This is a genomic window from Natroniella acetigena (assembly GCF_023227745.1).
Taxonomy (GTDB): Bacteria; Bacillota; Halanaerobiia; order Halobacteroidales; family Halobacteroidaceae; genus Natroniella; species Natroniella acetigena.
In genome coordinates this window covers 1-97,690 of the sequence record NZ_JALKBX010000003.1, presented here as the reverse complement: position 1 = coordinate 97,690, position 97,690 = coordinate 1, and the positions used below count along the sequence as shown (strand labels likewise).

The window sequence follows — 97,690 nt, the reverse complement described above, 5'->3', positions numbered from 1 at the left end:
AATTTTTTTGCAGTAAAAAAATTTAGTCGAGGAAGGGCTGGTTTTTAGCCCTCTCGAAACTGATTTTGAAGTTTATTAGTTGCAGATTTTAATTTTAAAAGTGAAACTATATATCAATTCAGTTTCACTTTAAATTCGCATATCTATAGCTTACATAAGGAAAGCCAGTTGCTATAAGAGCAACTAGCTTTATTATTTAATGAAACTCCTTAAATTGTTCTGCTGATGCATCACAAACTGGACATTTATCCGGAATGCAGGATACATTTGCTCAATTTCAAAAGGAAATCCCTCCTCATTAATTAACTTAAATCTAAATTTGTCATTATTATTCTTCTATAAAAATATATGATTTATACCTACAAGATACAATATTACCATTAATATTATATTTATTTATACTTGTAAATAAGATATAATATTAATCAAACTCACTTAAGAATTATACATAGTACTCATATATATCTATTGAGTTAACGCACATAACATAGCAATTAAATCAAATTATTAAGGAGCGATAGTAATGAAAAAAACTTTGATTCTAACCTTAATCTTAGTGACTACTTTACTTAATATTGGACTGGCTCAAGCAACTGATAATAATTTCATGATCTCTCGAGGTAGATTGACAGCAGAAAATGATAATGTTTTTAATACATTAATCTTCAATTATCAAGATGATGGTGGGCAGATCTTTTTGCCATCAGAGTTAAAGCTTACTGTAGCAGATTTTAATACTACTGATTTAAGTCAGGACTATAACATTTTAGATTATACAGCTTATACAGAGCTTCCTATTGATCAGCCAGGTCAACATAATCTTGGTCTAGGATTTAAAGCATTGAATTTAAAGGAAACTACTTCAGATTATGCAGCTAAAAAAAGAACTTATGCGATTCCAGTAACTTTTCAAGCAACTCAAGAAATAACTCCAGATATCGAATTTATTGGAGGAATTTCATTCTTCCCATGGGGTAGATATTCTGTTACTAGTAGCAACTCTTTCAACTTTGGAGGTAGCTTTTCTGGTTATGAATTTGACTTAGCACTTAAAGCTAACTTAACAGATACCTTTGCACTCAAAGGTGGATATCAACAGAGTAATTATAATTTTGGAGAAGATCTAGAAGTAGATATTGCCGAACATACAACTAATTTCAATGGTATCTATCTCGGTGGAGAAATTACATTTTAAATAAAAGAGGGCCAATTGGCCCTCTTTTATTTATCTTCAGTTTAATACTTAAGTCCTATGTCACCACCTAATAATAATAAGATTAAAATTAAAAAGACTAAGTACATCATATTATCATCTCTAAGTAAGTCACCCATTATTATACCCCCCTTTCTCTTATTTTCAATTTATACTATGCCCTAAGGGGTTAACTTGTGAATAAAAAAAGCAAAGTAAGAAATTAAATTCCTTACTTTGCTTAAAATTTATTGCTCAGAACGGTATGGGGGACGATATTTCCTTAAAGCCCGCGGTTGATCAAGGACTTCTTTGAAGATTACTCCTCTTAAAATATCATCACGAGTTATCTCTCCATCTAAAACTTGTTTCCTTTTAGGCTTTTTCTTTTGCTCACTTAATTTAACTTTTGAATTATCTCTTCTTTGTTTTTTAAACTCGGCTTCTCTGAGCTGTTTTTTAGCGGTTGGTTTACCACTAAATTCTTCCTCAATTTCGATTTCTATTTGTGGTTCAATCTTAGGCTCTATCTTTTTGGGTTTAGATAGATCCCGTTGTTTATCTTTTTCTATTTCTCTTTTTCTCTCTTCATTAGTTTCTCTATTTGGCTCTTCTTCTATCTCTTTATTAAGTCCATGTAAAATTTTAGCTAACAGATAAATAAAGAAAATTACTCCTGGTAAAGACTCAAATAAACTTCCCATTATATCAGCTCCTATTACTCCTTATCCCTTTTAGAAGACTTTTTACTTTCAGATCTGTCATTAGATTTAGCATCTAATCCAGAAATACTATCTCTCATCTCTGTATCAGCTTTTATATTCTGTAAATTCATATAATCCATAACACCCATATTACCAGAACTTAAGGCTTCTGCCATAGCTTTAGGTACATCAGCTTCTGCTTCTACTACCTTAGCTTGCATCTCTTGGACCTTAGCTTTCATCTCTTGCTCTTGTGCTACCGCCATAGCTCTTTTCTCTTCAGCTTTAGCTTGAGCAATCTCTTTATCTGCTTCTGCTTGGTCAGTCTGTAATTCTGCTCCAATATTCTTACCCACATCGACATCAGCGATATCAATTGATAAGATTTCAAAAGCAGTTCCTGAATCTAATCCCTTTTGTAATACAGTCTTAGAAATGGAATCAGGATTTTCTAAAACTTTAGTATGAGCATCTGCTGAACCAACAGTCGTTACAATTCCTTCACCAACTCTAGCTAAAATAGTCTCCTCCCCAGCACCTCCAACAAGGCGATCAATATTGGCCCTAACTGTTACCCTAGCTGTAGCCATTACTTGGATTCCATCCATTGCTACTGCAGTTACTACTGGAGTTTGAATCACCTTCGGATTAACACTCATTTGAACAGCCTTTAAGACATCTCTACCTGCTAAGTCAATAGCTGCTGCTCGTTCAAAGGTTAGATCAATCTCTGCTCGCTGTGCTGCTATTAAAGCATCAACTACTCGATCTACATTACCCTCTGCTAAGTAATGTGCCTCTAGCTGATCAGTATTCAAATCAAGACCAGCTTTATAGGATTTAATCATTGGAGCAACTATCAATGAAGGTACAACCCTCCGTAATCTCATTCCAATTAAATTAAAGAAACTAATCTTGACTCCAGCAGCAACTGCCGAAATCCATAATCCGATTGGGATAAAATAAAAGAATACCATTAAAAATAAAGCTACCAATATTAAGATCAATAATGAAGCAACTGGCATATTAATCACTCTCCTCCTTAATTGATTTAACAATAATTCTACTCCCTAAAACTTCAATTACTTCTACTTCTGTTCCTGATTCAATAAATTCACCTTGGCTCACCACATCAAGACGCTTTCCTGTAACCTCTATAGTCCCAGCAGGTCTTAATGGAGTCAATACTGTTCCTCTTTGCCCTATTAAATCCTGCTGGTTTTTACTGGTAGCAGTATAACCTTCTTCTCTTTTCTGCAATGAAATTCGCTCCCAAAAATGGCTAGTACCAAAATACTTAACCATCACTACCACTCCAATCGCTGATAATATAACAGCGATTGGTATTACTGTTAAAGCTATTTCAGTAGTAGGAAAGATAAAGAAGAGGCTCGTAAAGATACAGAGCAGTCCTCCAGCACCTGTTATCCCAAAACCTGGAATCACAAACAACTCTAATACCAGTAAAAAGAGTCCTACTATAAATAAGATAATTAAACCCCAACTAGCAATGCCATTAATAATATACCCACTAAAAAGAAGTCCTAAACTAACTAAACCAAGTGTTCCTCCAACACCCCAGCCAGGAGTTATCCCTTCCAAAAAGAGACCTAAAAAAACTAAGGTCAATAAGAAGGTACTGATTGCAGGATTAGTAACTATTCCTGCCAATCGTTCAGCAGGTGTTGGAGTTACTGTGACAATTTTTGCTCCTCCTAAAGTTAACTCCTCTAACAATTGATTATGATCTTTTACCATTAAATCAGCAACTTGATTATCAACTGCTTCACTAGCAGAAAGAGTTAATAACTTTTCTTCCTCTATTACCCCTGGTACCTCCAATCTGGAATCGACCATTGCTTCTGCTAATTCAGGATCTCTTTCTCTTCTTTCAGCTGTAGCCCTAAATTCTTTACGAAGAGCAGAAATATACTTCTCTTCTCGTGGTCTCGTCTCAGCAGCACCCATGCTACTACCAGGTGCCATCGTTAGCTTTTCACCTGCCAGGGCAATTAAAGCTCCAGCAGACCAAGCTCGATTCCCCACGTGAGTAACTGTAGGAAGCTGAGTAACAAAGATCGCATCCTTAATTTTAATTCCAGAATCAACCAAACCACCATAAGTATCGAGTTCGATTATAATAGCCTTGGCCCCTGCTTCTTCTGCCTCATCAATCCCCTTCTGAACTAAATTGACCATACCTGGATCAATATTACCCTGAACAGGTATTCTATAAACTAAATCCGAATTTGCTGTTACTCCTAATAAACTGGGCCAAGTTAGTCCCAACAAGATAATTAACAAAAAAATGAAAGAACAAAAAAACACCTTTTTTTTCATATTTTATCACTACCATTCTTTAATCATAAAATCTTGTGTTTAATACTTTTAATATTAACTACTCATCTTCATCAACTTAATGGATAATTTTCTAATCATCCTACTTTTTATTGATATAATGTGTAACTTTTCATTCGTGAAAGAATGTGTTTTTGTAGGGGCGACTCCCCGTGGTCGCCCGTGATTTAACATGAGCAAGCCTACGAGTCTAAAAATCAAGACTCTTCGTGAAACCCATATAAACCATATCCACAGGGACCTGCCCCTACAAAATTTTTTTACTGCTTCCTGTGGCATAAAAGTGCGACATTATTGTAATAAAGCTTCACTCCAAACATCTATACTGCCATAAATCATCTTAAGTTAACGTGGATGATTAACTACCCACCCTTAAAGTTCTAGGTTTAACCAGAAAAACCTTCATTTATTCTGCTTCCGATTATAATTAATTAATAATTCAACCTGATCTATATCTGTTCCACATTCCAAACAACCTTTATATAGTCTAAAATAACCAACTTTCTTTATTTTTAATAAAATCAGGTCATTTCCTGTCCAACCACATTTGGTACAGATCCATTTTGCCACCTAATTTATCCCCCTCTATAAATTAACTGCTATTTATATTATGATATAAGTTTAATTTTTTATTTATTAATCAATCTGTTAAGTAAATTATGTTACAGGATAAACTACTTTCCTTTTTATTCAAATCTAAAAGATACGCATCAACTTAAAAACTAAATCAAAGTGTAACTAAATTACAATTAAGTCTCAGTTTGAGTTTAAGTCAATGGACTAATTAGGAAATATGTATTAAATTGACACAGATAATGCAATAAAATGTTTATAAAATTTCGCCAATTAGAAACCATAAGATTAATAGGCAAAAAAAGGAGCATTCTTAACTAATGATTAAACTAAATCTTGAAATCCTAATTAAAGAAGATGAGCAACTCAAAGAACTAAAAAAGGTAACTGTTCAAACTGAATCGCCCATCTTACACTTGAATCCAGATAAATTAAAAGAAGAAACAGAAAAGAAAGAGCTCTATGGGATTAGGGCAAAAATAAATTGCAATCGAGCTATTTTACATATTAAAGGGTTCAACTGTGTTACTTTAACTTCTAGTATTAATAATGAACCTAACCTTCCTTATTTAAAAATTACTAACTGTAATGATTCACTTCAATTGACTAATTTACAGATTAAACGACTTGATATCGAAAACTCAAATTTACGAATAATTAAATCATTCATTAATGAGTTAAATTTAGGTATCAGTAATACCTTCACCTCTGCAAGCCAAGAATTAAAGCAGAAACAATTAGAAAATTTAACTACACTAATCAAACATTCACGAATTAAAGAATTTAGAATCTTTATTCCTCAACAGCAGATCGAAATTAAAAAATCTCAACTTGATAGACTGGTCATCGAATATGAAGTAAACAGCTTAAATGAAATCAACATCTTGCAAAATTCAATTATTAATCGTTTTACATTGTCAAGTATTATTAACCAACTTACTATTGATAATGCTACCATCTCTCACCTTGAATTTCGCAAACAATGTCAAATCGAAAATTTTAAAGCTCAAAGATATTCAATCTATAATTCATATAACTGCTTACCCAGTACAATCTCCAATAAATCACTCGATTCTTGGAAATTAGTCATGGATTCTGCAAAAGCTAGAGATAACTCTTCATTACATGCTCTGGCTGGATTTGAATATATGAAAGCTAAACGACGAAAATTAGATACTTTTAGATATAAAATTTTCTATTGGTTGATGGAGCTTATCTGTGGTTATGGATATAAACCTTTCAATACTCTTGTAACAGGAGTTATTATCTGGGCCAACTTCGGTCTGCTCTTTTGGTTCTTAACTATCACTACTGAAACTGGACTTTCTTTACCTCCTATTCAAGCAGAAGGGCCAACCAAAAGCTTATATGTCTTAGGATATTCGCTTTACTTTTCAGCAATCACCTTTACTACAACCGGCTATGGAGATATCTTACCGCTTGGCCCATTAGCTAAATCTTTAGCTAGTATCGAAACAGTCTTAGGAGTTGTCTTACTCTCTATTTTCATCTTTGCGTTAACAGAAAGATTTGGTAGTTTCCGCTAAGAAAAGCTCTGAGCAGTTGCTCAGAGCTTTTCTTGCTTATCTCTCATCAGCGACACAAATCTTATCTTCACCTTCCTCTTTAGCCTGATGTAAGGTCTTATCTGCAACATTAATTAAATCTTCCGCCTGATAACTAAGGAGTAATTAACTCCTACTAAACTTCAAAAATAAAAGCTGAGTCTAATGACCCAGCTTAATATTAATTCATCTCTTCAACCGCTAAGATAATAACCTTTTCTTCCTTTTCTCGTTCAAGATTTAAAGCTTGTTCCATATCCTGTAATTTTCTCTCTTGATGCTCATTTAACTCTGCATATTTCACATCAACATCTGCCATGATTTTTCTCCTCCTCTTTCCTTTAGTATTTAAAACTTCTTTTTTTTTATGTATTAAAAGAGAAGAAATTAAATCAAATATTCATGTGCGTCAACTTAATACATAATTTTCTAATCACATTACTTTTTATCGATATAATGTGTCACTTTTCAAATGAGCTACTAATTTATTTTACCCATAATGGTAAACCGGTCTGTTGATCTAATCCTCTTGTAAATGCTTCTCCTTCATACTCCTCAATAATAAATTCACAAGCAAATACAGTCGTACCCTTCTCTAAATGTCCTCCATACAATTGACCATCTTCATCTCCCAAAGCAATATGAGCATGAATAATTGGTGCTCCATCTTTCAAAGATATATTACCAGTTAAACTGACTATTTCTAATGACTCATCTAATTTTTCAGCTTCATACTCCTGCTTATCTTGATCATAAAAAGAAATAATTGCTTCCTTAACTGCTCCAAGAGCAATTACTTTTCCAGCAGTAATCTCTTTTTCTTTAACAATTTCAGTTAACTTCTCTAATAGATCATCACCTGTTTCTAATTTTCCTTTATAAATAGTTCCTAATTCATATTCTTTTAACATTGACCAAACCTCCTTAAAAATTCTAAAATTCTACTTTATGTTTTTCTTGATCAATAGCACTTAATCCTGCCTTTATTAATCATTAATTGGTACAATTAATGATTAATTTTGCTAATAACTATAGCTGAATTAATTATACATTACTAATATTACTAACCACTTTTAACGCCTGAGAATGAAGAAAAATCTGTAACGGAAGCTGAGGGCCTTTTTCACCATCTACATCAGAAGAAGAAGAACTATACGACTGATCTAAACAATTTATTTCAAAACAACTATCTTTTAAGTAAATAATATTTTCATCTGCTAGATGTTCCCCTTGTAATATCTTTATAAACAAAAGAGCAATTTCATGTAAGGGTTGTGCTTTAACAGCAATCAGATCTAATTGCCCATCAGTAATTGAAGCCTTCTTTCCTATCTTTTTAAACCCACCTGCACTCTTGCCATTTAAAATTAAAAATAGATAAATATCTTCTTCTATAACCTGTTCCTTTGTTTTAATTTCCACTGGAATCGGCTTGAATTTGGGAAGTTGTTCAATCCCCTTCAAATAATAACCCAATTTACCTAAGGTATTTTTAAATTCCAAATCAATCTCATGAGAAACATTAGCCAATAATCCTCCAGCACAGACATTAATAAAGTACCTACCATTTACTTCTCCTAAATCAACTTGCTTGACCTCTCCTTCTAAAATAACATCAAAACAAGTCTCAATATCAGCAGGCATTCCTAAATGAACAGCAAAATCATTTGCTGTTCCAGCTGGAATAATCCCTAAAGGAAGATCGATATCATGCTTCATCATTGCATTAATTACCTCATTAACTGAGCCATCTCCCCCTGCTACCACAAGTAGATCATAATCCTGATTGATTACCTGCTCTACCCCAAGATCTAAATCTCCTTCTTGGGCACTTCTAAAAACACTGACTTCGTAGCCAACCCCTTGAAACTTCTCGATAAATTGATCTAGGTAATAACGAAAATTTCTATTTCCAGCCATCGGATTATAAATTAATTTCACTTTTTTCATCACTTATAAACCACCTCAGCCATTCTTACTCCTCCTTTATATATAGTGCAAATTCTATTCTAGATAATTACTCTACTATATTTCCTGCTACCTTTGCTTTAATCCTGCTTTCTCACCAATTTAATCATTTTCAATATTATCTATCTTTTTAATCTTATTATCCTAGGTAGATTCAGTACAAGTTTAGGTAAGAACTAGACCCTTATCTTTTTAACTTTAACAATTGACTTAGGCTTAACTTCAGTCTTAAACTATCTATATTATATCACAGGGCCAAAATATAATGCTAAGTCAATCTTCTACTTAAATTGAATTTAACTTTTTCACTCAATCTTATTTTTTATTGATATATAGTGGCACTTTGCCACTATATATCAGTGTACAGTTTACAGTTGATATGGTTTCTATGTTTTTCACGAAAGGTCTTGATAAAGACCTGTAGGGACGGTTGACAGTTAAAACCATTAAAAACTTAAATCAAAATCACTATAAACCTGCCAACATAAGGCATTTCAAAGGTCTTAATTTTTTAAGGTTTTGATCTTAACTGTAAACTGTAAACCGTACACTGTCAACTCAATTATGTGTCACTGGAAGTGACACATAATTGTAATAAAGCTTCACTTCAAACATCTATAATACCAGAAATTATCTTAAGTTAACGCGGATAGTATTTAAATAATCTTTTTAGTACTTAAATAAAGATAACCTTAAGGAGGTACCTCCTTAAGGTTATCTTTATTTAAGTTACCAATAGCTAACTCCTAAAACCAACAAAATAAGAATTAAGAATATAACAAATGCCTCATTTCCATACTTATGACTCATTCTTATTCCTCCTTTCTTTTAGTCTATTATATGCAGTTAATGATAAATTTGTTAATTAAAGATTAATTTATAAATAAAACCACCAGATTCAACTGGTGGTAAAAATTAAATCAATATTTATTTGATAAATAAAATTACTTTGTAAAGACACGACACATTCTGTCCCTACTGAAACAAAGGCCAACCACAAAGATTGGCCCTACAAATATTCTTTAATTAAATACTTTTGAACTTCCTGATTCTTGACTCCTATCACACCCCTTTAACACTTATCTCCTTATCCTCATCACAGATTATCTTTTTTGATACACCATCAATTATAGTTTCTAGCTGGACTACTCCTCCCCATAACTCCGTCATATATTTCAAGGTTTCTGTAGCATAGTTCATCTTCAGCTCTTTTCCAACATATTCATGTTCCAAATATAAAATGTTATCTGCTTTAGAAAACTCAACTATCTTAATCATAGGAAATTTATTCATTCCAACCGAACTGGCCAATGTATTTCTAATTTCTCGCCACCCTTCTTCATCAGCTACTTCTGAAATAGAATAATACCTTCTTCTTTCATCATATTTAATTAGATTCATCTCTCTAATCAAATCAAATGTAAGGTATTTTCTAATAAAAGATTCATCTCTCTCTAATTCCCTAACTTCAAAGAGCTTTTCTGGTTGCTCAGGATTTTTTTCTTTGATACTATTAAAGATTTTATAACCCATGTAATATGGATTTAACTTTAATCCTCCCTCATTAGGAGAGATCAACTGATTATGTCGTTTTATAAACTCCAAATGCATCCCTTGAGGCAGATCCAGATGGTTTAAAATTTCATAATGCCAGTAACTTGCCCATCCTTCATTCATAATCTTTGATTCAATTTGCGGGATAAAATAAGCAGTTTCATCAATTACTATTTGTAAAATATCTTTTTCCCAATCCTCTAAATCACTATATTCAATCAAAAAATTTAAAATATCTTCTTCGGGCTTTAATGGAATTTTATCTAAATCAGGTTCTTGTTCTGCCTTTTCATCTGTTAATAATTGAAATTCTTTAGGTTGTGGTTGATATTTTTCTTGGAGTCGTTTAACCTGTTCTTCTCTACTCAATCTCTTTTCATTAATTACCTTCGAAGTTTGAAATTTCAGAGCATGAGCAGTATCTAAAATCCTTTCAACTCTTCGATAACCAATTCCTGGATTGGAGATATATTCTCTAATCCGCTTAGCATGATTTTTAAACATCTCTAATGTATAATCTGCATTAGTTCCTTCTTTAAATAAGCGATTATTTTTAAAAAAATCATTATGTCCATAGACATGAGCCATAGTTAAAATTTGTAATAACAGAGAATTATCTTTCATTAAATACGCTAAACAAGGATTAGAATTAATCACCATTTCATAAGGCAATCCAGTTAAATTATATCTATAAAAGGTCTTGATTCTTTCATAAGCCTTTCCATAACTCCAATGAGGGTAACGAGCAGGCATACCACTATAAGCTTGATAACTGATCATATCTTCAAAAGAACAAATTTCAAATTCCTGCGGATAACAATCTAATCCTATCTGATAAATGATATCTTCTATCTGTTTATTCCAATCAATCAATTCTTTAATACTAAATTCCATCCTTATCCCCTACCCTTCTTAATCACTTTCTAGCATTTCTTTGAAAGAAGGCCAGATATCTTCCTTGGTTGAAATTGTTACTAAAGATAGATTCAGGTTATCAATTTCCTTGGAATAAAGAGCTTTAATTGCACTTCTAGTATAGTTAGGTTTTATTTCTCCATAACCAAATAAATTACATATATCACATAACTTTTGAGCATATTGTAAAGCCTTTTGATTATCTTCACTCCAATTATCCCCATCACTACAATGAAAACAATAAATATTCCAGTGCGCTGGATCATAACGTTCTTCAATTATCTCCAACCCTTTTTGATAACCACTACTGATATAAGTTCCACCTGATTCCCCTTTATGAAAAAAGTCATCCTCCGTTACCTCTTTTGCCTGTGTAGTATGAGCTACAAATACAATTTCAACATTTTGATATTTCATTTGAATAAATTGATATAATAAGAAATAAAAACTACGGGCCAAATACTTTTTCGTTTGACTCATCGAAGCAGAAGTGTCCATAATACAGATTACAACTGCATTAGATTCTTTACGTTCTTCTTCTTTAATTCGATAATAACGAAGATCTTCATTATGAAAAGGAAATCTTTCATCTTCATCAAAATCATCATGAGTTCGAATATATGCCTTCTTTCTTTTAATCCTTTCAATCATAGTTCTTTTTTTAGCTAACCTGGGAGGAATTCCTTTCTTTTTATAACCTGACTTCTTAAAGGTGCTTTCAGTTTCGATCTTAGATAATTTCTTTCTTTCCATATAAGGAAGATCCAAATCTTCAAACAAATAATCTATCAATTCTTCGATAGTAATTTCTGTTTCATAAATATCCTCCCCTTCTTGATTTCCAGCTTGATCTGCACCTCCTTGCCCAGAATCTTGTTGTTTTCGCGGTTTAGAAATTTTATCTCCCCTTTTTTCTTCACCACTTCCACTTGCTACACCTGGCTTATTAGTTCCATGTAAAAAACGATACTCTTTCAAACCCTTAATCGGGATTTTAATTTTTTTATCCTTACTTTTTCCGATAATACTCTCTTCAGCGATAATATCACTGATATTCTTCTTGATACTATCTTCTATTAACTCTCGATGTCGCCTACGATCTTCAGCAGAACGATCTTTACCCGTATTCTTATATTCTCTGAATATGGCCATTTTATCTCTCCTAATCTTTCCAAAGGTTATTAGCAGCATACTTTAAAATCACATTACAACACTGAGCACAATAACCAGTTCTTTTCATCTCTTCTACCATAGCATCATATTTTTCCTTCTGTTCCTCATCCCTTACCTTAGCTTGAGTTATGACCCTAGACAATTCTTTAACAGAAGCAATCAATTTCTTCTCAATTGCCTCTTTCAATGGCTCATAACTGGTATAATCCACCTTAGAATCTTTTCGCATTAAAGCAAACATATATGAAGTTACATCCTGTCTAAACCCTTTAGCTGTAGCACCTGTAATACCGATTTGTTGCTCAATTGACTTCAAAAATTCTTCATCTGCTTCTAATTCCTCACCTGTATTATCATCTTTAATCTTAGTCTTATTAACAAAAGCTTCAGCATGATCTAAATAATTATTAAATAGCTGCTCTGCCTGTTCTTGGTAACCGACAACAAATGCTCTAGTAACCTCTTTCTCAAGAAGCTTATTATACTCCTTTTTAATGCTATCTTGTAAAAATTCTAAATATCGCTCTTTCTTATCTTCACCAATCGATAACTCCTTAACTGATTTGATTAAAGCCTCTAAAACAGATAATGGATTGATACAATTGTGTTCCGACTCTGATAGGCAGCTATCTAAACATTTAGTAACAAAGCGAGGAGAAATCCCTTCCATACCTTCTCCTGGAGCTTCCTCCCTTAATTCCATAATATCAACTCGTTTAGTAGTTCCTTGTTCTACAATCTCTTCTCCATTATAAATTTTCAGCTTAGTTACAGGATCAACCTTATTTGAAGGGACTAATCTGCTTAAAATAGCAAACATAGCTGCTACTTTGATTGTATGAGGAGCAATATGTGCCTCAAATTTACTCTTACTCAAAAGCTTTTTATAAATCTTTTCTTCTTCACTCAGCCGTAAACAATAAGGCATCTCGATTTTAACAATTCTATCAAGAATAGCTTCATTTGTATGATCAGATTTAAATCTATTCCATTCTGCTTCATTCGAATGAGCAATTATTAAACCATCAAAATAGATCATAGCTCCTTTTCCTGGCGAAGGGATAACTTTTTCCTGAGTAGCAGTAATCATCGCATGTAGATACTCAACATCATTTTTAAAGACCTCAATAAACTCTACTAAGCCTCGATTTCCTACATTAAAAGCACCATTTAAAGAAAATGAGCGCGGATCATCTTCTGGATATAGATCCAATTTTGAAATGTCTACAGAGCCAATCAAAACTGAAGTATCCTGATTATTTGGATCAACTGGAGGAACCACTCCGATCCCTTTTCTCGATGTAATTGAAAAGTTTTCAGTTACCACAGGAAACTTTTCATAATCACCATTAAACTCATCTTCTAATCGATAGCGACAATGAGGACAGAGCTCTCCTTCTATTTCTACTCCTAACAACTCTTCAAATTCAGAACGCAGATGTTTAGGAATCAAATGAAGAGGTTCTTCGCGCATTGGACAATCTTCTAAAGTATAGATTGGGGGTAATTCTTCCAAACTTTTCTTTAATAATTCAACTATAGAAGATTTTCCTGAACCTACCGGACCAACAAGGTATAAAACCTGCCTTGATTCCTCCCCTTTCATTGCTGCTGACTTTAAATAACGTACAATCTTCATCAGAACCTTATCTATCCCATAAAACTCTTCAAAGAAGTCATACTTTTTGATTCTATCATGTCCATATATTCTCCGCAGTACTGGATCCTGCTCAGTCTTAATTAAATTAACATCTTTAGAGACAATCATATTATAAATTCTCTCATGAGCTAATTTGGTAATCTCTGGATTTTTAGAAACCACCTCTAAATACTCTAAAAATGTTCCCTCAAACCTTTCTCTTTTCTTTCTCGCTTTACTCTTTTGAATTAAATTCTTAAAATCAGCCGATTCAGTCACTTCCTACTCCCTCCTTAAAATAAATTTAACCTAATCAAATAACTATTTTATCTAATAAAATCAAGTATTCATCTCTTATAAATTATAGAGATAATCTCTTACTATATTATATTAATTCTAAATAATTGAATATTACTCTTTTGTAATATTTTATAAATAATTAAAGTTGATGTATTTGCCACAACTTATAATGCAGCAACCGCTGAATAAAAGGGCTATCGCCCACTTTAAGCAATTAATTATTTTTTTATTAACATATTTTTCATTGATACATACTATATTGTAAAAGCATTTAATTTTGGATTGAAAGGAGGGGAAATATATGGGAGTAGGAGCTAAGCAAGATGATGCATATATATTATTTTTAATCTTAATCTTATTGCTTCTCGGCTTTTACAGCTATAGCTGTAAGTTATAAATAATTTCTAACTTCCTTTAATCTTTCTTTTTCCTAACTATTATTTAAACGGGCCAACCAGCCCGTTCTTTTTTATGAAAAATTTAGCATTAATACATAAGAACTTCTCTATTATGATAAAATAATACATATCACAACCTAAGTATCCTCAGCTAAAAGGAAATCTTCTAAACTTGGTAATCTAATTGTTTTATAGCTCTTGATTATTGATTCTTTTACAAAACTAAAAAAATGGTGATAAATTATGCAACTGGCTAATTTATTTTTAATTTATACTATCTCTATTATTTCACCGACCTATCTATTAACAGATCTAGTAAAAAACCATAAAAAAATAAAAAAGAACAAAAAATTAAAACAAAAAGTTATCAAACGAATTAGTAATATTTATTTATCATTAACTTGGCTATTTTTCGGCCTTTTACTCTTGTGGCCTTACTGGTCAAGCCGATTCCCTCTTTTAAGTAGAATAGCTTTTTTTCTGATTGGTTATTATGCAGTTTCTCGAGTGCTTGAAATTTTCATCGTCTTTTTACTGGATTGCAATCATAAAATGAAAAATAAACCTCAAATAAAAGAAGGGTTAAGTTATTTCGATCGCTACAACCTTGCCCTAAAAGCTTACCTCGAATTAATCTTAAATTATGGATTAATCTTTTATGCCTTAAATACTAGTTACGCCCAATCCCTTGTTGCTGCTGGTCAAAACCTATTCAAACCTACATTTAGCAATATCTTTGAAGCAGTCTATTTCAGTGCTAATACAATTACTATAGTAGGATATGGTGATATCTTCCCTAATCATTTTCTATCACAATTATTCTCTATATTCCAAGTCTTAACAGGAGTATTTATATTAATTATCACTTTCACCGTTTATGTAACTTTAAACTTTACTAGTGAGCAAGACTTAAACCAACAAAAAGAAAAAAATCAAGAGATAAGACAGACCACTCATACCATACTACAAGTATTAATTATAATTTTAGTAATTATAATCGGAATAATAAAGATAAACACTTGGCTAAAATAACTAGAGAAAATATATTAAGTTAACGTGTATGTTTTAAAGGTGTAGCTCAGAGCCGCTCTCCTCCCTAAACTACACCTTCTATTAAATAATGATCACTTATTTAACTTATCAACATAGCATGATTAGAACTCTTAATTATCATTAAAAGTTCTAGCTACAGGTACACATATTACTTGCCCAGTTCTCAAATCTTCTGGTCTTATTCTTGGATTAAGCCTTCTCAATTCTCTTGCTGTAGTACCAAACCTTCTTGCTATTGAAAAAAATGTGTCTCCTCTGCGAACAACATATTCTCTAGTTCCTCGTGGACAACGTCTTCTAGGGGGTCTCCTTCTAGGAGGTCTTCTTCTAGGTGGACGCCGTCTCCGTGGTCTCCTCCTTGGCGGTCTTCTTCTACGTGGATTATCTCTTTCTCCTAACCAGTTATCGTCCCAATCATTGTCCCAATCATCATTCCAGTCATCATTCCAGTCATCATTCCAATCATCCCACCAGTCGTCATAGGTTCCAGGTTCAAAGCTTTGCTCATCATATTGGCCCATAATCTCCCTCCTCTCTTCTTTTACCATATTATATTCAGGAATGAAGATTATGTTAATTTTTTTCGAGCTATTTTCTTTTTACAAAACTAGCCAAGGTTCAAATTCTGAATAAAATCACTAATATACTCCCAAAACTCTTTACTACGATGTAGATTATTATGTCCTCTATTAACTATTACCTTAAATTCCTTCCCTCCTGACCATTTATCATAGAGTGCCTTTGAATAATCAACAGGTACTATTCGATCATCTTCAGCAGCTAAAATCAACACTGGAACTTCCAAATCAGGTGCTTTAGATATAGAATCAAACTCATGTTTTAAAATTAACTCCATCGGTAAAAAAGGAAAGATATCCTGGGCCAAATTTTCGATACTATCGTAAGGAGAGACTAAAATCACTCCTCTTACATCTCTATTGGCAGCTAGATGGACAGCAACACCTGTCCCCAAACTTCTACCCATAGTAAGGACTTTTTCACTATCTATACTCTCCAAAGTAGTGAAGTGATCATATAGATAAAGAGCATCACTAAATAATTTATCCTCTTCTGGCTCCCCTTCACTTAAACCATACCCCCGATAATTAACCACTAATAAAGAATAGCCTTCAAATTTCTCCTCTTTTTCAATTACCCCAGAAACCTCTTCAGCATTACCACCAAAATAAATTATTAATGGAGCTTTATTCTGCTCTGCTGCTTTAACTAACCAACCATGCAATCTGACACCATCAGCCATCTCTAGTTCAACTTCCTCTGCCTGAGGATATTCAGCTTCAATCTCCTGTAAACGCTCTTCCGTAAGAGAAGACTTTCTAAATAACAAATGATCTTGAAATAGATAAAAAGCAGCTAATAATATTCCATAAATCACTAAAACTATAACTAAGACATCTTTGAAACTTCTAGCTTTCAACCATTTATTCTTCATAGCCAATCCCTTCCCGATTGTTAAAATATAAAAATAAACCATCCTTATTATTATTAACTAAAAAATTAAGATTATTAGTAAAATCGCTCAGGCCAACACTTTATATCAGTGTACAGTTTACAATTTACAGTTGACAGTTAAAAACCAGGTAATAGAGAGTAATAAAAAAATCTAAGAAAAGAACAAACTCTTATCTTAACAGATAAGAGTTTGTTCTAATTAAATATTTAATTTTAAAATCTTTCTTTACAACATATGACCAAGAAATTGACTTACAAGGAAAAAATAAATAAATAATCCTGTAATATCCTTAATTGTCGTAATAATTGGATCAGAACCAGCCGCCTGATCGAATCCTAATTTAAATAAAATATAAGGAATCATAAACCCTAATGACGTAGCTATCGTAACTGTTAATATTAAAGATAAACCAACTACGATTCCTAATGCAGGTAACTGCTGCCAAAACGCTGCAATAAGACCAGCAGCTAAACCGAGAAATGCTCCCATACTCAACCCAATACCAACTTCACGTAACCAATGCTTAAAGAACCTTCTCGTATTTATCTGACCTAAAGCTAAAGCTCTAGAAAAGATAGTAGAAGACTGAGTCCCGACATTACCACCCATATCCATAATTACAGGGATAAAGATAGCCAAAGCTGCAATTGCTTCTAATGTTTCTTCAAAACCTTCAATAACTGCACCAGCCATCATCCCACCAATTAATGTAATAATTAAGAATGGTAGACGCACCTTAAAAACATCCAACAATGAACCTGAAATTAAAGTTCTACTACGGTCTGTCTCTTGTTGACCTATATTTGTAAGACCAGCTTTATTTAAAATATCTTCGGTAGTCTCCTCTTCAATTACATCCATTGCATCATCGAAGGTTACTACTCCAACCAATCTATTTTCCCTATCTACTACCGGTACAGATAAGAAATCTTGTTGCTGAAGTAAACGAGCAACATCCTCTTGATCAGTATAAGTATTTACTGAGATTGGGTGATCATACATAATATTTTCAATCTTTTCATCTGGAGCTGCCATAACTAAGACCCTTAAAGAGAGAATTCCTTCCAATCTACGTTCTTGACTAGTAATATAGATTGAATAAACTGCCTCTTTATCAATACCAACCTTTCTAACTTGATCTAATGCCTCTTGGGCAGTAATCCCTTTCTTCAAGCAAATATAATCTGGATTCATAATCCTTCCTGCAGTCTCAGGAGCATATCCTAACAGATTAGCAATAGTCTCCCTTTCTTCCTTATCAAATGAGTTCATTATCCTTTTAGCTACCTTAGCTGGCAGTTCATCTAATAGCCTTGCTCGATCATCATATTCTAAATCTTCCATAAGTTTGATAACTTCATTTTCTGCAAAAGAAGCTATCAACTCTTCTTGAAAACCAGGCTCAAGCTTTTCAAACACCTCAATAGCAAAATCTTTACCTAGTAATCTAAAAACAATCACCTGTTGTTTTCTTTCCAACTCTCTAATAAGCTCTACAACCTCTATTACAGTAAGCTCCTTTAATCTCTCTTTTAAGTCCTTCATCTCTTTTCTTGATATAAGCTGGGTGATTTCTTCATAAAGTGGCATATTAATCCCTCCTTAATATTGTAATAACTTTGAACTATAAATTGATTATATTGAAACCTATACGATGCATCCTGGTCATCATCTGCAACCACTTTATTATCACCACCTTCTACAAATTAGTAGGTATAAATATAAAAAAAGACCCTCAAGGAGTCTTTAAGCTAAAAAAACAAACTATTCATACCCCTCGTCCTGGCTTTAGCACTATATGACGTAGATTGAAATTCAATCAGCTACCTTAGGTCGACCTTATTCCGATCTTACCTGTTATACCCATTGGCGTCTCTGGACGTTTTTGGGCAGTAGCCTATGTTCATATAGGAGCCTCACCTAACAAGTATTATATTTTCATCATTTTCATCACGTTTGCATTATATTACATCAAATAGATTATGTCAAGAATATTTATTAGTTTTCATTAAAATTTAATAATTGATTAGTTCGATAAAGATAATAAGCTATACCTAAGTGAATACTTAAAGATACTAAAAAAGTATATAATAGATTCCAATTTGCATAACTTAATAGCTGATAGTCAATCAAAAAATAATGAACCACTACAGCAGCTAAAGGAAAACCTAAAATGATACTTGAAATAGCAGAAGTTGTTTTAAATTTAACTAATAAATAAGAAAATATAATAATAGTTGGGATCCAAGCAGCAGAAAGTAAGAGTGGTATATCACCAATAGTTACAATATCAACATTGTGAAAATTCCAGAAACCAAACATATTTTGCATTAAATAGACCAATATTAAAGCAAGTACCAGCCCTCCTACAAGTCCAATGCTAAAAAACTCTTTAATCTTTTGTTCAGGAACGACTAAAAACATAAAAAATAAAGATATAAACAAAATTAATCCTCCAGCAAAATTATCTAAAATCAATTTCATCACCTCTTAATTACTTTCTCCTTTCTTAAAATTTATATACACCACTCTAAAATAAAGACTAAAAAAATCCCCCTCTTTCCTCAAATCTCCTTATACACAGACCTGTACAACCATTAAGCCAAGATATTAATCATTTTCAAGGAGGAAGATATAATGACAGTACCACCTGTATCAATGCCAGTCTTTACTGCATTACTCAAAACTTCTTCTGCTTCTATATCTTCACCTTCAATCGCTTTACTTACAACTTCATATCCTGCTGAAATACCTGCTGTAGTTACTCCAGCGAATGTAACTTTCTTTCCTACTAACCAATAATGAATCCCTCCTCCACTGGGCCAACATCTGCAATCATTATACACAATATCTAAGGTAACCAGCTCCCAAGCTTGGCACAAAGTTGGCCCGAAGAGAAAAAAGTCAGATCTGTTTAAGAGGTGACTGGATATCAAACTTTATAGCTGGTCGGGCTGACTGGATTTGAACCAGCGACCCTGCACCCCAGAGTTGTAGATAAGTTTTTTTAAAGAAATATTAAAATTATAAAACCTGGCATAATAGGGTTCAGGGTAGTTCTAATTTCATTGAATATAATTAAAAACACAAAAGGGCCAACAACCTCAACTAATTTTTTATATTACCAAATCATCGGAGCAATTATAACTATAGATATTATTAAGACTAGACTGAATAACAACTCAGCAGTACTATTTGTCTTAATTAATCTTAATCCATACTTCGTCTTATCAGGATAGAAAAAATTAACACCACTGACCGTAAGTGAGTCAGCTAGTAAGTGACTAAAATATCCTATAGCAAAATAGATAGTATAATCTATAGATAGATAGTTTCTTGTTATCAAAAAGAAGATAAGAGTAAATAAAAATAGCCCTAATAATGAATGAGTAAACCCTCTATGTTTACATAAAGAACTTATTAGCTTGGGAAGTATTGGAACTCTTCTACTTAACCAACTCTTAGGATGATCTAAATCAGGTATTAATGCAGCAAACCAAGCTACTATTAAAGGAAGGGGATCATTTAATCCTACTAGTAACATATATAATAATGATAAGACTATCCCTGTTAAACCATGGGTTTTATAGGTCATAAATTCCTCCTGACAATTAATTAAATTATGATTATAATATATTCCACCATTAAAAAATAACTATGAATAATATCCAAAAATAAGTAGCAACTATACTATGTTTTTCTTACTGAGAATACTAATCTAGAAAAAATAACAACATAAGCTTAATATAGTTTAGCCTGATAATAGTTAATTATTGCTTGATATTAATTTGCTCTATCTAACTAGAAGCATACAAGGAGGGCTGCAAATGGCTTATATAAGAAGGGAATATCTTGAGTTTTCTTGATCATATTCTAGAAAAAATTCATTTCATGATTGTCTTCGTAAATACTACTACCACTATTATGCTTCACATAATGGCTGGGAGGATAATATTAAACTCTTTGCAATCCCTAATCTTATTTATCGAGATTCTATAGAAGATACTATCATTGTAGATTGGAAGACAGGAAAATATAACCCTAATTATGATAAGGAACAGCTTTATATCTATGCCTATTATTATTTTAAGAAATATGATGACAGCAAAGCAATTAAAGGAATGTGATTATTGTAAATACCAAGAATTATGCAGTCCTAATACCCAGTAAAAAATAAAAACCCTTATCTATTAAGATAAGAGTCTGCTGACTAAAATTTTATTGATTGCAGAAAAACCTACTTTCTTATATCCTGCATCTATACCTAAAGTTACATCTTTAGTATAAGAATTTTCTTTTTTTCTATCTAATATTTTAATAGTAAATGGTTCTCTTTGTACTACTTTAGCTCTACCTTTGTCTATTAACTTTCTAGCTCTTGGTTTTGTAGTAGGATCTAAAGCTTTACCATTTTTGTCTTGAACATATACTTTCTCTTCCATATTGTCACTTCCTTAAAACTATTATTTACAACCTGTAAAGGTTATCTCTCCAAAATTGGAGGTGGTTCTCTTCGTCAATGTTGGGATAGGCATAAGTTGTGATGATGTTGCATATCTAGGAATAACGATATGAGGTCGTCCACCACAACTTCCAGAGCCTAGAACTAGAGAAGTATTCTAGGGTGTATATCAAACACTCAATCCCGAATATAGCTCATTTGCCTTCACCTTAGAGAAGACATCGCTTAGACTAATCTCCTATTCCACTACGGAGCTTTTTCAAGCTCCATCCTAATCTTGTTTCTGATTAGGGTGGAGTAGTTGACATTCCCAAATTATATAATATTTTTACTGAATGACTCAGTAGATTATTTACTTTAAATACCAAGGGGTTAAATAGAATTAGTATTTTGTTTTAACCATTTTGTAAGCTCTTCTTTTGATATTTCGCCAGATGAAAGAGCGATTATTATTTTATAAGTTTCTTTTTCAGAAGCAGTTATTTCATAACCATTTTTTTGTAGGAATGTATCCATGGCAACAAGTGTAATACGTTTATTTCCATCTATAAAAGGGTGGTTTTTACATAGATGGAAACCATAAGCTGATGCCATTTTAAATATTGAATCATGCAAATAAGATTCATCAAAAGTTGCTTTTGGCTGTTCAAGAGCTGAATCTAATAATTCTTCATCTCTTATACCTGTACTACCTCCATAAAGTTGAATAAGCTGTTCATGAAAATGTAAGATCATTTGCTTTGGAATAAAAATTATATCTTTCATTCTGCTAATGCCTTTAATGTGTTCTTGTATTTTTCATTAGTCTTTTTAAAAGATTCAGTCCATTCTTCAAAATCAGGGTCATAAGGAGTTAAGGTAAATCCATCATTCTCTTCAATGACATGTAGTTCTTCTCCTTCTTTTAATTGGTATTTTTCCATTAGTTCCTTAGGAATAGTAAACCCATAACTATTTCCAACTTTACGCAGTTTTATAGTTTTCATAAATATCACCTCACTTATATTATAACATTTGTATTACATATTATGCAATACAAATAAAAAAAGAGGGGAGCAAAAGAGGTTTAGCGACATCTAATTGTTATCTGATAATTTTTCCACTAATGATATAAGTGTTATGCACCAGAAAGATATTAATGACAATCAATTTTGGGTGTTAACTACTAACTTAAGTGAGGTTTAAGAAAAATTTACTTAAGATAAATAGAACATTAGCGTGATGACCAGTCGCCTTGTAATAAAAAAACTATCACCATAAAAGATGATAGTTTGATTAAATCAAATATTCTCTTTTTAAGATACTGGTCATGACGCTTCCATCCCCTAGATTGCGAAGCTTAAAAAGCATTTAATATCTAACATTTAATAATTAATAGTTGAAAAGCTAAAACAATATATCTTTTTTATTGCTTTAACTTACTTTATTTAAAGTCTTTTTTGATCTCTACTATTCAATATTAACTATTCTCTATTCATTGCTCTTTTGTCTCCTACTTAACGGAGTTTAAAAAGCATTTAATATCTAATATTTAATAATTAATAGTTGAAAAAATTTAAACAATATATCTTTTTTATTGCTTTAATTTACTTTATTTAAAGTCTTTTTTTGATCTCTACTATTCAATATTAACTATTCTCTATTCATTGCCCTTTTGTCTCCTACTTAACGGAGTAAGTGTTGTAACTCAGCTAACTCTCTTAGTGCTTCTGAATAATTCTGCTTTCAGTCTCCTACTTAACGGAGTAAGTGTTGTAACGAGATGATGAATAATGAGTTATGATGAGTGTTATAGATGCTTTCAGTCTCCTACTTAACGGAGTAAGTGTTGTAACATTAAAAATGATTTGTGTAATTGCAGCAGAATAATACTTTCAGTCTCCTACTTAACGGAGTAAGTGTTGTAACCAAGAAACATTTTATAGTGCTGAGAGATATAGACAGGCCTTTCAGTCTCCTACTTAACGGAGTAAGTGTTGTAACCCTTGACCGTCCAATGGTTCAATAGTCGCCTTGTCCTTTCAGTCTCCTACTTAACGGAGTAAGTGTTGTAACCTAGCATCAACTTCAACAACAGCTATCCCTGTAATCTTTCAGTCTCCTACTTAACGGAGTAAGTGTTGTAACCTAATTTATTATTGGCTTTATACGGGTCGTCCATCTCGTACTTTCAGTCTCCTACTTAACGGAGTAAGTGTTGTAACTTCTGCTTGATTGCTTAACTCGTCTATCTTAGAGTCTTTCAGTCTCCTACTTAACGGAGTAAGTGTTGTAACTTCTTAACTCTTAACTATATTATACACTATATCGTCTTTCAGTCTCCTACTTAACGGAGTAAGTGTTGTAACGTTGAATCCATCAACTACTGAATCAACTGTGTCAGTCTTTCAGTCTCCTACTTAACGGAGTAAGTGTTGTAACGTGACAAAGAAGTAGAATTTGATGCTAGAATTGCTCTTTCAGTCTCCTACTTAACGGAGTAAGTGTTGTAACTTGATAGGTGAGAAAAACCTGTTCGATGGAAATTACTCTTTCAGTCTCCTACTTAACGGAGTAAGTGTTGTAACTTAGAGAGGAAAACAGAAGATGAGCAGTAAGGTTACTTTCAGTCTCCTACTTAACGGAGTAAGTGTTGTAACTCAGAGTTGATTGAAGTTCCAACTTATGCTATGAACACTTTCAGTCTCCTACTTAACGGAGTAAGTGTTGTAACTTAGGAGATTATGACAGAAATAGCGGGTTCAATAGCTTTCAGTCTCCTACTTAACGGAGTAAGTGTTGTAACTTAATCAACCTCTCGGCATCATCTGGCAACTCTGACCTTTCAGTCTCCTACTTAACGGAGTAAGTGTTGTAACTTTCTAATATCCCAGCTTCAACTAGTCCGTCAAGAACTTTCAGTCTCCTACTTAACGGAGTAAGTGTTGTAACTGAATACTACAACCCAGACACAGACAAAAAGAACATCACTTTCAGTCTCCTACTTAACGGAGTAAGTGTTGTAACCAAAGTGATACCTTTGAAATTGAGCCCACCAGTATTGCTTTCAGTCTCCTACTTAACGGAGTAAGTGTTGTAACTCAAGAAGGTAACTAAGGCTAATAATGAAGTGCTAGACTTTCAGTCTCCTACTTAACGGAGTAAGTGTTGTAACACTCTTTTCTTAGCTTCATAGAAGTCGACAGAGAGGGAGCTTTCAGTCTCCTACTTAACGGAGTAAGTGTTGTAACGTCTAGAAAGTGTAACTAATGAAGTTGGAACAGCAGGCTTTCAGTCTCCTACTTAACGGAGTAAGTGTTGTAACTTGCAAAGACAAGATGCTGATTAGTGTTAATGATGGACTTTCAGTCTCCTACTTAACGGAGTAAGTGTTGTAACTTCACTATCAAATTCAACTCTTTTTCACTCGGTAAACTTTCAGTCTCCTACTTAACGGAGTAAGTGTTGTAACCAAGTCAAGATGTATCAGCTAATGAGATAGATAGACTTTCAGTCTCCTACTTAACGGAGTAAGTGTTGTAACGTTTGTGACTGGCCCATTGGCAGCAGTAGGTGGAGCTTTCAGTCTCCTACTTAACGGAGTAAGTGTTGTAACGTAGCAAGATGCTAGGTGATAGATAATGAGTGTTGATCTTTCAGTCTCCTACTTAACGGAGTAAGTGTTGTAACCGCGAAATTTCAATATCCTCGACCCTATGATAACAGGCTTCACGGTACTTTCATTTTCACAAATCACCTCAAACTTTTCGCAAACCCAATCTTGTACGAAAACCTAGGGGCTTTGCGAAACCCTAATCAACCCTTGAATTGACAGGCTTTAATAAGATTTTAAGAACTAATCAGTTCTAGTACTAAAACCCCTCACTAGTTCCTTTTACCCCAGTTTGCGAAATTACATTTTCAACTCTATATAATCTTTTCTATATTTATCATTAAATTCCTCTTTTTAATCAAAAGATATTATTGCTCAATGAATAATATCTTATACTCCCCTAAGCCAAAGACAGTATTCTTACCTACATGAGTATACTGCCCTAAAATTAAATAAGGTAAAAATCTCTCTAAATCCCCCTGATATTTAAGCTCGCCTACTCCCCCCTTCATCTTAACTTTCTTCTGCTGTTTATTCGAATATCGCTTCCAAGTCTGCCACCTTCCGTTATCCTCAACCAAATCCACTTCTTCTGCTTGATCCAAATGAGATCCAAAATCAATATCCAATCTTTCAGCTCCATAAAAGGCACTCAGACTGGATAAGCGGCGAAATAAGTTCCTCATTAAAATATGAAACTCTATCTGCTCAACATAATCCCCTTTATATTTTAATAGTGTTGGAGTCAGCAATTTTAATCGCAACTGCTGTTTTGCTAAATTAGTCTTTAATCTATCAACATCCTGATTATCAATCTTAATCTCGGAATTATGGACTAAATTAGCGTATTCAGAATAGAGCCTTTCAGCTTTTCCTGTTAGATCATTAACGCTCCAGATCTCAGATAAGACAAACTTCCCTCTTCCCAGTCCAATTCCTTTTTGCTCCAACAGCCGCCAACTCTCAATAATATAAGGTAAGAACCGACTAGTATAACCAAATAAGTTCAGGTTGAAGCTGATCTGTTGGCTCGGCTTAAATAGTTCTTGTCCGTTCGTTTTAGGTTCAAAAACAAATGGGCGTGGCTTATTATTGAAACGATTGGAGGTCTCTTCCTTTTCCTGTTCAGTTAAATGCGGATTGAATAATTGAGCATAAGCACACATTTGGTTAAGATTACAGTCTTTACACTCTTCATTCCTAACATTACAAGATAATTTCCTTAAAGCATGCCCAAAGGCACCCCGGAATGTCGATCCAGGGTGTTTAGGCAATTTTATTTTCTGCTTAGCAATTAGCTTAAATGACAACTGAGTAATCGATAACTCCATATCAACAGTCCTCCATTCCTAAATAGCCATCTACGAAAAAGTTTGGCAAATTTATTGTAGTTAAATCTTTAAACTCTAGCTGCCATTGATAATTATTGATTTCTTTAGTCTTACCTTTTAATAAGATATATCTTTGCGTTAAAGTTAAGATTTCATAATAATTAAAGTTCTCTACTTCTTGATGAGAAAGTTGAATCGGTAAAAACAACTCAGCTTCACTTTGTTTAGATTGCCCTACAACAACTTCAGACATTTCTTCTATTTGAAACATTGTTCTTTTCTTACCCATATAAAAAGTCTGGCCTTTATAATACTTCTCAAAATAGTCTTTATCAGTTGAAATAGCAAAAGTAATAAAATAATTATTAGGTAACATCCATTCTATATTACCATAAGTAGGTAAATTATTCTGAGCTGTTTTTCCTGTATCTTCTTGTATTGAATTAAAATCATTAATATCAGAGTTATCCCTATTCTTATTCCAAAGTTTAATATTTCCCTCATTTTTATAATCTTTTTTATCAATTATATAAGCACAAGTGAAATACCTTCCGTTTGGAATCCTATACCTGCCATTAAAATCATAATCATCTGGCACTTGACCTTTTTCTAGTTGTAATTCTCGCTTCCCAATCAACTCATTCTCTCTAGTCAATCCTGCATAAACCATCTGCTCTGTCAAAAAAGGATGAGTCTTATATTCAGAACCAAAGTCAGAGGCTATATTAAGAAATCTACCACAGTTTTTAAGTATAATTGCCCTCCCATAAACCTCTTTATCCAATTAACTCACCCCCTACTTAATCAATGCTTCAAAATACTTTTTAAATTCATCCTCAAACTTATCTTCTAAATCTTCAATACTCTTAATGTTTTTATTCTGCTTATCTTCTTCAGTTCTAATTTCAATCTCCATATCTTCTTGGTTATCTTTTAATAAAGCAGTTCCTTCAAAAGTGAGTATATCTTTGAAATTTTCATATTCAATATTATCAAGTTCTTCTGCTTTCTCTAAAATATCTAAAATAGAAAACTTAGGATGCCCATTAGCTAAAGCCCAAACTTCAGTTTGGAACTTTCCATTGCGGGCACTATATTTACCATAGCCATGATTATCTGCCCAGCGAATTGCTTTTAGATAAGATGCTACATCAAATAATGTTGCTCTCTCAATCATCACTATAAAAGGAAAATAAACTCCCGACTTGACCGCTTCATAGTAATGGAAGTTAGAAGATGTAGCTGCTGAATTATCTTCTGCTACTTGATTACCTATCTTCATTCCTGCTACTGATTCATCATTTACAATACAATTATCATCTTTTTGTATAGAATAAGTATCAAAATTTCTTACTCTTGAGAAAGTTTTTTGTGACTTTGACCTATTCTTTCTTCTGCTTTTAGTAGAATTTATATCTGGATTCCAACCTCCAAATAAAGAACAATTAGGACAAGAAATACATAAATTATGCGGAATGACACATTCTCGTCCAAATAACGCTTTCCATTGTTTATTAAAATCATCTTCTTTAATAAATTTCTTAATCTTTTTATTGTCTGCATATTCATTCTTCTTAGCTAACTCATTAACTTTATTTCTAAGCAAGTTCATTTGACCTCTTCGTTCAATACCTTCCTGCTTCCGAGCAATAAATTCAGCCCTTACTCCATCTTTTCTACTTAATAATCCTTCTATCTTATCTACATAAGTCTCATTTCCTTCTCCATCATGAGAAACAGGTAAGAAATTGCTAGTTGTCCTCTTCATTCCCATTATTGTAACTACAGGAGAATTACCTAACTTAGACTCCTCACCTACATTCAATAATTCATTAACACTATTAAATTCTAATTTCATTTTTATTCATCCTCCTCATTGTTATCTGCTTTATAATAATTTTGATTACTAATTAGTAATTCTTTTGCTAACAAGAAAATATTGTCAAAGTTATATCCCATACCATTAAACTTTTCTTTTATTTTTTTAATCTCAGCTTTTTCTTTAGCTTTATTTATCTCTTCTTCACTACACTCATCAACAATACTATTAATTTCTTCAACTAAATCATATAGCGGATATAAAAATTCTACTATCCAACCAAACAGACTACGTTTTAAGTAAAGCAGATTGCTTTTACGACTTAAAATTTCTTGATGCTCTATCACACTTTGTCTAATTTTTTCTATTCTTTCTGCCATCTTCTTTTTATCCTTATCATAAAGCCCTTTTGCTGAATGGAGTAATTTAGTTGACCACTCTCTAAAACCTGCTAATACATCTTTACCCTCTTCAGTATCATACTTTAAAATTTTCTTAATTAACAACCTTGGATATTTCTCAAATTCAGTTGGTGACTTACTGAAACTTTTAGGAAATACCCCACTAATTAATACTAACTCAGAGAACAAATCTTCCGTAAAACTCTTCAATTCCTTTGTATCAATCTTTTGCCCCATAAATTTCACTTCCTTTCTAATTTTATTTGAAACTTTTATTAAGGGAAATAAATTTGGTGCATTAACTTTTTTATTCCAAATACTACTCAAATTATTATATTTTGAACTATTTTTATCTTTTAATAATTCTCTATAGATTCTTGAAATACAAATCAAAGGTAGTCTTTCTAACTCATTTGCTAATCTTAACCTCTTTTTAAAAGCATTTCTTTGTCTATCCATATATGTTCTACCACTTACACTTTGAGGATTAATTAACTTCCAAGCAACTTCTGTCAACAATTCATATTCTCTTAAAGAATCTTCTTTTACCTTATCCTTATAATAAAATCTATTCTTTCCACCAAATTCATCCGTTAATTTTGGAGTTGATAGATAATAAAAACTTCCTCTTACTCCACTTAATCTAGATAAAAAGCTTAACATCGAATAGACTGCTACCCTACTTTGAGAAAACTTCTTCTGTATTTCATCTGACCTGTCTAAAGCATAAGGTAATACAAATGTATATAACATATTTTCACCTTGCCCCACACTAAAAATATGAGTATTTACTTTATTGCTCTGCTGGCCATTCTTATACCAGCTCCAGATTGTTGGAGGAACTTTAGCAGGTCGCTCATTATCACTTTCCCCATCACTCTCTATTAATTCTTGTAATAGATTACCTACTTCAGAATTTTCTTCTTCTAAATAATCTTTTTCTATTTCTTCTATAGATTCATCTATCATTTCATAAGTATAAACACTAGGATTTTGAGTACAATAATAGAGTGAGTTTAAGATTCCTTGTATTTGATTAATTCTTTTATCTGGAATCTGCCCGTAAAAGAAAACTAGATTTCTTTTTTCAGGAAACACATTATTATCATAATAGGAACCTAAAAACTTTAACTTTAACCACAAATAAATACTACAACTAACACATATCCGTTTATGATTTTCTACTTTCTCTTCTTGATTAACAAATTTAAAAGAACCATATCCAGTAGTCACATTCCTAGCAATTACTTTAACATTATTTTTGAAACAAATAAAACATTTAGTATCATTTGATTCAATATTTTTCATACCTCTATTAATTAAACTAGGAAGAATATTTTTAGCATATTCCTTTCTGCTAATCTTAATAATAAGTTCTTTTTTATTTGCTATTTTTGATGTTCTCATTAAATCATAAAATTTATTTTTAACTGAATTTGAAATCGACTTTTTAATTTTTAAATAATCTATAAAAACAACTTTATATAATTTATCTTTAGCAAAAAAATATTTTAAAAAATCTTTAAAATCATCTTTAGGAATTATAAACATATCTAACAAGTACTTTACAGATGAATTGTTTTCTATAATATTCCAACAATTTTTAATCTTACTTTCAATTTTTAAAACCTCTTCTATTTTCCTATCATTTTTACCTAATGCATCTATAAATCTTTCAAAAAACAATAATAGTTCAAGACCATATCGTTCTGATTCAAATAAATATTTAATATAATTTTCAAATTCATTTCTTGGCGTTTTATTCAATTTATTAATATTTAAATCTAAAAAATCACCTTTTAGATGTTTCAATTTTTTAATTAACTTCTCATCATAACTAATATCAAAGATATATTCAATTAATTCAAAAAAATTATTTTCATTTTTCACTTTAATAATAAACTCAATAATATCTTCATTCAAATTATTAAGTTTATTTTTTAATTCAGAAACCTTAATTTTATCTTCTAAATAACCATTTATAACCTTTTTGCCCTTACTCCTGCTATTATATTTCATTCTTTGAATAATCAAATCTATTTTAAATTCATTAGAGTAATCAAATTCACAAATTTCTTTATATAATGTTAAGTCATTAATAACATTATTTATCAATAATTTAGATAAAAAAGATTGTAACATTTGATGTTCATAATTTCTAGTGCTAACATTAAAATATTGAGTGCAAAATTTCAGGCCATCTTCAAAACTAAACTCATTCATAACTTTATTAATCATATTAATTTTGAATTTTTCTTCAAAAAAATTAGGAATTAAGGTGAAAGGTAAAGATATAAAATTATAACCCTTGTGTTGAAGTAAATTCTTAAATTCTCCATATACCCCATCCTCTAAATCCTCATCAGTAAAAAATAATTCTTCCAAATTCTGTGCAAAGTAATCTTTAAAATCATCTTCTAGCTCTTCTAAAGAAAACTCATCAATATTCTCCTGCTTGACAATATAATAAAAGTTCTCTAAGTCATTATAAATCAATTCGATCTGACCACTATACTTTTCATTTTCCCGATAAACCCTCAGCAATAACTTACTAATGTAATCATTGAATAAAACATTCCCAATAAAGACTTCTTCCCTTTCTGATACTGCATTAAATAATCTAAATACAATATAGTTATCAATCTTTTGATATTGACCATTATTCTTGATAAATTCTGAAATGAAATCAAGTTTATGCTCTTCTATTTGCTCGAAATTAGCTCTAATATTCTGCTTTATTACTCCTTTTAAGCTATCACTCACAAATTTACACCTCCTAACGTTAACTTCAATATTTCTTTCAAAGCATCTTTCAGCCTAGCTTCCTGCTCTTTTTCAGCAACTAAAGCTTCATCATCAAAATACTCTTCAATAAACCTTAAAATTGAATCATTATCACTTAATTCTTCTAACTTTTTTTGATAATCCCCCCCCTTAGCTAATGAATAAGAATGGATTAAATCAGCTAGTACAACAAAACCACCAGCAGGATGATACTCAAATAATAGGTCTGTTAAAGTAATTCTACTTTGCTCTTCTGGAGAAAATTCTGTCCAATACTTTTTAACCTGATAACTTCCACCATTAACTTTACTTAGAAAAAATAATCCATGATGACTAACTGCAAAAGCAAGAATATCTTCTAAAATCTCATCAGAATAATCTAATTCCATATCTAAATGAATTGAAATCTTTTCCCAATTCTCTTTAATATCCTCAATATAATCTAAAGTCTTAACTTCATGCTTAAGATAATTTTCTGACTCCCCCTTTAACACTAATTGAAATTCTTTATTCTTCTTTCCTATATCATGTAAATAACCAGCTACCTTCATAATCTTTTTCTTATCATCAGCTAAATCTACTTTATCTAAAAGATAGTTTAAAATCTGATATACACCCCAAGAGTGACCTTCTAAGGATACATCCTCTCCTTTTGCAACATAATCTTCTGATTTAGCTAACTTATCAATAGTAAATAGACTCACAGCAATTCACCTTCTTTCTGAGCTTTAATCAGCCTTTTATATAAATAAAACAAAGCTCCATTGATATTCTCTAATAAGATAAGTCCACGAGGATTTCTAGCTTGATGTTCTTCGTTTAACTTGTTTTCATAATTAGTATCATCAACTATTATCTCACCATAATCAAATATTTTATTTTTCCGTAGCCAATTCATATAATCTTTTTGCTCTTCTTCATCTCCCACTAAAAAGAGGAAAAATTGATTAGGAATATTTAACCTTCTGTCTTCAACCATTACTGCTCCACTATCTTTTTGCAAAAATATATCCCCAAAACCTAATACAAATCTATAGTTATCAGTTAATAAATATTTCAACATTCCTTTATCATACTCTTCTAATTTTACATAATAATCACTCTTAAACAGTTCTTCATTCTTCTGTTTAAACACCTTAGACCTTCTTAAAAATTGGTCTTCATATCTATCACAAATCCCTTCTCTTACATATGGCTTTAATTCACCTTGATTTTCAACAAACATTAACTTGCTATGTTTAAGAGTAGCATTTATATCTACATAGACATCCTCACTATCCCCATAACTCATCCAAATAAGACTATCAAAACTTTTATCAGTAGAAGCAATTTCAAATGGCGAATCCAAATCAAATAAATCTCCATTCTCTAAAAACCTTAAAATATAAAAAGGATTTTTACTCACACCACCTTTCAGTGAAACAGATGGCATAGTTCCTCGCAAACCATAATTTAAATCAATCTCTTCTCTCAATTTCTTACCTAACTTTTTAACATTTTCATTAAATTCTTCATTTAACCCATCACCAATTCTGCCTAAATTCTGGTTAATAATATAGTGATATGCTTCTAAAAAATCCTTATCCTCAATCCCTTTAATCTCTTCAAATACTTCTCCAATTATTTCTGAAAATTGATTCCTTGATAGTTCTTTTCCATCTACAAGTTTATTAACTATATTTTTGTAGCTGTTATCCGAAATAAATAATTTCACTCTACTATCTTTTCCACTTCTTCCTGCTCGTCCAAAACGTTGTAAAAAAGAAGCTACATTAGTCTCTTCTGTAATTAACAAATCACAATCAAAATCAACTCCAACCTCTACTGCTGATGTTGAAAGTAAAATCTTTTTCTTATAATCAGCTTCATTAAAAAATTCCATCAAACCTTCTCTTACATAATTAGACATACTACCAGTATATAAAACTACTAAAGTATCTTTATCTTCTTTCCAGTTAGCTATATAACGTAGTACTTTAAGTTCTTTAGTCCAAGAATCATTGAATTTATCTTCTAAAATTTCTTTGAAAATCTCCACATCTAATTCTATATCTTTAACATCTTTAAAATTAATATCTTCTTTTATATCTTTTAAGCTCAACTCTTTTGCCAATTTATTAGCTAACTTAGGACTATAATTCAAATATTTATCATCACCGTATTTAATAAATTTAATATTAAAATATTTTTCTTTTTCTATAACAATTTTTTCTTTTGCTTCTATCTGATCCTGAAAAATATCTTTGATTTTATTGATTCCATCTCTAACTTTATCTAAAACTAATTTTTTATCATCATAAATAGATAAGTCTTGCTTTATTTTTAAACCATTATAAATTTCACTTACATACTTGTCTCTAGCTATCTTTTCTTCTAAATTATCAATAAAGTCACCAGTTTGTCTATCTGATTGCTCAATTACCTTTTTAAATCTGTTATACCCTTCTTCTAAATAATTTGAAATTATAGCAAATACATTCTCATTGTCAAAATCCAACTTTAAACTACCATTCTGCTCTAAATATTCTCTTAACAAAATTTTATCTAGTAATAATTTTAAGTTATCTTCTTTCTTCAATAACTCTTCTATTTCATTTTGTTTTTCATCCTCTTCAATATTCTCTAACAATTTATCAATACTCATCTCAACACCATTAAGAGTAAATCGATCTATATCTTCTTCTGATAAATCTTCTGTATCTATTTCTTGCGTATTACTGTAAAACAATTGATGAGCTACCTTAGCAGAATTTAAAATTGCTACACTACTTAATTTTCCATCCACTTCAATAACATCTTCTCTTAAACTTTCTTTAAATAATTCACCACTAAACTTATCTTCTTTATTTATTACTCTTAAATTAATATTTCCACAATTTGATTTGCCAGGTATTTCATCAACCTTACCTTTATGAATATTTTTTAAAGATTCATTTGCAGTTGCAGTTAAAATATGATACCTTTGTTCTTGATCAATCATCCTAGCTAGTTTCTTCATTCGCTCAATTAAAAAGATAAGATTATTCAGTACTAATCCTGTAAATAGATGTGCTTCATCAATTACCACTTCATCAACCTGGGCCAACCCATAAATTAAAAATGAACTATACTTGATATTCTTATTAAAGAACCAATAAATTGAATCAGGCGTAGCAATAATAATCTTCTTATTAAGTGCTGCTATAACCTGAGTTCGACTCATTCCCCCTTTAATCTCTGCTATCTCATCTTCTAGTTCATAAATGTTAGCCAGTTCACTCATTTCATTTAATTGATCCTGAAGCAAAGCCCGAGTAGGATAAAGTAATAATATCTTATCAACTAATCCTTCTTTTACTTTATAAAATAATGGAATAGCATGGGCCAACGTCTTACCTGCTGAAGTACCTGCTGTTAATAAAATTTCTTCATCATTCATTATCCTTTCAAAAGTTTCATGTTGATGAATATATGGTAAGAAATCTACCTTTTTATCTTTATCATCACTCATATGCCTTTGAAACTTATCTATTAACTCTTCCGTCTTTTCAGTAATCTCATCTTGACTACAACTTTCTATCTCATTCTTTTTAACCAACAGTTCTATCATTTACACTCTCCTTTCTCACAGCTTTTACTATCAACTATACACTATCAACTATCAACTGCCATAAACCTCCCCCATCTTCTCAACCTCAGCTTTGATCTCATCTCTTAAACTCTTTGGCTCAATGACTTCAGCATCAGCACCATACTTTAATATCCAACCCTTAATCTCATTAAAACCACAGCTTACAAAGTTCATTATTATATTTCCATCCTCCAACTCCTCAATCTCTTGAGTTCGATGATGATTACTCTCCTTCATCCACCTTGCTAGATCACCACTGAACTTAACCTTGACCTTAATATCCTCTTCTCCCCGCATTATCCCCCAGGCATTTCCTAAATACTGCTTTAATGAAAAATCTTCTGGATATTTAAACTGATCAGCAGTAACCTCAAGCTCCCTAATCCTATCTATTCTAAAAACCCTAACCTCTTCTCGCTTATGGCAATAAGCAATTAAATAAATAAATCCCTTATTGAAATTTAAAATATAAGGAGATACAGTCCGTTCACTAACCTTATTACTGGTATGGCTATAGTACTTTATCCAAAGATTGCTTTCTTCTCTAATAGCATCATTTAACAAATTAAAAACTTCTCCATGCTTCTCATAATCAACTAACGTATTTAAACTAAAATGGATTCTATCCTCTAAGTGACTTAACATCTCCCGTGTCTTCTCCGGTAAAGAAGCCATCAGCTTAGCAATTGCCATATTCATCTCCTTAAAATAAGGCAAATCACTATTATTTAAAATACTATTTCCAACGACCACCAGGGCCAACGCCTCAGAAATGGTCAAGTTGGGCGGAGTCATATGATAATCTTCTCTGATCTTATATCCTCCAGCTTTTTGATCATAATCTATTGGTATATCTGCCTTTTCAAGTTCTTTTAAATACCGATAGAAACTGCTCTTCTTAATTCCTAAAATATCCATGATATCTTGTCTGTCATATTTAGCATACTTACCTTCAACTAAACTGATCAACTTGATCAATCGCCAAACCTTCCCTGAAGTCCCCATACCACCAACTCCTTCATATTACAAAAAAATACAACTATTAATAATATTCTAGTTAATAGATTATTTTTCCTTTATTTTTTCACTTGACTTTCCTTAATCAGCTTCTTATCCTTAACTGATAGATTATCAGCAGCTACTTCTAAACTGCAAAATGGACAATCTTCCAACCCTTTATCACTTTTTGGAGTCCAATACCACAAATCACACTTAGTACAATAAACCTGCTTCATCACTGACACTCCTGATAATAAGGACAACTCTGATAACAATTATCTGCTACACCTGGATCGATCTCTTCATTAACCATCCTCATCTTCTCATCCCGCTCTTCAATAAACCACTGCCGCAGTTCATCATCAATAACTTGAAATTCCTTCTTAATTGCTAATCGCCCTTGCTTGAATTCTGGATAAATAATTGCCCCAATCGAGACAGGAAAGGAATAAATCGCTTCCATCACTAAGGCATAACCGGTAATCGTTAGTTTATGAAAATCCCTCGGCTGACCAAACTTCAAATCCAAGATCATCGGCTCTGAAAAGTTAAAAGCATCGGCACTTAAGTATTGGCTTAATCCTAAAAAAGAGCCATCTAACTTCTGCTCCACCGTAATCGGAATCGTCAAACTGGCTAGAGAATCAACCCCAATATAAGGCTGTTTAGCCAATAAATCCTGCAATCTAAAGACCAATCGATTATATTCAAACTCCCAAATCAACTCTACCTTCTCCTTTAACTGGAGATAAAAATCATCATCAATTCTTTTCTGCCAACTTTCTAATGCTTCAAAATCAGGCTCCTTCAAATCTGCCATAATCCGGGTCAACCCCTCCACCCCATGTAGATAGATCAGCTTCTTAGCAGTCACTAATAGATTAGTCAAAGTATTATGAAAGATAACCCCCCGAATCATAGCTTGATTCCACTTAGTCTTAACCCCCTCTACCTTTCTCAGATATAGGTCTCGACCAGTAGGACAATACTTACCCGCAATTTCATAAAGTGCTAAACTTTTTTGATAAATTGGCTCTAAAGGCGGTTGATTCCAATTCCACCCTCTAAGCTCTTCTACAACTTGATTTTTACGGGACTTAGGCAATAAACCTCGTACCAGTTTCTGTTTTTCTTCTTCAGTTAAAAAATACATTAGACATCACCACAGAAATTTTGATATTCACAATCCTTACACTTCCATCTTTCATAGCTAGCTTCGGGTAAAGTCTCATTAGCTACCAACTCCTTAATCTTAGAAATTATCTCCTTCACCTTTACTCGCAAACTAGGAGTCAATTCCACTTCAAAAGTCTCCTGCTTAGGAATCAAATGAATCAATCCTCTCCTAACTGAAACATCATACTGATCCTCAATCAATAATAGATAAGCTCCTAATTGATATTTATGATTCAATCTCGGCTCTCTAGTTGAATACTTCAATTCAATTGGTATGTATTCTTGGCCCTTAACGACTAATAGATCCATCTTCCCCTTTAATCCCAACCTTGAAGATAAAAGATCAACCCCATACAACTTTTCCCCCTCTTCTAAATTATACCTCTGTAATGTCCTCCTCTTTTCTAACTCTTCTGCTCTGTCATGTTGATACTGCCCATAATCCATCTTATAAGTCTTCTTAATTGTTAGAGGCATACAGTAAATAAAATAAATAATCCTAGGACAATAAGCATACTGCTTCACATCAGTTACTCTAAACAATCTAAGCAACCCCTTTTTTAAAAATCAGTGTACAGTTTACAGTTAACAGTTGACAGTTAATCTGGTTTTATGAATTTCACGGAAATTTCATTAGGACTTATAGTTTTTTTTAGATTAGATCGAAAACCTAAAAGATTTGTTCTTTTAAGTCTTGAAGTTGTATTTAACTATCAATTATCAACTATACACTATCAACTATCTATCAATTTCTTGCATCAACTTCAAGTCCTTACTACAGATTGGATACAGCCTAATATTCCCCTCTGCATCACCCAAAACTCTACTTATCTTTAACATCAATTCCTCTCTTCGATTATGATTGAGCTTACCCAAAAAAGCACTCCACTGTACCCTCTTCAATCCATAATCCTTACAGCTTTCAGAAACCTTCCTTCTAATCTTATCGTCAGAAATATCATAAATTAATAAGCTATACATCTTACCACCCACTTATAAAAGGAGAATAAGCTCGATCCTTACGAATAAAACTGGCAGCTCTTCTAGCTTGTCGTTGTAAAATAACCTCTAGTCTATACTTTTTCCCCTCATATCGTTCTTTGCTCTTTAATCTATCCAAAATCTTCTTAGCCAACTTCTTTCTTGACTCCTTTTCTAATCTTCCCTGTTCTAATTCAAACTTCATACCTTGATTAAGCAACCCTATTGTGGTCTTATCTACAACTGTCTGTCTAAACTCCTCAATTAAATCTAAAGTTAAAGAAGGCTTACCTGGGCGATCAGCATGTAAAAATCCAGCATATTGATCTAAGCCCGCCCGTAAAATTGCACTGCTTACTCTAGAATATAAGATTCCATAGCCATAATTGAGCAGTGAATTTACTAAATCGTTGGCCCCTTGGGTCTTACGACCTGGAAAATCCAACTCATCAGGTAACACTTCCTTCACCACTTGCCAGTACTCCTTAGCAGCTCTACCTTCTACTGATAAAATATACTCCCTTACTTCATCTACTCGTTGGCCCTCAATTTCTTTTAACTCTGCACTGATCCGTTTAATCCTATCAATCTGATCATAAATCAAGCTATATAAATTTTGATCTTTCTTCTTACGATATTTAGCTAAATACTTCAATAAAACTATTTGATTCTCTATCTTACCTTTAGCAAAAGCAATCGCTAATTCCACTCCTCTTTGATCCTGATAGGCAAATAACTGTTCCCTTCTCGTCTTAATTGTGCCCAACATCGCTGATGAAGAAAGCTTGGCCAAGTGATCTCCATTATAAGAAATAAAATCAATCTGAATCCCTGCCTTGGCACATTCATGAACTAAAGCTGCTGATAAAGATACAGCTGAGGTCGTGATTAAGATCTCTTTTAATTTAAAGAATGGTACCTCTTTGATTATCTTCTTTTTCTTCTTTAAGACTACTCTTTCACTCTTCTTACCAATAAAAATACCATAATCAGAGACAACCAATGATTCACTCCCCATCATTTCACCTCCTAATCAAGCGTTAAAGCTAGTGTAACATATCCCATTCCCAACACCCTGGGAATGAAACTAAAAAAATTTAAATTCTCAATAAAAAAAGAGCTAATCCTCCTATTACAGAGAAATCAGCTCATAATATTATCTTAAAGCATTTAATACTTAATATTGAATATTTAACAGTTAAAAACCCCTGTTCTTAAAACCTTAACTAACCTTATATTAGCTATATTAATCTACTTTATTAAAAATAATTTTCTTTTGAACTATAACTATTAACTATTCTCTATTCATTGCCCTTTTGTCTCCTACTTAACGGAGTTTAAAAAGTATTTAATATCTAATAATTAATAGTTGAAAAAATTAAAACAATATATCTTTTTTATTGCTTTAATTTACTTTATTTAAAGTCTTTTTTTGATCTCTACTATTCAATATTAACTATTCTCTATTCATTGCTCTTTTGTCTCCTACTTAACGGAGTAAGTGTTGTAACCTTTACTTACCTTTGAGTTATAGCCCCAAATTGTAGTTCTTTCAGTCTCCTACTTAACGGAGTAAGTGTTGTAACGAGGGAGCAGATAACACAAGCTCGTTAGCACTCCGAGCTTTCAGTCTCCTACTTAACGGAGTAAGTGTTGTAACGTGGTCTGTCTTATACCTTCTAGGACTGATACGAGGTATCTTTCAGTCTCCTACTTAACGGAGTAAGTGTTGTAACACCCCGTCAGTTGTACGACCCCCGATATCAATTATCTTTCAGTCTCCTACTTAACGGAGTAAGTGTTGTAACCCTATGCTGAAGAGAATGGTTTTGATGTCTTTAAATCCTTTCAGTCTCCTACTTAACGGAGTAAGTGTTGTAACTTTTTGTAATGGATATACTAGACTTACTAAGAGCAGACTTTCAGTCTCCTACTTAACGGAGTAAGTGTTGTAACGGAGAAGTGGTTGAGTGATGTGTTGGTTTCAATAAGCTTTCAGTCTCCTACTTAACGGAGTAAGTGTTGTAACCGAAAAACCAGACGTGAGGTTGTGATCCTATGAGGAGCTTTCAGTCTCCTACTTAACGGAGTAAGTGTTGTAACTCGTTGGTTAAGACTTGACCTTAGTAAGTCGTTAAACTTTCAGTCTCCTACTTAACGGAGTAAGTGTTGTAACATGGATACAGATTGAGAGCGGAAGCAATTTATAAGAAGCTTTCAGTCTCCTACTTAACGGAGTAAGTGTTGTAACCAAATTTCCAAGCGTGAGCCTGCTGGTTAGTTTGCCTTTCAGTCTCCTACTTAACGGAGTAAGTGTTGTAACTCGAAGGATTAACTAGACTAGTAGAAGCCGAAGACTTTCAGTCTCCTACTTAACGGAGTAAGTGTTGTAACCTAGATGATAACAACTTTGGCACATTCGACACAACCTTTCAGTCTCCTACTTAACGGAGTAAGTGTTGTAACGGTACTATATAAAGGCAACGGTTACATTATTAGATGCTTTCAGTCTCCTACTTAACGGAGTAAGTGTTGTAACCACGGAGAAGGTTGGGCTTGGGAGCTGTATAGATGTAACTTTCAGTCTCCTACTTAACGGAGTAAGTGTTGTAACCAGGGTTTATTCTAAGTGTTGCAGTCAGTTTCTTGTTTCTTTCAGTCTCCTACTTAACGGAGTAAGTGTTGTAACTCGAAAACTGCTATCTCATTTTCTTCTACCTCTGGCTTTCAGTCTCCTACTTAACGGAGTAAGTGTTGTAACCCAGATTATAACTGATATCCAAGAGACTATTGGTCACTTTCAGTCTCCTACTTAACGGAGTAAGTGTTGTAACACCTGTTATAGATGAAGATGATAGTGATGGCGTTGGCTTTCAGTCTCCTACTTAACGGAGTAAGTGTTGTAACTACAAATATGACTTTGGTGATGGATGGGTTGCTTGTGCTTTCAGTCTCCTACTTAACGGAGTAAGTGTTGTAACGAGAATACAGAATTTTTTAGCACGAAACTATGATTTCTTTCAGTCTCCTACTTAACGGAGTAAGTGTTGTAACATTGAGGGATTAACTAGACCAGTAGAAGCCGAAGACTTTCAGTCTCCTACTTAACGGAGTAAGTGTTGTAACGAAGCGTGGGGAGTTAGCTTCTAGGAGGTGAAACATCTTTCAGTCTCCTACTTAACGGAGTAAGTGTTGTAACTTAGGAGAGGACAACGTAGATTACAAAGGCAGTAGCCACTTTCAGTCTCCTACTTAACGGAGTAAGTGTTGTAACCGCGAAATTTCAATATCCTCGATCCTATGATAACAGGCTTCACGGTACTTTCATTTTCACAAATCACCTCAAACTTTTCGCAAACCCAATCTTGTACGAAAACCTAGGAGCTTTGCGAAACCCTAATCAACCCTTGAATTGACAGGCCTTAATAAGATTTTAAGAACTAATCAGTTCTAATACTAAAACCCCTCACTGGCCCCTTTTACCCCAGTTTGCGAAAATATCTATATCTCCCCTACAAACTCACTTACTAAAATTATATACTAATTTAGAATTTTATTCAAGCAAAAGTTATGTATAGCTTTATAACTTTTTGAAGTCTTTGTCAGCGAAATGTTGTCAATTTTCTTTAAAATAAAAAAAGACTTGTTTTAGTCAACAAGCATCAAAACTTACCTCATCAGTGTTTATAGCTGGTCGGGCTGACTGGATTTGAACCAGCGACCCCTGCGCCCCCAGAACTATCAATTAGTTTTTTTAACTCCTTAGGGGGTAATTAAACACTATAAATCAACCTTTCCTAATAAATCATTTCATTTAGCATTAATAATAAAATTACACTGTCGGTAGAGTGTCGGCAGATTGTCGGTTATTTAAATCCAGGAGTTTCTACTATATACATATTACATTATAGACACGATAATTAAATGGTCAATTTTTTAATAAACTAGAATTGGCTCACACCTAACCCAGCAGTAAAGAATAGTAATCTATTCAGATAATCATTCCTTTTCAAGTTTCTATTATATTCTTGGAGTGAATTTATATAACCCTCTTGCTTCTCTATTAATTCATTAGCTTTCTCAATAGCTTGATCGTGACTCTTCCTTTCAATCTTCAACCTCTCTTTCAATAAATCATTCTGCTCCTCCAACTTTTCTACTTTTAAATGCAAGTTGTTAATATGTTCGCCAATCTCAATCAACTCATGACCATAAACCAAATACTCTTCCTCAGGAACTACATTATCAATCTCTATCTCCTGAGCCTCGGCTAGTAATGTCGCTGAAAATATCATTAACACTACTAGAATCGGTATCAATTTCCTCATGCTCTTCCTCCTTCTCTTGCAGTTGCTGATCAGTTTCCGTTCTAACATCTTCAGTCTCTGATTTAACCTCTTTATAATCAGATTGAGCCTGATTCACTTTTCTCTCAACTTGATTAACCTTTTCTTTCTTATCTGGTCTTGACTTGCGAGAAAGAATATAAGCTACAGCAGATAAGCTCCCAGTTATGAAAGTTAATATTTTTTTAAGCACTTAATTACCTCCTAAGGATGTCCGCTATATCGGTACCTTCGAATAATGCAACCGCCATTCCAACTGCAATTGTCCAGTCTCTACTTTCTATATAGTCATTAAAAAGAGCTACAGTGGAGATTATAATCACTGCAGCTACTATCAAAAATTCCAATATTCTTCTTGTTTTCTTATCTTGTTGCTCATCCATTACATAGCCCCTCAAATAACCTGTTGGCCCAGCCACCTAAAAACACTTGCTGGCTAGAATTATTCCTGACTATATTCAAATATCTCTCCCCTTGCAGCATGATGACTACTTTCAGTAATCTATCTGGATGACGATGGTTGTTAACCGCCCCTAAGGTCTGCGGGCCAATAATCCCATCTTCTGAAATTTCACCATCACTAGGCAACAAATTGCAAGCTTGCTGAACAAATCTATTGGCAGTCCTGGAGCCCATATTGACAGCTATATCAAATAACCTAGCAGCCAACTTATCATCATCAATCTGCTCATACTTGTTAGCCTTCCAATATTCTCTATAATAAATCTCCTCCGCTTCCTCTTTAGGTAGTTCCTTCATATCTCCTTTATATCCATTTTTTCTAGCTACCTTCTGGGTAATGCCATAATTTGTTGGCCCGCCTCGATCATCTGGATGATCTATATAGCCACCTTCTAACTTCAAAACCTTATCTACTGCTTGTTTAAAATCTTTATCCATCAACCTAACCTCCTTCCAAACTCCCTCATCAGGTGCTTGTAGTTTCCTTATCTTTGATTTTTGCTAGTGCCTTCCTCAATGGTTCAGGAATATCAACACCAGCTCGTGCCAAGTTCTCAAGTATACTTATACCCTCATTCCCCAAATAAAACATAATAGTAGTAGTTCGCAAAATTGGATCAGGATTAGCTAATATTCCATCAACCAAGTTTGACACTGCTACTGCTGCAAAAATGCCTACTTTTTTCAAAATTCCAATTCGCCCGACTCCGCTCTCTAATTCATTTCTGCAAAAAGCTACTATTATTCCTGAAATGTAGTCCATCGCAACGAAAGCTACAAGTATTTTGATGGTCGAGTCCCAACCGCCGAGCAAATAAGTTAACAAAGTTCCTAAGATTGAAAATATTAATCTAGCATATCGCAATATAATTTCTTCATTGATTGCCATCACCTGCCTTATAGATTATTCACTATCTCTTCCTGCTATTGCTTCTTCAAGATCTACAATCCTTTTTTCTTTTTCAAAAACTAGATAATCACCATTTAGCAAGTTCTTTTCACCTTTTAAATTATAACCCTCGTTTTGATATTTAGTTATTAAATTTTCTTTTTCTTCTTCGTTTTTATATTTAATTTCCACTCTAATCCCCTCCTTATCAAATATTATTTTTCTTCAAAGCGATTATAATGTCTGACCATAGTTAACTAATATTGAAACTGAGTTTAACCTTGAAAAGGCGTCCCTAAACGGGGTTTGGTGTTCTAAAAAAACTTGAATTATATCTCCTGGTTTAAAATTCATATTAATGTCTTCTTCATATGTACCAGTTGATGTTCTTGTTGTTCCGATTTTATTACCATTTAACAAAAGATGAAATTTTCCAAAACTGTCACCTGACAGCGAGTATTTGAACCTTAATGAGTTAGCATTGAAATTAATTTCAAAATAATCTGATGTAGTTAATGATCCAGAACCACTTTCTTCTATAGTTCTAGTGTTTTCCAACAAAATAGAATCTCCCGCTTCAAACCGTTGCATATCAGGAGTGATTTCAATGTTACTTAAATCACTTTCTAGACCATCTATATCATCTCTATTTTCTTTAATATTACCCTCAATCCGATTAAAGTCATCATCAGTTGGGGCATCATCAGTTGTATAATCAGTCTTATGAGTTTGACTCATCTTCTATCTTCCTCCCTTTAGTTTCTGCTGTTAAAGCACCATCATATTCCAAATTCTGCCTAGTTACATAGAAGTTACCGAACTGCTGGAACTCAGGAACTGCTATCAAGCCAACTAATATTAGAGCAGGATTACCACGCCAATCTAGCTCTACATCACGTCTTGCCTCTTTAGACCCAGCCAATATTATGTCAGCTATCTTTTGAGCCAACTCCTCATCTTGAATCAGATGGTTATCTTCTAACTCAAACTTAATCTTTTCATTATCTATGATACTGTCTCTATCTTGTGATTTAACTCGCTCTTTACCTCTAACACTTAACGGTTTCCCTTCAATAATTAACTCTAACTCATCAGTTTTAGTTCCAGTATTCTCTAGAGTGATTTCAGCACCCCAGGCAAAGTATTCTTCTTCAATGATTTCTGTTGTATCTTCATCAATCAAACTAGCTTGAAGTTCAACGCTTGGCACATCTGAATTATCTAATCTAACTGTTATAATTCTAGTTGTCTCTGATGCTATCGTTACCTCTCTATCATATAACTCTTCTGATTCATCAGCAGGTCTTAAAGGGGCTGTTTCTACTACGATATAATTAGCAATTTCATCTGAATTGGCTGGCTGATCTTTGGTGCGATAATTATCCTTATCTATCACATAAGCTCCTTCAAAAATTGAAAGTAGCAAGGACTTAATATCTATCTGAGCTTGACCAGTAATATTATCAAATCTAGCACCTTTCCATTTTTCTGGGACAATATCAACATTAGCTTTTCCATCTAGTAATATGTTATATATCCTTAATCTAACATAATCAATATCAATCTGAACTTGGCCACTAATGCCAGCAGTTGCACTAGCTATATTAATTGCACTCGCATTTACATTCGACATTCCATTAATCGAAACGGTATATAACCTTTCTCTTATATGGTTAATATCAATATCAGAGATGCCATTGACTCCAACACTATATACCCTATTTCTTATATAATTAATATCAACTTTAGATGTTCCATTAATCGAAATATCATGCAATCTTTCTCGTACATAATCAAGGTTGACATTAGATAATCCACTAAGCTCATCTAATCTAGCTCCCATTATTTTTTGAACAGCTGTTTCTAACCTAGCAAAACCATTAATATTATCAAATCTAGCACCTTTCCATTTTTCTGGAACAATATCAACATTAGCTTGACCTTCTATTATTATTGGACTAACTTCTATTAATTCAAATAATGAAAACGGCCCAGCATAATCTATTATGACATTCCCCGCCTCATCTCCTGCCTTAGCATGAAGATACCAAGTTCCTTTTTCTGATATTAAAATTGGGTTTTCAGACCAATTTTCCCAATTGTTCGGCTCGTTTTCGGAATCATTTATTTTGTATTTTTTATCAATTAACTCAGAGGGTCCGAGATTGCTATAAGTTATATCTACTTCTATCTCCTCTTTAGCCAACCCATTTTCTGGGGAAAAGCTAATTTCAGGTGCTTCTTTATCAGTTTTATATGGCCCGTAATCTTCAGCAGTAGTATTACCAGCATTATCAGTTGCCTTTACTTCCAGATCATACTCTCCATTTTCAGAAATAGAAGCAGTTCCGCTTGACCCACTTATTATGTCCCAACTACCTCCATTCCATCTGTATTCAACTGCATTTACTCCTGAATAATCGTCACTAACTGATATATCTACTTCTATGTTTTTATTATCCCATTCTCTTGAGGTAGGAGACACACTAATTTTAGGTGCTTTTTTATCAACCCTGTAATCTCCATAACTTTCAATAGTTGTGTTTCCTGCATTGTCAGTCGCTCTCACTTCTAAATCATGACTACCATTTTCTGATATGCTTGCAGTACCGCTTGTTCCAGATATAGATTGCCAACTACCTCCATTCCATCGATACTCTAAAGTATTAACACCACTTTGATCATCACTAGCAGAAATACTAACATTTACATCAGAATTATCCCATTCTCTCGAGGTAGGAGAAACTGAAATATCAGGTGGGTCATCGTCTTCTTCATAAGTTACTGTTGCATAAGAAACAGAAGAAACACCATCGCTTATTCTAATCTCATGTTCACCTTGATCTGTTTGTTTATCTGCAGACCCAGACTTACTATCAAATCTACGCAAAAACAGATCGAAAACTATATTATTTGTATCTAAATTTTCGATCTCTAATAATGTGCCGCCACCTGCAGTTGATTCTATGTTATAGGAAATACCTACCTCTTGAGGATAATCAATAGTAAAATTAGTTGACCCTGTTCCTGTTTGAGTAACGGTGGGGTCAACAATTAAAGGATAATTAATATCATTTTTAAAGATTTTATAATCAAAAACATAACTTAATTTCAAATTGTATTTGTCAATAAATTTGATTTCGTAATAAATTCCAAAGTTTTTACTCTTATTATCTTCTAATGTAGGTGATTGGAACTCTACAGCATCATCATCTGATTTAATCACAAATGATTTTTCAGTGGTAAAATTATTTTCCTTAACTTTACCGTCAACTACGATTTCAAATTCTTCCTCAACTTTAACATCATATTCAATACATAATTTAGCATTATCTATTTCGGGATTTTTTGGTTTGTCTTCTATGTATATATTATGTTTTAGCCCACCCCGCAATGGTTGATATTCATCAACTACATCAGGAAAAACACCAGCTTGAATAACCAAGTTATAATCATTCTTGTCTTTAATTTCATAACTATTGCAATCTAGAGGTTCAGATATCAACTGTAATTCATCTTCGTTTACATAAGCTAACTTATTGAGGTTTAATTTAATTCTTAAGCCTTCATCAGTTTTTAAATTAACATTATACTCTTCTTTAACGTCGGATTTGATTGTTGTTTTAACAGAGTTATGAATATTTCTGAATTTATCAATTTCATCTTGAAAAGATAATTCTATTTCTTCCCATTCTCCTCCTTCTGTTTTGTACTTAATAGGATTAGAATGCAACGTTAATTTTTTGCTGTTTTCTAATTCTTTTATCTCTGTATATTTAGGATTTATATAAACCACCCCTTTCTTTTTAACAATTATCAATTAATCATGTTCAACTGTTAGGTTGTTGGCCGGAACTTTGAATAAATCATCTTCTCTAATAGTCTTAGCAATGTTAAGTTCCTGCCAATACAAAGCGTTACCACCAGTTTCGCTATCCATAATATAGACATGAGTAACTTCACCCCACTCATCTGTCGCTTGGGGAAATTCTATATCAAACTCATTCTCAACCTCGCTATCAACTACACCAGAAAAATCAATCGACTGTCTTTCGTAGTTCCCACCATCAACCTCATTACCTAATTCTCCTGCTTCTAAATCAGATTCACTTGGGTTATCAGTTAATAATGCAAGATATACTGTATTTGGAGAACTCCAAGGAAGATTAAGTAGTGTATGTTCTAAAAGTTTTTCTTCAAGATAATTAGTCATATTAGCCATTAATCATCACCTCCGATATTTTCTAACAAATTGTCTAAAAAGCTTGGCCCTTCTACTCTTACTACTCCACGACGATCAGCATAAACTTGTCCTACGCAAGCTTCTGCTATTTTTCTTAATGCTTCTCTATGGCTCATTGGTTCAAAATATCCGTAAGGTATTTGAAATTCTTTCAGCTCATCATCAATCCAGTACTGATCATCATCTAAACCATAATCATCAAATATAATTTCTGCTAACTCATACAAATCAGTATCTTCAATAACTTTACTGCTCTCAAATTCAGATTCGTCCATGAGTTGCAATCTATCACGAGCAGTAGTTTCAGCATATACTTCCTGCTCTGGAGCGTTCCAATCTCCTGACCAAAAAACCCCTAGTGGCTGATATTCTATAACCCCACTGTCAAGTTCAATTCCAAGCCAAGCTCTAATACGTCTGTTCTTCTTGACCAATCCAAAGAGTGGACTATCTTCATTTCCAGCAAAAAACTCACCATTGATGTTATTAAGTCTAATGTCAAGTTCATTGGAAGTTATATTTCCGATTGGTAAGCTGCCATCTGATACTTCTCTTTCTTCAAGCAAGTTAACTTGTAATATGTCGTCATCTTCATAAATCGCTCTAACAGATGTAAAAAATTCTATAATTTTAGCTTGCCTATTTGCTTCTGACCATTTATAGATGACTAACTCCATTCTTGTTACTTCCTCTAATTCTTCATCCACAACATCTCCTTGCCAAAATATATCAGGATTATCTCTGACTTCTTTTTTATATAATAATTCGCTGCCTGAATACACATTAATATCAAAATCTATTGGCCATTCTTCCCTTGCATTATCTCCTACAACTTTCAGGGAGTATACTGGTCGAGCAAAAAAACTTACAGTTAGTGTTGGGTAAGGTGCAGAAAACTCTCCATTTTCATCTGAAAATTGTTTGCCCCACCAGCCCATCTGATAATCGTCAGCAGTTTCTCTGCTTCCAGGAGCAAGATGATACTCTCCTAGTTTCCAACTTCCATCAAGGCTGGCCCATTTATGAGTAGTGTTCTCTACTCCATCTGCAACTTGATAATCCCAGCTTGTACGAGCTTCTTCATTATTTGATACCCTAATACTTTCGTCTATCTGTGTGTCAGTCCAAACAACTTCAACCCTAGCTACAATATTCCTCCTGCCAGCTTTAATTTTTTCTAGAAACTCTTCGCTAACTGGAAGCATCAGGGTTCACCTGCCTTAAAGTTATTTCCACATCAGCCCAATACCATGGGCCAATCACCTCTATCCTTTCTTGGTCAAATGGCTGAAACTTAACTTCATGTTCCTCTTCTTCTCCTTCTTCATTAATTATTATAAGGTTAAGAAACTCACCAAGGTTATATAATTCTATTAATTGCTTCAAATGTTCACCTTTGATCTCGTCATAAGTTATAACAAATTCTTTTTTTCGCCAGAGAATATCCTCTACATATCTCCCAGAAGCCATTTCATCAGACCTAGTTTCTTCAATTCTATTAATTTGAAGGGGTTCACGACCAAAAGGTGTTAATTTATCTTCTTCTCCTTTTGGTCCTAAATATATTTCTCCAGCCATTATAAGCTCACCCCTCTATCTATTTCTTTTCTGATCACCGGTATTATTTCTTCTCTAGCTAACTTTTTGATACCCAATCTATCACCGATTAATGTTCCTATTTCAAAAACTAATGAAATTTCTCGTTTGCTTTTATTGCTGTTGTTATTATTTAACATATCCAACGCTGATGAATTTGAGTTACTTTCTTCTTCTCCGTTCATATTTTCAACTATACCTTTTCCTAAGCGAGAATATACATCATCACGAAGTGGCAAAACAGCTTCATCATCACCAGCTTCACCAATTAATGCCTTGGTTTCATCTGTTACAACTCCACCTTCTGCAAACCCTATCATTTCTGATGCTTCACTGCCTAAACTAGACAACATTGACATTCCAGTCGCTATAACTCCGCCTGCTGCTACAGGAGCTCCTGGGCCAAGAAAACTAAAGAATGATACTAGACTAGCAAAAGCAGATTGAATGTATCCTGCAACTGCTCGAGATATATTAGTAAGAGTTTCAGCAAGCCATTCTCTTTGAGCAGTCAAATTTTCAAGCATAGATCCAGCAATAGATGAAACCATTTCATCTAAAAGTTCGTTTGCTATTTCAGAAAAAACTTCAAGTAAATCCTCAGTACTATCTATGCCTCTAATCATTTCTTCAATCGCATGTTTCATATTATCATCAACAGTATTAGCCATTGACTCGCTGGCTTCTAACCAAAACTCTTCCATAGCAGTAGTAGTTTCTTCAGCTTGATCTTCTAGTTGATTATAAGTTTTCATCAACTCTTGGATTCTTTCATCTTGAGGATCAACACCATTTTGAATTAAATCATTAATTGCTCTTTCGGTTACCCTCATCTTCTGTTCTACTTCATCGTAACTGTCTCCCCAAACTTTATTAAGGGCAGATGCTTCATCCATTTTTTCATTATGCTCTTCTAATACTTCATCAATTTCAGATAATTTTTCTTTTTGTTCTTCACTAGCTTCTGAATTATCTTCTTTGGATTCGGTGTTATCTTCAGTAGCTTCAGTTGTTCCTTCCAATGCCTCTTCTAAATCTTTGGTTAATTGAATTTCTCCTTCCTTAATCTCATAACCATCTTCAATCATATCCTTGATCTCTTGTTCAGTGAATCCTCTTGTTTCCAACTTTTCTTTTAAGTGTTCTTCTAATAGTTCAGCTTGATTATCCATCTCTTCTTCAGTTACATCAGTTTGATATTCAGCTTCATCAGCTACAACCTCACTTGCTTCTGCTGATTGCATCTTAAAGTTATCACCAAAAGAAGTTACTTTGCTAATCATACCATCAACATCATTGGCTATAGCTTCTCCGGTATCACCTAAGCTAGCTTGCATATCATCACTAGCTTCACCAACTCTTTTGGCATTCTCTTCTGACTTAGCTGACAACTCTTCTATCTTTTGTTCTGATTGGTCAGCACTATCAGAAATTGCATCAGTCATGCCTCTGAAATTGTCTCCAACTCCAAAAGGTAGTTGTTCTAGCACTCCTAACCGCTCTAAAATATTATTAACTACCCTTAATACAGTAGCTTGTAATTGTTGAAAAGAAATTTGGGCGTTAATAACAAAATTTTCTACCTGGACACCCATGAAATCCCAAATAGCTGATAATGAATTACTAACCTCGTCCCAGTTACGATATACTAATTCAGCCAACCCTAGAAAAGCTGTTATAGCTGCTATTATTGCAATTATAGGTGCATTAAGAGCTACAAAAGTTGCTATTTTAGTTGTTAATGCACTTACAACAGTTCCGATTATCCCAACTGATGCACCAAGTAGTGAAATGAATTGCCCTATAATTATTAAGATTGGCCCTGCTGCTGCTGCTAAAGCACCGAACATAGCTATGTTACTCTGCAGAGCGGGATCTAGTTGAGAAAACCAATTTACTGCAATTTCAACCATACCTATTGTAGCATTAATCAAAGGTATTACATTATCTCTGACTATAGGGATGAAAACTTGTCCTAATGTTATAATTACCCCTTCAATCGCTGATTTAATCTCTTCTAGCTCAAACCCTAGATTATCTCTGATCTCTTCTCCTAATTCTTCTACTGCTCCATCTGACTCCCTTAACTCACCTGTAAACTGTTCTAACTCTCCACTTCCCTCTTGCATTAAGATATTAAGACCTCTCATAGCTTGTTGTCCGAATTGTTGGTTGAGGAAAGCAGACCTTTGTTCATCAGTCATATGAGCAGTGCCACGCTCTAGATCGCCTATGATCTCGTGCATATCCCTCATGTTTCCATCAGTGTCGAATATCTCAACACCAAGGTCTGCCAGCTCTTCTTTAGCTGACTCTGACATGCTCGTCAAATCAGTAAGCATAGCATTAATGGTAGTCCCTGCCTGGCTTGCCTTAATACCATTATCAGCAAGCAATCCAGCCATACCTGCAGTATCTTCAAGGCTTAGACCTAATGATGATGCTTGAGGTGCTGCATACTGCATAGTTACTCCCAACATCTCTATATCAGTGTTGGCATTTGTAGCAGTAGCAGCTAATATATCAGTCGCCTGGCCAACTTCATGAGCTTCCAAACTAAAAGCGGACATGATATCCGACGTAATATCAGATGCAGTAGCAAGATCCATCTGTGCTGCTTCTGCCATCCGCAATACCGGCTCTAGACCTTCAGCCATCTCAGCAGTTTCCCAGCCAGCCATTGCAAGAAATTCCATGCCTTGTGCTGCTTCACTAGCTGAGAATGAAGTTGTGGAACCCATTTCTCTAGCTGTATCTTCTAGTTGTTCAAATTCTTCTGATGTTGCCTCAGATATGCCAGATACTCTGCTCATTTGAGTATTGAAATCATCTGCAACCTTAACTGCACCACCAATAGCTGCACCTATTCCCAACATTGGCCCAGTCACAAACTTAGTCATTGTTTTGCCTGTGCCAGTCATAGCAGTACCGACATTTTGGAGTGTATCCCCCATATTTTCAGCACCGCTTGTTATATCTTTAATCGATTCTTCTGCCTTATCTACTCCTTGCATTGTCAAATTGCCGACCACTCTAAAAACTTCAAAAGCCAAAAAATCACCTACTTTCTGGATTCAAATCCAGAACAGGCGATTTATCCAACCAGTTCTTTTATTCTGTTGTGCTCTTTTCTGATTTTTGATCTTAATCCTCTTATTTCTTTGACAATTTTATCTCTTTCATCAATAGTCAAAGTTAAATCCTTTCCTCTTTCAATCAATGACTTAACTTTATTGTTCATCTCTTTGATCTTTTGGTTACCAAGAACTGATTGATATTGTTCGCCACATTCTGGGCATTTGAATTTGGCTATTTCTATATTTTCACCTTCTATTCGCTTCATCTTAGTCTTAGCTTTTATCTCAAAATCTTCATTGCAATTATCACAATTAACTTTCATCAATAACACCTCCGTAGTGTTTTCCGATTTTAGCTGGGTAGAAATGGCTCGGATAACCACTTTCAGCCTGCAGACCTATCTACCCAAGGTTATTATTTTTTGAACATGTCTATAATCTTCTTCCCTTTATTAATTGATTTCTCAGATTGTTTTTTCAACTCTTCCTCTGATACTTCTTCACTCTTAGTTAATCCTAAAGCTTCTAAGTACTTATTGAATGACAACTTAGTAGCTCCATGATAGTAGGAAAGATAAGCTAATGAATAAGCAGAAGCAGACTGTATAGATTTTCTTTCTTGCTCTTTTTCAATGATTACAGCCAACTTCCGATTATAAATTTTATAATCTAGACTTTTGACATATTCATCTGTCCATCCATAACGACTATGAAATAGATCAAATTCATAGTCTATCATCTTTCTTATTTCTTCATCTTCTTGAACAAGGCAAAGGCTCTTGTAAAAAAACTCTTTGCTTCCTCCTTGGTTACAACTTTTTCTATAATGATCATTGGTGTATCAAATGACATCTCATCAAATTCTTCTGCTGTAACACCAATTAAATCAGCAAACCACTCTTTTAGATCATTCTCAGCATGTTCTAAGCAAACACTCAACACTTCATAAGCTATTTTAATTCCCAATTCAACTTGTTCTGTGCCAGTTAACTCCTCTTTACTCTCTATCTTCTCCTTAACATCATCAGCAGTAATAAGGTTAAATATCTGATCTTTTGCCTTGCCTGTTACCTTCAACAGCATCTTAGAAACCGTAAAGACATCTTTTGCTTTTAAATCTCTAACTTCTATTTTATTTGGCACTTAAAACCCTCCTTATTCTTCTCCATTATCTTCTTTAGGGTAATGGATCTCCCAAGGTTCTTCGTCTAAGTTTTCTGGATCAAAATGCCCAGTGAAGTTAAGTTCTAGTGTAGCCTCATCATCTTCTGAGGTCTCAATTGAAAAGTTATCGTCATGTAATCCGTTTTTGAGTACACAAATAATTGGCTCATCTGTCTGGTGTATCGTTCCAACCAATGCTAACCGGCCAACATATTCAAGTGCATCTCCGATTTTTCTGCTAATCTTATCGTGAGTTGCATCCGTATCAGGATGATCTTCAGCAGAAGCCCCTGGTAGAGCTTTGAGGAAATTGTCAGTTGACATTTGAATAATATTAGCTGTCAATTGTACCATTACGTTGATTATTCTTCTGCTTCCTTTAACTGGCCCTTTAGCTCCATCGACCTCCATCTCTCTAAACTCCTGCTCTATCGTGAATGAGTTGCCATCACGTGTCGCACCTAAAATATCTTCATCTGTTAAGTTTTCGATATCAGTTTCATCATCAAAAGCATAAACTGCTCCAGCATCAATCAAAAAGTTCTTATAAGTTTCTTTGCTTATTCCATGTCGTTTCAACCCTGTTAAACTCATCAATTATCACTCCTTATACATTTTCTGATTCTTCTACAAATTGACTATCCCAAGCCCAAACTTCAAATATAGTCTCATAATGAATAATGTTTTCCTCTTCCTCTTGCACTAAATCGCCAGTATCATGCTCTACTCTAATAGAGCTATAACCATCTGCTTCATTAATCCTTAACCTGTGCAATAGTATTTTCAACCTTCGTGCTATCTGCTTAGCTTTGACCGTTGATCCACCTTCGCTATAATCAAATATATCTATTTCTAAGTAATATTTTTCCTTGTTCCAATGATTATCTGGTACTGACCTTAGCTTGAATATCATGTAAGGGAAATTGCTTCTCTGACCCCAGTCTTGGAATATAGCAGGTACTGTAACACCTTCTGAAATCTCATAATCAGCTAACAAGTCAGTTAACTCTTGATCTTCACTAAAGATAGAATAAAAAGTGGGAGCCAACATTAAAACCACCTGCTCCCAAGAATTCTTTTAATTGCTCTGGCTTCTTGAGTCAAGGTGGTTCTGATAGCTGGGTATTTTCTTGTTTTGATTGTACCTTTTTCTAGTAAATGAGCCTTCTGATCGGTGCTTCCTACTCCACCGATTGGCCCAGATGTTTTCTTTTTCATTTCGTAATCTATGCTTTCTTTGTATCTGCTGGTTCTTTCAGCAGGGAAATTACCTCTAGCTGCACCTTCAAGATTGTTTTGAGTTGCATTTTTACCATGCTCCAATGCTTCCTCCATTTTTTTCTCTGCAGACTCATTCATCTTATTAACTAACTCCGATATGTTACTTTGAATTTGAAAAGAATTTATTTTCATCTTGCATCACCTTCTATCTCTTTGACCTCAATCTCTAAATCAAAACCTATTTCATCCACATCTCTAAAACCCTCTATGTGAAATATTCTTTCTTTTTCTAGAATATTTTTCTTAAATAATATCCTTTGGGTGGTTGGTATCCTTGGCCCGCGAGTCTTAATTCTATGAGTCATTTCAACTTCTGTCTTAGAGTAATCAGCTTTTTCAGCAGTTGAGATTGGTTGAATGTTGGCCCAGCGAGTTTCAACAGTTGACCATTCTTCATCAAATCCACCTTGACCATCAGGAACCGCTGTCTTATCTTGTATCTCTATTGGGTGTCTCATCTCTCCCGCTCTCAATTTAACCACCACCTAAAACTTGCTCAATCTGTTCTTTCATCCTGATCAATTCCTCTCTGCTCATTGCTTCAAATTCAATTTGATCATCAACAATAAAAACAGGGGCCTTGATGTTGTATTTGTCTAATTGATTCTGTACTGTTTCAGACAATTCACAAATGTGATTATGTGCTAGTGGCTCAGAATATTTAATCGCCAATATACACTCCTCTGACAAATCTTCAACCTCAAAATTAATATTAATTTCTGCAAATAACTCTTTTTTTGGCATAATGTTACTACCACCCTTAGGAGGGTTTGTCATTTGCTTTTCTTCTCTGCATTGAGGTTGATAACCTTGTCTTTTCATCTAACCACCTCCTAAGCTTTATAATTTCTATCCTGCCACAACAAGCTATCGACTGCTTTTTGAACCTCGTAAGGAATAGCACCAGCATCAGCTACCACTTGCTCTCTATGAATGTACCAATGACCGATTAGCAACTTCATTGCCTGCTTAACTTTCTTGCTCACTTTATCAATTTCATCATATCCAGCTAGATAAGTAATCCTGTAAGCTCCCATTGGGTACTTTTCTTCCTTGGGCCAATCATCAACTAATATTCTGCTTGAATTTTCATCAACAAAATAATCTTGAACCTTAATAATATCTCCATCTTTATTCTTAAATTCAACTGCTTCTATCTCTTGTAGGGGTGGTCTTGGTAATTCAATTATTCCATCTGGATCAACATCAAGAGTGTAGATTAGTTTTTGAGTGTAGTAAGACAAGTTTTGAAAACCTTCGCAGTATTCTCTAGCAGCAGGAATTAGGTTGTTTTCAATCAGGTCATCTTCCATGTCATGATGAACCCTTAAATGCTCCTTAGCTTCTTCCAAAGACACTGGTTCAATTTCTGGAGATTCAATCACTGTTAGGTCAGTATTCTGTTCCTCTTTCTCATGTTGCTTATAGTAATTTTTGTGGGGGCACATAATTAACCACTACTTTCTAATTCTTTTTGGACTTTGATTGCCTTTTTCTTTCCCCTAACACTTTCCCCATTGCTTAATTCGTACCAACCTCCACCGGTTGAAATAGGATAATCTCTTTGCTCCCCTCCTTGATCAATTTCAGCAGTTTCTTTTTTTTGTTTCCTAGCTGGCTTGCCAATCAAACCTTTCTGTCTTAACTTGTCTGCTCTATCTCCAGTAGCTTCAATAGTATCACCTGAAATCTTCCTAACTCCAGACATAGCATCTATAAACTCACTAATAACCTCAAATTCAGCCAATAAACTCACCTCCAAAGATAGGAGGGCCAACAAGCCCTCCTATCTTATGACTTAATTGCATAATTATCTACTTCTTGCTCGAATGAATATCTAGGCAACCCTCTTAACAAGCTAACTGCAACCTCAATATCTTTCTCATCTTCATTTTCAACGTTAACTGCTACATGAGAGAAACCTTCTTCCCCTTCATTGTTCAAGACAACAGCATCAACTTCTAAGAACCCAACTCCCTCATCACCATCAACTGTAATTTCTAGTTCTTCAATATGCTCAGAACTATCACCGCTATCATCTTTAGCTTTATAGACCTTAGCAGTTATTTCTCCAGTCGCATCACCATGAGCAGTAACAACAAATAATGCTTTTCTGAACATTTGCAACTTGAACCAATCGCCAGTCTCATCATCATTATTAATGGTTTGAGGATCTAATCCAACATCAACCTTTAGAGCCTCAGACATAAATCTATTACTTTTCATTAATTATCACCTCTCAAACAATTTTGATTATCCTTGTGGTACATCTAATCCGACAAATGGGCTTACTTCTGTTTCTCCATCTTCAAGCAAAATTTTATCTTTCAACCATGGCTGACCATCTACATTCCAGAACGCTTTAATGACTGTCTTATTCTTTCTAAAGTGAACGTGCTCAGAAGCATCAACAGCAATTCCAAAACCATCCTTAATCATGTAGTAGCTTAAATCCATCATCATAATGTCGCCTTTATTCCCTAAAGTCTTACTTCTTTCATTAAGGATAACAGGAATTCCTAGCAAGCTTCCTGGTGCTCCTTCTCTAGCATTTGGTTGCCAGATCAAGTTCCCTTGAGTATCCTCTAGTTGCATTAGCTGAGGTAGTGCAGTTTGTGTAGTTGTGATGATCGCAGATCCACCCATCTTCATTGAGGAATACATGCTGACAATATCTTGGTACACAATTTCATTAGCTCCAGCACGATTAATAAACTTAGTTGCAGGGGCTTCAAGGACTCCAAGTGGAGTTCCTACACCAGTACCAGCATAGAATTTGTGATCTTCTGCTGCCAAGATAGCCCCTCTTAATAATCTTTCAATTAAAGCATTAAGTGCTGGTGCATTTCTTAATAATTTATCTGATACAGTAATATAAGCAGCTACCTCATTAGGATCTAGCTTAATTTCATATAATTCGGCATCAGTTTCTTGCTTGTCTCCACCTTCTTCTAACCAGCTAACCTCTACACCACCATACATATTACTTTCAGGTGTCTGATCAAGTGCTGGCATTGAAATAGAAGCATCTGGACTGTCTCCAGCAGGGATTACAGTAGAACGAGGTCTAAAGATAGCATCCTGTGGCTCAACCTGCATAATGTCAGTAAGGAACTCATCAGGCACTGTAAAACCACCATCTGCTCCAGACTTCATCTGCATTTCTCTAGTTTCAGATAATCTTTTGTCTCTAGGGTTGAATCTTACAGTTTGAACAAACTCACCTAGTGAATCGAATCCTGATACTTCTCTTGATTCTTCTTCACCATCTGGGTCAGTTCTTCCTCTACCTTCAAAACCTCCAGTATCTTCTAGTTCAGACTCTAGGCTATGCAACTCTTCTTCCCTTTTAATTTTTTCTCTTAACTCCTGAGCTTCTTGTTTTAGATGATCATATTTTTCCTTGTCCTCAGCAGTCAAACTTCTTTCTTCGTGTTCAGCATTATCAACAATTTCTCTCATTTCCTTAACCTTCATTTGTCTTTTTTTCTTAAGATCAAATAATTTATCAATGTCTCTTGACATCTGTTATCACTCCTTTTATATTTCTAATTCCATTATTTCTAACTCTCTTTTTAGCACATCTAAATCACGACTATAATCTTTTGTTGACTTCCTTGCTTCTTGATGTACTTGCTCAGTAGATCTAACACTTGCTTGAGTGTCAGGATAAGCTGGATAAGTAACTGGGCCAACATCAAATAACTCTAATTTTACCAGTTCCCTCTCGTCTAATTCTTCGCCATCCTTGAAGTTCCAATTTTCTTCTAAAGCATTGAATCTAAATGAACCTCCGTCAATATCTCCACGATCAATTAATTCGACAATATACCTGCCAAAGTCGGTATCAGGAGGCTGTATCTCTGCTCTTAATCCCCTTTCATCTTCTTCTAATGTTAGAGTGCCTGATTTCAACCTTCCTAATAGCTGATCTTTATCGTGATTGAAGCAAGCAATTACATCATTTTCTCTAATCGCTTCTTCAAATGCTCCAGGGAGTATCCTTTCTCTAAAACCTGCCAATTCTTCTGACCAGCTATTAAATACAGCAGGATACATCTCAATAACTGGCATACCTTCGCCATCTTGTTCTCTAACCTCTATATTTTCAATCGGGATAGACCTTTGCTCTGGCTTACTCAAGCTATCACCTCCTTATTCGCTTTCTAGTTGGCATTGGCATCCCTGATGGAGGGGAGGGTGTCCAACATTGTTATATATTTTCATGTCCCATTCTTCCTTATCTGTTTCAACATTCTCTAGGGCAGGTAAAAATGATTGATCTATACCTACCACTTTTCCATCTAATTCTAAACAATAAGGACAGGTATCATCACCTGCATTAACCCATCTAAGTGCTGATATTCCAGCAGCAACATAAACTGTCTTGCTTACAGCACTGCCTAGCTTAGTTGCTTCATCCATGCCAACTTTATCAGCTCTTCTTTCTTGCCATTCTTCAGTGCGTTGATTAACTGCTTCGACTGGATCTTCTTCCTCCTCAAGTGCATCCCTAACTACTGCTGCTAATTGACCTTCTGAACTGTCAGCATATCTGTAGCTGAAAGTATCAAGATAATCAGCAATAAAATCATTAACCTCTTCGCTTGGATCATCAAGATCAACTTCATCCGCTGCCATATCTGCTATTGATTCAGCAAGTGTCCTAAATACTGGCTCTAACTCTTGCTCAATCTCACCTTGGAAATCTTCATAAAAATCAGTTAACCATGTATTCCAGGTCTCTATATCTCTACTACCAAGTTTCTCCTCAACTGCTTTTCTAACTGCTTCAACTTCTCTATCAACCACCTTTTGACACCTATCAGCAATCAATGGTCGAAACTTCAACTCTTCTTGAAGTCTATCCTTAGCTGACCTAGTTTCAGTGTTAGAATGTTTGAGACTTCTTTCTTCTGCTTGTCTCATTTTCATTCTTTCTAATTCAAGTTGCAACTCATCGGGAACATCTTCTTCGCTTGGCATCTCTAGGGCTTGCTCAGCAGATATCATATTCTGAGGGAACATATAAATGTCGCCTTTCTCACCGATTGGGTTCTCATTCTCCAACTCTCTAATGTCATTAGCTGAATACCAACCCCATTGTCTAGCAGTAGAATAAGCATTGTATCTACTCTCAATATCTCCCCTAAGCAGACCATCAACCAAAAATTCAGGGAAGTAATTCTTTCTAGTCTCTGTTCCAAGGAATAAATCTTTTTTCATCTGCTGTTCCCATCTGACTATCCAAGGTCTTAAAGTATCAACTACATAATCAATATTCTGTTCTTCGATGTTAGAGAAAGTAGCATTAGTCAAGTCTTGAATCTTGTGCAATGGCATATTATAGATTCGAGCAACTTCCTCAGTCTCAAATTTACGAGTTTCAATATATTGAGCATCTTCAGGAGGTATACCAGTCTGTTGCCACTCTAGTCCGTGCTCTAATACTGCTACCCGATGAGCATTTTCCAGTCCACCTTGAGCATTTTCCCAAGACTTCTTTAAATTTTTCCTCGCTTGGTCGTCAAGAACTTCTGGTGTCTTTAATAGCCCTCCTGGTCTGCTATCGTTAGCATAGAATTTAGCTCCATACTTCTTAGCAGCCATGCCTAACCCTATTGTTTCCCTGTGCCAAGCTATAGGAGAGTAACCTTTCAGACCATTCCAAGAGTACCCTAACATATGAAAGACCCTGTAAGCAGGCAGTTTGTAGTTGCCCATGCCTGGTATTGAGGTTCTATATTCAATCTGACCAGTGTTAGGATGGCGAACTGGATAAGTTCTGTCAGGTAATAATGGCCATAATGCCTTAACTCGACCAGCATTATCAAATACTATCTCTGCATAAGCATTACCCCAGGTCAAAACATGACCTTGCATACATTCCCTGAATGTAAAAGAAGTCATTTCAGGGTTAGGTTGATCGTGTAACACATCATATAGATAATGGTCTTTTGCTGGTTCCTTGCCCCTTGGTTCCAGCTTTCTGTAAGTCTTAAGTGGCAAAGAGGCAATACTTTCACTTAATCTAGTCACACAAGCCCAGACAGCAGTATTACTAAGAGCATTTTTCTCATTAACATCAATCCCTGTCGAGGAAGGTTGTCCTCCAATTAGCTTCATAAGCCAATTTTTAGGACTGCTCAAACTAGAGCTTCTACTTCTTTTCTCCGTGAGTTTTGAAATTATACTAATCGTCAATCACCTCCCTCATCTGGCCAGGCTAATTTGAGCATAAGAAAACCACAGGTAATGTAACCTGCGGGCGAGTAGATCATGTGTGCTCCTATTGTTATTAGTGCAACTCCTATTGTGATCATAGTCAATTCAACTGTTATCATAGATAATAATAGTAATACCAATTCTTTAAGTTTGTCTTTCACAATTTGACCACCTCCTACAAGAAGAATATTCCTCTGTCATCATAAGGGGTTCCATTATCTCCTTCGTTTCTTATTAATCTATCCAAAGCCATTATCAAAGCAACTATTCCATCTATACGTTCTTGTGATTTATCTTTATCAGGTTTAATGTTCTCACTTGGATCAGTTTTAGCAACTGTATTATCTGCCATCCATCTTAACACCGGATGTCCAAAGTGATTCAACTTTTTGCTTAGAATGTAAGCTTCAACTTCTTTCATTGGCTCGCTCATAGACTTATAACCTTGGCCCATCGGAATCATATCAACTCCAGCATCATCTAGGTTTTGAGCAAGTTGTATAGCTCCCCATCTATCATGAGCAACTTCTCTAATGTTGTATTTCTTATAATCATCAAGTATCATATTTTCAATAGCTCCGTAGTGAACAACATTTCCTTCAGTGTCATTTATATAACCTTGCCTAGCCCAAGCATCATAAGGAACTCCATCTTCTCTAGTTCTTTCTTGTATTCTATCTTTAGGGACAAAAAACTCTGGAATGACAATTACATTATCTTCTCTAGGAAAAACTTTGACATAAGCAGTAATATCTATTTTGCTACTTAGGTCAAGTCCAGCGTAGCAATATTCTCCCTCTAACTCTTTCTTGATTCTTTCTATTTCTTCAATATCATAACCAGCTGATTCATCCCAGTGACGCATATTCATCCATCTGCTTTCTGCATTAGTCCAGATATTAAGCCTTTTGCAGATTATCCTATTACGTTGTGCTGGCATCCTTTTAGCTTTATTTATTCTTCTTCTGATATTATCTTTACTAACTGATATGTCTAAATTAGGGTTAGCCTTAACCCAATTATCTTCATCTTGCCAATCATCTTCTTCATCAAGTTCTGCAATGTAAGCAAACTGACTATCATCTACAAAATCTTCTTTTCTTGGGTCTAACATATCGACGCAATAACTTCTATATTTGTAGCAAAACGACTCCTGGTTGAACCCAGCAGTCGTGATCGCAATCATCAAAGGTTGTTTTCTTGCTCCTGTACCATCATCAAGCACATCCCAAATCCCTGAGTCAGGATGGGCATGTAACTCATCAACTAACCCAAAATGGATATTTTTTCCATCTAAGGTATCATAGTCAGCAGACAATGGTTCAAATTTTGAGAAACTTTCTACATGAGAAAGATTATTTTTGTAATCTTCTACTCCTTCAATATAGTCAGACTTAAGAACCATCTGTTTAGCAGGGTCAAATATCTCTTTGGCCTGATCGCGGGTTGTGGCGGCTGAAAAAATTTCTGCTCCTGCTTCATTATCAAAACATAACCCATATAATCCTATAGGAGCCATCAATGTGGTATTGTGGGTTGGAATAAAGCCTTTTCCTGCTAAATATAGCTTACTTTCAGAATTTACTTTAATACATTTAACGGGTCTTGATTTTACTTTTTTTACATTGACTATAGTCCTTCTTGAAGTTCTAGTTTTATTTTTTGGTTTTTCTTTTTGCCGCTTGAGTTTTCTGTCCAATTTAAAAACTGGTGTATTTTTGTAAGCCCAGAATTGTATTCTATACTTAACGCCACAATCTTTACCGTTTAGTGTAGCACGCTTTTTATTGCAGGTGACCTTAAAACCCAAACTAGCGATTAATTTTAAAATTCCATCTTTAATTTTATTGTTTGTTGTGGTGAATTCACATTGACCAGCTTTTGATATATAGCCATCTGTATCCAGCAATCCTCTTAATAGTTCTAGTCTTTGCTCTATACTAGCAAACAAATATTCCTGCGGTATATGTTTATTGTTCAAAAGGTTCTTCTTTCTTAATTTTTCCTGTAAAGAAAATCTAGTATATTCTGGTATAGGTTCGTCCTCACCTCTATTTCTAACCATGCTCCTGCATTTTTTACATCTACCCCTGGAATTCGTGTTTTCTTCTGTCATTTTGTGCCCGCGACGGCAATATTCTGATAAATCCAATGAACCAATCCTAGCTTGGTCAGCCCTTTTGTTTCTTCTATGAACTTTTACATTGATGCCACTTTTTTCAATCTCGTCAATAATTTGTTCATCTTTTTTGTTGAAAGTTATTTCTGCGGTTGCACTGCTTCCGTCTCCCAGCCAAACTCCCAAAACATAAGGATTAATTAAAAGATCTTTCTTTTGGCTTTTAATCGGTCGAGAAACATCTATTGTGTGGTTGTTATCTCCTCTTTTCCCATAAACCTGAGTTATATATATTTCTTCAGTAGTTCTGACTCTTTCTTTTCTAGCCCTAGGATGATTATTGCTAACCTGTAAGTCTAATTTATTATCAGGATTATTTACTTTAGCTTTTGTAAACCATAAATGGTTTTTGTCGGCAACAATTTTATTACCATCATCAAATTCAATTTCATAACATTCTTGATTTCGTTTTATATCTGTTGCAAAAGTTACTTCGCATATATTCCCTTTTTCATCAAATACTTTATCTCCAACTTCAATACCTTTCATTTTTTTAAACCCATCTGGTGTTGGAATAGGTGTGTTTATGTCTAGTGCTTTACCATTCTTTCTTGCTACTTGAATATATGCTTCTCTAAACCTTCTTGTATCATCATCTTTATTTTTCCAACCAAACAATGACCCAACTATGAATTTCTGCCAACCTTCTAATATTATTGGTTGTCCAGCTAGTTCGCCCTTAACATGAGGAGTAAGTTTGTAAAAGTTAATTATTCTAGTTGCTGCCTTCTCATCGAAATAAACATTATCTCTTTTTAAATCATCAAGATGTCTTTGGCAAGCCCACTTAACAAATTTACCTGTTACTATGTCTCCGTTAACTACTTCCTCAGCGTAATCAGTTACAACGTGAGTCATTTATCACACCTCTCCATTTAATATCTGCTCAACTGTTGGCTTATCATCATTAGGCTTATCTATTTCAATCTTAGTTCTAGCTGAAGGAGTGAGTCCGAGAACATTAGCTAACTTCCTTTTCTGATCCATGAAGTCTTTTAAGATACTGACTATAGGTCTCTTTTGGTAATAACCACTGTCGGTCACGAACTCATATTCTTCATTTCTTATCTTTTTGTTAAGCCTGATGCAATGAGCATGACACTCACAGTAATCTTGAAAAGTTGATAGATCTGCTTCAGTGAGCAACCCAACTTCTACAAGGTGAGCAGCTGCTCGATTCCATTCTTTCTTAGCGTAGTAATCTAAGTAATAAGGCGGATCAGGCACTTGCTGCAACTCCTTTGGTTTCGGTTCATTCTCGTTTACCCTATCTTTCCTATCTGTACCCTGTAAAACCTTCAATTTTGTCGGTTTATTAGGCCTTCCTCTGTCACTCATTGTTCTCAAACCCCCTTCCTTAATTTTTGACGAGCCGTAAAGACACCTCCACGTGCGGTCATTTTGCTCAGGGCTGTAGCCCTTAAACACCCCCTACCATATTATTACAACTATCCGAACAGCCTCAACTGATCTGTTCCTTTATCTGATTTGATAGAGTTGCATATAAAATGAGCTAACTGAACATTTCTTTTTGTGTGGCTACCTCCTTTAGATATAGGGGTAACATGATCTATTGTAGCTGACATCAAATGAGGGTATTTTAGTTCTTTATCTACTGGCTTACCGCATAATTGACAAACCCAACCATCTCTTTCAAATATCTCTGAACTGTCAAACTTATCTACTTTAACATTATTCAGCCTTGCTCTTCTCCTTCTTCTTTGATCTCTTCTTCTTTCCTCCTTAACTTCTAATTGGCATTCATCGCAATATTTCCTGTGTGAAGCTACTGACTTCATGCATTTATATTTAGAACCACAATTTACGCATGTCTGTTCAACTTTATAATCAACACTTTCATAACTTTCTCTTTTTCTTTTATTATACTCTTGCTTCTTGCATTCTTCACTACAATAAAGTTTTCCATTCCAGCTAACAAATTCTTTCCCACAATAACTGCACTCTTCAGGGTTATCTCTTCTTCTGCATTTCCTTGAGCAATAATCAGGTTTTTTAAAATAGTACTTAATATCTTCCCCACAATATTTACAACTAGTGGTTTTATGATCTTTGTTTTTGTTAGCACATTGAATTGAACAATATTTATAATGCCTTGCATCTTTTATTTTAAATTCCTTACCACAATAATTGCAAGTAGTGTACCCTAAATAAGTTTGCTCTCTAGCCTTCTTCTCATAAATACCTTTTTCTTTCATTGTTTTGGCAGCAGCTTCTGATCCACACTGCTGGCTACAATACTTAACTCCTTTGCTTTTAGGATAGAACACAGCTCCGCAAACAGGACACTCTTTTTCTCCAAATCTTTTACTTTTACAATCACCTGAGCAATACTTGCTGTTGTGGTAACCTTCAAACTGAGCACCGCAAACAACACATTTCTTTTTCATTTTATCCACCTCTGTTAGTAGATTTCTGGATATATAAAAATAGCAGGAAGCAAGCCCAGATTGCTTCCTGCTATAATATTATTATGACATAATTAATCATTTATCTCTAGCATGCTTCTTCATATGGCAACTATGACAACTACTCTTAAGGTTTTCATAATCAAACCTCCTGCCCCAGTCCTCTGCTATAGGTACAACATGATCAACTTCAGTAGCAACTGTAGTCTCATCATCTTCTAAACAATACTCACACAATGGATACTCTTTAATCTTCTTATCTCTTAGCTTCTGCCATCTGGCAGAACTATAGAACTTAGCTCTCTTTTTATTCCTTTGAGTCTTATCATACTGCTTATGCCTTTTCTTTCTATGTTCATCACAATACCCTTGACCAGCTTCAACCAGCTTGGGACATCGTGGATAATTACACGGTGTCTTTAGTTTACTTGGCAACTGGTCACCTCCTAATTCATCTATTAACTTAAATTTCCAAACCTAAAAAACAAAAAGAAAAATACTAAAAAGAAAAATAAAAAGACGCCCAAAGGACGCCTGGACATTGAAACTTCAGAGAAGAATTAGTTTTATAAAGCGAGTGACTAGCCCGCTTGAAACTATCACTCACTAACACTATACCACACTTTTTAACTCAATGTATCCTTGAGCCGTTTATATTTACTCCTTTTTTACTCCTTTTTTAAACATACCCTAAAATCCTAGCTATTTTCTCTACTGCTTCATCTTTAATCTCATAATATTTATTCTTAGCATATGGGAATTTGCGACCTTTCCAAATATCAACATCAGCTTTCTTCCTACCAGTTAAGTACTTTTCTCTGATAACATGTTCTTCGATTGGACTTAAGCCCACAATAGCAAATTCAATCAAATTAACTATATCAAACTTCTCTCTATACTCATCAGCTAAATCACTTTCTAATCTATCAATCACCGCTTCAAGAGTACTGTCAAAAATGTTACTGGTCTGCACTCCTGGAGACTCATAGTTAATTGCACCATTGGTATTAAGTTTTGATTCCAGTTCATACTCAATAACCTTCAACCTTTGCTTATACTCTCTATAACTTAAAAGCTCTCCAACTACTCTACTGTAATAACCCTTATACTCTTTAGCTCCCACCTTTACCCGCCTCCCTAGATATGATATAATAAGCTTGTCTATAGCTTAGGAGACGGGCGGGAGTCTGTCTTTTTTATTTTTAAACCACCATTACATCTTTTGGCTTCTCTGGGCTAAAGTCCATCACAGTAATCAAGATAAACTCACCAGGTGTAACTCTAAGTACTAAACTCAATCTCTCACTTGAATACATAACCTTGCCGCAAAAACAGAACAACCTTAACTCTTTGTACTTGTCTCTGAGAATATAATAAATCTCATTCGGGTCTATCTCTCGCTCTACTAATCTAGCCTTAAAATGATCAGTTGCTATTAACTTATGACCTTTCACCCTTTCTTTTATATCCATCCATCCTGCAACCTCCTCTAAAATATTTCGATTAATTCTGTTTTGCCATCTGAATACTCAATTTCAGCCATTCCAGCAGGCAATTCTTTATTGTAAATCTCAAGCCCTCTCAATTGATTGACTTCAATCCTATCGCTATCAAGTTCTATGATTTCAGTCTTTAGCATCTCTTTTGTAAATGGACTCATTGAAATCTTAATTGCAATTGGATTAGCTCTTTCTAACTCACCAACTACTTCCAGTACATTATCAACTATATTAGCCATCAAATCCCTCCTCATAATAATTTGACTTGACCATCCTCTTCTGTTAGCTTTATCTCACCCACCTTTTCAACCAGAGCATCATCAATATGACACTTGCTGACATGTCTTAAGCATTTAGATTTAATTCCATCTACATAAATCATTAAGTGGCCTTTTGCAGTGATATTTGCCACTATTCCCTCACAGGGGTAATTGGGATGATTATACCTAATTGAATCACCCTTTTTTATTTCAATTTTCATCACCTCCATTCAACATGCTTAATCTCCCAACCACAATCGCACTTTGCTTTAAACTCTTTGTCTATCACTTCTACTTGATTCATCATTAACGTTTCATGACATTCAGGACACTCAGAATACTTTCTGAGTAACTCGACAACTAAGGTAACTCTCATTTCTGCAGCACCTCTCTTTCTATCACACTTAAATAATCAACTAAAATCAACCCATAACTTCCAACCCTGTACTGCTCCTGGGCAATCTCGTCATAAGGAATCGACTTTCTCCCACCTTGGAACTGACCTTGCCAATACTCATCCAATAACTCAAATGGCAAATAATACTTCTCATCTTGCTGTTTAAACCAAACAATTAAAAATCCAATTCCACCACAACTGACATGAGTAGCTAAGTAGGTATATTGATGTTCTTTAACATTGCCTAAATCAAAGCGAGTTGCCACGCTAGTCTCCTTAGCGTCGAAAGCTATACTATGACCCTTGTAAGTTCCTAGAAAGTCTACAATGGACTTTCTGGCATAATGAGCCTTAAAATGACCTCGCCTATCTATCTTGCTAATTTGACTTACAGGCTCAGGAATTTTGTTGACCTGAGCTATACCTTGTATTGAATATTGCTCGTTGCTTAATTCAATCATATCTTCTAATCCTTGCCCCCGATTAGCATAACCCATTATCCTTCAACTCTCTTGAAATTCATTTTAGTTTGTTGGACAGCTTCGCTCATTTGCTTCAAATCTTTTCTCCAAGCTCCATACTTCCCATAATTAGATGGATCAGCTTGAATCTTATAATCATAAATCTTGATCTCATAATCACAAAGCTTTAGTTGTTCCTCTTTAGCTTCTCTCTCACCTTTAACTTTTCTACCATCTGAAAGCATCCAGTAGTTATCTGCTACACGTCGAGGAAATCCTTCTGTTGACTTTTGTTTATCTATAAGATCAATCTTCCTGAACACATCATCAAGCATCGCTTTTTTAGTTCTTTCATCAGCTTTACTCCATTCATCTTCTGGTATTGTGATGATTAAGTCAATATCTACAAAGTTTCTAATCTTGTCTGCAACCTTCTTAGGTGAAGCATACACCTTGCGACCTTTGCTACTCCTTGCTTCTTCTCTAAATTGAAAGCCAATCTTGATATTTGCTAACTTCTGAAAGTCATCCTTGATTACTTCTTTAGCATATTCCTCAACCTGCTCAATGCCAGCTAGAAAATAGTTTGCCACTTTAACCCCTCCTTGGTTGATATTTCGGCTCTACCCCTTGCCCTAACCCTGCCTTACAACTTGGACAACCTCGATAGCTTTTGTAATATCCTATCTTCTCGATCTTAAACTTCTTTAATACATCTCCTGACCAGTTGCATCTTTTACACTCCCACAATTCAATCTCTCCCTTCTGCAAAGTCTATCTGCTTTTCTTCATAACGCTTGTCTATTCTATCTTGCAAGTATTTCTCAACATCGCCAAAAACACATATATCTCCTTCTTTCATTTTCTTATTTGGTTTAACTGCTATTTCAGCAACACCAACTGCAGCAGTAGCTATATGCAACGCTTCTTCTGCTATGTGAATATTATCTTTAGCTGACATCATCTCTAAGTATTCTTCTCTAACCTTATCAACTTGTTCCTCTAACGTCTGTCCTTTTGGGAAACAACTCTTAACCTTCAACTCTATACTAATTTTCATCACCCTCCCCTTTATTCCGACAAGCCCTAAACTGGTCGAATTCGACTAGTTTAAAATGGAACTTCTATAACTTTTTCTTGATTCTGATTATTTTTGTCGGGTCAGTCTAAATCTCCCAATCCCATCGAATTCGATGGTTTTAGAAACTAAGCATTAATCAACATCCCAGAACTTGCTACCTGTTAAATCAAGTTCCCCAGCTTTACCCTGCCTTCTTCTCCTCTTCAGATTTCTTGCAACCCCAAGCAATAATGGAGCTACAAAAACCAAGACTATAATACCAGCTAAAATTCTCTGCACAAAAAACCACCCCTTTAAAATAATTTCTGTTGCAACTCTTCAAGTGGCGGATCACACTTTAATTTATCTTCCTCTTGCCATTTAAGATTTTTGCACCTTGGCCCTCTAGGATAATGAGACCACCTACAACCTTTACCTGTCATATCTTCTGGAACCTCATCATATCCGTGACCTTCTATCTTCTGTAGCAAATCACAGGAGAATACATGAACAACCTTTCCACTTACTGGACACTCTACTTTTTCAGCCATATTATCAATAAAGGTTTCTAAAATCATTACATCACCCCTTGCTAACCAACAAGTCCCTAAGTAGTTCATCATTCTCTTGCTGGGCCAAGTTTTTCCTAACAGACTCATTAGGAGCTTCAATCGGTATAGCCATCTTAGTAATCCTGTCTCTAATTCTGAAATTATAAGGCAAATCCTCAATTTTGCAATTACTGCTGAAAATAGTTACTGTATCTCGATTAATCCTGTGGTTGAGTATGTCAAATAAATGATCATTCGTATCTGATTTGATTGACTGTTGGCCCATATCATCAAGAATAAGAACTTCAACTTTTCTCGCTGCATCTATTAACTCGTGAGTATTAATATCTGAATTTCCATAAGTCGACCTGATAGCATTAAGCAAATCACCTGCAGTTGCAAACTTAACTGTCGCCTTATACTCCTGTACCAATTCATTGCCAATAGCCGATATGATCATCGTCTTTCCACTCCCAGGAGTCTTGGAGTAGAAATATAAACCTTTCTTCTTCCTTTTCATCTCCTCGAAGCGACTAACATAAGACTGTGCTGACTTCTTGCACATTTTAGCTCTCATGATTGACTTTTCTTTCTCATAGTGGTTAGAATCAGCCTTATAATCACTAATAACAGTCCCCTGGAATTCATCAATGATCGTCGCAAACTCAAGTTTCTTGCTTAATAACTTTTCTTCTCTGCATTCGCATTCTATAGCAGCTTGTCTGCCATTGACTTCTGTAAACTCAAGCCCACTTCCATTGCAACGGTCATAAGGACACTTCTCCTGACTCGATAAGCTTTTCAATTTCTCGCTGGACTCTGTCACTTTCACATTCTCCTTGATCCTCTCTATCGCTTGAGATATCTGCTCCATTATCACTCACCTCCAAAATTTGTTTAGCTTCTTCAATAAAGCACTGAATAAATCTGTAGCTAGAAATATTAACTCCATTCTTAGGGTTACCACGTCTATAATTACCTTTGGACTTCTGGTTTAAGACAGCTAAGTCTATTGCTTTTTTAACTACTACTTCTCCATATTGGTTAAGATCTTCATTAAGCAAGTATTCACGATTTAACTGATTGTTCATAGTTTTATGTTTAGCATAATTGATTAACTCGTTATATTTAGGGTGGAAATCTGAATCCTGATTTTTATTAAATTCTGCTGGCCGCACTATATTATCTTTCTTTACATTCTTTACATTCTTTACATTCTTTACATTCTTGTTTGTGTTCTTTTGATGTTCTTTTGATGTTTTGTCGCGGTTCTCCTCTGGTTTTTTAGTGGGTTTTTTGATGTTTTCATCTTTTTGATACTTGCTGTAATTGCATACCTTGATGGTGGTTTTTTTAGTGGTTTTTTCAACTTCAATCATCCCATCACTCTCTAATAACTTCAAGAAATTCCTAACTTTAGTTCTTGACCAACCCCAACGCTCAGATAACTTTCTTTCTGATGTAATTTTCTCTCCTGGCTCAACTGTGAATAATTCATTGCCTAAATTAATTTTCTTTTTCTTGTGGTTAACCATAAGTAATATATCAACCCAAGCTGACCTTTTATCGAATGAATCTCCTTCTTCCCAAAGCCAATGTTCACTTAATTTTCTGTATAGTTTAATCCAACCTTTTTGGCTCATAAGTTCACCTCCTAAGCAATATAAACTGGCTTTCCAGTTAACTCTTGAATCTCTCTCTTGAATCTCTCTTCATCACTATTCCGACTCGATAAATGCAACAGCCATATCTCCTTGACTTCGCTCAAATCATTAGCCTGTAAGAAATCCTTGACATTCTCTAAACTGAAATGAGACCTGAGAAGTCGTTTCTTTTGAGCTGGATGAACTCTACCAGACTTGATATTCTCGTTCAATATATCTAAGGCATAATTGCACTCAATCATAACGTGAGTTAATCTTTGGAACATAAACTTTGAGTAATAACTATCAGTAATATAAACTAGCTTCTCTCCTGTCCTGCTAGCCAAATAAAAACCTAAAGGTTCTTCTGCATCATGTTCTACTTCAAAAGTTTTGATTATCCAACTCCCAAGATTAATTGTTTCTCCTGCGTTGCCAATTTGAAATCTATGAGAACCAAAACTATAATTATTGAAAGTTCCTTCCGACATATAAACATCTATCCCAGATCCTGCAACATCAACAGCAGACTTAATATGATCACCATGCTCATGACTGATCAAGCAACCTTGAACTTCACTCAACCTAAAACCAGACTTCTTTTTAATATCCTGAATACTTATACCGCACTCGATCAGGACAGGAGTTACCCCGTCGCTGACCCAGTAGCAGTTACCAGTTGATCCTGAAGCAAAACTCTTAATCTCAATCATTAAAATGCTGGCTCCTTAGGTGCATCTTTTTGTGCTGGATCCTGCTCCTCATCTTCTTCAACTTGTTCACCTGTATCAATATCAATCACTTCACTATTAGCTTCATTATCAATCTCTTCTTGAACCTCTGCTTCATCATTGAAGCTAGACTCCTGGGAGAAAGCTGAAACCATTTCAACTGACATAATCCCATATTTACTCAGCAACCTTCTCATTACAGTTTTCTTGGCCATCTGATCAAAATTGGTCTGCCAAGCTGATGACGAATAACTATAAGATTTACTGTATTCTTTACCATGAGCTTGGACTTCTTCTTTAGTCATGTAAACAGTTTTAGAAAATCCATTCAGTAATTCCATATAAGCAAAATAACCTACAATATCGCCGGTCTTTTCTCCTGTAATCTCAATAGAACCGGTTAAGAAATCTTCTTCTATACTCATACCCTCGTAAACTTCACCAGCATTCAAATGCTTGTACTGGCCAGTTCTCATAGCAAGTTGAATATATCCTTTATACCCTATCTGAAACTCTGGCTTATTCTTGTATGGTACTATATAAGCAAAGCCCATCTGCTTATTAATTGGAAGTTTCAAAGTAGCTGCCTTTAATGCTTCCATGACTACATTTTTAGGGTCGCACTTCTGTAGATAATTGTCATTGTTATATAAGTCAATAATACTGGCTGTAAAAGCTCCTGCATTTTCATCTAGTGCATTTTGAAACTGCTCCTGAACACTATCCTGCTCCAATACCTTCTTAAGTTGATTGACCTTAGCTAATTGATTTTTACTCATTCTCATCATCCTCCTGTTTGTTTTTAAGTTCTTTAAAAAATTGATTCAATTTACAATCATCACATTTGTATATATAGCCGCATTTTTCATTACAGAAACCACTCGCCATCTTTTCTAGCACTTCAAAATCAACCTCCAACCTAACTCACCTCCTCAAGCTCTGGTTCTTCTCCGAGCCTAATTTTCTTGTTAATCTGCTCAACCAGTTCATTCTTTCTATAAGCACTATAATTTCTAACATTTAATTTGCTGGCTAATTCCCTCAAATCAGAAACTCCTAAATCATCATTAACAAGGTCAGACTCACTAACTATGAACAATTCTTTGTGATGAGGGCTAACTATCAACTTAACCATTTGAGCATCAATATCAGCTATCTGAGTGACTGACTCGGCATTATCAATGAAGATTGGAGCTTTGAAGCTGTAGTGGTCTGAAAGAGTATTAATAATATCCAGCCCGACGTTAATTTGAGCACCTGTGTTGAGCCCAGACCCGTAAGGTACTCCATCAAAAGTAGTTTCACAAACCTCCTTGACCCCACCATTCACCTGCTCCTCAAACAATTTGAACTCAGCATATTCAAATTTACTGTTAATCTTCTCTTCAAGCAGATCAACTTTAGTCCTCACGAACTCTTCAGTAAGATACAATTGCTCTTCCAACTTTTCATATTCAGCTGCAAGCTCTTTCTCTTTCTGCTTCAACTCTTCGATTCTATTCTTAGCCTGCTCAACTTGCTTGATTTTGGACTTCTTGACCTTGAGACTATCAATACTACTCTCAAGCTGACTAATCTCTGATTCAACCTCTTGGATGTCCTCTTGCTTGCTTTCTTCAAGATTATCTAGTTTGCGTTGTAACTCTTCTTTTTTAACTTGTAACTGCTGATATTGACCATTATCTTTGTAAGATTGAGCTTTCTGCTTAAGCTTCTCAATCTCAGACTTGACCTCATCAGCAGCAACTTGTTTCTCCTGCTTTTCCTCTTGCAGTCGCTTCAACTTAGATTCTAAGCTAGACAACTCCTCTTGCTTGCTCTCTAGCTCGGATTTTAGCTCTTTCCCATCCTGATTGATTCCTTTCAGCTTCTTTGCTTTTCTGGCATTGAACTCCTTTCTGGTCTGTCCAGCAGCAAATTCATGACCACACTCAGGGCATTCCAGATCAGGTTGGTACTCCTTTTCATTCCATCTGTGCCAGTTGTCTCTTAGAGTCTTGATCTTATCCTCAAGAGTACCAATTTGACTTTCAAATCTCATAATCTGATAATCAGTATCGTTGTATTCTCCCATGACTTCGCGATACTCTTTGCGAACAGATTCCAACTCTTCTTGCCTCTTATCTATAAGAGCATCAATGTCAGACTTATAATCGTTCTTAAACTCAGCTATTTCAGCTTTAATTTCAGCTAATTGGTTCCGTAGATCAGCAGACTGTCCGCCATTTTTGATCTGGCTCAACTTCTTTTCTTTAGCCTGCTTCCTCATCTTCAAACCTTCAATTTCAGACTTAATATTTTCTTCATTAAGAGCAGAGATATCAGGCATTGACTGCTGGACTTCATCAATCCTAATTGGTATCTTCTCAAGCTCCTTATTGATCTCTTTCCGCTTGGAGTGAATAACCTTCTGATGTTCTTCAAGGCTGCGGTCAGAAAGTACATTAGATAACTTCTCTAATTCCTCATTCTGATTTATCACATCTTCAGTAGTTACATCACCGCAAACTTCAATTAATATCTCACGTCTGTCAGTCCAGTGTAATTCTTCATTGAAATAGCTAGGATTAGTAAGTAACTTAAAAATGTCCTCATCAATGATCTCGCTGATACGTTCCTCGTATTCTTTTTTCTTAACTGGAACTGAATTAATGAAATAGTCAGTAGTATGTCCAGTAAACTTCTTAGTAGCTGATCCGCGTTGCTTAGTCCATTTCTCTTTATAAATCTTTTTGAATTCTAATCTCTTACTGTCAACCTGCAAAATTCCTGTAACCTCATGCTCTAATCCATGAATTACATTACCTTGCTCGTCCAAAGTCTTAATATCAAATGATTGAGTAGAATTCTCCTTGCTATCCTTATCAAATAACAACCAGAACCAGGCATCTGCGACAGTAGTCTTTCCAGTGCCATTATCGCCAAATATTTCGATGTCTTGGGCACCAGGAGCTATCTCTAGCTCCCTAATGCCTTTAAAATTCCTTAGCTTCAAATTGAGTAATTTGATCTCTTTCATTTACATCACTCCTCTTCTCAGATCATAAGTCTTAGACCACTTCCGACCGCAGCTCTTGCAACGATACTGTTCACAAGCCGAGTTGAAGCTGACTTTAACGTCAACTACAGCAACATTATCTGATCCGCAGTTACATTTAATCACTCTGACCACCCCTGCACTTGCCAAATTAACTCCTGGTCTAATATCTTGATTAACATCATATAAACCTGGTAACTTCCTGAATCCATCTGCACAACCTTCTCAACTTGACCTTGAAATGCTAATGATAACAATTCTTCAACTCTGCTCTGGTCGTAATAGTATCGCTTCCCTCCAATTACTTGCAATACATCAATCTCATCTAAGCTATGAAACCTATTAGCTAACTCTATTGCTGAAATGTTGCTACTAATCGGCTTCTTGCACTCATTCAAATCGCAATATTCATAATCTAGTGTCGGGCCAACAATACATATTCTTTTATCCGCCGCTTCCAAATAACTTGCAGTTATTGCCATTGATATTCCTCCTCAAAAATGATATAATAAGCGTATAATTGAATTTAGATAGCCACAGCACTCTCGTTCCTAGCGGGAGTGCTTTTCTTTTTGCTCAATGCTCCAACGAGCTCAACAACTTCCATTAACTTTTCATTAACTAACAATGTGTGTAACTCATAACAGTTAGTCTCCTTCGCCAGTTGCTCCCAGAACCATTGGGGGCTTTTATCTTCATTTATAATTTGACTTACTAATGACCTCGAACAGTTAACTATCTTGCCCACATCAGTCTGACTCCAGGAGTTTATCTCCATCAACTCTTTTAAAATCTGTACTTTTGCATCCAACTTTGACACCTCCTATCAACAATTTTATGCAACCTGTTATACCTCGTAACATTTATTTACTATTTAGATAATATTTGATATTCTGTAAGTAAGTTAGAAATTGAAGTAAGTCCTCAGCTTACTCATGATCTGCTTGTATGATTCGCTGTCTTGTTTGCCTTCCTGTTTGAGCTTTAAAGCCAATTCAAATGCTTTAGCTGGATTGAATTTCTTCAAAATATCACCTCCCTTCAAAATCCCGTCATTCTCCTACCTATGATCTGGATTTTGATTATTTAAACCCCATCATCTAATCTATTAACTACTGTACTAGGATTAGATAAGTCGAGTACATCACAGACATCTTTAGCAACAAACCAAATTTCATCACCATTATTCATAGTACTAACTTGCCCTGAATTTTTATTCTCAAAAACTTGCAAGTTACTCACTATTATCATCCTCCTGTTTGTTTTTTAATTACCCCAGACACAACCACAATCTCTACACTTGTATTCATTTACTCCGTGGGAGCTATGGGTTTTAGTTTGAACTATATTGGTCCCACCACACATATGACATTTAGTATTTGTGTAATCAGGATTCAACTTAACTCACCTCCTCTGATGGATATAATTCTAACACTCTCGAATAAACATCAATAGCATCTGCCTGATCCGACTCTAATTTCTTAAGAAACTCCATCGCAACTGATTCATCTTCGAAAAAATGAACTTCATCATTAATAATAACTACACAATCACACTCTGCAAAATAAACTCCGTGTTCATGCATGCTCATTAATTTCCCTCCTTAATCACTGGGTTAGCAAGCTCATAAACCTTTCGATACACATCTTCTAACTGCTCACCATGTTCCATCACATCGAGCATCCAGTTCTCATGGACATCAACATGACCTATGACCTCTCTCAATGCCAATAGCTGCTTGTCAGTTAATTCTAGCTTGTGGGTTTCAGGCATCCCATCACCTCCTCTTATCCTAATATTGCAACTTCTTTCTGTCCCTGATTCATCACATTGTTTTCATTGATCCAGCGAACTAGATCCTTGCGGGGGATCAACTTCCTCCTCCCCGCAACAACACAAGGAAACTTCCCTTGACGAATTAGATCATAAATTTTAGTTTCGCTTAAAGAAGTCTTTTCAGCGACCTCCTCGACATTATACATCTTAATGTCGTTGCAGTACTCTGGTCTCTGTTCCAGCTTCTTAAGTCTCTGACCAATTGATTCTAGCTGAGAGACAATGTCATCTGTCAGTTTTTCAAGCAGTCCTGGCATCTGATCACCTCCTCGATAAAAGGTGTTTTATTCCTTCCTATTGAATTGAGTTACAGGAAGGAAGTGTTACCATGTCAAAAGCAATACCTATAGCAAAATTTAATTTTGAATGTTTGAGCTGCAATGAACTCTTTAATGTGCATATAGGGTATGTGGTTAAAAGAGAGAAAATTAATTGCCCTAATTGCCAGCAAGAGTTACCTAAAGATGTTTTTTATAATTTACAAAAAATATCTGAAAGTTTCATTAACATGTCTGAACCTATAACAAAAATTGCTAACAAGAGCCAAGAAAAAGAAAAATTAAAAGAAAAAAGCTGGAGCATTGGTGTAGAGACTATCTTACCAGAAAAGTTTAAATATAAAATCTAACTTCACCCTAGCTCCACCGTCCCATCATTGTTTGCTTTTATTATTTTTTCTCTCGGCTGTTCTGGAGCTTCCTTCTCCAGTTCAGCTACCTTCTTCCCCAATTCTTTAATAGCATAATGCTGTTGGACTACCTCCCTACTCAATCTCACCATCTGCTTCATCAAAAATGAATCTTCTGCAATTCCCTCTTTTTTCAATTCTCGCTTAACATCTTCAATATGTCCTGATAACAGATCTTGCTTCACAGACTCCTTCATTGTTCATCCCTCCTTTCAACTGGCTTTAAAGGTTTGTCCTCACTTTCTATCGAATTACGCTATAGAAAGGAGATGTTTCATTTGAAATTTAAATACCTTGAAAAAGAAATCAAGAAAACTATTAGAGATTCTGTACAAAACAACGTTAAAGAAAAAATTGATAGCAGTGATGATCTTAATAACCTAGACCATATGCAAATCGTCTACTCAATTGAAGATGCCATTTGCAATTCATTGGAAACTTATCATAAGAAACTCAAAAATTATCTAGATAAGAACTATCAGAAAAAATAACAATTTTTAGACTGGGTTGTTACAGCAACCTAGTCTTTTTTAAAGATTTTGCTAAAATCTAAGCCGCTAACTTTTGGATTCGACCTTTTAGAATTTACAATTTTTTTAGCTTCATCTAAAGCAATATTAGCTTCTCCAATAGTTATGTCGTGTTCTTGTAATACCCCTATTAACTCTCTTGTGACATCGTTAGTAATAAAATCATATCTTTCTCTATCAAACGGGCCACTCATCAAATCCCTCCTTTCAACTTGCTTATACTGACAATATTGCAGGTATTTCCTCTTTTATCTAGAATAACCATCTCTAAGGGAGAGGTTAAACTAAATTACGAGGTGGTACAATGAAAACTGATGAAATTGCTAAGGAAATAACTCTTAAAATGTTAGAACATGAAAGAAAAAGCCCTTTAATAATAGGTGATTCTGAATCAAATGAACGCTACGCTAATGAAGTAGCTAAGTTCTACAAAACCATTTACAAGGCTGTCGAAGAAGCTAAAAATACGCCTGTTGAAGATATTACTGTAGGCGTTTAACTTAATAAAATACCTCTCCCTCTCACCACCTTACTAAAACCTCAAATCCAATAAATTTCCAATTTGAGATATAGAATAATTTACTATTTCTAAAGTTTCAATTTCTAAATCATTCAATTCTCTCTGCTTAGCCTTCTCTAATAAACTAGAATTAACTTCACATAATTCTTCTAATTGTTGTTTTAAAATTTCTCCTGCTTCCATGGTATCCTCACCTCCTTTCAACTGACTATGCTGATAACTTAATGTTGTTATACATCTTGTCAAACCTTTGCTGGATTATCTCTTTTCTGTCATCGTACTCTAACCCAGCGTGCAACAAATCGGTATTAAGTCTTTGCAAGTGCATCAACGCTTCTAATTGCCACTCTGGAAGATGATCTCTTAGCTCGTCCTGTGGTACATCGTGCTTTTCACAATACTTCTTAGATGTATCGCCTAAAACTATTCGGTTAATCATATTTGCTTCATTACTAAAGTGATACCACTTAGGTGTCTTGCCTTGGGCTTGTCTATACTCTTTGATTGCGTCTGTCATTGGCTTATATTCAAGCCGAGTGAAGTGCCTATTTTTAATCAACTCTTCCATTCTGTTGAATTGCTTAATGTAAGCTACTTTAAACTTCATGGCTTTCTTACCTGTAAAACCCATAGTGATAAGAGTAAATCCATCTCTAGTCATCAAATACTCACGGTTTTTCTTGCCACTCTTATCTTTATAACGACTCAACGCAAAATTGCGTTCAGTAAATTCTTCTTCCAAATCTTCAAGAGTGTTGTCTATCCCTCTCAAAACATCAGAATGTCTTTTGTCGAATACATCAGCTACATCACGACTACTAACTACTGCTTGTTCCCCATCTAAGGTAGTAACCCCAAATTCAGTAACGCCATCTTTGACAGTTAGCCCACTCATCAAATCACTCCTTTCAACTTACTTTATAGCCAACACTCTATCTCGAACACTAAAAGTCAATCAATTATTTCCGAAAACACTTTAAGTCAACCAGTCTGCAAAAAAATATCTTTGTCAAGAAAAACATCCTCGAACTTTTGCTCTGTCAAAGCTAAATACTTATTGATTTCAGTTTCAGTAAATTCGGTTATTCCGTTTTCTTTATTCTTATAAGTGGTGATGCCCATATTGAGTGCTTTTGCCATCTGCTCCTGATTGTAACCCAACTTAGTTCTACCAGCTTTTATTTTATTACTCCTTTCCAAAAGTACCCCTCCTTTCTATATGACTTAAAGTAATATTATTATTCTGGAATCGTCTAATTGTCAACTTTCACTAATATTATAATCTACTAAAAGTAATATGTCAAGGATAAAATACAGAAAAATGTACTTTTCGTACCGAAACCAAATAAGGTCTAGATTGAAGATTGTACTTATTGTATAATTATGAATAAGCAAGGGGGTTCAATATGTCTTTCGGTAAACGATTAAAAAAATTACGCAAAGAAAAAGGTTTAAAGCAAGATGATTTAGCAAAAATGATAAATAAATCTAAGAGTACAATTTCAAGTTACGAATCAGAAAGAAGGATACCAGATATAAATGTAGTGGCTGAATTAGCAGATCTATTTCATGTTGATGTTGATTACTTAATAGGTAAAACAGATGTGAAAAGAGATAAAACAGATAAGATAAGACAAGCTCTTAAAACCAACCCAGAACTAGCAGAGTATTGGGAAGAGGTTACAAAGAGGGAAACCTTGCAACTTATGTTTGACCAAGCTAAGGACTTGCCAGATGAAGCCATTCAGGATGTTATTAGAATTATGATGAGAATTGACAAGGAGGAAGGAAATTATTAACGATGAAATCATGGCAGTTCTAAGTAAATTAAGAGAACATGATATTCAAGTTAATTTTATGTCCTTCCATCCTGCTGTTCGTGGCTTTGTTTACCCCTGCCCAAGCGATCATTACCATGTAATTATCAACGAAAGGATTAGTTTTGAAATGAGAAGGAAAACCTTAATTCATGAAGTGGCTCATATCTTAAAGCATTTACCTAACAAAAGATACTTAGTTAATATTGATAACAAGAGAATATATTTTGAGAAAGAAGCTGATGAAATAAGCAGAAAAGTTTTAGCTACTCTTAAAAAATAACACTTCAACTATTAAGTGAGGTGGATAAGATGGAAGATAAGGAATTGTTAGAAGCGATCAGAGGGATTGTTAAAGAAGAAGTTTCAGAGATAAAAAATCAACAAAAGGAAAATGCCCAAATCCTTAAAGCTATCGAAGAAAGAACAGAAGTTAATAGTGCTAAATTGGATAAGATAGAACATAATATAGCCCAGATTCAAGGGGATGTTTTAGAGCTAAAGGCAGTCACTAAAGAAAATCTATTTGCTATTGCCAAGCTTAAATCGACTAGATAAAAGGGGGTAATTATGACAGAAAAAGAAATGTTAGAGTTATTAGTTAATGAAGTTGGCAAGATTAATGGTAGGCTTGATGGGATGGATTCTAGGTTAGATGGAATTGATTCTAGACTAGATGGAATTGATTCTAGACTAGATGGAATGGATGGCAGATTTGATACATTAGAAAGCAAAATTGATGAATTGGCTACAGAAACTGAGCTTATCAGCAGGACAGTTAATCGCATCGAAGTTAATTTTAAAAATCATACTCATGAGATTGGCAAAACTGAAGTATTAAAAGAGGCCTAAATGTTGGCCTTTTATTTTTAGACATATAAGAAATATTTGACTATAAAACTAAAATAAGGAGTGATCTTGTGTCAAAAGATAGTTTTGAATTATGTCCTGAATGTCATTCTAAAAAAATAAAAGTAAGGGGTGGTTGTACAGTTGCAGTTGTAGGTATATTTTTTATTATATCAGGTATATTTATTTTATTTTTTACATCTTTTGGTCTTATTGGAGTTGGGCTCGGTTTATTGATTTTAATTTCGGCTCCTTTTACTAAAAAGACATCTTTTTGTAAATCATGTAATAATAGTTGGCAAAAAGAAAAAATGCCAAAACAAAGCTTTGATTCATTCTACAGTAAAATTACAGGGGTTACACATGATAACGAAGATGGATCAAGTCGGCAAAAATTATTAAAAGGGTGTGAGGTTGACCAAAAATTATCTTTAGAACATTCACCTAACTACTATGACCTTAATGCAGTAAAGGTTTTAAATAATTCCGGGCAACAATTAGGTTGGTTGACTAAAAGAGTTAATAAAGAAATAGCTGGTTTGCTTAATGCTGAAGAAGAAGTAATTGTTAAAATAAAAGAATTTACAGGAGGCACAAAAGATAGAGATACAGGATGTAATATAAGGGTGATTAAACCTGTTGACGGAAATAAGAATTATGATTATCTACCTAGCAACATATTTAAAAAAGCAGAAGAACAAAGGATAGAAGGTAATGTAGAAAAAGCAGAAGAACTTTATTTGAAATCTATAAATACCGGGGAGTTGACAAAAGAATGGCAAGAAGGGAATCCTGATCATAGACCTTATAAAGAATTGGCTAAACTATATTACCATACCAATAGAGATAATGAAGCTATAAAAGCTTTAGATAGGTATATTGATTTGTGTAATAATGATTCTGAAATAAATGATTTAAGAGAAAAAATATCCAAGAGAGAGTTCAGAAGATTAAAAAATAAATATAAATAGGAGTGATATTATGAAAAAATCAAAAAGAACTAATGTTAAAGACATAAACCAAGATAAAATCAAGGCTGCATTGGCAGATGAGCCAGAGTTATTAAACTTTTGGAATGATCTTTGTGCTAAACGGGAAGATGATGATTTTCTTTCAATTCTGCATAATGACAAAATTTCACCTGAATCAATCAAAGAAATTGTTAACCTAATAAAAGACATTGAAGAGGAAGAAAGAGTAAGACACGAATCCTCTACCCCACTAAATTAAATTACTGTGATAAGTTAGCTACTAAGGTAGCGTTTTATTTTTACTTAGTGGTGCAAATTTTGTCAACATTGGTTGATTATTATCTAAAAAGGAGTGGTTAAATTGACTGAAAAAGGAAAAGAAAAAAAAGGACAAATAGTTTATATTGAACCTGAAGAGGCAAAAGACATTAAATTCACTGATCATATAGATGTATCTGAAGCAAAAGATCATGTGGTTTTATCATTTTATCAAACAATTGTACCTAGAAATCAAGAAGGGGTGGCAGAAAGAAAATTAATTAACAAAATGGCTTTCAGCATACCTCATATAAAAAGAGTTACAAGTATGTTGAATAAAATCATGCAGACAAGAGAAGAAAGAGAAAATAAGGGGGAATAATATTGGGGGCTATTGATTCAACAAGTACACCACCAACAGAAGATATCCCGAAAGTACATTCTATAAGCGAGCATCCAAGTTTCAATTATGAAAAAGAAGGAAATAAATTGCTTCATGAAGAATATAATGATATAGAAAAGGAAAAAATAAGTAGCAGTAACTTAAACAAGACAACTTTTGAAGAATTTATTGAAAGATTTTGGGAATCTACAGAATCAACACCTAATAATTTAGAAGAACCAGGAGAAAATTTTCTATCAACTAACAGGAGGTGGACGGATATGAGTGAAAAGGGATTAAAGAGAATGAGTGAAGATATAAGAGAAAACAGAAACAACATAACAGATATAAAAGAAAATGTAGCGTCCACCAAAACAGCAACTGAATTTATCAAGGAAAATACTGATGGGATAAAAGATGATGTTAGAAATATTAACAATAATATATCCAAACTAAATTCAAGTGTTTCAGCTCTAGAAACTAAAGTCGGTAACATTGAAGGAAAAATGGATGATTTTAAAAAACCATTATATATAATTGCAATCCCTACAGCATTGGCACTTTTAGGATTTGCAAAAGAACTCTTCTTTTAAGCCCTTTTAGAAAATTCTGAAAGGGTTTCTTTTTTTATTAACTACAAAGGAGGTATTATATAACAATGAAAAAAGCAGCTATCTACACCAGGGTATCAACCCATCATCAGATAGACAAAGAATCTCTAGACTTCCAGAAGAAAGAATTAACTAGAAAAGATCTAGCAAACCAATTTAGCAATGTACCATATCAGGAAAGATTAGAAAAAGCTAAAGCAATTGACTTAAAAAATAACCATACCATTAAAGATTTAGGCAATGATTATTGTGAAATAATTCCAAACGATGAGTCTAAATTAGTAGAAAATAAGTAATCTAAATGCTCGTTAACGGCGATTTGTTTTTATCCTATTAGAAGGAGGATTTATCATGGGCCATATCAGAAAAAGAGGAGAAAATTCTTGGGAGATAACAGTCAGTGCTGGCACCGATCCAATAACAGGTAAGCGAAAAAGAATTTATGAGAACGTTACTGGAACTAAAACTGAAGCTAAAAAAAGAATGAGAGAAATTGAATATAAGTTAGAGCATGGAACTTATGTAGAACCATCTAATTTAACACTTGAAGAATTTTTGTTACAGTGGTTAGAGGATTACTGCGAACACAACTTAGCCCCTTCTACATTAGAAACTTATGAGATCATAGTCAAAACTCATGTCATCCCTATTTTAGGAAGTATAAAAATGGCTAATTTGAAAGCTATGCATATAAAAAGATATTTGTCTCATAAGCTCAAAGATGGCAGAAAAGATGGTAAGAAAGGTGGTTTATCCAAAAAGACAGTAAAAAGGCATTACACTACGTTAAATACCGCTCTAAACCATGCAGTCAAATGGGAGATGTTAGAGAATAATCCTGCGGATAAGATCTCTCCTCCTAAGGGAGAAAAATCAGAAATAGAAGCATTAACTAAAAAACAACTCTATAAATTATTAGAAGTTGCTGAAGGATGGATCTATGATTTTATTTATATAGCTGCCTTTACTGGAATGAGACGAGGTGAGCTTTTGGCTTTAAGATGGAAAGATGTTGACTTTGAAAACCAAAAACTCCAAGTTAAGCAATCTGTTACTCGCCCTGCCAATAAAGGTTTAGTTTTCAGAAAACCTAAGACTGATTCAAGTATTCGCCCTATAGATGTAGATGAGGATGTAATCAAGATATTAAAAAGAAGAAACAAGGAGCAAAAAGAAAACAGATTGAAATTTGGCTCTGAATACAATAACGAATACAACTTAGTCTTTTGTAGAGAAGATGGAACTCCCTTTAATCCTCGTTATGCTACACGCTCATTTAATAAAGTAGCAAAAAAAGTTGATCTAGAAGAATTTAGATTACATGATCTTAGACATACTCATGCAACCTTAATGCTTAAAGCTGGAATCCACCCTAAGATAGTCCAGGAAAGATTAGGGCACGCCTCTATTACCCAAACTCTTGATACATACTCTCATGTTATTCCTTCCATGCAAAAAGAAGCTGTTCAAAAATTAAAAAACAGCTTGAAATAATGACTTTTTTAAGTCATTGTCGGCAATTTGTCGGCAATCTACCCTAAAAACAAAAAAGACCTGTTTTAATCAACAGGTTACAATCATTGTTATATCAGCGTTTATAGCTGGTCGGGCTGACTGGATTTGAACCAGCGACCCCTGCGCCCCCAGCACAGTGCGCTACCAAACTGCGCTACAGCCCGCCAAGATTTCTAATAATCAACCGCCATTAAATATATCATAAATTACTTAAATTGTCAAATCTAGCTCATAGCACCCCCTCCTTTAACTATCCTTAATATAATCATTAACTATGTGACATAATAATTAATAATTTAATATCATCTGCATTAACTTAAACTCAACCTTGATAAGTTAAATTTATAATGCTTTTGCTTTTATTTTAGATTTTTTCTATCCACTATCAATTATCAATTGTCAACTATAAACTGCTACTATAAGGAGTAGATTAGAATGATACAACCCAGTTATTTAGAACTTTATCGCTCTGGAGAGTTAGCTAATAGGGCCAAAAAAGCATATCAGTTCCTGCAAAGTTGTAAGCTCTGCCCTCATCACTGCCAAGTTGATCGCAGTCAAGATGAACTCGGCTATTGTAAGACAGGAAAAGAGATTAAGGTGGCAAGCTTTGGCCCGCACTTTGGTGAAGAACCCCCTTTAGTCGGTCACCGTGGTTCAGGTACTATCTTCTTTAGTAGCTGTAATCTACGATGTATCTACTGCCAAAACTATGATACGAGCCACCAACAGCAAGGTGAGCTGATCACCGCCAAAGAGTTAGCAGAAATTATGATCTCGTTACAACGGCAAGGCTGCCATAATATCAATTTTGTCACCCCCAGCCATATGATCCATGCCCTATTAGCTGCAACCTTAGAAGCCGCTAAATTGGGTTTAGAAATTCCTTTGGTTTATAATTCAGGAGGTTATGATAATTTAACCGGTCTTAAATTATTAGATGGAGTGATTGATATCTATATGCCCGATATCAAATATGCTGATGAAGAGATAGGCCTAAAATATTCAGAAGTTCCACAATATTTATCAGTAGTTAAAAAAGCAGTTAAAGAGATGCACCGTCAAGTAGGAGAGTTGAAGACTGAATCAGGTATTGCCTACCAAGGATTATTAATTCGTCACTTAGTACTCCCAGATGATTTAGCAGGAAGTCAGGAGATTATGGAGTTTATCAGTCGCGAGTTATCACCTGCTACTTATGTCAATATTATGGAGCAATATTACCCAGCTTATCGAGCTGGTCAAGATGAAAAGTTAAATCGTCCAATTACAGAGCAAGAATATCAACAAGCACTTAACATGGCTAAGAAAACAGGATTAAAACGAATTGAAGGGTGAATAGTTGATATCAAATTGATTATATGGTAAAATATGACTACATTGATATTTTGGAGGAATTTGATGATTAAATCGGCATCTTTAAATGAAGAATTATTTATCATGCTAGTACCAAACAAAAAGAGCTTAACCCCAATTTTAAATATTCAGCAAGCTATTGCTAATCATTTTAATCTTTATCAGGATCAGTTTTACCCTGAATTGCATATTACACTTGATCGGATTACTAAAGAAGCTAGCCAACAAGCTGAAGAGATCCTAGCGTCTATCTGCTCTACAGATGAGCCAGTAAAAATCTTAATTGATAGCTTTAAATGCTATAATTTAAACAATAAATTTTTGGCCCTCAAGCTAAATACTACAGATTCATTATTAAATTTAGCTACTAACCTTCATCATGAATTAGAAAAATCGAATATTTCGACAATTGAAAATTATGATAATTGGGAATTTCATATCACAGTTGCTAGCACTAATTTCGCTCAACAACAATTACCTGAGGATGAATTTATTGATCTATGCCGCTCTTTAGATGGCTTACCAAAAAAAATATCAACTACAGCTCAAAAATTAGAGATCTGGCGACCTACTTTGGATCCCAAGGAAAAGGTAGTCACTTCCTTTGAATTGATGTGAACCTCTCCACCTAAATTAAAAATTTAGGTGAAGAGGCTCACAATTCAATAAACTCCTCTTTCTCTCCATAATAAAATTGGATAAATAAACCAACTAGCCAGAATGAAACTGATTGCCGGTAAAATATTAACCTGCAATTCATTAAAATCTTTAATTAAATAGACTAAAAAAGTTATTAGATTAAAGATAACTCCAGATAAATAAATCCACATAATCCTTTCCAACTAATTCACCTCCTCTATTTCAATTAACAATTCACAATGCACAATTTATAATTAAATCCAAAATACTAAAGTTTCAGATTAATATTTCAGGCAAATGATCTAAATAATTAAACTAAACTAGTTGTTTTAATTTCTCCATCAGTAAGATAATATTTAATATTTGTCTTATCTTTATTTATCCGCAAAGTATTCGTACCAAGTGTAATTACTACCCCTGGATATATAGTGTTTTTTACCTTTATTACTCCCTCTTTTTCCTGGTCTAACTTCTTTAAAAGCTCTTCTCTTTCAGCTAATAACTCCTCAAAATCAGTTGCAACCGTATATTTTGCTCTTGTCAATTGTCTAAGTAATTTTTGTTTTTTATCAGATAGTTTAGAGGTATTCTGCTTCTTCTTTAACACAAAAATAGCTTTAATAACTTCATTTAACTTCTTTTTCTTTTTAAAATATAACTGCTCTTTAGCCTTAAATTCATCTCTTAATTCAGGACTGACTCCTACACGAACTTTAGTTGAAGTATCTAAAGCTGAACCAATAATATTAGCCTCTATCTCCTGAGCAGCTCTAACTTCCCCCCCTACAATTAATCCTTTCTTTTCTGTAACAATTATCTTCTGCTCTACATCTATCTTGCTATGCATAATTGCATTTTTAACAATTAAATTCCCTCCACCTTCAATAATTCCAGTTTCAATAAATTGAACAATAATATTCCCTTCTGCTTTAAGAAGACCTTTATTACGACCAATAAAACCCTGTTGAACAATAATTTGATCCTCTGCTTCTAGCTTAGCACTATAGACACTACCTTTTACCTGAATATTTCCTTCTGCTTTAATCTCCATATTATCCCTTACATTACCATTAACTACTACATTACCTTTGAAATTAATATTTCCAGTTGTTAAATCAACATCCCCTTCGACTGTATAAACCTCCAAGACATTGAGAGTACCCTTTCTTTGTACAACTTGACCGTCAATCTCAGTAATTAAAGTTAATCCATCCTGACTAACTTTTACATTTTCTCCTTGGGGCAGTTCTACCTTTTCAACTGGAGCAGGTGGAATCTCATCTCCTGTCACTTTCTGACCAGGCTTTCCTTCAACAGTTGGAATTTTAGTGGCTATTATCTCTCCTTGTTCAACATTTATAATCCGATTTAAATTATAAAAATCTACACTTCCATCACTTAATTTAACTACTTTATTCTTTTTCTGATCAAGATCAAATTTTAATTCAATTCTACCATCTTCACCAGGGATTGGCCCTTCACCAACTGCTATCACAAAATCTTCTAATTTTTGCTCAGGACTAAACTCTTCTTTTAACTTCTCTTCTTGAATACCAGCTACTACGCCTTTATCCTCTAACTTCTTTAATATACCTCTAACAGATAAATCTTCTCCTCCTAAGGGAGGATAATAATTTAAAACTGCTTTCATTAAATCAGGATTAAGCTCTATTTCAACTTTAGCATCACGATCAAGTTCAGGCTTTCTAGGAGCTATCTTTACTTCTTCACCATCAAGTGTCAGACCTTCGCTGACTTTTTCATAACTGACATCTTCTATTTCTTTTTCCTGTAAAATTTGATCTACCATCTCCATCTTAACCATCTTTTCTGCTCCTATAGGCTGTCTAACCTCTAAAAAGATCCCCTCATCCTTAATCTTTACTTCAAATTCTCCTGCTTCTCCATCTACTTCTTCCCCAGCCTGCTCAGTATATTGAACTATTTTTAAGAATGCTTGATATACTTTCTTCCTTCCAAACAGACCTAGAAAACCTTTCTTTTCTTCAATCAAACTTAATTTAATCTCACTTTTATCAAATTCTTCATCTATTTTAATTTGAAAATCTTGATAAGCTTTCTCTAAAGCCTCTTCTTCTCCTTGGGCTGTGATTTGTACAACCTCTTCAATCATTCTCAATACCTCCTTTTTAAAATAATAAATCCTAAATTCTCAATTAAAGATTACAAGAATTTAGGACGGTTTCACCATTGACTCCATATAACTTGCTAGGTGACCAAATATAAGTTATACTTCTTCATCTCCTAATTTTATTAAATTACTCAACAATTTACTCAATTAATAAAATAATCTAGACTGATTTACTTTTATATTCAAGATTAAACCCTTGATTTCCTTTTTAAAATAGAAAAATTTAATTAAATTATCATCATTCCAAAGCTAAAGCAACTCCAAAATCATCTAATGATAATGCAATCGCTATTATTATTTCTAATATTAAATTTCTCCTGTCTATATTGATATATAGTGGCACTTTGCCACTATATATCAGTGTACAGTTTACAGTTGATATGGTTTCTATGGTTTTCACGAAAGGTCTTGACAAAGACCTGTAGGGACGGTTGACAGTAGATAGAAAAAATCTAAGAGCAGATTTTTTCATCACGAAGGGTTCAAAGAACCCGAAGGAAAGACCTTAAAATCAAAATCACTCTAAACCTAAGAACATAAAGCATTTCACAGGTCTTAATTTTTTAAGATTTTGATCTTAACTGTAAACTGTTCACTGTACACTGTCAACTCAATTATCGAACAATTAATTTACTTAGCATTGTAAATTGATCATAAATTATGATATAATTGATTGACAGAGAATATTACATAACAAAGAGGTGTAATTTGATGAATGAAAACATAGCAATCTTAACTGATAGTACATCTGATCTCCCATTAGATTTAATTCAAGATAAAGAGATTGAATTTTTACCATTAAAAATTAATTATTCTCAGCAGCAGTACAAGGATAGAGTCGAAATCAAACCACAAGAGATCTATGACCAATTAGACACGGAAATTCCTACTACTTCTACGCCCGCTCCCCAAGAATTAAAAAAGAAATTATTGGCCCTTAAAAATAAGGGGATTACCCACGTACTTGCAATTCATATCTCCAGCGGATTAAGTGGTACTTATAATATGGTTAAAATGATTAGTGAACAGGTTACAGGTTTGACTGTAGAAGCCATCGATTCAAAAGCTTTATCGATGGGGCTTGGCAGGCTCGTCCTTTATGCTGCTAAATTACTTAAAACAGGAATAGACTTTACTACTTTAGTAAATAAGGTTACAGCTAAAATTGATGATATAGAAGTCTTATTTGTTCTAAAGACATTAAAGTACTTAAAAAAAGGTGGTCGGATAGGCAAAGTTCAAGGAACAATCGGTAGTTTATTGAATATCAAACCAATTATCTCTATCGATGAATCAGGTGAATACTATACTTATAAAAAGAGCAGAGGTCGCAAAAGATCCCTCAAAAAATTATATCAAATTGCTCACAAAAAAATTGCAACTGGCCCTTGCCAAGTAGATGTAATGCATGGTAATGCTGCTGAGGAAGCTGAAAACTTATTAAATAAATTTAAGAAGTTAGAGAATGTTAAAGAAACATTTACAGGACAGATCAGCCCTGTCATGGTTGTTCATACTGGCCCTGGTTTAATCGGAGTAACTATCACTAAATTAAATTAGATAATAAAAAGATGGGCAGTTAACTGCCCATCTTTTTATTATATTTTCTTAATAAATCTTTCTATTCTAGTTAAAGCTTCATAAATATTATCCAATGATGAAGCATATGAACAGCGAATAAAACCTCGACCACTCTCTCCGAATACTTCACCAGGGATTACTACAACACCTTCCTCTTGTAATAACATTTCAGCAAATTCTTCTGAACTGAGTCCCGTTCGTTCAATTGACGGAAAAGCATAAAAAGCTCCCTGCGGCTCAAAACAGTCTAAACCCATATCATTTAATCCTTTAGTAATCACCCGTTTTCTTTGATTATAAGCATCTATCATCTTATCAACTTCTTTTCTTCCATTCCTTAATGCTTCTAAAGCAGCCTTTTGGCTAATAATTGGAGCACACAACATAGTATATTGATGAATCTTCATCATCGCTTGAATAATAGGCTTAGGAGCTGTAGCATAGCCTATTCTCCAACCGGTCATAGCATATGCCTTAGAAAAACCATTAAATAAAATGGTTCTTTCTTTCATCCCAGGCAAACTAGCAAAGCTTGTATGTTCTTTCCCATAAGTAAGTTCAGCATAAATCTCATCAGCCAAGACAATCAAATCATGCTCCTTGACAACTTGAGCAATTTCTAATAATTCATCGCGCTCCATTATTGCTCCAGTTGGATTATTAGGATAGCATAAAATTAATATCTTACTTTGTTCACTGATTACCCTTTCTAAATCTTCAGCAGTCAACTTAAATTCATTCTCGCAACTAGTTTGAACTTTAACTGCTCTTCCACCAGCTAAAATAGTCGAAGGCTTATAAGAAACATAACATGGCTCAGGTAAGATAACTTCATCTCCTTCTTTAACTAAAGCACGCAAAGCTAAATCTAAAGCCTCACTAACTCCAACAGTCACTAAAACCTCTTCTTCAGGAGTATAACTAACATTATAATTTGCCTTAAGATTCTTAGTAATCTCTTTTCGCAACTCCAATAATCCATAATTAGAAGTATACATTGTATCCCCTCGCTCAAGAGAATAAAAGCTAGCTTCTCTAATATGCCACGGGGTTACAAAATCAGGTTCTCCCACTCCCAAAGAAATTACATCATCTACCTCTGAAACCAGATCAAAAAACTTCCTAATTCCCGATGGTGGAACTTGATGAACACGAGGAGCTATTACCTCTTCCCAATTCACGGTGAAATCACCAACCGTTCATCTTCTTGGCTTCCTTTTTTAAAGACAACCCCATCCTTCTTATAAGTTTTTAACATAAAATGAGTAGCTGTACTTTGAATTTGATCAATAGTAGCCAATTTTTCTGCTACAAATAAAGCAACTTCCTTCATTGTTCGTTCTTCCACCTTAACTGATAGATCATATCCTCCCGACATTAAGAATACAGAACTAACTTCGGAAAACTTATAAATTCTTTTAGCTACTTCATCAAAACCAATCCCTCTTTCACGAGTTACTTTAACATCAATCAAGGCAGTAACCATCTCCCGTTCTATCTTATCCCAGTCAACTAAAGCACAATAATTGACTATAACTTCATCTTCTTCTAACTGCTTGATCACCTCTTCTACCTTCTCTACAGCAAGATCAAGCCTAATAGCAATTTCTTCAGCTGCTAACTTGCCATTCTTTTCTAATAATTTCAAAATATCACTTCTCATCTTCTCTCCTCCTCGCTTTTATTTAATATTTAATATCTACTATTGAATAATTACAATTCAAATTAGAAATATAATTATTCTTATTGTTTTGCAATTATTCAGTATTCATTATTTTAATTATTAAATATTTTACATTATCAAATCGAAATAATCAATTAATTCTTTCGATTTATCTTTTTAATTCTTTAAGTCAACTCTAAGTTTAGGATAAAAATGAATTTCCTTTAATACAAAAACGCCATAATTTATCTTTGTACTCTTCCGCATAGTCTATATTTATCCGTGGAGTAGTTAACAATTCATATTCTTGCTGATTATCTCGAATATAAAGTTCAGTCCCTGTACTTAAATTATATCCCTTTAGCTTCCTATCTATAGCAAGAGCCTGACAAAGCTTACCAGGGCCATTTGTTAAATCTTCCACTCGATTGCTTTTGATCTGTCGATTCTCCTTAATTACAGTTAAGCCTGTAACCGGTTCTACAGCTCTAATCAAGACAGCTTCTGGCTTCCCTTCATCCCCTGCTACTACATTAAAACAATGGTGGATCCCATAAATCAAATAAACATAACTATACCCACCCTGAGCAAACATTATTTCTGTTCTTTCAGTCCGTTTATTATCATAAGCATGGCACGCTTTATCTTCCGGGCCAACATAAGCCTCAGTCTCAACTATCTTAGCTACTATCTCTTTATCTTCTATCCTTCTAACTAGCAGCTTCCCTAATAGCTTTTGGGCCAAAGTAACTGCATCTTGACTATAAAATTCAGCTCCCAACTTCATTATTGTTCTCCTCTTTATTATTCCTTAAGTTACCATAGTTGCTTTAGCCGATCTACAATCTCTCTAGCAGTAGGAGGACACCCTCCAATATTATTTTCACAATTATTAGTACAGCTCCCAACTCCAATCCCTGCTAGCGACTTTCCTTTAAATCCTTGACCTATAAATAATTCTAAGTCTTGTGGGATCCCAGAACTTTCAGAAATACGTTGTAAAGCATGAATTAAACTACCAACACAAGCTGAACAGGCTTCTTTCTCTGTTATATATTGATATAAAGCTTCAACCTTATCTGCCCCTATAGTCAACTCTAACTTATCTCCTGTTGTAGTTTGATTTAAATTAATAACCTCTGCTTTAGTTAAATCACTACTACCTACCCCTAATCTATCTGCAATACTGATATAAGGTACCTCTTCAATTTGATAACCCAACAATTGAGTAACATAACTATCAATTAAGACTGGATCACTCCCAGCTAAGACTCGATTCATTTGGACAGGATTACCTCCTTCTTCAAAGGTTAAATCACCTATTATCCCATCAACTATTATTAAATCAGATTTAAGAATCTTATTTAAATGGGCAATCGGCTGATGAAGCCCTAAACTATGAAACCTTCTCTTTTCACTATCAGGTATACAACCTTTTAAATTCTTTAAAGCACAGGTTAATTTTGTTTGACAATGTGCTTTTAATACAGGTAGATTAATCAAAAAATCAACTTCAAGAGGACGACGACAGACCTTAATTTCTAAATCACCACTATAACATTTAGTAAATTGATCCTCTTTTAAATCATAAAATTGAATACCATATTCAGCCATCAACTGCTCATAACCACAAACTTTAACTGCCTGCTTAGTTTCAGCTCCTACCCAGGCCCCCTCCAGTAAAACTATCTCTTTAACACCTTGGTGTTGTAAATACTTAATTACCCCTGCTACAAGTTGAGGATCTGTAGTTGCTCCACTTATACTTGGTTTAGCTAAAACTAAATTAGGCTTAATCCCTACTTTCAACTTTGAATTAAGATTCAAACCCATCCTTTCTAACAGTTGATAAGCCATTTGAGCAGCATCACTACCAAAGATCTGATAAATTTCACCCATAAAACTCCTCCTTAACCTTCATCTTCCCAACCTTTTTCACCAACCAATGGTACAAACCTAACCCCAGCTATCCTTTCTTTTTTCAGTCCTCCATCATCTTGTTTGGTTAGTACTAATAACTCCTGTAAGTCCCGATCCCCAACAGGAATTACTAATCTACCACCTATCTTCAATTGTTCAGCTAAAGATTCAGGAATCATCGGTGCTCCCGCAGCTACTATTATTCCATCATAAGGGCCAAACTCCCCCCAACCTTCTGTACCATCACCAACCTTAACTTCTAGATTATCATAACCCAACATTTCAAATCGCTGCTGGGCCAACTCAACCAAAGATTGATGGCGTTCAATAGTATACACCTCTGCTACAATCTGGACCAACACTGCAGCAGCATATCCCGAACCAGTACCAATCTCTAAAACTCGATCATCCTCCTCTAACTCTAATGCTTCGATCATCAAAGCTACGATATAAGGCTGGCTGATCGTTTGGCCCTCCTCGATCGGCAGTGGTCGATCATGGTAAGCTTTAGTTCTCAATTTATCAGGTACAAAGAGATGACGTGGAACCTCTCTCATACTCTTTAAAACAGCTTGCTGTTCAATCCCTCGCCGCTCAAGCTGTTCTCTGATCATTCTCTTTCTCTTTTCATTTTCATCAGCAGAGAAAAACATATCATCTTCTCCCTTATCTTTTTGATTTTGACCTTTTAATTGTAAATTATCAATTATCAACTATCAATTGTTTTTTTAGCTTTTCTAAATCTGTAATCGGTGCTTGACAGGTAAAATCTTGACAGATATAGGCAGCTGTTTGTCCCTCGAGCGCTTGATAATCAGCTAAAAAAGGAACCACTTCTAACAATTGCTCTTCATTCTCTTTAGTCTTGACAAGTTGCGTAGTAAATGGCATAAAGTTGGCCCTTAAAATCTCTAACATCGCTTCTATATCTTCTTGCTGTTGTTCGGTAACAATTACAACCTCTCTGTTATCTACTTGGGTAGAGAGGATTGATAATAAGAAATAAGAATAAGCAGTTGGATTCTTATTAATTTGATTTCCGAAGAACCGAATCTGCTCTTCTACCTTCTTTTCTAGTTTATTATCCCCTGTCAATTTGGCTAATTTGAGAAAGTTTAATGTTGCTACAGAATTGCCTGATGGCATCGCTCCATCATATACCTCTTTGGGACGGGTAATTAACTCCTCTCCATCTTCACCATAAAAGTAGAGTCCTCCTGCCTCATCATCCCAAAAATTTTCTAGCAATTCATCATTCAACAGCAAAGCTCGCTTTAGATATTCTGGATTAAAGGTTGTCTGATATAATTCAAGCAATCCCCAAACCAAGAAAGCATAATCATCAACATAAGCTAAATAAGCGGCTTCTCCAGCTCGATATCTAGCCAGCAATCTATCCTGGTATAAATTATCCCAAATAAAATCACTAGCTTGCTGGGCCAACTGTTGATACCTACCTTTATCTAATACTCTAGCTCCTAAGGCCATAGCAGCAATCATCAAACCATTCCAACCAGTCAAGATCTTATCATCTTTATCAGGATGTACCCTCTCTTCACGAGCTGCAAATAACTTCTCTCTAGCCTCTTTAAACTTGTCATCTACTTCAGTTTTATTGAACTCTTGCCCAATTAAATTAGGGATACTCTTCCCTTCAAAATTCCCCTCTTCAGTAATATCATAATATCGACAAAACTCTTCCCCCTCTTCCTCACCTAACACCTCTTTGATCTCAGCTGGAGTCCAAACATAGAATTTACCCTCTACTCCTTCAGAATCAGCATCCTCTGCTGAATAAAACCCTCCTGTTGTAGAAGTCATATCGCGACTGACATAGGTTAAAATTTCTTCAGCAACTTGAGCATAAGTATCATCATCAGTAATCTGATAAGCTTCTAAGTAAGCAATTGCCAATAAGGCATTATCATATAACATCTTTTCAAAATGAGGCACTAACCATTTTCTATCTGTAGAGTATCTAGCAAACCCATAACCTAAGTGATCATAAATTCCACCGGCATACATACTATCTAAAGTTTTAGTTACTAAATCTAATGCCTCTTGATCAGCAGTTGATTTCCAATACCGCATCAAAAATAATAAATTATGGGCCAACGGAAACTTCGGTGCTGAACCAAATCCACCGTACTCGCTATCAAAAGTACCCTTAAAACCTTGGTAGGCACGTTCAACTAAATCCTCCAGCTCCTCTGTTGAAAGTTCAGCTTGTGGATTAAATCTCTCCCTTTTTTTAATTACCTCCATTATTTCACTACTAGACTGTAATAAAGCAGAGCGATCTTCCTGCCAAGCAGATTGGATCCCCCGTAAAATTTCTAACAATCCTGGACGACCCATCCGCGACTCTTTAGGAAAATAAGTCCCAGCAAAAAACGGCTCTTTATCAGGAGTCATTACTACCGTCAAGGGCCACCCCCCCCTGCCAGTCAATGCTTGACAGACCTTCATATAAATATTATCTACATCTGGCCTCTCTTCTCGATCTACCTTGATTGAAACAAAGTGTTGGTTCAACAATTCAGCTACTTCCTCATCTTCAAATGACTCTTCCTCCATCACATGGCACCAATGACAGGTAGAGTAACCAATCGACAAAAAGATCGGCTTGTCTTCCCTAGTTGCCTTAGCAAATGCCTCCTCATCCCAAGGATACCAATCAACTGGATTGTAGGCATGCTGCAACAGATACGGGCTCTTCTCATCTATTAGATGGTTTGCTTTCTTGTCGGTTGAAGTTGGCATTATTTATCCTCCTCTTAATTGATATATAGTTTCACTTTTAAAATTAAAATCTGCAACCAATAAACTTCAAAATCAGTTTCGAGAGGGCTAA

General features: G+C 34.4%; 117 protein-coding genes, 1 tRNA gene, 2 CRISPR repeat arrays and 2 riboswitches. Of the genes, 19 read left to right on the top strand and 99 right to left on the bottom strand.

Features of this window, described 5'->3' with window-relative positions; all coding sequences use genetic code 11:
* The first annotated feature begins 523 nt into the window (after positions 1-523).
* The gene (locus tag MWH25_RS01670) at positions 524-1,195 is read left to right on the top strand and encodes a hypothetical protein (RefSeq protein WP_248625131.1); all 672 of its coding nucleotides are present in this window, start codon (positions 524-526) and stop codon (positions 1,193-1,195) included.
* 245 nt (positions 1,196-1,440) lie between these two features.
* On the opposite strand, the gene MWH25_RS01665 is transcribed toward MWH25_RS01670, so the two are convergent.
* From MWH25_RS01665 to MWH25_RS01650, 4 genes are all read right to left on the bottom strand, one after another.
* Positions 1,441-1,896, bottom strand: a complete 456-nt coding sequence (locus tag MWH25_RS01665) for a hypothetical protein (protein WP_248625129.1) — start codon at positions 1,894-1,896, stop codon at positions 1,441-1,443.
* 14 nt (positions 1,897-1,910) lie between these two features.
* Positions 1,911-2,921 (bottom strand): flotillin-like protein FloA, encoded by a 1,011-nt coding sequence (floA, locus tag MWH25_RS01660; RefSeq protein WP_248625127.1) that lies wholly within the window; start codon positions 2,919-2,921, stop codon positions 1,911-1,913.
* A 1-nt stretch (position 2,922) separates the two neighbouring features.
* Entirely contained in the window at positions 2,923-4,236 is a 1,314-nt protein-coding gene (locus MWH25_RS01655; protein WP_248625124.1) for an NfeD family protein, read from the bottom strand.
* Between the two features lie 420 nt (positions 4,237-4,656).
* Positions 4,657-4,824 (bottom strand): hypothetical protein, encoded by a 168-nt coding sequence (locus tag MWH25_RS01650; RefSeq protein WP_248625122.1) that lies wholly within the window; start codon positions 4,822-4,824, stop codon positions 4,657-4,659.
* Positions 4,825-5,147: 323 nt separating this feature from the next.
* Between MWH25_RS01650 and MWH25_RS01645 the strand changes: the two genes are divergently transcribed.
* Positions 5,148-6,374 carry a potassium channel family protein gene (locus MWH25_RS01645; protein ID WP_248625120.1) on the top strand — a complete coding sequence of 409 codons (1,227 nt, stop codon included), beginning with the start codon at positions 5,148-5,150 and terminating at the stop codon, positions 6,372-6,374.
* Positions 6,375-6,573: 199 nt separating this feature from the next.
* On the opposite strand, the gene MWH25_RS01640 is transcribed toward MWH25_RS01645, so the two are convergent.
* The 6 genes from MWH25_RS01640 to MWH25_RS13000 form a co-directional block, all read right to left on the bottom strand.
* Entirely contained in the window at positions 6,574-6,711 is a 138-nt protein-coding gene (locus MWH25_RS01640) for a hypothetical protein (RefSeq protein ID WP_248625118.1), read from the bottom strand.
* A gap of 166 nt (positions 6,712-6,877) precedes the next feature.
* Complete coding sequence (locus MWH25_RS01635) at positions 6,878-7,303, bottom strand: PPC domain-containing DNA-binding protein (RefSeq protein WP_248625116.1); 426 nt, start codon at positions 7,301-7,303, stop codon at positions 6,878-6,880.
* Between the two features lie 133 nt (positions 7,304-7,436).
* On the bottom strand, positions 7,437-8,342 hold the full coding sequence (locus MWH25_RS01630) for a YegS/Rv2252/BmrU family lipid kinase (protein WP_248625133.1): 906 nt from the start codon (positions 8,340-8,342) through the stop codon (positions 7,437-7,439).
* Between the two features lie 1,080 nt (positions 8,343-9,422).
* Positions 9,423-10,808 carry a SpoVR family protein gene (locus tag MWH25_RS01625; RefSeq protein ID WP_248625114.1) on the bottom strand — a complete coding sequence of 462 codons (1,386 nt, stop codon included), beginning with the start codon at positions 10,806-10,808 and terminating at the stop codon, positions 9,423-9,425.
* An 18-nt stretch (positions 10,809-10,826) separates the two neighbouring features.
* The gene (gene yhbH / locus MWH25_RS01620) at positions 10,827-11,981 is read right to left on the bottom strand and encodes a sporulation protein YhbH (protein ID WP_248625112.1); all 1,155 of its coding nucleotides are present in this window, start codon (positions 11,979-11,981) and stop codon (positions 10,827-10,829) included.
* A 10-nt stretch (positions 11,982-11,991) separates the two neighbouring features.
* Complete coding sequence (locus MWH25_RS13000; protein WP_248625110.1) at positions 11,992-13,920, bottom strand: PrkA family serine protein kinase; 1,929 nt, start codon at positions 13,918-13,920, stop codon at positions 11,992-11,994.
* A gap of 662 nt (positions 13,921-14,582) precedes the next feature.
* On the opposite strand from MWH25_RS13000, the gene MWH25_RS01610 reads away from it, so the two are divergent.
* Complete coding sequence (locus MWH25_RS01610; RefSeq protein ID WP_248625108.1) at positions 14,583-15,371, top strand: potassium channel family protein; 789 nt, start codon at positions 14,583-14,585, stop codon at positions 15,369-15,371.
* Positions 15,372-15,502: 131 nt separating this feature from the next.
* On the opposite strand, the gene MWH25_RS01605 is transcribed toward MWH25_RS01610, so the two are convergent.
* The 75 genes from MWH25_RS01605 to MWH25_RS01245 form a co-directional block, all read right to left on the bottom strand.
* The gene (locus MWH25_RS01605; RefSeq protein ID WP_248625106.1) at positions 15,503-15,913 is read right to left on the bottom strand and encodes a LysM peptidoglycan-binding domain-containing protein; all 411 of its coding nucleotides are present in this window, start codon (positions 15,911-15,913) and stop codon (positions 15,503-15,505) included.
* An 86-nt stretch (positions 15,914-15,999) separates the two neighbouring features.
* Positions 16,000-16,845: an alpha/beta hydrolase gene (locus MWH25_RS01600; RefSeq protein WP_248625104.1), complete on the bottom strand. Its 846-nt coding sequence runs from the start codon at positions 16,843-16,845 to the stop codon at positions 16,000-16,002.
* Positions 16,846-17,091: 246 nt separating this feature from the next.
* Positions 17,092-18,456 (bottom strand): magnesium transporter, encoded by a 1,365-nt coding sequence (gene mgtE, locus MWH25_RS01595; RefSeq protein WP_248625102.1) that lies wholly within the window; start codon positions 18,454-18,456, stop codon positions 17,092-17,094.
* Positions 18,457-18,632: 176 nt separating this feature from the next.
* Positions 18,633-18,801: riboswitch (M-box (ykoK) riboswitch) on the bottom strand.
* A gap of 63 nt (positions 18,802-18,864) precedes the next feature.
* Positions 18,865-19,353, bottom strand: coding sequence for a hypothetical protein (locus MWH25_RS01590; protein WP_248625100.1), 489 nt, complete (start codon positions 19,351-19,353; stop codon positions 18,865-18,867).
* 110 nt (positions 19,354-19,463) lie between these two features.
* A complete protein-coding gene (locus MWH25_RS01585) occupies positions 19,464-19,712 on the bottom strand; it encodes a hypothetical protein (protein WP_248625098.1) in 249 nt (82 codons plus the stop codon).
* 275 nt (positions 19,713-19,987) lie between these two features.
* Complete coding sequence (locus tag MWH25_RS01580; RefSeq protein ID WP_248625096.1) at positions 19,988-20,461, bottom strand: metal-dependent hydrolase; 474 nt, start codon at positions 20,459-20,461, stop codon at positions 19,988-19,990.
* 595 nt (positions 20,462-21,056) lie between these two features.
* Positions 21,057-21,308, bottom strand: coding sequence for an RRXRR domain-containing protein (locus MWH25_RS01575; RefSeq protein WP_248625094.1), 252 nt, complete (start codon positions 21,306-21,308; stop codon positions 21,057-21,059).
* 392 nt (positions 21,309-21,700) lie between these two features.
* Positions 21,701-22,093 (bottom strand): type II toxin-antitoxin system death-on-curing family toxin, encoded by a 393-nt coding sequence (locus tag MWH25_RS01570; protein WP_248625092.1) that lies wholly within the window; start codon positions 22,091-22,093, stop codon positions 21,701-21,703.
* A complete protein-coding gene (locus MWH25_RS01565) occupies positions 22,090-22,314 on the bottom strand; it encodes an AbrB/MazE/SpoVT family DNA-binding domain-containing protein (RefSeq protein ID WP_248625090.1) in 225 nt (74 codons plus the stop codon). Before MWH25_RS01565 ends, MWH25_RS01570 begins: the two co-directional genes overlap by 4 nt.
* A gap of 664 nt (positions 22,315-22,978) precedes the next feature.
* Positions 22,979-24,997: direct repeats of the CRISPR family, unit length 37 nt; unit sequence CTTTCAGTCTCCTACTTAACGGAGTAAGTGTTGTAAC.
* 291 nt (positions 24,998-25,288) lie between these two features.
* On the bottom strand, positions 25,289-26,251 hold the full coding sequence (cas6, locus tag MWH25_RS01560) for a CRISPR system precrRNA processing endoribonuclease RAMP protein Cas6 (RefSeq protein WP_248625088.1): 963 nt from the start codon (positions 26,249-26,251) through the stop codon (positions 25,289-25,291).
* A 1-nt stretch (position 26,252) separates the two neighbouring features.
* Positions 26,253-27,035 (bottom strand): hypothetical protein, encoded by a 783-nt coding sequence (locus MWH25_RS01555; RefSeq protein ID WP_248625086.1) that lies wholly within the window; start codon positions 27,033-27,035, stop codon positions 26,253-26,255.
* Positions 27,036-27,047: 12 nt separating this feature from the next.
* The gene (cas7d, locus tag MWH25_RS01550) at positions 27,048-28,109 is read right to left on the bottom strand and encodes a type I-D CRISPR-associated protein Cas7/Csc2 (protein ID WP_248625084.1); all 1,062 of its coding nucleotides are present in this window, start codon (positions 28,107-28,109) and stop codon (positions 27,048-27,050) included.
* Between the two features lie 2 nt (positions 28,110-28,111).
* Positions 28,112-31,234, bottom strand: coding sequence for a hypothetical protein (locus MWH25_RS01545; protein WP_248625082.1), 3,123 nt, complete (start codon positions 31,232-31,234; stop codon positions 28,112-28,114).
* Positions 31,231-31,959, bottom strand: coding sequence for an HD domain-containing protein (locus MWH25_RS01540; RefSeq protein WP_248625080.1), 729 nt, complete (start codon positions 31,957-31,959; stop codon positions 31,231-31,233). Before MWH25_RS01540 ends, MWH25_RS01545 begins: the two co-directional genes overlap by 4 nt.
* A complete protein-coding gene (locus tag MWH25_RS01535) occupies positions 31,956-34,844 on the bottom strand; it encodes a DEAD/DEAH box helicase (RefSeq protein ID WP_248625078.1) in 2,889 nt (962 codons plus the stop codon). The genes MWH25_RS01540 and MWH25_RS01535 overlap by 4 nt, the downstream gene beginning before the upstream one ends.
* A gap of 51 nt (positions 34,845-34,895) precedes the next feature.
* Positions 34,896-35,870: a helix-turn-helix transcriptional regulator gene (locus tag MWH25_RS01530; RefSeq protein WP_248625076.1), complete on the bottom strand. Its 975-nt coding sequence runs from the start codon at positions 35,868-35,870 to the stop codon at positions 34,896-34,898.
* A gap of 71 nt (positions 35,871-35,941) precedes the next feature.
* Positions 35,942-36,100 (bottom strand): hypothetical protein, encoded by a 159-nt coding sequence (locus tag MWH25_RS01525; protein ID WP_248625074.1) that lies wholly within the window; start codon positions 36,098-36,100, stop codon positions 35,942-35,944.
* Positions 36,100-37,017 (bottom strand): type I-A CRISPR-associated protein Cas4/Csa1, encoded by a 918-nt coding sequence (gene cas4a, locus MWH25_RS01520; RefSeq protein WP_248625072.1) that lies wholly within the window; start codon positions 37,015-37,017, stop codon positions 36,100-36,102. Before cas4a ends, MWH25_RS01525 begins: the two co-directional genes overlap by 1 nt.
* Complete coding sequence (gene cas4, locus MWH25_RS01515) at positions 37,017-37,583, bottom strand: CRISPR-associated protein Cas4 (protein ID WP_248625070.1); 567 nt, start codon at positions 37,581-37,583, stop codon at positions 37,017-37,019. Before cas4 ends, cas4a begins: the two co-directional genes overlap by 1 nt.
* A 195-nt stretch (positions 37,584-37,778) precedes the next feature.
* Entirely contained in the window at positions 37,779-38,021 is a 243-nt protein-coding gene (cas2, locus tag MWH25_RS01510) for a CRISPR-associated endonuclease Cas2 (protein ID WP_248618232.1), read from the bottom strand.
* A gap of 1 nt (position 38,022) precedes the next feature.
* Positions 38,023-39,039: a CRISPR-associated endonuclease Cas1 gene (gene cas1 / locus MWH25_RS01505; protein WP_248625068.1), complete on the bottom strand. Its 1,017-nt coding sequence runs from the start codon at positions 39,037-39,039 to the stop codon at positions 38,023-38,025.
* Between the two features lie 456 nt (positions 39,040-39,495).
* A CRISPR array of direct repeats spans positions 39,496-41,295; the repeat unit is 37 nt; unit sequence CTTTCAGTCTCCTACTTAACGGAGTAAGTGTTGTAAC.
* Positions 41,296-41,965: 670 nt separating this feature from the next.
* The gene (locus tag MWH25_RS01500; RefSeq protein ID WP_248625066.1) at positions 41,966-42,349 is read right to left on the bottom strand and encodes a hypothetical protein; all 384 of its coding nucleotides are present in this window, start codon (positions 42,347-42,349) and stop codon (positions 41,966-41,968) included.
* Positions 42,267-42,560: a hypothetical protein gene (locus MWH25_RS01495; RefSeq protein ID WP_248625064.1), complete on the bottom strand. Its 294-nt coding sequence runs from the start codon at positions 42,558-42,560 to the stop codon at positions 42,267-42,269. Before MWH25_RS01495 ends, MWH25_RS01500 begins: the two co-directional genes overlap by 83 nt.
* A 4-nt stretch (positions 42,561-42,564) precedes the next feature.
* Complete coding sequence (locus MWH25_RS01490; RefSeq protein WP_248625062.1) at positions 42,565-42,750, bottom strand: hypothetical protein; 186 nt, start codon at positions 42,748-42,750, stop codon at positions 42,565-42,567.
* Positions 42,743-43,267 (bottom strand): glycoside hydrolase family 108 protein, encoded by a 525-nt coding sequence (locus MWH25_RS01485; RefSeq protein ID WP_248625060.1) that lies wholly within the window; start codon positions 43,265-43,267, stop codon positions 42,743-42,745. Before MWH25_RS01485 ends, MWH25_RS01490 begins: the two co-directional genes overlap by 8 nt.
* A gap of 28 nt (positions 43,268-43,295) precedes the next feature.
* Positions 43,296-43,718 carry a phage holin family protein gene (locus MWH25_RS01480; protein WP_248625058.1) on the bottom strand — a complete coding sequence of 141 codons (423 nt, stop codon included), beginning with the start codon at positions 43,716-43,718 and terminating at the stop codon, positions 43,296-43,298.
* A 15-nt stretch (positions 43,719-43,733) separates the two neighbouring features.
* Positions 43,734-43,910, bottom strand: a complete 177-nt coding sequence (locus MWH25_RS01475; protein ID WP_248625056.1) for a hypothetical protein — start codon at positions 43,908-43,910, stop codon at positions 43,734-43,736.
* Positions 43,911-43,952: 42 nt separating this feature from the next.
* Positions 43,953-44,456 (bottom strand): hypothetical protein, encoded by a 504-nt coding sequence (locus MWH25_RS01470; protein ID WP_248625054.1) that lies wholly within the window; start codon positions 44,454-44,456, stop codon positions 43,953-43,955.
* Positions 44,440-47,514 carry an OmpL47-type beta-barrel domain-containing protein gene (locus tag MWH25_RS01465; protein ID WP_248625052.1) on the bottom strand — a complete coding sequence of 1,025 codons (3,075 nt, stop codon included), beginning with the start codon at positions 47,512-47,514 and terminating at the stop codon, positions 44,440-44,442. The genes MWH25_RS01470 and MWH25_RS01465 overlap by 17 nt, the downstream gene beginning before the upstream one ends.
* Positions 47,515-47,538: 24 nt before the next feature.
* Positions 47,539-47,940: a phage tail fiber protein gene (locus MWH25_RS01460; protein ID WP_248625050.1), complete on the bottom strand. Its 402-nt coding sequence runs from the start codon at positions 47,938-47,940 to the stop codon at positions 47,539-47,541.
* Positions 47,940-49,166, bottom strand: coding sequence for a hypothetical protein (locus tag MWH25_RS01455; protein ID WP_248625048.1), 1,227 nt, complete (start codon positions 49,164-49,166; stop codon positions 47,940-47,942). The genes MWH25_RS01460 and MWH25_RS01455 overlap by 1 nt, the downstream gene beginning before the upstream one ends.
* On the bottom strand, positions 49,153-49,539 hold the full coding sequence (locus tag MWH25_RS01450) for a hypothetical protein (protein WP_248625046.1): 387 nt from the start codon (positions 49,537-49,539) through the stop codon (positions 49,153-49,155). The genes MWH25_RS01455 and MWH25_RS01450 overlap by 14 nt, the downstream gene beginning before the upstream one ends.
* A complete protein-coding gene (locus tag MWH25_RS01445; RefSeq protein ID WP_248625044.1) occupies positions 49,539-52,610 on the bottom strand; it encodes a phage tail tape measure protein in 3,072 nt (1,023 codons plus the stop codon). Before MWH25_RS01445 ends, MWH25_RS01450 begins: the two co-directional genes overlap by 1 nt.
* Before the next feature lie 41 nt (positions 52,611-52,651).
* Positions 52,652-52,957, bottom strand: coding sequence for a YgiT-type zinc finger protein (locus tag MWH25_RS01440; RefSeq protein WP_248625042.1), 306 nt, complete (start codon positions 52,955-52,957; stop codon positions 52,652-52,654).
* A gap of 92 nt (positions 52,958-53,049) precedes the next feature.
* Complete coding sequence (locus MWH25_RS01435; protein WP_248625040.1) at positions 53,050-53,373, bottom strand: hypothetical protein; 324 nt, start codon at positions 53,371-53,373, stop codon at positions 53,050-53,052.
* 5 nt (positions 53,374-53,378) lie between these two features.
* Entirely contained in the window at positions 53,379-53,777 is a 399-nt protein-coding gene (locus MWH25_RS01430) for a hypothetical protein (RefSeq protein ID WP_248625038.1), read from the bottom strand.
* Positions 53,778-53,789: 12 nt separating this feature from the next.
* Positions 53,790-54,392 carry a hypothetical protein gene (locus tag MWH25_RS01425; RefSeq protein ID WP_248625036.1) on the bottom strand — a complete coding sequence of 201 codons (603 nt, stop codon included), beginning with the start codon at positions 54,390-54,392 and terminating at the stop codon, positions 53,790-53,792.
* A 13-nt stretch (positions 54,393-54,405) separates the two neighbouring features.
* A complete protein-coding gene (locus tag MWH25_RS01420) occupies positions 54,406-54,849 on the bottom strand; it encodes a hypothetical protein (RefSeq protein ID WP_248625034.1) in 444 nt (147 codons plus the stop codon).
* Positions 54,849-55,157, bottom strand: coding sequence for an HK97 gp10 family phage protein (locus MWH25_RS01415; RefSeq protein WP_248625032.1), 309 nt, complete (start codon positions 55,155-55,157; stop codon positions 54,849-54,851). Before MWH25_RS01415 ends, MWH25_RS01420 begins: the two co-directional genes overlap by 1 nt.
* 50 nt (positions 55,158-55,207) lie before the next feature.
* On the bottom strand, positions 55,208-55,537 hold the full coding sequence (locus MWH25_RS01410; protein ID WP_248625030.1) for a phage head closure protein: 330 nt from the start codon (positions 55,535-55,537) through the stop codon (positions 55,208-55,210).
* A 16-nt stretch (positions 55,538-55,553) separates the two neighbouring features.
* Entirely contained in the window at positions 55,554-55,901 is a 348-nt protein-coding gene (locus MWH25_RS01405) for a hypothetical protein (RefSeq protein ID WP_248625028.1), read from the bottom strand.
* 11 nt (positions 55,902-55,912) lie between these two features.
* Entirely contained in the window at positions 55,913-56,527 is a 615-nt protein-coding gene (locus MWH25_RS01400; protein ID WP_248625026.1) for a head-tail connector protein, read from the bottom strand.
* Between the two features lie 2 nt (positions 56,528-56,529).
* The gene (locus MWH25_RS01395) at positions 56,530-56,826 is read right to left on the bottom strand and encodes a hypothetical protein (RefSeq protein WP_248625024.1); all 297 of its coding nucleotides are present in this window, start codon (positions 56,824-56,826) and stop codon (positions 56,530-56,532) included.
* A 44-nt stretch (positions 56,827-56,870) separates the two neighbouring features.
* A complete protein-coding gene (locus tag MWH25_RS01390) occupies positions 56,871-57,305 on the bottom strand; it encodes a hypothetical protein (RefSeq protein WP_248625022.1) in 435 nt (144 codons plus the stop codon).
* Positions 57,306-57,332: 27 nt separating this feature from the next.
* Positions 57,333-58,604: a phage major capsid protein gene (locus MWH25_RS01385; protein ID WP_248625020.1), complete on the bottom strand. Its 1,272-nt coding sequence runs from the start codon at positions 58,602-58,604 to the stop codon at positions 57,333-57,335.
* A 15-nt stretch (positions 58,605-58,619) separates the two neighbouring features.
* Entirely contained in the window at positions 58,620-59,222 is a 603-nt protein-coding gene (locus tag MWH25_RS01380; RefSeq protein WP_248625018.1) for an HK97 family phage prohead protease, read from the bottom strand.
* Positions 59,223-59,234: 12 nt separating this feature from the next.
* Positions 59,235-61,205 carry a phage portal protein gene (locus MWH25_RS01375; RefSeq protein ID WP_248625016.1) on the bottom strand — a complete coding sequence of 657 codons (1,971 nt, stop codon included), beginning with the start codon at positions 61,203-61,205 and terminating at the stop codon, positions 59,235-59,237.
* A 274-nt stretch (positions 61,206-61,479) separates the two neighbouring features.
* Positions 61,480-64,341, bottom strand: coding sequence for a terminase TerL endonuclease subunit (locus MWH25_RS01370; protein ID WP_248625014.1), 2,862 nt, complete (start codon positions 64,339-64,341; stop codon positions 61,480-61,482).
* Positions 64,342-64,344: 3 nt separating this feature from the next.
* A complete protein-coding gene (locus MWH25_RS01365) occupies positions 64,345-64,821 on the bottom strand; it encodes a phage terminase small subunit P27 family (RefSeq protein WP_248625012.1) in 477 nt (158 codons plus the stop codon).
* A gap of 110 nt (positions 64,822-64,931) precedes the next feature.
* The gene (locus tag MWH25_RS13100) at positions 64,932-65,891 is read right to left on the bottom strand and encodes an HNH endonuclease (RefSeq protein WP_248625009.1); all 960 of its coding nucleotides are present in this window, start codon (positions 65,889-65,891) and stop codon (positions 64,932-64,934) included.
* Between the two features lie 96 nt (positions 65,892-65,987).
* Positions 65,988-66,344, bottom strand: coding sequence for an HNH endonuclease signature motif containing protein (locus MWH25_RS01355; protein WP_248625008.1), 357 nt, complete (start codon positions 66,342-66,344; stop codon positions 65,988-65,990).
* Positions 66,345-66,588: 244 nt separating this feature from the next.
* A complete protein-coding gene (locus MWH25_RS01350; protein WP_248625006.1) occupies positions 66,589-67,032 on the bottom strand; it encodes an ArpU family phage packaging/lysis transcriptional regulator in 444 nt (147 codons plus the stop codon).
* A 79-nt stretch (positions 67,033-67,111) separates the two neighbouring features.
* Positions 67,112-67,381: a hypothetical protein gene (locus tag MWH25_RS01345; RefSeq protein ID WP_248625004.1), complete on the bottom strand. Its 270-nt coding sequence runs from the start codon at positions 67,379-67,381 to the stop codon at positions 67,112-67,114.
* A 17-nt stretch (positions 67,382-67,398) separates the two neighbouring features.
* Positions 67,399-67,647 carry a hypothetical protein gene (locus MWH25_RS01340; RefSeq protein ID WP_248625002.1) on the bottom strand — a complete coding sequence of 83 codons (249 nt, stop codon included), beginning with the start codon at positions 67,645-67,647 and terminating at the stop codon, positions 67,399-67,401.
* A gap of 11 nt (positions 67,648-67,658) precedes the next feature.
* Positions 67,659-67,790: a hypothetical protein gene (locus tag MWH25_RS12825; protein WP_282706844.1), complete on the bottom strand. Its 132-nt coding sequence runs from the start codon at positions 67,788-67,790 to the stop codon at positions 67,659-67,661.
* Positions 67,791-67,888: 98 nt separating this feature from the next.
* On the bottom strand, positions 67,889-68,044 hold the full coding sequence (locus MWH25_RS01335) for a DUF3797 domain-containing protein (protein ID WP_248625000.1): 156 nt from the start codon (positions 68,042-68,044) through the stop codon (positions 67,889-67,891).
* The gene (locus tag MWH25_RS01330) at positions 68,041-68,562 is read right to left on the bottom strand and encodes a Holliday junction resolvase RecU (protein ID WP_248624999.1); all 522 of its coding nucleotides are present in this window, start codon (positions 68,560-68,562) and stop codon (positions 68,041-68,043) included. The genes MWH25_RS01335 and MWH25_RS01330 overlap by 4 nt, the downstream gene beginning before the upstream one ends.
* On the bottom strand, positions 68,562-69,119 hold the full coding sequence (locus MWH25_RS01325) for a putative metallopeptidase (protein ID WP_248624998.1): 558 nt from the start codon (positions 69,117-69,119) through the stop codon (positions 68,562-68,564). Before MWH25_RS01325 ends, MWH25_RS01330 begins: the two co-directional genes overlap by 1 nt.
* A 1-nt stretch (position 69,120) precedes the next feature.
* Positions 69,121-69,276, bottom strand: a complete 156-nt coding sequence (locus MWH25_RS01320; protein WP_248624997.1) for a hypothetical protein — start codon at positions 69,274-69,276, stop codon at positions 69,121-69,123.
* Between the two features lies 1 nt (position 69,277).
* The gene (locus tag MWH25_RS01315; RefSeq protein WP_248624995.1) at positions 69,278-69,586 is read right to left on the bottom strand and encodes a hypothetical protein; all 309 of its coding nucleotides are present in this window, start codon (positions 69,584-69,586) and stop codon (positions 69,278-69,280) included.
* Between the two features lie 153 nt (positions 69,587-69,739).
* Complete coding sequence (locus tag MWH25_RS01310) at positions 69,740-69,886, bottom strand: resistance to Congo red protein (RefSeq protein ID WP_248624993.1); 147 nt, start codon at positions 69,884-69,886, stop codon at positions 69,740-69,742.
* A 14-nt stretch (positions 69,887-69,900) separates the two neighbouring features.
* Positions 69,901-70,164 carry a hypothetical protein gene (locus MWH25_RS01305; RefSeq protein WP_248624991.1) on the bottom strand — a complete coding sequence of 88 codons (264 nt, stop codon included), beginning with the start codon at positions 70,162-70,164 and terminating at the stop codon, positions 69,901-69,903.
* A gap of 4 nt (positions 70,165-70,168) precedes the next feature.
* Positions 70,169-70,942: an ATP-binding protein gene (locus MWH25_RS01300; RefSeq protein WP_248624989.1), complete on the bottom strand. Its 774-nt coding sequence runs from the start codon at positions 70,940-70,942 to the stop codon at positions 70,169-70,171.
* Entirely contained in the window at positions 70,905-71,780 is an 876-nt protein-coding gene (locus MWH25_RS01295) for a helix-turn-helix domain-containing protein (protein ID WP_248624987.1), read from the bottom strand. Before MWH25_RS01295 ends, MWH25_RS01300 begins: the two co-directional genes overlap by 38 nt.
* Before the next feature lie 11 nt (positions 71,781-71,791).
* Complete coding sequence (locus tag MWH25_RS01290; RefSeq protein WP_248624985.1) at positions 71,792-72,493, bottom strand: MBL fold metallo-hydrolase; 702 nt, start codon at positions 72,491-72,493, stop codon at positions 71,792-71,794.
* Positions 72,493-73,290, bottom strand: a complete 798-nt coding sequence (locus MWH25_RS01285; protein ID WP_248624983.1) for a recombinase RecT — start codon at positions 73,288-73,290, stop codon at positions 72,493-72,495. Before MWH25_RS01285 ends, MWH25_RS01290 begins: the two co-directional genes overlap by 1 nt.
* Positions 73,283-73,429 carry a hypothetical protein gene (locus tag MWH25_RS01280; RefSeq protein WP_248624981.1) on the bottom strand — a complete coding sequence of 49 codons (147 nt, stop codon included), beginning with the start codon at positions 73,427-73,429 and terminating at the stop codon, positions 73,283-73,285. The genes MWH25_RS01285 and MWH25_RS01280 overlap by 8 nt, the downstream gene beginning before the upstream one ends.
* A gap of 1 nt (position 73,430) precedes the next feature.
* Entirely contained in the window at positions 73,431-75,530 is a 2,100-nt protein-coding gene (locus MWH25_RS01275) for an AAA family ATPase (RefSeq protein ID WP_248624979.1), read from the bottom strand.
* A 140-nt stretch (positions 75,531-75,670) separates the two neighbouring features.
* On the bottom strand, positions 75,671-76,030 hold the full coding sequence (locus MWH25_RS01270; RefSeq protein ID WP_248624977.1) for a hypothetical protein: 360 nt from the start codon (positions 76,028-76,030) through the stop codon (positions 75,671-75,673).
* Between the two features lie 44 nt (positions 76,031-76,074).
* Positions 76,075-76,359, bottom strand: a complete 285-nt coding sequence (locus tag MWH25_RS01265) for a helix-turn-helix domain-containing protein (protein WP_248624975.1) — start codon at positions 76,357-76,359, stop codon at positions 76,075-76,077.
* Between the two features lie 93 nt (positions 76,360-76,452).
* Positions 76,453-76,575 (bottom strand): hypothetical protein, encoded by a 123-nt coding sequence (locus tag MWH25_RS12820; RefSeq protein ID WP_282706843.1) that lies wholly within the window; start codon positions 76,573-76,575, stop codon positions 76,453-76,455.
* Between the two features lie 59 nt (positions 76,576-76,634).
* Positions 76,635-76,790 carry a BRO family protein gene (locus MWH25_RS01260; RefSeq protein WP_248624973.1) on the bottom strand — a complete coding sequence of 52 codons (156 nt, stop codon included), beginning with the start codon at positions 76,788-76,790 and terminating at the stop codon, positions 76,635-76,637.
* A gap of 157 nt (positions 76,791-76,947) precedes the next feature.
* Entirely contained in the window at positions 76,948-77,139 is a 192-nt protein-coding gene (locus tag MWH25_RS01255; protein WP_248624971.1) for a hypothetical protein, read from the bottom strand.
* Positions 77,139-77,321, bottom strand: coding sequence for a hypothetical protein (locus MWH25_RS01250; RefSeq protein ID WP_248624969.1), 183 nt, complete (start codon positions 77,319-77,321; stop codon positions 77,139-77,141). Before MWH25_RS01250 ends, MWH25_RS01255 begins: the two co-directional genes overlap by 1 nt.
* Positions 77,322-77,335: 14 nt before the next feature.
* Positions 77,336-77,641, bottom strand: a complete 306-nt coding sequence (locus MWH25_RS01245) for a helix-turn-helix domain-containing protein (protein ID WP_248624967.1) — start codon at positions 77,639-77,641, stop codon at positions 77,336-77,338.
* A 71-nt stretch (positions 77,642-77,712) separates the two neighbouring features.
* On the opposite strand from MWH25_RS01245, the gene MWH25_RS01240 reads away from it, so the two are divergent.
* Positions 77,713-78,012, top strand: coding sequence for a hypothetical protein (locus MWH25_RS01240; RefSeq protein ID WP_248624965.1), 300 nt, complete (start codon positions 77,713-77,715; stop codon positions 78,010-78,012).
* A 2-nt stretch (positions 78,013-78,014) separates the two neighbouring features.
* Here MWH25_RS01240 and MWH25_RS01235 read toward each other — a convergent pair whose 3' ends face one another.
* Positions 78,015-78,269: a hypothetical protein gene (locus MWH25_RS01235; protein WP_248624963.1), complete on the bottom strand. Its 255-nt coding sequence runs from the start codon at positions 78,267-78,269 to the stop codon at positions 78,015-78,017.
* Positions 78,270-78,350: 81 nt separating this feature from the next.
* Between MWH25_RS01235 and MWH25_RS01230 the strand changes: the two genes are divergently transcribed.
* Complete coding sequence (locus tag MWH25_RS01230; protein WP_248624961.1) at positions 78,351-78,563, top strand: hypothetical protein; 213 nt, start codon at positions 78,351-78,353, stop codon at positions 78,561-78,563.
* Positions 78,564-78,592: 29 nt separating this feature from the next.
* Here MWH25_RS01230 and MWH25_RS01225 read toward each other — a convergent pair whose 3' ends face one another.
* Entirely contained in the window at positions 78,593-78,796 is a 204-nt protein-coding gene (locus MWH25_RS01225; protein ID WP_248624959.1) for a hypothetical protein, read from the bottom strand.
* 110 nt (positions 78,797-78,906) lie between these two features.
* Between MWH25_RS01225 and MWH25_RS01220 the strand changes: the two genes are divergently transcribed.
* The gene (locus MWH25_RS01220) at positions 78,907-79,101 is read left to right on the top strand and encodes a hypothetical protein (protein WP_248624957.1); all 195 of its coding nucleotides are present in this window, start codon (positions 78,907-78,909) and stop codon (positions 79,099-79,101) included.
* Between the two features lie 33 nt (positions 79,102-79,134).
* Here MWH25_RS01220 and MWH25_RS01215 read toward each other — a convergent pair whose 3' ends face one another.
* From MWH25_RS01215 to MWH25_RS01205, 3 genes are all read right to left on the bottom strand, one after another.
* Positions 79,135-79,305, bottom strand: coding sequence for a hypothetical protein (locus MWH25_RS01215; RefSeq protein ID WP_248624955.1), 171 nt, complete (start codon positions 79,303-79,305; stop codon positions 79,135-79,137).
* A 25-nt stretch (positions 79,306-79,330) separates the two neighbouring features.
* Complete coding sequence (locus MWH25_RS01210) at positions 79,331-80,017, bottom strand: Rha family transcriptional regulator (RefSeq protein ID WP_248624953.1); 687 nt, start codon at positions 80,015-80,017, stop codon at positions 79,331-79,333.
* 86 nt (positions 80,018-80,103) lie between these two features.
* The gene (locus MWH25_RS01205) at positions 80,104-80,322 is read right to left on the bottom strand and encodes a helix-turn-helix transcriptional regulator (RefSeq protein WP_248624951.1); all 219 of its coding nucleotides are present in this window, start codon (positions 80,320-80,322) and stop codon (positions 80,104-80,106) included.
* A gap of 206 nt (positions 80,323-80,528) precedes the next feature.
* On the opposite strand from MWH25_RS01205, the gene MWH25_RS01200 reads away from it, so the two are divergent.
* The 10 genes from MWH25_RS01200 (at position 80,529) to MWH25_RS01155 (ending at position 85,504) form a co-directional block, all read left to right on the top strand.
* Positions 80,529-80,921, top strand: coding sequence for a helix-turn-helix domain-containing protein (locus MWH25_RS01200; RefSeq protein WP_248624948.1), 393 nt, complete (start codon positions 80,529-80,531; stop codon positions 80,919-80,921).
* Positions 80,922-80,931: 10 nt separating this feature from the next.
* A complete protein-coding gene (locus tag MWH25_RS01195) occupies positions 80,932-81,222 on the top strand; it encodes an ImmA/IrrE family metallo-endopeptidase (RefSeq protein WP_248624946.1) in 291 nt (96 codons plus the stop codon).
* 29 nt (positions 81,223-81,251) lie between these two features.
* Entirely contained in the window at positions 81,252-81,497 is a 246-nt protein-coding gene (locus MWH25_RS01190; protein ID WP_248624944.1) for a hypothetical protein, read from the top strand.
* A gap of 12 nt (positions 81,498-81,509) precedes the next feature.
* The gene (locus MWH25_RS01185) at positions 81,510-81,791 is read left to right on the top strand and encodes a hypothetical protein (protein ID WP_248624942.1); all 282 of its coding nucleotides are present in this window, start codon (positions 81,510-81,512) and stop codon (positions 81,789-81,791) included.
* 68 nt (positions 81,792-81,859) lie between these two features.
* Entirely contained in the window at positions 81,860-82,759 is a 900-nt protein-coding gene (locus tag MWH25_RS01180; RefSeq protein ID WP_248624940.1) for a hypothetical protein, read from the top strand.
* 10 nt (positions 82,760-82,769) lie between these two features.
* Entirely contained in the window at positions 82,770-83,018 is a 249-nt protein-coding gene (locus tag MWH25_RS01175) for a hypothetical protein (protein WP_248624938.1), read from the top strand.
* Positions 83,019-83,120: 102 nt separating this feature from the next.
* Positions 83,121-83,399: a hypothetical protein gene (locus MWH25_RS01170; RefSeq protein WP_248624936.1), complete on the top strand. Its 279-nt coding sequence runs from the start codon at positions 83,121-83,123 to the stop codon at positions 83,397-83,399.
* Between the two features lie 2 nt (positions 83,400-83,401).
* Positions 83,402-83,992 carry a hypothetical protein gene (locus MWH25_RS01165; protein WP_248624934.1) on the top strand — a complete coding sequence of 197 codons (591 nt, stop codon included), beginning with the start codon at positions 83,402-83,404 and terminating at the stop codon, positions 83,990-83,992.
* A 65-nt stretch (positions 83,993-84,057) separates the two neighbouring features.
* Positions 84,058-84,306 (top strand): hypothetical protein, encoded by a 249-nt coding sequence (locus MWH25_RS01160; RefSeq protein WP_248624932.1) that lies wholly within the window; start codon positions 84,058-84,060, stop codon positions 84,304-84,306.
* 55 nt (positions 84,307-84,361) lie between these two features.
* A complete protein-coding gene (locus MWH25_RS01155) occupies positions 84,362-85,504 on the top strand; it encodes a tyrosine-type recombinase/integrase (protein ID WP_248624930.1) in 1,143 nt (380 codons plus the stop codon).
* A gap of 108 nt (positions 85,505-85,612) precedes the next feature.
* Here the strand turns inward: MWH25_RS01155 and MWH25_RS01150 are convergent.
* A tRNA-Pro gene (locus MWH25_RS01150) sits at positions 85,613-85,689 on the bottom strand.
* 271 nt (positions 85,690-85,960) lie between these two features.
* Between MWH25_RS01150 and MWH25_RS01145 the strand changes: the two genes are divergently transcribed.
* Complete coding sequence (locus MWH25_RS01145; protein WP_248624928.1) at positions 85,961-86,863, top strand: radical SAM protein; 903 nt, start codon at positions 85,961-85,963, stop codon at positions 86,861-86,863.
* 63 nt (positions 86,864-86,926) lie between these two features.
* Entirely contained in the window at positions 86,927-87,499 is a 573-nt protein-coding gene (locus tag MWH25_RS01140; RefSeq protein WP_248624926.1) for a 2'-5' RNA ligase family protein, read from the top strand.
* A 44-nt stretch (positions 87,500-87,543) separates the two neighbouring features.
* Here the strand turns inward: MWH25_RS01140 and MWH25_RS01135 are convergent, their stop codons facing one another.
* Together MWH25_RS01135 and MWH25_RS01130 are read right to left on the bottom strand one after the other, a co-directional pair.
* Positions 87,544-87,723, bottom strand: coding sequence for a hypothetical protein (locus tag MWH25_RS01135; protein WP_248624924.1), 180 nt, complete (start codon positions 87,721-87,723; stop codon positions 87,544-87,546).
* 107 nt (positions 87,724-87,830) lie between these two features.
* The gene (locus tag MWH25_RS01130; protein WP_248624922.1) at positions 87,831-89,654 is read right to left on the bottom strand and encodes a flagellar assembly protein A; all 1,824 of its coding nucleotides are present in this window, start codon (positions 89,652-89,654) and stop codon (positions 87,831-87,833) included.
* A 54-nt stretch (positions 89,655-89,708) separates the two neighbouring features.
* A riboswitch (cyclic di-GMP riboswitch) is annotated at positions 89,709-89,795 on the bottom strand.
* 588 nt (positions 89,796-90,383) lie between these two features.
* Between MWH25_RS01130 and MWH25_RS01125 the strand changes: the two genes are divergently transcribed.
* Positions 90,384-91,232: a DegV family protein gene (locus tag MWH25_RS01125; RefSeq protein WP_248624920.1), complete on the top strand. Its 849-nt coding sequence runs from the start codon at positions 90,384-90,386 to the stop codon at positions 91,230-91,232.
* A 38-nt stretch (positions 91,233-91,270) separates the two neighbouring features.
* Here the strand turns inward: MWH25_RS01125 and MWH25_RS01120 are convergent, their stop codons facing one another.
* From MWH25_RS01120 to MWH25_RS01095, 6 genes are all read right to left on the bottom strand, one after another.
* Positions 91,271-92,434, bottom strand: a complete 1,164-nt coding sequence (locus tag MWH25_RS01120; RefSeq protein WP_248624918.1) for an aminotransferase class I/II-fold pyridoxal phosphate-dependent enzyme — start codon at positions 92,432-92,434, stop codon at positions 91,271-91,273.
* On the bottom strand, positions 92,431-92,916 hold the full coding sequence (locus tag MWH25_RS01115; protein WP_248624916.1) for an Lrp/AsnC family transcriptional regulator: 486 nt from the start codon (positions 92,914-92,916) through the stop codon (positions 92,431-92,433). Before MWH25_RS01115 ends, MWH25_RS01120 begins: the two co-directional genes overlap by 4 nt.
* A gap of 202 nt (positions 92,917-93,118) precedes the next feature.
* A complete protein-coding gene (locus MWH25_RS01110; RefSeq protein ID WP_248624914.1) occupies positions 93,119-93,703 on the bottom strand; it encodes a DNA-3-methyladenine glycosylase in 585 nt (194 codons plus the stop codon).
* Between the two features lie 29 nt (positions 93,704-93,732).
* A complete protein-coding gene (locus tag MWH25_RS01105) occupies positions 93,733-94,815 on the bottom strand; it encodes a DUF362 domain-containing protein (RefSeq protein WP_248624912.1) in 1,083 nt (360 codons plus the stop codon).
* Between the two features lie 11 nt (positions 94,816-94,826).
* The gene (locus tag MWH25_RS01100; RefSeq protein ID WP_248624910.1) at positions 94,827-95,549 is read right to left on the bottom strand and encodes a protein-L-isoaspartate(D-aspartate) O-methyltransferase; all 723 of its coding nucleotides are present in this window, start codon (positions 95,547-95,549) and stop codon (positions 94,827-94,829) included.
* Positions 95,539-97,599 (bottom strand): thioredoxin domain-containing protein, encoded by a 2,061-nt coding sequence (locus tag MWH25_RS01095; RefSeq protein ID WP_248624908.1) that lies wholly within the window; start codon positions 97,597-97,599, stop codon positions 95,539-95,541. Before MWH25_RS01095 ends, MWH25_RS01100 begins: the two co-directional genes overlap by 11 nt.
* Positions 97,600-97,690: the final 91 nt, after the last annotated feature.

What these genes read in the sequence shown, in the direction of transcription:
- MWH25_RS01160 (WP_248624932.1), top strand. Translation starts at nt 84,058, where the DNA reads ATGAAAAAAGCAGCTATCTACACCAGGGTATCAACCCATCATCAGATA.
- MWH25_RS01155 (WP_248624930.1), top strand. Translation starts at nt 84,362, where the DNA reads ATGGGCCATATCAGAAAAAGAGGAGAAAATTCTTGGGAGATAACAGTC.
- MWH25_RS01575 (WP_248625094.1), bottom strand. Translation starts at nt 21,308, where the DNA reads ATGGAAGAGAAAGTATATGTTCAAGACAAAAATGGTAAAGCTTTAGAT.
- MWH25_RS01290 (WP_248624985.1), bottom strand. Translation starts at nt 72,493, where the DNA reads ATGATTGAGATTAAGAGTTTTGCTTCAGGATCAACTGGTAACTGCTAC.
- MWH25_RS01630 (WP_248625133.1), bottom strand. Translation starts at nt 8,342, where the DNA reads ATGAAAAAAGTGAAATTAATTTATAATCCGATGGCTGGAAATAGAAAT.
- MWH25_RS01645 (WP_248625120.1), top strand. Translation starts at nt 5,148, where the DNA reads ATGATTAAACTAAATCTTGAAATCCTAATTAAAGAAGATGAGCAACTC.
- MWH25_RS01315 (WP_248624995.1), bottom strand. Translation starts at nt 69,586, where the DNA reads ATGAAAATTAGTATAGAGTTGAAGGTTAAGAGTTGTTTCCCAAAAGGA.
- cas2 (WP_248618232.1), bottom strand. Translation starts at nt 38,021, where the DNA reads ATGTATAGCTTATTAATTTATGATATTTCTGACGATAAGATTAGAAGG.
- MWH25_RS01385 (WP_248625020.1), bottom strand. Translation starts at nt 58,604, where the DNA reads ATGTCAAGAGACATTGATAAATTATTTGATCTTAAGAAAAAAAGACAA.
- MWH25_RS01195 (WP_248624946.1), top strand. Translation starts at nt 80,932, where the DNA reads ATGGCAGTTCTAAGTAAATTAAGAGAACATGATATTCAAGTTAATTTT.
- MWH25_RS01235 (WP_248624963.1), bottom strand. Translation starts at nt 78,269, where the DNA reads ATGAAGGAGTCTGTGAAGCAAGATCTGTTATCAGGACATATTGAAGAT.
- MWH25_RS01285 (WP_248624983.1), bottom strand. Translation starts at nt 73,290, where the DNA reads ATGAGTAAAAATCAATTAGCTAAGGTCAATCAACTTAAGAAGGTATTG.
- MWH25_RS01500 (WP_248625066.1), bottom strand. Translation starts at nt 42,349, where the DNA reads ATGAGGAAATTGATACCGATTCTAGTAGTGTTAATGATATTTTCAGCG.
- MWH25_RS01145 (WP_248624928.1), top strand. Translation starts at nt 85,961, where the DNA reads ATGATACAACCCAGTTATTTAGAACTTTATCGCTCTGGAGAGTTAGCT.
- MWH25_RS01405 (WP_248625028.1), bottom strand. Translation starts at nt 55,901, where the DNA reads ATGAAAAGACAAGGTTATCAACCTCAATGCAGAGAAGAAAAGCAAATG.
- MWH25_RS01580 (WP_248625096.1), bottom strand. Translation starts at nt 20,461, where the DNA reads ATGACCTATAAAACCCATGGTTTAACAGGGATAGTCTTATCATTATTA.
- MWH25_RS01635 (WP_248625116.1), bottom strand. Translation starts at nt 7,303, where the DNA reads ATGTTAAAAGAATATGAATTAGGAACTATTTATAAAGGAAAATTAGAA.
- MWH25_RS01115 (WP_248624916.1), bottom strand. Translation starts at nt 92,916, where the DNA reads ATGAGAAGTGATATTTTGAAATTATTAGAAAAGAATGGCAAGTTAGCA.
- MWH25_RS01305 (WP_248624991.1), bottom strand. Translation starts at nt 70,164, where the DNA reads ATGATTTTAGAAACCTTTATTGATAATATGGCTGAAAAAGTAGAGTGT.
- MWH25_RS01625 (WP_248625114.1), bottom strand. Translation starts at nt 10,808, where the DNA reads ATGGAATTTAGTATTAAAGAATTGATTGATTGGAATAAACAGATAGAA.
- MWH25_RS01330 (WP_248624999.1), bottom strand. Translation starts at nt 68,562, where the DNA reads ATGGGTTATGCTAATCGGGGGCAAGGATTAGAAGATATGATTGAATTA.
- MWH25_RS01340 (WP_248625002.1), bottom strand. Translation starts at nt 67,647, where the DNA reads ATGGCTAATATAGTTGATAATGTACTGGAAGTAGTTGGTGAGTTAGAA.
- MWH25_RS01460 (WP_248625050.1), bottom strand. Translation starts at nt 47,940, where the DNA reads ATGGCTAATATGACTAATTATCTTGAAGAAAAACTTTTAGAACATACA.
- MWH25_RS01390 (WP_248625022.1), bottom strand. Translation starts at nt 57,305, where the DNA reads ATGAAAAGTAATAGATTTATGTCTGAGGCTCTAAAGGTTGATGTTGGA.
- MWH25_RS01420 (WP_248625034.1), bottom strand. Translation starts at nt 54,849, where the DNA reads ATGTTGGCTCCCACTTTTTATTCTATCTTTAGTGAAGATCAAGAGTTA.
- MWH25_RS01655 (WP_248625124.1), bottom strand. Translation starts at nt 4,236, where the DNA reads ATGAAAAAAAAGGTGTTTTTTTGTTCTTTCATTTTTTTGTTAATTATC.
- MWH25_RS01530 (WP_248625076.1), bottom strand. Translation starts at nt 35,870, where the DNA reads ATGGGGACTTCAGGGAAGGTTTGGCGATTGATCAAGTTGATCAGTTTA.
- cas7d (WP_248625084.1), bottom strand. Translation starts at nt 28,109, where the DNA reads ATGAAATTAGAATTTAATAGTGTTAATGAATTATTGAATGTAGGTGAG.
- MWH25_RS01605 (WP_248625106.1), bottom strand. Translation starts at nt 15,913, where the DNA reads ATGGGCCAATATGATGAGCAAAGCTTTGAACCTGGAACCTATGACGAC.
- MWH25_RS01610 (WP_248625108.1), top strand. Translation starts at nt 14,583, where the DNA reads ATGCAACTGGCTAATTTATTTTTAATTTATACTATCTCTATTATTTCA.
- MWH25_RS01640 (WP_248625118.1), bottom strand. Translation starts at nt 6,711, where the DNA reads ATGGCAGATGTTGATGTGAAATATGCAGAGTTAAATGAGCATCAAGAG.
- MWH25_RS01425 (WP_248625036.1), bottom strand. Translation starts at nt 54,392, where the DNA reads ATGAGTTTAACAGGGTTGAAACGACATGGAATAAGCAAAGAAACTTAT.
- MWH25_RS01345 (WP_248625004.1), bottom strand. Translation starts at nt 67,381, where the DNA reads ATGGATATAAAAGAAAGGGTGAAAGGTCATAAGTTAATAGCAACTGAT.
- MWH25_RS01485 (WP_248625060.1), bottom strand. Translation starts at nt 43,267, where the DNA reads ATGGATAAAGATTTTAAACAAGCAGTAGATAAGGTTTTGAAGTTAGAA.
- cas1 (WP_248625068.1), bottom strand. Translation starts at nt 39,039, where the DNA reads ATGGGGAGTGAATCATTGGTTGTCTCTGATTATGGTATTTTTATTGGT.
- MWH25_RS01455 (WP_248625048.1), bottom strand. Translation starts at nt 49,166, where the DNA reads ATGCTTCCAGTTAGCGAAGAGTTTCTAGAAAAAATTAAAGCTGGCAGG.
- cas6 (WP_248625088.1), bottom strand. Translation starts at nt 26,251, where the DNA reads ATGGAGTTATCGATTACTCAGTTGTCATTTAAGCTAATTGCTAAGCAG.
- MWH25_RS01600 (WP_248625104.1), bottom strand. Translation starts at nt 16,845, where the DNA reads ATGAAGAATAAATGGTTGAAAGCTAGAAGTTTCAAAGATGTCTTAGTT.
- MWH25_RS01415 (WP_248625032.1), bottom strand. Translation starts at nt 55,157, where the DNA reads ATGAATGAGTCTGCAGAGAAAAAAATGGAGGAAGCATTGGAGCATGGT.
- MWH25_RS01470 (WP_248625054.1), bottom strand. Translation starts at nt 44,456, where the DNA reads ATGAGTCAAACTCATAAGACTGATTATACAACTGATGATGCCCCAACT.
- MWH25_RS01535 (WP_248625078.1), bottom strand. Translation starts at nt 34,844, where the DNA reads ATGATAGAACTGTTGGTTAAAAAGAATGAGATAGAAAGTTGTAGTCAA.
- MWH25_RS01200 (WP_248624948.1), top strand. Translation starts at nt 80,529, where the DNA reads ATGTCTTTCGGTAAACGATTAAAAAAATTACGCAAAGAAAAAGGTTTA.
- MWH25_RS01250 (WP_248624969.1), bottom strand. Translation starts at nt 77,321, where the DNA reads ATGCCTGAAACCCACAAGCTAGAATTAACTGACAAGCAGCTATTGGCA.
- MWH25_RS01490 (WP_248625062.1), bottom strand. Translation starts at nt 42,750, where the DNA reads ATGGATGAGCAACAAGATAAGAAAACAAGAAGAATATTGGAATTTTTG.
- MWH25_RS01450 (WP_248625046.1), bottom strand. Translation starts at nt 49,539, where the DNA reads ATGGCTGGAGAAATATATTTAGGACCAAAAGGAGAAGAAGATAAATTA.
- MWH25_RS01270 (WP_248624977.1), bottom strand. Translation starts at nt 76,030, where the DNA reads ATGGCAATAACTGCAAGTTATTTGGAAGCGGCGGATAAAAGAATATGT.
- MWH25_RS01525 (WP_248625074.1), bottom strand. Translation starts at nt 36,100, where the DNA reads ATGAAGCAGGTTTATTGTACTAAGTGTGATTTGTGGTATTGGACTCCA.
- MWH25_RS01210 (WP_248624953.1), bottom strand. Translation starts at nt 80,017, where the DNA reads ATGAGTGGGCTAACTGTCAAAGATGGCGTTACTGAATTTGGGGTTACT.
- MWH25_RS01435 (WP_248625040.1), bottom strand. Translation starts at nt 53,373, where the DNA reads ATGATAGACTATGAATTTGATCTATTTCATAGTCGTTATGGATGGACA.
- MWH25_RS01570 (WP_248625092.1), bottom strand. Translation starts at nt 22,093, where the DNA reads ATGAAAGATATAATTTTTATTCCAAAGCAAATGATCTTACATTTTCAT.
- MWH25_RS01140 (WP_248624926.1), top strand. Translation starts at nt 86,927, where the DNA reads ATGATTAAATCGGCATCTTTAAATGAAGAATTATTTATCATGCTAGTA.
- MWH25_RS01220 (WP_248624957.1), top strand. Translation starts at nt 78,907, where the DNA reads ATGAAAACTGATGAAATTGCTAAGGAAATAACTCTTAAAATGTTAGAA.
- MWH25_RS01375 (WP_248625016.1), bottom strand. Translation starts at nt 61,205, where the DNA reads ATGAAGCTAATTGGAGGACAACCTTCCTCGACAGGGATTGATGTTAAT.
- MWH25_RS01185 (WP_248624942.1), top strand. Translation starts at nt 81,510, where the DNA reads ATGACAGAAAAAGAAATGTTAGAGTTATTAGTTAATGAAGTTGGCAAG.
- yhbH (WP_248625112.1), bottom strand. Translation starts at nt 11,981, where the DNA reads ATGGCCATATTCAGAGAATATAAGAATACGGGTAAAGATCGTTCTGCT.
- MWH25_RS01175 (WP_248624938.1), top strand. Translation starts at nt 82,770, where the DNA reads ATGAAAAAATCAAAAAGAACTAATGTTAAAGACATAAACCAAGATAAA.
- mgtE (WP_248625102.1), bottom strand. Translation starts at nt 18,456, where the DNA reads ATGCCACTTTATGAAGAAATCACCCAGCTTATATCAAGAAAAGAGATG.
- MWH25_RS01240 (WP_248624965.1), top strand. Translation starts at nt 77,713, where the DNA reads ATGTCAAAAGCAATACCTATAGCAAAATTTAATTTTGAATGTTTGAGC.
- MWH25_RS01365 (WP_248625012.1), bottom strand. Translation starts at nt 64,821, where the DNA reads ATGAGTGACAGAGGAAGGCCTAATAAACCGACAAAATTGAAGGTTTTA.
- MWH25_RS01440 (WP_248625042.1), bottom strand. Translation starts at nt 52,957, where the DNA reads ATGAAAGTTAATTGTGATAATTGCAATGAAGATTTTGAGATAAAAGCT.
- MWH25_RS01245 (WP_248624967.1), bottom strand. Translation starts at nt 77,641, where the DNA reads ATGCCAGGACTGCTTGAAAAACTGACAGATGACATTGTCTCTCAGCTA.
- MWH25_RS01225 (WP_248624959.1), bottom strand. Translation starts at nt 78,796, where the DNA reads ATGAGTGGCCCGTTTGATAGAGAAAGATATGATTTTATTACTAACGAT.
- MWH25_RS12825 (WP_282706844.1), bottom strand. Translation starts at nt 67,790, where the DNA reads ATGATTTATGTAGATGGAATTAAATCTAAATGCTTAAGACATGTCAGC.
- MWH25_RS01400 (WP_248625026.1), bottom strand. Translation starts at nt 56,527, where the DNA reads ATGTGCCCCCACAAAAATTACTATAAGCAACATGAGAAAGAGGAACAG.
- MWH25_RS01095 (WP_248624908.1), bottom strand. Translation starts at nt 97,599, where the DNA reads ATGCCAACTTCAACCGACAAGAAAGCAAACCATCTAATAGATGAGAAG.
- MWH25_RS01565 (WP_248625090.1), bottom strand. Translation starts at nt 22,314, where the DNA reads ATGAAAACTATAAAACTGCGTAAAGTTGGAAATAGTTATGGGTTTACT.
- cas4a (WP_248625072.1), bottom strand. Translation starts at nt 37,017, where the DNA reads ATGTATTTTTTAACTGAAGAAGAAAAACAGAAACTGGTACGAGGTTTA.
- floA (WP_248625127.1), bottom strand. Translation starts at nt 2,921, where the DNA reads ATGCCAGTTGCTTCATTATTGATCTTAATATTGGTAGCTTTATTTTTA.
- MWH25_RS01190 (WP_248624944.1), top strand. Translation starts at nt 81,252, where the DNA reads ATGGAAGATAAGGAATTGTTAGAAGCGATCAGAGGGATTGTTAAAGAA.
- MWH25_RS01255 (WP_248624971.1), bottom strand. Translation starts at nt 77,139, where the DNA reads ATGAGCATGCATGAACACGGAGTTTATTTTGCAGAGTGTGATTGTGTA.
- MWH25_RS01130 (WP_248624922.1), bottom strand. Translation starts at nt 89,654, where the DNA reads ATGATTGAAGAGGTTGTACAAATCACAGCCCAAGGAGAAGAAGAGGCT.
- MWH25_RS01125 (WP_248624920.1), top strand. Translation starts at nt 90,384, where the DNA reads ATGAATGAAAACATAGCAATCTTAACTGATAGTACATCTGATCTCCCA.
- MWH25_RS01215 (WP_248624955.1), bottom strand. Translation starts at nt 79,305, where the DNA reads ATGGAAGCAGGAGAAATTTTAAAACAACAATTAGAAGAATTATGTGAA.
- MWH25_RS01410 (WP_248625030.1), bottom strand. Translation starts at nt 55,537, where the DNA reads ATGAGACACCCAATAGAGATACAAGATAAGACAGCGGTTCCTGATGGT.
- MWH25_RS01275 (WP_248624979.1), bottom strand. Translation starts at nt 75,530, where the DNA reads ATGAAAGAGATCAAATTACTCAATTTGAAGCTAAGGAATTTTAAAGGC.
- MWH25_RS01665 (WP_248625129.1), bottom strand. Translation starts at nt 1,896, where the DNA reads ATGGGAAGTTTATTTGAGTCTTTACCAGGAGTAATTTTCTTTATTTAT.
- MWH25_RS01335 (WP_248625000.1), bottom strand. Translation starts at nt 68,044, where the DNA reads ATGAGAGTTACCTTAGTTGTCGAGTTACTCAGAAAGTATTCTGAGTGT.
- MWH25_RS01480 (WP_248625058.1), bottom strand. Translation starts at nt 43,718, where the DNA reads ATGGCAATCAATGAAGAAATTATATTGCGATATGCTAGATTAATATTT.
- MWH25_RS01295 (WP_248624987.1), bottom strand. Translation starts at nt 71,780, where the DNA reads ATGAGCCAAAAAGGTTGGATTAAACTATACAGAAAATTAAGTGAACAT.
- MWH25_RS01110 (WP_248624914.1), bottom strand. Translation starts at nt 93,703, where the DNA reads ATGAAGTTGGGAGCTGAATTTTATAGTCAAGATGCAGTTACTTTGGCC.
- MWH25_RS13100 (WP_248625009.1), bottom strand. Translation starts at nt 65,891, where the DNA reads ATGAAAAAGAAATGTGTTGTTTGCGGTGCTCAGTTTGAAGGTTACCAC.
- MWH25_RS01105 (WP_248624912.1), bottom strand. Translation starts at nt 94,815, where the DNA reads ATGGGTGAAATTTATCAGATCTTTGGTAGTGATGCTGCTCAAATGGCT.
- MWH25_RS01670 (WP_248625131.1), top strand. Translation starts at nt 524, where the DNA reads ATGAAAAAAACTTTGATTCTAACCTTAATCTTAGTGACTACTTTACTT.
- MWH25_RS01370 (WP_248625014.1), bottom strand. Translation starts at nt 64,341, where the DNA reads ATGACTCACGTTGTAACTGATTACGCTGAGGAAGTAGTTAACGGAGAC.